The sequence below is a fragment of the Arthrobacter sedimenti genome (genome assembly GCF_042652025.1).
In the GTDB taxonomy this organism is placed as follows: domain Bacteria; phylum Actinomycetota; class Actinomycetes; order Actinomycetales; family Micrococcaceae; genus Arthrobacter; species Arthrobacter sedimenti.
Map to the genome: position 1 here is coordinate 267,431 of NZ_JBHSDQ010000001.1, position 115,343 is coordinate 382,773.

General features: G+C 64.1%; 90 protein-coding genes, 2 tRNA genes and 1 pseudogene (1 of these 93 cut by a window edge). 38 read left to right on the top strand and 55 right to left on the bottom strand.

The features are described 5' to 3' along the window. Both ACFO0G_RS01230 and ACFO0G_RS01235 read left to right on the top strand, forming a co-directional pair. Window positions 1-386: hypothetical protein (locus tag ACFO0G_RS01230; protein WP_376976148.1), on the top strand; the 386-nt coding region annotated here is incomplete at its 5' end. A gap of 425 nt (window positions 387-811) precedes the next feature. Continuing rightward, window positions 812-1,156 carry a M15 family metallopeptidase gene (locus ACFO0G_RS01235; RefSeq protein ID WP_307362925.1) on the top strand — a complete coding sequence of 115 codons (345 nt, stop codon included), beginning with the start codon at window positions 812-814 and terminating at the stop codon, window positions 1,154-1,156. Between the two features lie 9 nt (window positions 1,157-1,165). On the opposite strand, the gene ACFO0G_RS01240 is transcribed toward ACFO0G_RS01235, so the two are convergent. Next, complete coding sequence (locus ACFO0G_RS01240; protein WP_376976150.1) at window positions 1,166-1,663, bottom strand: HAD domain-containing protein; 498 nt, start codon at window positions 1,661-1,663, stop codon at window positions 1,166-1,168. 136 nt (window positions 1,664-1,799) lie between these two features. Then, window positions 1,800-3,368 (bottom strand): competence protein CoiA, encoded by a 1,569-nt coding sequence (locus ACFO0G_RS01245; RefSeq protein ID WP_307362932.1) that lies wholly within the window; start codon window positions 3,366-3,368, stop codon window positions 1,800-1,802. A 1,703-nt stretch (window positions 3,369-5,071) separates the two neighbouring features. On the opposite strand from ACFO0G_RS01245, the gene ACFO0G_RS01250 reads away from it, so the two are divergent. After that, the gene (locus ACFO0G_RS01250; RefSeq protein WP_307362025.1) at window positions 5,072-6,262 is read left to right on the top strand and encodes a hypothetical protein; all 1,191 of its coding nucleotides are present in this window, start codon (window positions 5,072-5,074) and stop codon (window positions 6,260-6,262) included. Window positions 6,263-6,343: 81 nt separating this feature from the next. On the opposite strand, the gene ACFO0G_RS01255 is transcribed toward ACFO0G_RS01250, so the two are convergent. After that, window positions 6,344-7,351: an NYN domain-containing protein gene (locus ACFO0G_RS01255; RefSeq protein WP_376976153.1), complete on the bottom strand. Its 1,008-nt coding sequence runs from the start codon at window positions 7,349-7,351 to the stop codon at window positions 6,344-6,346. 118 nt (window positions 7,352-7,469) lie between these two features. Here ACFO0G_RS01255 and ACFO0G_RS01260 point away from each other — a divergent pair, with 118 nt between their 5' ends. Genes ACFO0G_RS01260 through ACFO0G_RS01270 form a run of 3 tightly spaced genes read left to right on the top strand, consistent with a single transcriptional unit; the run spans window position 7,470 to window position 9,168 of the window. Next, entirely contained in the window at window positions 7,470-8,174 is a 705-nt protein-coding gene (locus ACFO0G_RS01260) for an SOS response-associated peptidase (protein WP_376976155.1), read from the top strand. After that, window positions 8,171-8,563, top strand: a complete 393-nt coding sequence (locus tag ACFO0G_RS01265) for a hypothetical protein (RefSeq protein ID WP_307362032.1) — start codon at window positions 8,171-8,173, stop codon at window positions 8,561-8,563. The genes ACFO0G_RS01260 and ACFO0G_RS01265 overlap by 4 nt, the downstream gene beginning before the upstream one ends. Next, complete coding sequence (locus ACFO0G_RS01270; RefSeq protein WP_307362035.1) at window positions 8,560-9,168, top strand: suppressor of fused domain protein; 609 nt, start codon at window positions 8,560-8,562, stop codon at window positions 9,166-9,168. The genes ACFO0G_RS01265 and ACFO0G_RS01270 overlap by 4 nt, the downstream gene beginning before the upstream one ends. Before the next feature lie 500 nt (window positions 9,169-9,668). On the opposite strand, the gene ACFO0G_RS01275 is transcribed toward ACFO0G_RS01270, so the two are convergent. The 3 genes from ACFO0G_RS01275 to ACFO0G_RS01285 form a co-directional block, all read right to left on the bottom strand. Further along, the gene (locus ACFO0G_RS01275; RefSeq protein WP_376976157.1) at window positions 9,669-11,048 is read right to left on the bottom strand and encodes a recombinase family protein; all 1,380 of its coding nucleotides are present in this window, start codon (window positions 11,046-11,048) and stop codon (window positions 9,669-9,671) included. A 52-nt stretch (window positions 11,049-11,100) separates the two neighbouring features. Then, window positions 11,101-11,973: a hypothetical protein gene (locus tag ACFO0G_RS01280; protein WP_376976159.1), complete on the bottom strand. Its 873-nt coding sequence runs from the start codon at window positions 11,971-11,973 to the stop codon at window positions 11,101-11,103. A 931-nt stretch (window positions 11,974-12,904) separates the two neighbouring features. Next, window positions 12,905-14,563 carry a hypothetical protein gene (locus ACFO0G_RS01285; protein ID WP_376976161.1) on the bottom strand — a complete coding sequence of 553 codons (1,659 nt, stop codon included), beginning with the start codon at window positions 14,561-14,563 and terminating at the stop codon, window positions 12,905-12,907. Window positions 14,564-15,253: 690 nt separating this feature from the next. Between ACFO0G_RS01285 and ACFO0G_RS01290 the strand changes: the two genes are divergently transcribed. After that, window positions 15,254-15,631, top strand: coding sequence for a hypothetical protein (locus ACFO0G_RS01290; protein ID WP_376976163.1), 378 nt, complete (start codon window positions 15,254-15,256; stop codon window positions 15,629-15,631). A 420-nt stretch (window positions 15,632-16,051) separates the two neighbouring features. On the opposite strand, the gene ACFO0G_RS01295 is transcribed toward ACFO0G_RS01290, so the two are convergent. From ACFO0G_RS01295 to ACFO0G_RS01310, 4 genes and pseudogenes are all read right to left on the bottom strand, one after another. Beyond that, window positions 16,052-17,101: an SHOCT domain-containing protein gene (locus tag ACFO0G_RS01295; protein ID WP_376976165.1), complete on the bottom strand. Its 1,050-nt coding sequence runs from the start codon at window positions 17,099-17,101 to the stop codon at window positions 16,052-16,054. Window positions 17,102-17,340: 239 nt separating this feature from the next. Beyond that, window positions 17,341-18,264: pseudogene (locus ACFO0G_RS01300) on the bottom strand (CpaF family protein); the annotation flags it as partial. 315 nt (window positions 18,265-18,579) lie between these two features. Beyond that, window positions 18,580-19,683: an acyltransferase family protein gene (locus ACFO0G_RS01305; protein WP_286397885.1), complete on the bottom strand. Its 1,104-nt coding sequence runs from the start codon at window positions 19,681-19,683 to the stop codon at window positions 18,580-18,582. 251 nt (window positions 19,684-19,934) lie between these two features. Beyond that, window positions 19,935-21,527 (bottom strand): DUF2142 domain-containing protein, encoded by a 1,593-nt coding sequence (locus ACFO0G_RS01310; RefSeq protein WP_286397887.1) that lies wholly within the window; start codon window positions 21,525-21,527, stop codon window positions 19,935-19,937. 186 nt (window positions 21,528-21,713) lie between these two features. On the opposite strand from ACFO0G_RS01310, the gene ACFO0G_RS01315 reads away from it, so the two are divergent. Then, window positions 21,714-22,082 carry a GtrA family protein gene (locus tag ACFO0G_RS01315; protein WP_286397889.1) on the top strand — a complete coding sequence of 123 codons (369 nt, stop codon included), beginning with the start codon at window positions 21,714-21,716 and terminating at the stop codon, window positions 22,080-22,082. Between the two features lie 699 nt (window positions 22,083-22,781). Continuing rightward, window positions 22,782-24,842, top strand: a complete 2,061-nt coding sequence (locus ACFO0G_RS01320; protein WP_376976167.1) for a lysozyme — start codon at window positions 22,782-22,784, stop codon at window positions 24,840-24,842. A 62-nt stretch (window positions 24,843-24,904) separates the two neighbouring features. Here ACFO0G_RS01320 and rfbA read toward each other — a convergent pair whose 3' ends face one another. Continuing rightward, window positions 24,905-25,771 carry a glucose-1-phosphate thymidylyltransferase RfbA gene (gene rfbA / locus ACFO0G_RS01325; protein WP_142133309.1) on the bottom strand — a complete coding sequence of 289 codons (867 nt, stop codon included), beginning with the start codon at window positions 25,769-25,771 and terminating at the stop codon, window positions 24,905-24,907. A gap of 55 nt (window positions 25,772-25,826) precedes the next feature. Here rfbA and rfbB point away from each other — a divergent pair, with 55 nt between their 5' ends. Genes rfbB through ACFO0G_RS01345 form a run of 4 tightly spaced genes read left to right on the top strand, consistent with a single transcriptional unit; the run spans window position 25,827 to window position 29,400 of the window. Continuing rightward, entirely contained in the window at window positions 25,827-26,825 is a 999-nt protein-coding gene (rfbB, locus tag ACFO0G_RS01330; protein ID WP_376976170.1) for a dTDP-glucose 4,6-dehydratase, read from the top strand. A gap of 3 nt (window positions 26,826-26,828) precedes the next feature. Continuing rightward, window positions 26,829-28,253 (top strand): sugar nucleotide-binding protein, encoded by a 1,425-nt coding sequence (locus tag ACFO0G_RS01335; RefSeq protein WP_376976172.1) that lies wholly within the window; start codon window positions 26,829-26,831, stop codon window positions 28,251-28,253. Next, window positions 28,250-28,981, top strand: a complete 732-nt coding sequence (locus ACFO0G_RS01340; RefSeq protein ID WP_376976174.1) for a glycosyltransferase family 2 protein — start codon at window positions 28,250-28,252, stop codon at window positions 28,979-28,981. The genes ACFO0G_RS01335 and ACFO0G_RS01340 overlap by 4 nt, the downstream gene beginning before the upstream one ends. Before the next feature lie 8 nt (window positions 28,982-28,989). After that, window positions 28,990-29,400, top strand: a complete 411-nt coding sequence (locus tag ACFO0G_RS01345; protein ID WP_286397899.1) for a DUF2304 domain-containing protein — start codon at window positions 28,990-28,992, stop codon at window positions 29,398-29,400. Window positions 29,401-29,472: 72 nt separating this feature from the next. Here ACFO0G_RS01345 and ACFO0G_RS01350 read toward each other — a convergent pair whose 3' ends face one another. Then, window positions 29,473-30,354, bottom strand: a complete 882-nt coding sequence (locus ACFO0G_RS01350) for a glycosyltransferase family 2 protein (RefSeq protein WP_286397901.1) — start codon at window positions 30,352-30,354, stop codon at window positions 29,473-29,475. Window positions 30,355-30,593: 239 nt separating this feature from the next. Here ACFO0G_RS01350 and ACFO0G_RS01355 point away from each other — a divergent pair, with 239 nt between their 5' ends. From ACFO0G_RS01355 to ACFO0G_RS01365, 3 genes are read left to right on the top strand one after another with little or no spacing between them, the layout of a single operon-like run. After that, on the top strand, window positions 30,594-31,523 hold the full coding sequence (locus tag ACFO0G_RS01355; RefSeq protein WP_286397903.1) for a glycosyltransferase: 930 nt from the start codon (window positions 30,594-30,596) through the stop codon (window positions 31,521-31,523). After that, on the top strand, window positions 31,520-32,263 hold the full coding sequence (locus ACFO0G_RS01360; protein WP_286397905.1) for a glycosyltransferase: 744 nt from the start codon (window positions 31,520-31,522) through the stop codon (window positions 32,261-32,263). The genes ACFO0G_RS01355 and ACFO0G_RS01360 overlap by 4 nt, the downstream gene beginning before the upstream one ends. After that, window positions 32,260-33,291 carry a glycosyltransferase gene (locus ACFO0G_RS01365; protein ID WP_376976177.1) on the top strand — a complete coding sequence of 344 codons (1,032 nt, stop codon included), beginning with the start codon at window positions 32,260-32,262 and terminating at the stop codon, window positions 33,289-33,291. The genes ACFO0G_RS01360 and ACFO0G_RS01365 overlap by 4 nt, the downstream gene beginning before the upstream one ends. Here the strand turns inward: ACFO0G_RS01365 and ACFO0G_RS01370 are convergent. Further along, complete coding sequence (locus ACFO0G_RS01370) at window positions 33,288-34,211, bottom strand: glycosyltransferase family 2 protein (protein WP_286397909.1); 924 nt, start codon at window positions 34,209-34,211, stop codon at window positions 33,288-33,290. The genes ACFO0G_RS01365 and ACFO0G_RS01370 overlap by 4 nt on opposite strands. A 145-nt stretch (window positions 34,212-34,356) precedes the next feature. Here ACFO0G_RS01370 and ACFO0G_RS01375 point away from each other — a divergent pair, with 145 nt between their 5' ends. Further along, window positions 34,357-35,574 (top strand): lipopolysaccharide biosynthesis protein, encoded by a 1,218-nt coding sequence (locus ACFO0G_RS01375; protein ID WP_376976179.1) that lies wholly within the window; start codon window positions 34,357-34,359, stop codon window positions 35,572-35,574. A 76-nt stretch (window positions 35,575-35,650) separates the two neighbouring features. Here the strand turns inward: ACFO0G_RS01375 and ACFO0G_RS01380 are convergent, their stop codons facing one another. The 6 genes from ACFO0G_RS01380 to ACFO0G_RS01405 form a co-directional block, all read right to left on the bottom strand. Next, window positions 35,651-37,669: a DUF6541 family protein gene (locus tag ACFO0G_RS01380; RefSeq protein WP_376976181.1), complete on the bottom strand. Its 2,019-nt coding sequence runs from the start codon at window positions 37,667-37,669 to the stop codon at window positions 35,651-35,653. 106 nt (window positions 37,670-37,775) lie between these two features. Beyond that, window positions 37,776-38,501, bottom strand: coding sequence for an ABC transporter ATP-binding protein (locus tag ACFO0G_RS01385; RefSeq protein ID WP_376976183.1), 726 nt, complete (start codon window positions 38,499-38,501; stop codon window positions 37,776-37,778). Next, the gene (locus tag ACFO0G_RS01390; RefSeq protein WP_286397915.1) at window positions 38,502-39,383 is read right to left on the bottom strand and encodes an ABC transporter permease; all 882 of its coding nucleotides are present in this window, start codon (window positions 39,381-39,383) and stop codon (window positions 38,502-38,504) included. Continuing rightward, on the bottom strand, window positions 39,380-41,404 hold the full coding sequence (locus ACFO0G_RS01395) for a glycosyltransferase (RefSeq protein WP_376976185.1): 2,025 nt from the start codon (window positions 41,402-41,404) through the stop codon (window positions 39,380-39,382). Before ACFO0G_RS01395 ends, ACFO0G_RS01390 begins: the two co-directional genes overlap by 4 nt. After that, entirely contained in the window at window positions 41,401-42,588 is a 1,188-nt protein-coding gene (gene glf / locus ACFO0G_RS01400; RefSeq protein ID WP_286397917.1) for a UDP-galactopyranose mutase, read from the bottom strand. Before glf ends, ACFO0G_RS01395 begins: the two co-directional genes overlap by 4 nt. Window positions 42,589-42,712: 124 nt before the next feature. Next, a complete protein-coding gene (locus ACFO0G_RS01405) occupies window positions 42,713-43,297 on the bottom strand; it encodes an acyltransferase (RefSeq protein WP_286397918.1) in 585 nt (194 codons plus the stop codon). A 180-nt stretch (window positions 43,298-43,477) separates the two neighbouring features. Here ACFO0G_RS01405 and ACFO0G_RS01410 point away from each other — a divergent pair, with 180 nt between their 5' ends. After that, window positions 43,478-47,596, top strand: a complete 4,119-nt coding sequence (locus ACFO0G_RS01410) for an FtsK/SpoIIIE domain-containing protein (RefSeq protein WP_376976187.1) — start codon at window positions 43,478-43,480, stop codon at window positions 47,594-47,596. A 31-nt stretch (window positions 47,597-47,627) separates the two neighbouring features. On the opposite strand, the gene ACFO0G_RS01415 is transcribed toward ACFO0G_RS01410, so the two are convergent. Continuing rightward, a complete protein-coding gene (locus tag ACFO0G_RS01415) occupies window positions 47,628-48,113 on the bottom strand; it encodes a hypothetical protein (RefSeq protein ID WP_376976189.1) in 486 nt (161 codons plus the stop codon). A 229-nt stretch (window positions 48,114-48,342) separates the two neighbouring features. Between ACFO0G_RS01415 and ACFO0G_RS01420 the strand changes: the two genes are divergently transcribed. Further along, window positions 48,343-48,591: a WhiB family transcriptional regulator gene (locus tag ACFO0G_RS01420; protein WP_003804966.1), complete on the top strand. Its 249-nt coding sequence runs from the start codon at window positions 48,343-48,345 to the stop codon at window positions 48,589-48,591. 150 nt (window positions 48,592-48,741) lie between these two features. Here the strand turns inward: ACFO0G_RS01420 and ACFO0G_RS01425 are convergent, their stop codons facing one another. From ACFO0G_RS01425 to ACFO0G_RS01440, 4 genes are read right to left on the bottom strand one after another with little or no spacing between them, the layout of a single operon-like run. Then, window positions 48,742-50,208, bottom strand: a complete 1,467-nt coding sequence (locus ACFO0G_RS01425; RefSeq protein WP_286397922.1) for a sensor histidine kinase — start codon at window positions 50,206-50,208, stop codon at window positions 48,742-48,744. A gap of 27 nt (window positions 50,209-50,235) precedes the next feature. Then, window positions 50,236-55,089, bottom strand: a complete 4,854-nt coding sequence (locus tag ACFO0G_RS01430; protein ID WP_286397924.1) for an NAD-glutamate dehydrogenase — start codon at window positions 55,087-55,089, stop codon at window positions 50,236-50,238. Window positions 55,090-55,144: 55 nt separating this feature from the next. Next, the gene (locus ACFO0G_RS01435; protein WP_286397925.1) at window positions 55,145-56,449 is read right to left on the bottom strand and encodes an AAA family ATPase; all 1,305 of its coding nucleotides are present in this window, start codon (window positions 56,447-56,449) and stop codon (window positions 55,145-55,147) included. Then, the gene (locus ACFO0G_RS01440) at window positions 56,446-57,087 is read right to left on the bottom strand and encodes a hypothetical protein (protein WP_286397926.1); all 642 of its coding nucleotides are present in this window, start codon (window positions 57,085-57,087) and stop codon (window positions 56,446-56,448) included. The genes ACFO0G_RS01435 and ACFO0G_RS01440 overlap by 4 nt, the downstream gene beginning before the upstream one ends. A 152-nt stretch (window positions 57,088-57,239) precedes the next feature. Between ACFO0G_RS01440 and ACFO0G_RS01445 the strand changes: the two genes are divergently transcribed. Further along, window positions 57,240-57,455, top strand: coding sequence for a helix-turn-helix domain-containing protein (locus tag ACFO0G_RS01445; RefSeq protein ID WP_018768505.1), 216 nt, complete (start codon window positions 57,240-57,242; stop codon window positions 57,453-57,455). A gap of 33 nt (window positions 57,456-57,488) precedes the next feature. On the opposite strand, the gene ACFO0G_RS01450 is transcribed toward ACFO0G_RS01445, so the two are convergent. Beyond that, the gene (locus tag ACFO0G_RS01450) at window positions 57,489-58,025 is read right to left on the bottom strand and encodes a hypothetical protein (RefSeq protein ID WP_350310791.1); all 537 of its coding nucleotides are present in this window, start codon (window positions 58,023-58,025) and stop codon (window positions 57,489-57,491) included. 166 nt (window positions 58,026-58,191) lie between these two features. On the opposite strand from ACFO0G_RS01450, the gene ACFO0G_RS01455 reads away from it, so the two are divergent. Further along, the gene (locus ACFO0G_RS01455; RefSeq protein WP_286397928.1) at window positions 58,192-59,064 is read left to right on the top strand and encodes a LysM peptidoglycan-binding domain-containing protein; all 873 of its coding nucleotides are present in this window, start codon (window positions 58,192-58,194) and stop codon (window positions 59,062-59,064) included. 105 nt (window positions 59,065-59,169) lie between these two features. Continuing rightward, entirely contained in the window at window positions 59,170-59,664 is a 495-nt protein-coding gene (locus ACFO0G_RS01460) for an Rv3235 family protein (RefSeq protein WP_286397929.1), read from the top strand. A 112-nt stretch (window positions 59,665-59,776) separates the two neighbouring features. Here ACFO0G_RS01460 and secA read toward each other — a convergent pair whose 3' ends face one another. The 7 genes from secA to mtrA all read right to left on the bottom strand — a co-directional run bounded on the left by secA (window position 59,777) and on the right by mtrA (window position 70,177). Next, on the bottom strand, window positions 59,777-62,518 hold the full coding sequence (secA, locus tag ACFO0G_RS01465; RefSeq protein ID WP_286397932.1) for a preprotein translocase subunit SecA: 2,742 nt from the start codon (window positions 62,516-62,518) through the stop codon (window positions 59,777-59,779). 99 nt (window positions 62,519-62,617) lie between these two features. Further along, window positions 62,618-63,829 carry a winged helix-turn-helix domain-containing protein gene (locus ACFO0G_RS01470; RefSeq protein WP_286397934.1) on the bottom strand — a complete coding sequence of 404 codons (1,212 nt, stop codon included), beginning with the start codon at window positions 63,827-63,829 and terminating at the stop codon, window positions 62,618-62,620. 32 nt (window positions 63,830-63,861) lie between these two features. Continuing rightward, window positions 63,862-64,587: a ribosome hibernation-promoting factor, HPF/YfiA family gene (hpf, locus tag ACFO0G_RS01475; protein WP_286397936.1), complete on the bottom strand. Its 726-nt coding sequence runs from the start codon at window positions 64,585-64,587 to the stop codon at window positions 63,862-63,864. 144 nt (window positions 64,588-64,731) lie between these two features. Next, a complete protein-coding gene (locus tag ACFO0G_RS01480; protein WP_376976656.1) occupies window positions 64,732-65,691 on the bottom strand; it encodes a ComF family protein in 960 nt (319 codons plus the stop codon). Window positions 65,692-65,827: 136 nt separating this feature from the next. Further along, window positions 65,828-67,543 carry an LpqB family beta-propeller domain-containing protein gene (locus tag ACFO0G_RS01485; RefSeq protein WP_286397938.1) on the bottom strand — a complete coding sequence of 572 codons (1,716 nt, stop codon included), beginning with the start codon at window positions 67,541-67,543 and terminating at the stop codon, window positions 65,828-65,830. Then, window positions 67,540-69,333, bottom strand: coding sequence for an MtrAB system histidine kinase MtrB (mtrB, locus tag ACFO0G_RS01490; protein ID WP_286404486.1), 1,794 nt, complete (start codon window positions 69,331-69,333; stop codon window positions 67,540-67,542). Before mtrB ends, ACFO0G_RS01485 begins: the two co-directional genes overlap by 4 nt. Window positions 69,334-69,502: 169 nt before the next feature. Then, entirely contained in the window at window positions 69,503-70,177 is a 675-nt protein-coding gene (gene mtrA, locus ACFO0G_RS01495; RefSeq protein ID WP_214943351.1) for an MtrAB system response regulator MtrA, read from the bottom strand. Window positions 70,178-70,909: 732 nt separating this feature from the next. Between mtrA and ACFO0G_RS01500 the strand changes: the two genes are divergently transcribed. The 6 genes from ACFO0G_RS01500 to ACFO0G_RS01525 are packed head-to-tail and all read left to right on the top strand — an operon-like array spanning window position 70,910 to window position 76,898. Beyond that, entirely contained in the window at window positions 70,910-71,971 is a 1,062-nt protein-coding gene (locus ACFO0G_RS01500) for a DUF7847 domain-containing protein (RefSeq protein WP_376976195.1), read from the top strand. Beyond that, entirely contained in the window at window positions 71,961-72,599 is a 639-nt protein-coding gene (locus tag ACFO0G_RS01505; protein ID WP_286397941.1) for a DUF4129 domain-containing protein, read from the top strand. The genes ACFO0G_RS01500 and ACFO0G_RS01505 overlap by 11 nt, the downstream gene beginning before the upstream one ends. Further along, window positions 72,596-73,822 (top strand): DUF4350 domain-containing protein, encoded by a 1,227-nt coding sequence (locus ACFO0G_RS01510; protein WP_376976197.1) that lies wholly within the window; start codon window positions 72,596-72,598, stop codon window positions 73,820-73,822. Before ACFO0G_RS01505 ends, ACFO0G_RS01510 begins: the two co-directional genes overlap by 4 nt. 53 nt (window positions 73,823-73,875) lie before the next feature. Then, the gene (locus ACFO0G_RS01515; RefSeq protein ID WP_286404488.1) at window positions 73,876-74,832 is read left to right on the top strand and encodes an AAA family ATPase; all 957 of its coding nucleotides are present in this window, start codon (window positions 73,876-73,878) and stop codon (window positions 74,830-74,832) included. Next, window positions 74,832-76,124, top strand: a complete 1,293-nt coding sequence (locus tag ACFO0G_RS01520; protein ID WP_286397943.1) for a DUF58 domain-containing protein — start codon at window positions 74,832-74,834, stop codon at window positions 76,122-76,124. Before ACFO0G_RS01515 ends, ACFO0G_RS01520 begins: the two co-directional genes overlap by 1 nt. 60 nt (window positions 76,125-76,184) lie before the next feature. Beyond that, the gene (locus tag ACFO0G_RS01525) at window positions 76,185-76,898 is read left to right on the top strand and encodes a DUF4166 domain-containing protein (protein ID WP_286397944.1); all 714 of its coding nucleotides are present in this window, start codon (window positions 76,185-76,187) and stop codon (window positions 76,896-76,898) included. Between the two features lie 3 nt (window positions 76,899-76,901). On the opposite strand, the gene ACFO0G_RS01530 is transcribed toward ACFO0G_RS01525, so the two are convergent. From ACFO0G_RS01530 to ACFO0G_RS01570, 9 genes are all read right to left on the bottom strand, one after another. Continuing rightward, entirely contained in the window at window positions 76,902-77,891 is a 990-nt protein-coding gene (locus ACFO0G_RS01530) for a uroporphyrinogen decarboxylase/cobalamine-independent methonine synthase family protein (RefSeq protein WP_286404490.1), read from the bottom strand. A gap of 89 nt (window positions 77,892-77,980) precedes the next feature. Next, on the bottom strand, window positions 77,981-78,388 hold the full coding sequence (locus ACFO0G_RS01535) for a chorismate mutase (protein ID WP_286397945.1): 408 nt from the start codon (window positions 78,386-78,388) through the stop codon (window positions 77,981-77,983). Between the two features lie 100 nt (window positions 78,389-78,488). Continuing rightward, window positions 78,489-80,204, bottom strand: a complete 1,716-nt coding sequence (locus tag ACFO0G_RS01540; RefSeq protein WP_286397946.1) for an ABC transporter ATP-binding protein — start codon at window positions 80,202-80,204, stop codon at window positions 78,489-78,491. Beyond that, window positions 80,201-81,226, bottom strand: coding sequence for an ABC transporter permease (locus ACFO0G_RS01545; protein WP_286397947.1), 1,026 nt, complete (start codon window positions 81,224-81,226; stop codon window positions 80,201-80,203). Before ACFO0G_RS01545 ends, ACFO0G_RS01540 begins: the two co-directional genes overlap by 4 nt. 1 nt (window position 81,227) lies before the next feature. Beyond that, window positions 81,228-82,319 (bottom strand): ABC transporter permease, encoded by a 1,092-nt coding sequence (locus ACFO0G_RS01550; RefSeq protein ID WP_286397948.1) that lies wholly within the window; start codon window positions 82,317-82,319, stop codon window positions 81,228-81,230. Window positions 82,320-82,446: 127 nt separating this feature from the next. Further along, window positions 82,447-84,087, bottom strand: a complete 1,641-nt coding sequence (locus ACFO0G_RS01555) for an ABC transporter substrate-binding protein (RefSeq protein ID WP_142133274.1) — start codon at window positions 84,085-84,087, stop codon at window positions 82,447-82,449. Between the two features lie 269 nt (window positions 84,088-84,356). Further along, window positions 84,357-85,490 carry a tRNA 2-thiouridine(34) synthase MnmA gene (gene mnmA, locus ACFO0G_RS01560; RefSeq protein WP_286397949.1) on the bottom strand — a complete coding sequence of 378 codons (1,134 nt, stop codon included), beginning with the start codon at window positions 85,488-85,490 and terminating at the stop codon, window positions 84,357-84,359. Between the two features lie 130 nt (window positions 85,491-85,620). Next, window positions 85,621-86,850 carry a cysteine desulfurase family protein gene (locus ACFO0G_RS01565; RefSeq protein WP_376976201.1) on the bottom strand — a complete coding sequence of 410 codons (1,230 nt, stop codon included), beginning with the start codon at window positions 86,848-86,850 and terminating at the stop codon, window positions 85,621-85,623. A 44-nt stretch (window positions 86,851-86,894) separates the two neighbouring features. Continuing rightward, complete coding sequence (locus ACFO0G_RS01570; protein WP_286397951.1) at window positions 86,895-87,560, bottom strand: helix-turn-helix transcriptional regulator; 666 nt, start codon at window positions 87,558-87,560, stop codon at window positions 86,895-86,897. An 88-nt stretch (window positions 87,561-87,648) separates the two neighbouring features. On the opposite strand from ACFO0G_RS01570, the gene ACFO0G_RS01575 reads away from it, so the two are divergent. Next, complete coding sequence (locus ACFO0G_RS01575; protein ID WP_286397952.1) at window positions 87,649-88,071, top strand: hypothetical protein; 423 nt, start codon at window positions 87,649-87,651, stop codon at window positions 88,069-88,071. A gap of 111 nt (window positions 88,072-88,182) precedes the next feature. On the opposite strand, the gene ACFO0G_RS01580 is transcribed toward ACFO0G_RS01575, so the two are convergent. Beyond that, window positions 88,183-88,728 carry a hypothetical protein gene (locus tag ACFO0G_RS01580; protein ID WP_286397953.1) on the bottom strand — a complete coding sequence of 182 codons (546 nt, stop codon included), beginning with the start codon at window positions 88,726-88,728 and terminating at the stop codon, window positions 88,183-88,185. A 352-nt stretch (window positions 88,729-89,080) separates the two neighbouring features. On the opposite strand from ACFO0G_RS01580, the gene ACFO0G_RS01585 reads away from it, so the two are divergent. From ACFO0G_RS01585 to ACFO0G_RS01600, 4 genes are all read left to right on the top strand, one after another. Beyond that, the gene (locus ACFO0G_RS01585; RefSeq protein ID WP_286397954.1) at window positions 89,081-90,022 is read left to right on the top strand and encodes a J domain-containing protein; all 942 of its coding nucleotides are present in this window, start codon (window positions 89,081-89,083) and stop codon (window positions 90,020-90,022) included. Between the two features lie 22 nt (window positions 90,023-90,044). Beyond that, a complete protein-coding gene (locus ACFO0G_RS01590; protein WP_286397955.1) occupies window positions 90,045-90,512 on the top strand; it encodes a tRNA (cytidine(34)-2'-O)-methyltransferase in 468 nt (155 codons plus the stop codon). Window positions 90,513-90,715: 203 nt separating this feature from the next. Continuing rightward, a complete protein-coding gene (locus ACFO0G_RS01595; RefSeq protein WP_142133266.1) occupies window positions 90,716-91,324 on the top strand; it encodes a sigma-70 family RNA polymerase sigma factor in 609 nt (202 codons plus the stop codon). A 10-nt stretch (window positions 91,325-91,334) separates the two neighbouring features. Then, window positions 91,335-92,213: an anti-sigma factor gene (locus ACFO0G_RS01600; protein ID WP_286404492.1), complete on the top strand. Its 879-nt coding sequence runs from the start codon at window positions 91,335-91,337 to the stop codon at window positions 92,211-92,213. 71 nt (window positions 92,214-92,284) lie between these two features. On the opposite strand, the gene ACFO0G_RS01605 is transcribed toward ACFO0G_RS01600, so the two are convergent. The 4 genes from ACFO0G_RS01605 to ACFO0G_RS01620 all read right to left on the bottom strand — a co-directional run bounded on the left by ACFO0G_RS01605 (window position 92,285) and on the right by ACFO0G_RS01620 (window position 96,709). Continuing rightward, a complete protein-coding gene (locus ACFO0G_RS01605) occupies window positions 92,285-93,064 on the bottom strand; it encodes a PIG-L deacetylase family protein (protein WP_286397956.1) in 780 nt (259 codons plus the stop codon). 4 nt (window positions 93,065-93,068) lie between these two features. Further along, the gene (locus tag ACFO0G_RS01610) at window positions 93,069-94,016 is read right to left on the bottom strand and encodes an electron transfer flavoprotein subunit alpha/FixB family protein (protein ID WP_286397957.1); all 948 of its coding nucleotides are present in this window, start codon (window positions 94,014-94,016) and stop codon (window positions 93,069-93,071) included. Window positions 94,017-94,029: 13 nt separating this feature from the next. Further along, entirely contained in the window at window positions 94,030-94,821 is a 792-nt protein-coding gene (locus ACFO0G_RS01615) for an electron transfer flavoprotein subunit beta/FixA family protein (RefSeq protein WP_286404494.1), read from the bottom strand. A gap of 238 nt (window positions 94,822-95,059) precedes the next feature. After that, a complete protein-coding gene (locus tag ACFO0G_RS01620) occupies window positions 95,060-96,709 on the bottom strand; it encodes a S1C family serine protease (RefSeq protein ID WP_286397958.1) in 1,650 nt (549 codons plus the stop codon). Between the two features lie 281 nt (window positions 96,710-96,990). Between ACFO0G_RS01620 and ACFO0G_RS01625 the strand changes: the two genes are divergently transcribed. The 3 genes from ACFO0G_RS01625 to ACFO0G_RS01635 all read left to right on the top strand — a co-directional run bounded on the left by ACFO0G_RS01625 (window position 96,991) and on the right by ACFO0G_RS01635 (window position 101,485). After that, window positions 96,991-99,069: a TPM domain-containing protein gene (locus tag ACFO0G_RS01625; RefSeq protein WP_376976206.1), complete on the top strand. Its 2,079-nt coding sequence runs from the start codon at window positions 96,991-96,993 to the stop codon at window positions 99,067-99,069. A 107-nt stretch (window positions 99,070-99,176) separates the two neighbouring features. Further along, on the top strand, window positions 99,177-99,968 hold the full coding sequence (locus ACFO0G_RS01630; protein WP_286397960.1) for a PspA/IM30 family protein: 792 nt from the start codon (window positions 99,177-99,179) through the stop codon (window positions 99,966-99,968). An 89-nt stretch (window positions 99,969-100,057) separates the two neighbouring features. Beyond that, on the top strand, window positions 100,058-101,485 hold the full coding sequence (locus ACFO0G_RS01635; RefSeq protein WP_376976208.1) for a cryptochrome/photolyase family protein: 1,428 nt from the start codon (window positions 100,058-100,060) through the stop codon (window positions 101,483-101,485). Window positions 101,486-101,511: 26 nt separating this feature from the next. On the opposite strand, the gene ACFO0G_RS01640 is transcribed toward ACFO0G_RS01635, so the two are convergent. The 5 genes from ACFO0G_RS01640 to ACFO0G_RS01660 form a co-directional block, all read right to left on the bottom strand. Beyond that, on the bottom strand, window positions 101,512-102,444 hold the full coding sequence (locus tag ACFO0G_RS01640; RefSeq protein ID WP_286397962.1) for a cytochrome b/b6 domain-containing protein: 933 nt from the start codon (window positions 102,442-102,444) through the stop codon (window positions 101,512-101,514). A gap of 138 nt (window positions 102,445-102,582) precedes the next feature. Further along, window positions 102,583-102,656: transfer RNA gene (locus tag ACFO0G_RS01645), tRNA-Met, on the bottom strand. 192 nt (window positions 102,657-102,848) lie between these two features. Continuing rightward, a tRNA-Met gene (locus ACFO0G_RS01650) sits at window positions 102,849-102,922 on the bottom strand. 120 nt (window positions 102,923-103,042) lie between these two features. Then, window positions 103,043-106,027 carry a UPF0182 family membrane protein gene (locus ACFO0G_RS01655; RefSeq protein ID WP_376976657.1) on the bottom strand — a complete coding sequence of 995 codons (2,985 nt, stop codon included), beginning with the start codon at window positions 106,025-106,027 and terminating at the stop codon, window positions 103,043-103,045. 179 nt (window positions 106,028-106,206) lie between these two features. Beyond that, entirely contained in the window at window positions 106,207-107,418 is a 1,212-nt protein-coding gene (locus ACFO0G_RS01660; RefSeq protein WP_376976210.1) for a YlbL family protein, read from the bottom strand. 136 nt (window positions 107,419-107,554) lie between these two features. Here ACFO0G_RS01660 and ACFO0G_RS01665 point away from each other — a divergent pair, with 136 nt between their 5' ends. Beyond that, complete coding sequence (locus tag ACFO0G_RS01665) at window positions 107,555-109,003, top strand: zinc-dependent metalloprotease (RefSeq protein ID WP_376976211.1); 1,449 nt, start codon at window positions 107,555-107,557, stop codon at window positions 109,001-109,003. A gap of 82 nt (window positions 109,004-109,085) precedes the next feature. Here ACFO0G_RS01665 and ACFO0G_RS01670 read toward each other — a convergent pair whose 3' ends face one another. The 3 genes from ACFO0G_RS01670 to nudC form a co-directional block, all read right to left on the bottom strand. After that, a complete protein-coding gene (locus tag ACFO0G_RS01670) occupies window positions 109,086-109,706 on the bottom strand; it encodes a M48 family metallopeptidase (protein WP_286404500.1) in 621 nt (206 codons plus the stop codon). 68 nt (window positions 109,707-109,774) lie between these two features. Further along, entirely contained in the window at window positions 109,775-111,910 is a 2,136-nt protein-coding gene (locus ACFO0G_RS01675) for an ATP-dependent helicase (protein WP_286397964.1), read from the bottom strand. Between the two features lie 55 nt (window positions 111,911-111,965). Further along, the gene (nudC, locus tag ACFO0G_RS01680; RefSeq protein ID WP_376976213.1) at window positions 111,966-112,988 is read right to left on the bottom strand and encodes an NAD(+) diphosphatase; all 1,023 of its coding nucleotides are present in this window, start codon (window positions 112,986-112,988) and stop codon (window positions 111,966-111,968) included. Window positions 112,989-113,132: 144 nt separating this feature from the next. Between nudC and ACFO0G_RS01685 the strand changes: the two genes are divergently transcribed. Beyond that, entirely contained in the window at window positions 113,133-114,491 is a 1,359-nt protein-coding gene (locus ACFO0G_RS01685; protein ID WP_286397966.1) for a macrolide 2'-phosphotransferase, read from the top strand. Between the two features lie 76 nt (window positions 114,492-114,567). Here ACFO0G_RS01685 and ACFO0G_RS01690 read toward each other — a convergent pair whose 3' ends face one another. Continuing rightward, window positions 114,568-115,343, bottom strand: partial view of a UvrD-helicase domain-containing protein gene (locus ACFO0G_RS01690; protein WP_376976216.1) — the 3' end only. 2,755 nt of this gene lie beyond the right edge of the window; 776 of the gene's 3,531 nt are visible here — the last part of the coding sequence; the start codon falls outside the window, past its right edge; it ends in the stop codon at window positions 114,568-114,570.

Here is a 115,343-nt window from a genome sequence, read left to right on the forward strand (position 1 = left end):
GGCGTCGCAGTCATGCTTGGTTCTATGCACACCTGCCCGGCACGGGGGTCATCGTCGAAGTCCAGGGGCGTTTTTTCGGAAGGCGTCGCAGTCATGCTTGGTTCTATGCACACCTGCCCGGCACGGGGGTCATCGTCGAAGTCCAGGGGCGTTTTTTCGGAAGGCGTCGCAGTCATGCTTGGTTCTATGCACACCTGCCCGGCACGGGGCTCCTACCAACTATCGGCATTCGGACATGGACCGCGACCGCCTCAATTCACAATCTGCTTCCCGTCCGCAGCAGCAGTCAATCCCTGTACCAACGAAAACCGACCAAGACCGACCAAGACCGACCGGGCGGTCGGTCTGATTTCCGGATCAAAAACAGCGCCAACAAAGGGAAGTAGGCCCTATCTATCTATCTAAACCGACCAACCAACCTTAAAATACATACATACAGGTACCTCAGCGGTGTTTATGTTTTTCTGCTCAAAACACAACACACTAACTTCTCTCCTAGGTATCTACTGGGCAGGTCGGTTTGGTCGGTTTCACTCCATCAAGGCGAGAAAAACCCCTAGATTCCGCGGAAAAGTCAACCGGATAAGACCGACCACCGGGTAGGTTTCGAAGGCTCTGCGGTCGGTTTCGAGAAGACTATCCCTGGTACAACCGTTTCTTGCTGGTTCAGCACTCCAACACTTCCAGATTAACGTGTGGAGGCCATGGGCTGCAGGATGAGCGAGGATGCGTTCCAGCTGCTGCGGCCAGGCAGGACGGCGCGATCATCACCCTGGTCAGCGGCTACCGTTCCTAATCCACTCAGGCGCAGGTGTATGACGGGCACGTCGGCGCTGTTGGATCCGCGGCTGCCGCTGCTGTCAGCGCGTACCCCAGCTACTCCGAACACCATACCGGCTGGCCAATCGACATCGGTGACGGCGGCGGGGCGTGCAGCTTCGAGCCGTGCTTTGCTGATCAGCCGGCCGCCACCTGGGCCTCAGCCAACGCACACCGATTCGGCTTCGTCATCCGCTACCCGGCCGGCGCCGAAGCGGACACCGGCTACTCCTTCGAACCCTGGCACCTCCGCTACGTCGGCGTCGACGCTGCGACCGAGATCCACGACCAGGGCATCACCCTGGAGGAGTTCACCACCCGCCACTCGCCGAACTGATGGGCCCTGTCAGGGGGTCGGACCTTCGACCCCCACGTCCTCATTGAGGAACACCTGGACCGCGACCACATGCGCCTCCGTCAGCCCCTCGTCCGGGTTCGGCTTCTCTAGCAGGACCGGCCGGCTGTAGTTGTGGGCCCACTCGTGCACGTCCGGTCCGAGGACGTCATCGATCCACGCGACCGCGTCCCAGTCCGCCTCGCCGGCAGCGTCCATCCGGTCGAGCCATCGTGCCACGGACCGGAGCTTCGGCGTCGGCTGTTCATCATCCCCGGGCTTCGGCGTGATCGTCACCCGCAATGGTTCCTGCTCCAGCTGCACGCGTTCTTCCAGTGCAGCAACAACTTCCGGCGGGGAGGTCGAGGCCCACGCAATCCGGCCCTTGGCCGCGAGCCGCAAGACCAGGGCTGCCTTTGCGTCGGACAGTTCCACGGACGGGTCGCCGTCGCCTTGGATTATCTTCGGGTTCAGCACGCCGTCGATGTCGAGAAGGATGAGCAGCTTCATGACGTGACCCTAGTCTGTGCCACCGGTCCGGCGATAGCCGCCACCCCGTCCGCTTGCCTGCTCCGCTGGCTGGCTCCCCGGCCGCGAACCGGACTGCGGAAAGCCTCCCAGCCGCAGGCGAGAGCGTTTCTGTCCATTAGCGCCAGCCGGGTGGTCTCCCGCCAACCGACAGGCATCGTGAATTCGCATGGATGCCCTCGTTGTCGTCCTCGAACACTCCGCCGCAATCGGTACACCGGAAACGGAAACCGTTCGCGCTGCCGATGTACCGTGGGTTCTCGCGAATCTCACGCATCCGTGCCGCTCTGGCGTCCTTGGCGGCCTGTCGTTCTGCGATCTCGTCGGCATCCCTGGCTTCTGACATCCAGTGTGACCAACGGCGAGGCCCAACGAACCCCGGGTCACCCTCCTGAATGACCGGCCCGTGCACTGGCTCCACCGGCAGACCGGGCGACGATGCAACTGGGCGAGTGACCGTCAACGCAGCCTCCAGTAATGGAGCTGGCCGTTGGTAGAGCGCCGCGCGCGCCTCCTCCGAGATTCTGCTGCCTTGGGCTATTACAGACCACTTGCCGGACGGGAGCGCCGTTACCCAGCTGCCCCTTATGACGTCTGTGCAGTCGGGGCAAGTGAATGCGCGGCGATGTCCGGTGCCTTGTATGCGGTGGACTCCCGCCTTTGCCAATCCTGTCCCAACCGCGGTCAACCAATTGTCGATACGCTTCCGCACATTGTCGAAGTTCTCACTCCTCGGCATCCAGTCGTGGTCGTTGGCCTTCGTTATCCCCGGATCGGTCAGCCGCCAGATCAGCATCGGATGGCCTGCTTTCAGGCAGCGGACCTCGCTCGCCCAGATGGTCATTGCTGCTACGACCGGACGGACACTATCGACACCAGGCCCCCTTGCGGAGCTGATGAACCGCGTCACGCGTTCGGCTTCGGCTCGCGCTGCTTCTTCAGCACGGTGGCGCTTCTCCTCAGCCAGCCGGGCCGCTTCTTCTTGGGCGGCGGCTGCCCGCTCGGCTTCCTCCCGGGCTGAACGCTCACGCTCCTCTAACTGGTGCCGCGGCGTCCCGTACGGCCAGCGAAAGGAGGGAGCCAGCAAGGTGTCTACCATCGTTCCAACCTGACACACCTTTCCGGCGAGAGGCTGGTACGCGATCCAGCTCATGAGGTCGACCGACTCCTCGGGCAGGGGGCTGGTCTTACCGAAGCCGGTCACTATCATCGGCAGCCGCACAACGAATTGCTCGAGGCCATTAGGGACTACCCACACCGGCCCGATGCGATCATCAACGTAGCGCTGGGAGCGGTGCGTGTACTCTTCCTCGGTCTGCTGCGAGAGCTGGACTTCAAAGGCGAGACGCCTCCCGTTTTCGTGGATGGCCAGGACATCTGCCGTCCATGCTCCCTCCGGATGGCGAACCTCCACTTCAGCACTCCACCCAGGGGCCGCATTGATCCTCTCCTTCAGCGCCCGCTTCATCGCCAAGTGCTGGGGTGACTCGGACTTATGCTCCGCCTCGCAGTCCACCAACGGAAGGTGCGCAAAGAACTGCCGGCCCCTGTTTGACGTCACGCGCTTGGCCCGCAGGCCGCACTCGATAAGCACAAGGTCAGGATAGTCAGCCCTGGTTGCCAGCGCGCGCCACTGCACGTGCGGCACCTCAGTCGCGTCGAGCCTCTCACCGTTCAGATACGCCACCAACTGCACTCAAGCTCCCCCGTTTCAGCGATGCATCCTGGCGGTCAATCTACCTGCCAGCCCGGCGCCGCCGCCATCAAGACATCTTGACATCGCCCGGTCCGCCAGCAGCCCCCCACCCCGCCACCGACCCGACGCCTGTCCGCTCCACTGGCTGGCTCCCCGGCCGCGAAGCGGTCGGCGGGCGATAGCCCCAGTCGGTCTGCTGATGCTGTGTGGTCTTGCTGGTGCTGGGTTGGATGTCGCCATATTTAAGAGGGGCTCAGGCGCTTCGCGCCTTCGCCCAACCCCTAAAGTGATCCGGTTCGTTCTCCTTTTCGTCCGTCACACTGTTTGCTGTCTTCGCGTTAACCTCTTGGCCGCTGCGAGGCCTGGCTTCTCGTCGGCGCGGTGCGCCGGGCTGCGCGAGGACCTGGGCGCTGCGCGCCCGGGTCCGTGGGCCCGGCCGCCTGGTGCCGGCGTCGCTGCGCTCCTTGGGGCACCCGGCTGGCTGTCTTCTGGGGGTCGGCTGGCCTTCCCTGCGGGGCTGAGGCGGCTGCGCCGCCCGGTGCGTGCCGCTTATCGTTGGCTTCTCGTTTACCCTGGGGCTTCTGGCTGGCTGGATAGGCGCTTCGCGCCGGGGAGTTGGCCCTCAAGATCAGCGTCTCGTGTTCCGTCTCGTTGCACGACTCGGTGGCTTTGCGTGGTCCTTGGCCCGGCTGCCGCCGGGCCGCTTCCTTCCCGTCTGCCTTCTCGTTGTCTGTCCGTTGGCCTCGCTGCTTCGCAGCGGGGATTCACGGGGATGGCCTCTTTCCAAGGGAGAGGGCTTCGCCCTGGAAGACGGACTTCGTCCGTCCGGGCCGCGGTCCGTTGGCGATGCGATGCGTCGAACGGATCGTTGCACGGTCGGATGACTCAACGTCATCCCTCGCTGCTCGCGCAGCGTGCTTCACGACCAGCTGACTCTGCGCCGAGCGCATCGTTGACCCCTGCCTTCCCGGGGCGAAGCCCCTACCACCACAAGGGCTCCGCAGGACGAGGGCATGACCGTTCCACGACGTCCCCGCGCGCAGCGCTACCAGACCGCGCAGCTGTCAGCCGAGGCTGGGAGATGAGGGGCTCATCCTGGGGCGAAGCCCCTTTGCTCGTCGGCCGCAGGCCACGGGCTGGACGGCGCAGCCGTCGTCGGTTGGGGTCGGCTGAAGGGGCGGAGCCCGCCCACCCGGGGGCGGACGACGATGAGAGGATACATTCCCACCTAAGCCACAGGTAAGAGGGGCCTGAAGCGGGGGCGAGTGGCCCGGTCCTGTTGTCCGGGGATAACCAGGGTTTGTATTACCCGGACCGCCATTGCCGATCGCGGTTATCCCGGGCTTGGGGTTTCTCAGGATCAGAGGCATTTAGAAAGCCAACGAGGCCTTCACCTACGCATGGTTTGGAGTGCTGGACTGCTGCCGGCCGTCCGAGCATCGCTGTCTACCAGCCGTCCAAGGCTACAGTCGTCCCATCGTCACAGGAGCTCCACCGTCACCAATCTAACCCCGAGCCGCACCACCTCCAGCTCAGTCCACGCCTCTCTTGTTCCCTCGGCTTGCCCCAACGACGAGCTCGCGACCCACTCCCGCCGCGACCCCTACTGGGACCGGCTGTGGGCGCCGGGGTCCCAGGCGACCTGGTCCAATCGGCCGCTCCTTCAGCAACGAAAGGAAGCGAATCCAACGTCGGTGAACGCTCGCTACCTGATGGATGAGCACGAGGCCATGCGGCTGCTCACCATCAACCGGGGGCGCAGAGAACGCCTCGCTGCCTGGGGTGTCGTCGACTCCTGGCGCACCGTCTCTGCCGAGCAGCTCGCCGCGATGACCGGTTCCCATCTTTACCTAAACTCGGCGTCGTCAAACGTCGCCGCCTCCATTTCACTCCACCTGCTCGACGTGGGCACCTACTCCGCTCCCGAGGTCTCCGAGGCAGTTCTCAACCGCAACTGCCTGTATAGGCCGTCCAACACGGAGACCTTCGACAAGCTCATCGCGCCCGAGCTCACTTGGCCAGAATGGATCTCCGTCACCGGCGGCTATCCCTGGTCGGGTGGCGGCCAGCACGACAGACACAATTTGCTCTCCACCGAGCTCGCCCTCCGCGCCGCCGAGTACCTACCGATCGGTGCAGTCTTAGGTGAGAAGTTCTCCTCGGTCGACCTGCTCGCCGGCTCCGGGCTCGGCAAGAAAGTGAAGAACCCGGACAACCGTCGGGCCGACGGGACCATCGTCCGCACCGACGGAATGCGGATCGCTTACGAGCTCACAGCGACCGCGTCCAAGTCGCTGGAAAACAAAGTTCGCCGGTGGGCGCAGCTGCTCAGCGAACGCCCCCTGGAAACTTCTGGGCTCACTATCCTTTTCATCGCCGCACCCCACCCCGACCGGCCCAAAGACCGTGCCGGCGATCCCCGTCATGAAATCTACCGCCGGGTCGCCTCTGTGCTGAAGGAGTTTCCCGGCACCAGCACCGACTCCCCTGCAGCGCGTATTGGCATCGCTGCGTGGGACGAGTGGTTCCCTGCCAGGCACGAGCTATCAGAGGACTTCTTTTGCCTCACCGCTAACTTCGCACTCAAAAACGTGCCCGGTCCCGGCAAGTGGGTCAAGCGCAGTCTGCTGGACGAGTACCAGTTCACTGCATGGGAAACCTTCGATGCCACCGCCGTTGTTGACCACGCCCCACTGCTGGCCGCCACCCCCCACTGGATGCGCGCCGAAGACCGAACACACCTGATCCCTTCGCCCATGGAGCGCTCCGGCTTTCCGACGCCGGTCCCCGGCCCGGCCCGGCCCGAGCTCTCCCGCAACCGACCCTTGGGCCATGGCACTGGATCAGCGGGAGATGCGAGGCTTCCTTCTCGCCTACGGCTATAGCGGGCAGGAAAGTTGCTACACGGGGACGGTGGTGACTCTTATTGCTACCTGGTATCCGTTCCCGCGGCGGGCGACAGGTAGTCAGATGAGCTGGTCCAGCTTCGTCCAGAACGCTTCGCGAAGCGCGCGGCGCACCCCTTGCAGATCGGTCTTGTATTCGCCGATCCGCTGCGCGCAGTCCTTCAGCAGCACCCGGTCAATTTCCACCGGCAGAATGGGCCGGTCGGCCAAGAGCTCGATGAGTTCACCCTGCGTGATGGTGCCGTACCAGTTGGTGGCGACGCTTTCCCCGACCTCGAAGGCGACGTCCAGGGGGCTGTCCTCCGGCGGCAGGATTGTAGGCCCGGTGCCGCCGGAGCTGTAAACCAAATGAGCCTCGGAGCGGTGCTGCCGCGGCGGGGCCGGCAAGATGATGCGTCCGCGGGGAGGTGCCGGGCGCGCGGCCATGTCTGACGGGCGGGGTCCCGACGGGGCGGCTGGCGCCGGAGCGGGTGCCGGCGGCAGAACAGCCACGGCCGGTGTGGGCCGCGGCTGTTCGGCCACGGTCTTGGTGAAGCATTCCTCGATCAGGTCCGTGGGCAGGGTGATGATGCTGTCCACGCGCAGCGCCAGGTGCTCGGCGACGGAGGTGACCCCGAGCCGGTGGTTGGGGTTGTCCAGGCCGACCAGGACGACCTTCATGCCCAGGTCCTGGGCTTCCTCAACGGCCTCGGCCAGGTCATCGTCCCCCGACATCAGGAACGCTACCGACGCGGCCCGGTTGCGGGCGACACCGACCAGGTCCAGGCCGAGTTTGAGGTCCACGCCCTTCTGCTCGCCGTTGTACGAGATTCGTCCCAGACGGACCTTCACGTCCGGCAACAGGCCGATGCGCTTGTGCTCATCGGTGAACAGGGCGTCCTTCGACGCGTCGTACCAGTAGACCCGCAGGACATCCAGGCCCGAGTGCTCAGCCGTGCGCTTCAGGATGCCCTGGACGAGCTTGTCGTAGTCGACCCTGAACGCCGAGCGCAGGGAAGTGCCGGCGACGTGCGTGCCGCCTACTGCGATGAGGAAGCCGGCATCAACGAAGATCGCACTCTGGGTCATGGACTCCAACGTACATGTGCACTCCGACTGCTGAGGTCCGGCGCCGCATAGTGTCTTCGATTAGCCATTCAGGCTGGTGCTCTCCAACCGTCGGCGGGTGATCAGGCAGAATGGGCCCATGTGCGGCAGATACGTGATGTCCAAGGCCACCGGTGACCTGCTGAGCCACTTTGAGGCTAAGGAGGTGGAGGGCACGCCGCCTCCGCCAAGCTGGAACGTGGCGCCTACCCAGGCGGTACCAATTGTGGCTGAGCGTCTGGATGAGGGAACCCTTGACCGGCACCTGCTGATCGCGAAGTGGGGTCTGGTCCCCTCCTGGGCGAAGGACATCAAGATTGGCGCCAAGATGATCAACGCGCGCAGCGAATCGATCCTGGAGAAGCCATCGTTCCGGAAGGCTGCCGTCAAGCGCAGGGCCATCGTTCCGGCCGAGGGCTACTACGAGTGGCAGAAGACCGAGGACGGCAAGAAGATCCCGAACTACCTGTACTCCGAGAAGGAGCCCCTGCTGGGCTTCGCCGGCCTGTACGAATGGTGGGCCGATCCGGGCCTGCCGGAGGACGACCCGGAGCGCTGGCTGCTCAGCTGCACCGTCCTGACCACCACGGCCCAGGACGCCCTGGGGCACGTGCACGACCGGAGCCCGGTCATCATCCCGCGGGACCGTTTCGCCGAGTGGCTGGACCCGGACCTGACCGACAAGGCCGACATCCAGCACCTGCTCGATTCGCTGCCGGAGCCGATCCTGATCCCGCGAATCATCAGCACCCGGGTCAACAGCGTTAGAAACAACGGACCCGAGCTGATCGATCCGGCCGAGTGAGCGGCTTCAAGACCGTCGTCGCGTTTCCGAATGCCCTGATGTGGCTCATGTCCGAGGACGACCAGGAGCTCGTCATCCCCGACATCGACGGCGTCGCCAATTTTTGGACCAGCCAGAACGCTTGGGGAGTCGCCGTCCAGCACGATATTGATGGTCCGGTGACAGCGACCATTGGGCCGACCCCGCCTGAGGACCCCTCCCTGATGCAACTCCATCAGGGCCTCCTGCACTCCAGCCGGCGGCTCATCGATGTCCAGACCGTCTACCTCGACAGCATCGCCACGTTCAGGACAAGAACCCAGGACGCCGCCACCAGCATCTGGGGAGATGACCCCGGCCAGCCGGAACACGTCCACATTCAATGCCCGGACATCGAGGAGATGCTGTGATCGACGAGCTGCACGAGCACTACACCAATGCCATCGGCGCCGAGCCGGTCCTGCACGAGATGAACACCCGGACCGGGAAGCGCATGGGTGTCTTTGAATGGCCCGCAGGCACAACCAGGCTCGGGGTCCACCTCTACGCCTCCGCGGGCGCCGGCCACTACCGGAAGGACGACCACCGGCACGCCGTGGAACTGTTCGCCGGTGTAAACCACGGCGGACAGGAAGTCCTGAAAGCCTTCGCCAACATGGCCCTGAACGTCCGCGAGTCCGGGACAGTCCCACAGCACGGCGTCTTCGTTGCAGGTGACTGGAATATCATCGAGAGCCGGAAATTCACTGGCTGGGTTCTCACGGAGCGGCCGGACGACTTCATGCCCCAGCTGGACCTGCCGGACGGGCACGTGGTCTTCCTGGACGCCCTACCCGTTTTCCCCGAAGAAGCCGAATACAGGCACGGCAACCGGTCCGACGACCTCTTCGACATCTGGGAAGCCGAGGGCGTGAAGTCCTGGGACCTGGACCGGGAGCTGCCGGCCGGAATCGAGCCGGGGCGAAAAGGCATCTCGGCCTGGTTTTCCGGGCGCTCGAGCAACGTAGATGATTGAAGGTCCACAGATACAGGAGACCATTCATGCCGTAGATCCCTTGCGGGCACGCAACCAGAACATGGGACTTACGAGGTAGGCGAAGATAAGCCGCTTTGACCGTCTGAAGCCAAACAGCCATCTTCGGCGAAAATCCGTCAACAGTTGGTGAGGTAGTCCTCTACTCGTTCCGGCTGGCGTCTTGGTCGGAGGGGTTACTCTGAGCGTCATGCGGACCGCGGCAGGTCTGCGTTTGACAGTTGTGCCGGGCCACCCTGAACAGGAGAGCTGTCGCGCACTCACGCCGCGGGGCTTCCTTGAGCGGCATCTCCGCGTGCTTTTTCTGCGGCCACTCGGTCTACGGCGCCAAGAGTTCTTGCATGGAGTGCCGGGTCGAGCGAGACCGTTCCGCTCAGACCTTGGGCGGTCCTGGTAGCGACGATCCAGTCGATGATGCTTTCCTCGTTTGTGTCCATGCTGCTCTCTATGCATGGGTCGGCAGCACGGCTGTCGCTGGGCGCTCAAACCCTCCATTCGGGGACGAGCCGACCAGGATCGAAGGACTTCAAACCGGTTACCTGGCGTCTCGGAATGACGACGACTTTGACAAAGATGTCGTCCAGAACGGCCCGACGGGCACTAGTCGTCATATCGGGCCAGGCATCCCTCAGCATGGCGCCCGTCGTCAATTCCCGGGGCCGGACGATAGGGACAGGGTATTGGGCTTTCTGCCGCTCTACGGCTGCCCTCGCCGCCAACCATTCGTTCCGCGAAATGACCCCGCTGCCGTAGTCCGCGGCGAGCTCTTCCAGACGGGCGTCCAGGGCGCCGATCTTTTCCAGCCACTCCCCCGTTCTGTCTTCCTCGTCCACGACTCGCGCGTCTTGAAACTGGAAGGCCGCCTCGGCAAGCCATGCCTCTGTTTCAGCTGCAACGATGGTTGTTCCGCCGCACGCCGCTGCTCCAGCGTTCCGGGGGCATCGGTATGAAGGCTTCTTGCTCTTGCCGTTTATGGATTTCACCATTCCGGTTCCGCATTTGCTGCAGACCAGCAACCCTGTCAGCAGGTGTTTTCGGGCACCTCCACGTTTCTTGCCTTCGGTGCGGCCCGGGGCCAATTTGGCTCTGAGCATCGCCAGCGTTTCTTCGGACACAATGGCCTCCCACTGACCCTTGGCGGCGATCTTTCCGTGGTGAACGCGGAGTCCGGCTATGCGAGGTGCTTTGAGGATGTTTCTAATGCTTGCTGCCCGCCAGTTTGCTCCCTGAGCGGTAGGAATTCCACGCGCTGTCAGATCTCGGGCTATCGCGTTATGGCCCTCACCATGCAGGACACGAGCAGCCATCTCTCGAATCACCGCAGCTTCTGCTTCAACTATTTTCCCGTCAGCGGCGTATCCATAACAGGCGCGGCCAGTCCATGCTCCAGACTCGGCAAGCTCAAGGTGCTTCCTCAGAATGCGAGCCTTGGTTTTTGCCACTTCCCCGGCCGCAAACGCCGTCACTACTCGTGCCACCGTCTTGCCATCCGGGGAGCTCAGATCAATCGTTCCACTCATCACGGAATGCACATTGATTCCGGTCCGAGCGGCCAGGTCGATCCAATCTTCGAGCTCTCTCGGATTTCGGTGCAAGCGATCGGCAGCGTACACAACGACTACGTCGACACCCTGAGCTTCCATCAGTGCCTTTAGTCGTTCGTAGTCTTGCCGGTACTTCCCCCCGGAAGCCGATACGTCGTTATCTTCAAACTCCTCGACGACAGTCCAGCCGTACCTTTCTGCCAGTGCCCGGCAGTCCTTCAGCTGCCGGGCAACACCAAGACCTTCCAATGCCATGTCCTTGGAGATACGGGTGTAGATGGCGGCGCGAGCGTTTTCGCCCTCTCGATGATTGTGCATGCTGGGATCTATGCAGGCGTGGCCGCGGCGGCTGTTCTTCTTGCTGCTGAGGCTAGAACTGCCGCAATTGAACGAAGCGTATCGTCAGGCGGAGTGGACTCCTCGGCGTCACGAACTGGACCGAACGGCTCACATCTCCACGGCACGAGTAATCGTCCTCTGGAATGTAAACAACTTCGGGTGACAGTAAAGGCGAGGTGAAGTCCCGTATGAAATGTTCCGTAGCGGTGGCATCATTTCGTTGCTGCTGAACCTCGACAACGACGCCCTGCCCGTGGGACCAATAGGTGCTTACTACACGAGGACGCAGTTCACTTATCAAACCGATCCGACGGAGCAGAGCGCTTTGCCACACTGGGTCCTCTGGAAGGCCGTTCTTGTGATGTTCCATCTCTATGCTTGTCCAGCTTGCAGGATGGCGGGCCGCCAGGCATATACCCAGTCGATGTTCCTCAAGCAGCCCTGACTGGTGACCCAATTCCCATTCCCGGGCACTAGTGCCCTTGAGGATGATTTCGGCATCCAGTTCGTGCCGGAAGAGGCTGAGGCCGACCGGATGAGGGCGGACTCTAAGTCCAGGAACGCCGTATAGCTCCGCTGATACATGTGGGGACTCGAGTACGGGCATGAGGTCCAGGGCTAGCTTGGGAAGCAGAGCGGAAGCCACTGGCCCAAGCATCAGGCTGTTTGGGGCTGGCTCGATCTTTCCAAACTCGAAGAGTTGAACAGCGCCGCCGATAGGCCTTTTAAGTAGGTCACCGATCTTGGAGAGCACCTCCCCCTCCAACTCCTCCTGGGCTGGCGTGGGGGCACAGACGACCGGAAAACCCCGGTCGGTGTGGAGTCTTAGTGCTTGTTGATATGTCTGCCCGGTAGCGCGCATCGCAAGGCGCGTAATCTTCTTAAGGCTCTTCGTAACGGTCACAGGAATCCTCCGATGTGTCCTGCCGACCCAGGCATCAAGAAGATGTCAAACACTCATAGCAAACCGTCCAGAAAGACGAGCGGGAGCCACTAAGGCCCCTTCTAGGCAGCAGTTCTGGTCGGAGAGCTGATGTCCACGGTTACTCGAAACCTCAGATAGAGGATACACGTTCTGTCTCCACATATAGCCGTTTTCAAGCTTCGTATGGGTCCAATCACTCCTAAACTGGCGGCTGTGACCAACACCGTCACGAGTAAGTAGGGCAACTGTGCTCAAGTGGAACCTCTCCTGTTTCGGGCGGCAATGCTTCGAGTGTCCGGAAGACGTTCGTTGGGGTGGGGATGCCTACACCAAGGTGTATCCGTAGATTTCCCAGGACAGGCGAGCCAAAACGGGATCGGCTCTGAGTGTCCCCTTGACCGGAAGGAGAGGGTGTTTCTTTTCTTCAGACCGGACGGCCGCCCACCGGTTTTACTGGCCTTTCTTCAACGCAGTCCTATGTTCCACGAACAGCACGATGTATCGTAGGCCGGCCGCTCCCAAGGCCGAGGAACAGGCCAGCTCCGGCGATAAGGGCAAGTGCGGCGACTAGGGCAAGCCGCTGCCCGGCCACGGGTTTCTGACTGCCCCGTTAGCTTCTCGTATCCCAGTGACGGGCAAGCATCACCACCCCAACGGGCAGCGCAGCTGTTCCTGCGGCCAAGTCCTGAAATTTAGGGAGTTGAATTGACGCGGATCTAATCGGGCAACGACGAGCGGGCCAGCCCTCTGGAAGGCGGGGATGCAGATTCCTTGCCCCAGGCGCTTCCGGTATCGCAGGGGCGCTAAGAGGACTCCGAGTTGCAGCTGATCCGTACTGGCGGTAAAAACTCGTAAGCCTACGGTGCGAAAACGCGCGCCCGTCCAATGGGCGAAGCGGGCTTCGGGGCTGTCAGAAGGAGTAACGGCTCTTCGTGGTCTCCATGACGAGGCCGCCGTTCACCAGATACGCGGCCCTCCGCGCCTCGGGGAGATCGACCTTCCAGCCTTGGAATGACTCCAAGTCGAACACAGCGGAGGTTTTCCGGGTTTTCAGGAGTACGTGTTTGCCTATGACTTCCGGAATCTGATTGAACTCCGCCTGCTTATACTCGACCGGCTCCCCACCGTTCGCCTGGAAGAACCTCATGCCGACCAAGCCGGCGATGCCTCCCGGTGTCTCGCGCAATAACATCGGCGCCTGGTCGATGTTCCACGACCTGGTCAAGTCCCCGTTGAACTTCATCTTGAGCAGAAGCCCGGAGTAAGCACCGATGAACACATCGTCGCCACCGGCCGCCAACTGCACGAAGTATGCCCAGTCCGGGCGCGAACTGCTGCCCACGGAAACACCCTCGTAAAGGTGTTCCTTAACTGCCTCGTTGAGTCGAAGGGCTGCGACCACTTCGCCGTCGAACTTGTAGACGAAGACATGGTCGATAACGCTCACCACCAGGAGACCTTGGGCAATTGAGGCATGAACGGAGCGCACAGCCGAACTCGGCTGGAGGCTCCTGTCCCCGAACTTGCGCATCACGTCCAGTACTTCCGGGGATGAGCCCATATCGAAAGCGGCTACTAACCTCGCGTCAAGAGAGTAGATGCGGGCGATGACATCGCTGTCGACGGACACGACGCAATCACCCTGAGGGTCAGACCTAAGCCGGCCCGGTTCCAAGTCAACCGCATCAAGGACGGAGCCGTCAGGGCCAATTACCTCGGTGGGAAAATAGCGCGACCCGTCAGCCCGCTTCCCGAAACCGGTCTGCAGCCAGGTGTTGGCCCCCGCCGACAAAGGCTCGGCCGTTCGCGTGCGCTGCAATGCCTTGGCAAGGGGGGTTCCGGCCGGGGTTGCGGTGGTCCACCCGTCGAGGGGACTTTCGCCGTCGGCGGGTCGACCGGCGTCCACTGAACCCCAACGCGGCGGAAGCTCCAGGAGACGCGCTTCGGCCACTTTCATACCCTTCCTGAAAGGGACAGGCTTCGCCGGGGAAGGCGCAGGTTCAGGGGCTGTGCGGTGGAAGAGGATCTTGGTGCCCTTGGTTTCAACTATCAACTGCCCGGCGTCCCGCATGGCTCGCCAGACCGATCGAAGCCGGACACGGTCCTCCGCTGAAAAGACCTTGCGCACGTCCTTAATGTCGGTCAGCTCTTTTGCTGCAACAATTTCCCGGACCTTGGCCACTATGCGAAGGTAATCATCGCTGCAGGGCTTCGGTTCTTCCGATCCGAAGCGGCCGCAGAAGCTGTCCAGAATGGCCAGGGAGCCTATGTCACCAAGCGCTGCGGCATATGCGAAGGCACCTCGGTCAGTGAGCGGGTAAGCGAAGTAAGAGGTGACGCCCTTAGCACGGTCATAGTCGGAGACCTCTAGCTTGCGAAGCTCCCTAAAGGACTCCGGCATCAGAGCCGGGTTCTTCTCCGCCGCAGGTATTTCGGTCGGCATCAGGCTGACGGCGCGATGGAAGGCGGTGGCCGCGGCGGCGGGTTTGGAAGCGTCCAGTGCACCTTGCACAATCTGCCAGACGTCCCAGTACGGATGAAGTGTGGTTTGATCCCCAGTCGCATTCACCCGGCCATTCTGTCAGAGTCAGGGCGGAAACGAATGCCGGCGCGAGGCAGGGGTCAGAAACAGTGGTAGCTCATCTCGCGCATGACCCGCGTCGTCTCATCACGCTTCGCCTTCCGCGCACCGTAGACCTGCCACCAACCCAGGCCTGGTCTGAACACCAAGAGGTGGCCGGGCATAGGGGTGCAACATGGGAAGTCGAATAGCAGCCGCAATACTTAATCGCAGCGATCCTCGCGGTTGCCGGGTGCGGCGACAGGCTGACCCGCCCTCGGTGCTGTCCCGTTCTCATGCAGACCTGAGCGTTATCGACGGCGACGAAGGCGCAAAGACCATCGTCCTCGACGCCCCCTCACGGAGCAAGCAGACCCGCGCCCTCCAAGGTGTCCTCGGTTCTGACGGGCCAGGGCGCATCACAATTCGTGATCTGGACGGATACACGAGCAGGTTGTGATCTCAGCCTATCCATCCCGCTAGGACACCGAATGTTCGTCTACCAGTCTCTTTCTTCGACCCGATCAACGTCGAGGAGAACAGCAGCGCGGCGCCGATCAAGCGGACGATGAGGAGTGTCTCATGGAGAACTTTCTGGCGGACGGGTGATCCGGGCCCATGGGCGTGGACTCGCCGGTTCCTCTCGCAAGGCCAACGGACAGCGCTGTTACGCTGTGACGAAAAACTGGGAGGAAGATCATGCCTGCACCGTCACCCGAGCACGCGCCGGTCCTGCGCGAGATGTCCGAGGAAATCCTCAAGGTGGAACCGAATGCCTCCTTCTTCACCTGGCACATCCTGGAAGCGTGGGTGACCACCAAGTTCGAGTTCCCTCGGGTTTACATCACCGCCCTGTATGACGACGCCGGCCAATGGATCGGCGGCGAATCGTTCGACGAACCTACGAACAAAGTGGTGGCCAAGTACCAGGAGCGGCTCGGATGGCAGTCCCGGGAGGAGGGCATCGGCTTCGCCTACTCGGTCAAGGAAGCCAAGGAGATAACCGATGTGGAGGGTACCGGCACGCTGGATCCGGAATTCGAGGGCCGGTCTGGCCTGGAAATGTTCAGCTACTGAGCACGGGGCCCGAGACAGCAAAACGCCCCGGCACCATATCGGCTATCGAGGCGTTGCCGTCGAAATGTCGGGGGGTTCTCCCCAGCCGTAGACGCGGCTGGCGACGAATAGGCGGTAGCAGGCACCGCCCGTGACCATGTCCCGAACTTCACCGAGTGGCGTCTGCATGGTCCGCTGCACGATGTTGCCCTCACGGAAACCACTTGCACGGGCAAAATCCGGGGAGCTTCCTCCCCCATCGGTTCGGCAGTAGCGCTTCCGGGCACCTCCGGCACGGAGCTGGAAATGCTCAGTTCATCGCAAACGTTGTCAAGCTTGAGGAACCGTGGTGCAGGCGTCGCAAAAGGTTACAAGGACCTCTGTACGAAAGGCCCAGCCACAGCTCTCTTCGGTGGTTGGCACGGCGCCGAAGGGCAATTTCTAGCCTTCAAGCAGCTTCGCCTTGGCGCTCGTGAACTCGTCCTCGGTGAGTAAGCCGTCCCGGTGCAGCGCGGCTAGGTCGCAGAGTTGATCGGCCAGTGACGCCGTAGGTGCTGCGGGAGCCACCGAGGCACGGGACTGAGGTTCTCCGTCTGGCAGCGCACCCGACATGGAGTTCACGCGCACCGCTAGGTCGGTGACGCGATCGGCCGCTGCGGGGTCAGTGGGGACCACCAACTTCCACTGCGGGTGGCTCAGAACGAAGTTCACGGCCCTCGGGAGCACCGCGCGCACCGTCATTCGTGTCAACGAAGGCTTTGCCAAGGTCTCCGTGTTGCCGCCGTCCTCGACTAATGCTGTGACGTCAGCATCCAGTGGTCTGACTGTGGTCTCAACCAAATCTTTGACCCGTCTCTTGCAGAGGATTCGGTCACTCATCAACTTGAGTTCTTCGCCGATCTCGCCCAAGTCTTCGACGTCTCGGCGTAGCCGTCCTGCGTCCATTCGTGCATGGATCTCCGCCGATAGCCACTCGCCCGCTGAGGACCCACTGACGGAGGAGATGATGCGCTCCGACCGCGCAATGGCAAGTTCCTCGCCGATCATGTCGCCCTGTTCCCCGCAGTGCTCGGCGTGGTCCAAGGCCAGCAGGGCCTGTTGACGCAGGTTTGCATGCTGCTCGCCGAAATTGGGTGCAACCAACGGGATAGAACTCGGGGCCTCCGCGTTGCCTGCGAGTGTCGTCGCGACTGCTTCAAGGAGCCGTTTCACCTTTCCGCGATCGGCGGCGGCGCTTGAACCTTGGTACGAGATCCCCTTGATGACGAACGCCGAGACCACGGTTCCGTTGAAGAAGGGCGTCGGCCGGAGTACCCATGATAAGCCGCCCGGAGCGAGGATCGGCATCTTAAAGTCAAAGCGCAGCGCGTCGCCGTCGCGTTCCAGGCGTTTGACGCGCTCGTGCTCAGTACATGCCGCTTCGAGCACCGACATCACCTCATCGACTGGATGGGCGTACTGACACATCTCAAGTTCGAGTTCATTCGCCATCTTCGCTCCCCTTCAAACTCGCACGCCGGTCATGAGCCCCGATGAGCCGGGTATGGAAAGCCATACTAAGGTTGGTAGCCATACTAGGCGGCCAATTCGCGCGCTTGACGCGAACTTGCCTCCCAGGCATTCACGCGCGGGCGACCACTACAGCTAGCAGGCCCAGCGCTCCGGCGCGTTGGGAGCGCCTCCCTCTCCCGACACCTCGCTCGTGAAGGTACACGTCATTTGAGCAGTGCCGCATCGTGTGCCGAGTTGGCGTGGACGGTGCACATACCGGGAAGACCGCTATTCAAAGCGATCAGCATGTCGAGGCTCTCGGCTTCCCGCACCTCGCCCACCACCAACCGGTCCGGACGCATCCGCAGAGCCTCCTTCACCAGCCGACGAAGTGGGATTTCGCCCTCTCCTTCGAGGTTCGGCTGCCTGCACTGCAGGCCCACGACGTCCCGGAGCGGGAACTGAAGCTCGAAAATTTCCTCGACCGTGATGACTCGTTCCCGGGTTCCGATACTGGCCGCCAGGCAGTTCAGCATGGTTGTCTTGCCTGCCTGGGTCGCGCCGGAAACGAGGATGTTGAGGCCGCTGGAGACCGCCGCACCGAGAAACCGTGCGGCTTGGGGTGTCAGCGTCCCCAGCTCCACCAGATGTTCAAGACGGCTGGCTTTCACGACGAATTTGCGGATGTTCACAGCCCAGTGGCGGCGGGTCACATCTGGAATCACAACATGCAGCCGGGAGCCGTCAGGCAGCGCAGCATCGACAAATGGTGAAGACATGTCCAGCCTTCTGCCGGAGCTCTTGAGCATGCGCTCCACCAGGTCCCGCACCTGCTGCTCCGAAAGACTGAGTGACGTCAGCTCCGACTCACCGTTCCGCGCCACGTAGATTTCGTTAGGGGCGTTGAGCCAGATCTCCTCAATGGTTGGATCATCAAGGAGAGGTTGAAGTACGCCGAACCCTGCGACGGCGTCGAAAAGAAAGCGACGGGCTGCGTCAAGGGGACCAAGGGGCGGAAGGGGTCCCATTAGGGCCCGTTCGTCGTAGTCGGTGACTGCGGCTTCGACCAATCGACGGACCTCGCCTGCCTGCCTGAGCGGGTCGAGCCCGCGACGGCGAATGAGCTCGCGGACTTCGTCCTCGACTATTCCCAGCGCGTCCATATGTTCCCCCATACAACTGCCGCCCCCGGCGGAGGCAGTGCGACTGAGGTCCAGCCTAAGGAGCAGGGAAGAGACTGCCAAGTCATATGGATCAAGCTGTGGACAAAGGAGTTCCGCCGGCATCAAATCGGCACCCTCCGCCGGCTAAAGAGACCTGCGCTAAAGGACAGACACCCCTTGTCTAAGCGAATGTCTGCCCGTTATGCCTATCGGGTCCGTCTCCGCCGCCATGAAATAAGTCGTCACCAGAAGCGGCTGTGGCCGCGGAAGTATGTACAGCTTTGGCCAGGTTATTTGAATTCTGCGTCCACCGGATTATTTAGATCCTGTCGCTACATCCGACCTGAACGGGCTATTCCTCAGCCGGGACTTCAAGCCAAGCGCCGGGGCTTCAACAAAACGAAAGCTAAGCCAGGCCAAAGGCAGTGTCAGGCCAAGGCTCAGTAATATATACGGGATCAAGGGAAGGTCAGGCCATCCTATTTCCAGAATGTTCTGAACTGGGACGCCGTAAATATAAACCCCATACGAAAGATCCGACTTGGCGCCCACCGACTGGAACGGCAGAACGGAGCCCAGAGCCATGATGATCACGGCGAACGGCAGTGGGGCCAAAACCGAAGCGGTTTCCGTGAAGATGGCCAACATGAGTAAAGCCGCAGATAGTGCAACGGCAGGCCGAACCCGAACCCTGTCGGAGAAATGGAACAGCAGGGCTCCGGCGCAAAACGCTGCAACAAGTGGCGCCACCAGAGTGTACACGCTGGCGGGAACCCAGCCCACCAGCTTTGCCGCCGAAACGGCACTGGCAGTGAGGAATCCAGCACCGATGAACGCCGCTCGGAGTTTCTCATTTTTGACATAGCAAACCGTTCCCACGGCGATGTAGCAGGAAGCCTCCCAGAAAAGCGTCCACAGGGAACCGTTCCAGATACCCGGCACTGGCACGTTTGGGACGGTAGTGCCAATGTTCGTTTGACTTATGAATGGCGGATAAAGCAGGAAATTGCGCGCCAGGTAACTCAGCGAGTCAACGAGAGTAAATGTGCCCGAAGAGCCAACCAACAAAGACAGGGGGGCAAAAACAAAGGCGACAGCAAGCAGGCAGACAAGGAACCCAGGATAGATTCTAAGGAAGCGTGCGGTGTAGAAGGACCACGGGGACTGCCCGTTGAGGCGGCTACGGGTAATAAGGTAACCGGACACTGCAAAAAACCCGAGGACCGCCCATGTACCGAGGTGTTCCCCGCCAGCCTCCGGTTCTGGCCCAAGGTTTCCAATCACTGATGAATGAGAAACAATGACGGCCGCTGCCAGAAGTAGGCGGATTGCGTTCAGCGAATTCCGACGAGGATCGAATAGCGAGTACAGTGTGCCGCCAAGGGGACGAATGCCCGTTGATATACTTCTTGCTGGCATAACACCCTTTCACTGACCTGGCCGGCCCAAAGAGCCGCAGCTGGAATTGGGGTTGTTGCGCGGAAGCCGCTATCCCCCTTATGACCGTTATCACCGAAATTGAAATGGTTAGAAGCGGCCAGCGGGAATCATATCAGCACTACGCACAGCTGACCGCCACCACGGCGGCGAGCCACAGACACTAAGACCTACTGGCCTTAGAACACCGAGGCCTCAGCCAGGCGCTTCACGGCGACCCCGGACCTCCGGCCCTAGCTGCCCAGCATGGAAGGGCTATGAGTTCCCTGCTTGAGCACAGTGCCCCTGCCGTTTCCCTGCGGCGAAGCGAGCAACCGGTAGAGGCAATATCCGGCTATTCCCAAAACTACAATGTATGCAAGCGTCAGCCCTTGCCATGAAAAGGGCGGCTGCCAGTGGGGGGCGAACATTTCTGTCCAGTTGACGTGTCCCTCCGTAATGCCGACGGTGTAGCGCCTCAGCCCTTGAAGCAAAAGGTATATATGGGCAAGAGCTCCGGCCACGAGAGTCCACCTGACTATCGACAAAGTACGCGTTGAAGTTCGGAATGGAGCGAAACGTCCCGCGACTCCACACGCCAGAAGCAGGACCACCAGCACCGCCAGGATGTAGCGCCCCTGCCAGATCCATCCCACTTTCTCGCTTGACGACGCTTGCAACGCCACCGGCGCCACCAGTACGACCACGGTCAGCAAAGCTACAGACCATCTTGCCCGCAGGGGCCTGGCCGTCATGCCGACTACCAGAACGACGCCCATGGCCAGAACCCACGCATACACCACGGCAGGTGGCGGAGGTGTGTCCAACCAGCCCAGGACCCCCACGTATTCGGGAACGTAGATAAAGGTGCGGTCTGCCATTGTGACTGCTGCCACGTCGCTGGGGACGGGGGCGCCGGCCAAAAGGCTGTCAAAGCTGTTGGAGCTGACAACCCAGCCAAGCGCAAAGACGCAAGCCAGACCTAAGACGGCCACGGGAACCCAGCTTGGACGATATCGGAAGACCCGCCCGAACGCTTGCAGGTTATAGGCGAGGACGGCGGCAGCTACCACCACAGCCAGCCACAGCAATGAGACCGGGCGTGTGTTGGCAAGAAGTGCCCCCGCAACAGCCAGGCACCAGATCTTCGCATGCGAGTCTTGCAGCGCGCGGCTGCGCTCCAGCAAAGAGCAAAGGCACATAAAGACGCTGGCAGCCGTGCTGATTTCCAAGGCGGTGGGATTGATGCTCGCCGACAGGAAGAGGACCGCGGGCGTTATGGCGACGGCTGCAGCGAGCGAAGGCCAGACGAAGCGCCGAAGACTGGAGGCTGCCCAAAATATTGTGGCAAGGAAAAAGGCGCACACCCAAGTGCTTACCAGCCGCATGGCATAGAGAGCTGTTTCGCCGCTCAATCCACGGCTTGCCAACCCTACAATCCCGTAGTACACGGGATTGTAGTTACCTGCTGATGTAAGCGCGGTTGTTGTCCCCCTGTCGGCGGCATCAATGGGCAACGCACAGTTTGCCGTCACTTCCGGATGGTGCGCGAAGCAGAGATTGCTTTCCAGTTTCGCGATGTAGCCCGGGACTTGAACCGCCAAACGCTCACCTTGGACACCGGTGGAGCTGCCAGTGAATTGCCCTCGTGCCACTGCCGCAGCCTTCACCGTGTGGGCCGGCTCGTCAGGGGCTGACATCAAGGGGGACGCAAAGCACCAGACACTGCCCAGCAGCCCGATCAACAGCCAAGCAACGACCAGCACTTTGGCGGAAGAAGGGCGTTCTGGGCGACCGTCGGAGGCTGGTCCCGGGATGGCGAGTCGTTTTGACTGAGTTCTTGGCATGATAATTTGATGTTACTAGGAGGTCAGCTCAGAACGCCTTGAGTCTCCGTTATGCCGGGGAGGGCACCAAGACGCGTGCGATTTTCAAGAACCACAACACCAGCCAGCAGACCAGCCGGGCAAAGTAGTGTCCTGCGCACCCGGGCGCAGAAGTTGTACCAGAACTCCGTACTCAGATTCCTTTTTGTGGGCGGGCTCTCGTTTGCTTTGGATTTGGGGCTTCTTGTACTCCTTCACGAGGTAGTCGGCGTAGATCTCGTCATAGCGACTCCAATCGCTTTCCTGGTAAGCCTGGTCTTCAACTACTTTCTGCAGCGCATCTTCACCTTCCAGGCCACCAATCACCACGGTGTTAGTGCCGCAAAGTACATCTCCCTGGTGATTTTCAATGTCGTTGTCAGCGATTTCATCGTCACTGGGTTTGACGCGTTGGGGTGGTATTACATAATCGGCAAGGGAACCTCAACCGTGCTCACCACAGTTTGGAACTATTTCCTTTACAGGGAATGGATTTTTAAGAACAAGGTAGCGCCACTGGAGAAATCCCGCGCCTGAACTCCAGCTGGGCAGGTCTGGACCACCACTCCTGGGCTTTCTTTTTGGAACGCACTTCCCGGCATGGCATGTTCCGAGCCCAGTTTTCCTGCTTGACCCGCAGCTCTTGAGCTCCTTGAGTCACATGGGCAACATCAGAACCACTGGTTACATGGCACCCCGCGATGCTATGGTGAGCGCGTTAATAATCGGCACCACCTGTCCCACGTGTCTTCCCTGGGGGGAAGCACCTGAGCAGCAATCAAGAATGAGCGCTCAGCGGAGCGCTTGTTTGTCTCCGGAGCACATATGAAGCGGAACCTGTCTCAGTCCCGTCACCAAGCCCTGAAATCCATCGGGATCGTCGTACTCGCCACATCCCTGCTGACGAGTCCAGGTCTTACAGGGTTTGCGGCCGCAGTAGAGTCCACGCCCTCTCCCTCGCCGTCATCATCTCAAAGTGCCGTGCCGGGTAATGCAACCGCCGCGACCCCCAGCCCCAGTCCTTCCGTTGCCGCTGGAACCGCTGTCCCGGTTCCCGCGCCCACCCAGTCAGCTCCGTCCGCCCCGACTCCGTCCGCGTCGGCAACGCAAACGATGGCCGAAGCAGTCGGGCGCGGCGCTGAAATGGGCCAACGTTCCGCCAGGGTGACAGCCTCCTCCACTACTCCCGCCACAAAAAGCCCGAGCATGGAGTCCCTCTCTACCGAAGGTACCTGGATGCCCACGTTCGGGGTCCAGGGACTCGACGTCAGTGGCTACCAGCCCAACGTCGACTGGCAGCAGCAGTGGAACATGGGTGCGAGATTTGCATATGTAAAGGCCAGCGAGGGCAATTACATGACAAACGACCAATTCAGCGCGCAGTACCAGGGCTCACGGAATGTCGGAATGATTCGCGGCGCGTACCACTTCGCGATCCCGAACTGGTCGTCGGGAGCCGACCAGGCCCGGTATTTCGTAGCGAATGGCGGTGGCTGGTCAGCCGACGGTTACACCATGCCGCCCGTCCTGGACTTCGAGTTCAATCCCTACGAGGGCCGGACCATCAACGGTTTCTACTTCGGAAATACCTGCTACAACATGACGCCCGGGCAGCTGACCTCCTGGGTCCAGGACTTTGGGAACACCATGAAGTCCTTGACCGGCCGGCTTCCGGCAATCTACACAAACACAAGCTGGTGGAACCAGTGCCTCGGCAACCCGTCGGGCTTCGGCGACTATCCACTGTGGGTGGCGGCTTACCCCGGTGCGCCTACCAACGATGCCGGGCCGATTCCGACAGGCAGTTGGAGCACCTATAGCATTTGGCAGTACAGCAGCACTGGACCGTTCGCGGGCGACTCGAACGTCTGGAACGGTGACTACCCGTCACTGCAGCGGTTGGCAGGGTCAGCGCTTCCCACGGGAAGCTTTGATTCCCTGTCTATAACAGGCAGCGGAACCCAGTTTTCGCTGCGTGCGCGTGGCTGGTCGGCTGATCTTGCCAACACCGCCGCCTCGAACCAGACACACGTGTACGTCACGTCGCCGGGTGGCACCACCACCGGGTATGCATGGACGGCCAATGCCTACAGACCCGATGTCGACCAAGCCCTGGGCTATGGACCCAACCACGGTTTCGACGGATCTGTCCCTATTACCCAATCAGGCACATACACTGCATGCGCTTATTCGATTGGCACCTTTGGCAATACGCCCCTTGGCTGCAAGAGCGTCACCGCTACAGGGATCGGGGTGCCTGTAGGCAGCTTTGACAGCCTCACAAAGGTCGTTGCGGCTGACAAAGTCACACTGCAACTCAAAGGGTGGGCAGTCGACCAGGCCAATCCATCCGCGTCGTCGTACGCAGACGCCTACGTGACGGCACCGAATGGAACAACTACCGGTTACCGAATGACGGCGAACACCTCCCGGCCGGACGTGCAATCAGCGACGGGCCTGGGTTCGAACCACGGCTTCGACTATCAGGTACCCGTAACAGCTCCAGGGTCTTACAAGGTCTGCACATATGCGATAGGCCAGAATGCAAACACTCCCCTTGGGTGCAGGACTGTAAGCATCGACGCGAATCCATCGCCCATCGGAAGTTACGACACCCTGTCCATAACCCAGGCGGCCAATTCTGCAGCCCTTCAGGTCACAGGGTGGGCTCTGGATCCCACCCAGCCCGCCACGAGCATTCCTGTCAACGTGTACATTTCCGCCAAGGATGGAACAACCGTAACGAGTCCTGCGCCCTTGAACGTCACGGCAAACCTCAAGAGGCCGGACGTGAACTCCGCGTTAGGGACTGTGGGTGATCATGGTTTCCAAGCCGGGCTCCCCATCACCGCCACCGGGACCTATTCGGTCTGTGCCCAGGCAGTGGGCGTAGCACCTGTCTCCAACGGGCCCACCTTGCTCGGTTGCAAGAACTTTACGGTCAGTTCCACGCCGCCCACCATGGGATTCCTCGACAGCGCCGGCATCCAGGTGTCCAATGGACAGGCTGCCGTCGTAACGCAAGGCTGGACGCTTGATCCTGCCTTGCCCGGTATTTCCAATCCGGTGCACGCCTACATCACCTATCCTGACGGGAGCACTAAAGGCTACGCGTTCACCGCGAATTTGAAGCGGCCGGATGTCAACAGCGCCCTGCAGACAGTCGGCGACCACGGGTATTCGACATCGGTCCCCATCACCGCCCGCGGCCAATACCGCGTCTGCACTTATGGGGTGGCGGTCTCAATATTTGCTGCGTACAACTCCCAGCTGGGATGCCGTACGTTGACTTACTAGGACACGAATAAGGGGGGTGAAGCCGCGGCTTCACCCCCCTTATTCGTGTCCAAACCCCAGGACTACTTCTCCGCCAGAAGCTCCAACAGGTACGCCCCGTATCCGCTCTTCACCAGGGGCTCAGCCCGTTCGCGGAGTTCGTCGTCGGTCAGGAACCCGAGCCGCCACGAAATCTCCTCAGGGGCACCGATTTTCAGGCCCTGCCGGTTCTCAACAGTGCGAATGAAGTTTGAAGCATCGTTGAGGTCATTGAAGGTGCCCGTATCGAGCCAAGCGGTTCCGCGCGGCAAAATTTCGACCTGCAGCTTTCCGGCTTCCAGATAGATGCGGTTTACGTCGGTGATTTCCAGTTCTCCCCGGGCGGAGGGCTTCAGGTTCTTGGCGATATCAACCACATTGTTGTCATAGAAGTAGAGCCCCGGCACCGCGTAATGGCTCTTCGGCGCCGCCGGCTTCTCCTCGAGCGAGAGGGCTTTGCCGTTGTCGTCGAATTCCACCACACCGTAGGCGGAGGGATCTTTGACCCAGTAACCAAAGACAGCCCCGCCGTCGATGGTCTTGAAGCGGCGTAGCTGGGTCCCCATGCCCTGGCCGTAGAAGATGTTGTCGCCCAGCACCAGTGCAACACTGTCATCGCCGATATGGTCAGCGCCGAGGACAAAGGCCTGGGCCAATCCATCGGGCGAAGGCTGCTGCTTGTAGGTGATCGAAACGCCAAACCGGGAGCCGTCCCCCAGCAAGCGTTCAAACTGCTCCGCGTCGTGGGGCGTCGTGATGATGAGGATGTCCCGGATACCTGCAAGGATCAGCGTTGACAGCGGGTAGTAGATCATTGGCTTGTCGTAGACCGGTACCAACTGCTTGCTGACACCCAGCGTGATGGGATGAAGCCTGGAGCCGGTTCCGCCGGCAAGTATTATTCCGCGCATGCACCCATCTTTCCCTTCGCTTAGGGCAGCAGCAAATCCGGTAGTCTAGGGAATTATGCAGCGACTTCTAGTGACCGGCGGAGCCGGCTTTATCGGCTCAAACTTTGTCCACTACGTTCTCGAAAACACCGAAGACCATGTCACTGTTCTGGACAAGCTGACCTACGCGGGCAATCTTGAGTCGTTGCAGGGCCTTCCGCAGGAACGCTTCAACTTCGTTCAGGGCGACATTGCGGACGCCGGGACTGTCGATGGCCTGGTGGCCGACGCCGACGTAGTCGTTCATTATGCTGCTGAGTCCCACAACGACAACTCCCTCCACGACCCCCGCCCGTTCCTGGACACCAACATCATCGGCACCTACACGCTGATCGAAGCAGCGCGCAAGCACAACAAGCGCTTCCACCACATTTCGACTGACGAGGTCTACGGAGACCTGGAACTGGATGACCCGGAGCGCTTCACGGAGCAGACTCCCTACAACCCGTCCAGTCCGTACTCCTCCACCAAAGCCGGATCTGATCTCCTGGTGCGGGCGTGGGTGCGGTCCTTCGGCCTGCAGGCCACCATCAGCAACTGCTCCAACAACTACGGTCCGTACCAGCACGTGGAAAAGTTCATTCCCCGGCAGATCACCAACGTGATCGATGGGATCCGCCCCAAGCTCTACGGCAAGGGCGAGAATGTCAGGGACTGGATCCATGCCAATGATCATTCCTCAGCTGTGCTGGCCATCATCGCCAAGGGAACCATCGGCGAAACGTACCTGATCGGGGCCGACGGAGAAAAGAACAACAAAGAAGTTGTTGAACTGATCCTCATGCACATGGGCCAGTCCCCTGACGCGTACGACCACGTGATCGACCGCCCCGGCCACGACCTGCGGTATGCCATTGACTCCACCAAGCTTCGCAACGAGCTCGGGTGGGAGCCCAGGTTCTCCAATTTCGATGAGGGGATCGAAAACACCATCGCGTGGTACCGGGAAAACGAGGACTGGTGGCGTCCACAAAAAGCTGCCACCGAGGCCAAGTACAAGGAACAGGGCCAGTAACAAATGTCCCTGGAGTTCTCAAAAAAGCTTGCCGCCCACCAAACCCCCATTCCCGGCGTCGTCCTCTATGACCTTCCGGTCCACGGCGACAACCGGGGCTGGTTCAAGGAGAACTGGCAGCGGGAAAAGATGGTCGCCCTCGGGCTGCCCGACTTCCGCCCGGTCCAGAACAACATTTCCTACAACGAAAAGGCCGGCACCACCCGCGGGATCCACGCCGAGCCTTGGGACAAGTTCATCTCGGTTGCCACCGGCCGTATCTTCGGGGCATGGGTCGATCTGCGTGAGGGGCCCTCTTTCGGGGCTGTCTTCACCGCGGAGCTTGATCCAAGCCAGGCCATCTTCATTCCGCGGGGAGTCGGCAACGCCTTCCAAACACTTGAGGACAACACGGCATACACCTACCTGGTGAATGACCACTGGTCCGCGGACGCACAGGGTCAGTACACCTTCCTCAACCTGGCGGATGAAACAGCGGCAATCCAGTGGCCCATTCCACTTGCCCAAGCCGAGCTCTCGGACAAGGACAAGGCGCATCCGCGGATGGCTGATGTCGCACCGATGCCCGCGAGGAAGATCCTTGTGGTGGGCGCGGACGGGCAGCTGGGCAAAGCACTGCGCAGGACGTACGACGGCGACACAACAGTTGAGTTCGCAAGCCGGGCAGAGTTTGACCTCACCAGTGAGGCCAGTTTCACGGGCAGGAACTGGAAGAACTACTCCACCATCATCAACGCTGCCGCCTACACTGCCGTCGACGCTGCAGAAACGGCAGAAGGCCGGAGCGCCTCCTGGTCCATCAACGTTGCCGCCGTGGCGCACCTGGCGCGCACCGCCGTCGAGCATAACCTCGCTCTGGTGCATGTCTCTTCGGACTATGTCTTCGACGGAGCTTTGGACAACCACGACGAAGACGAGCCCTTCACGCCCCTGGGCGTCTATGGGCAGACCAAGGCGGCAGGGGACGCGGTGGTGAGCGTCGTTCCGCGCCACTACATCGTCAGGACGAGCTGGGTCATTGGGGAAGGCAACAACTTTGTGCGCACGATGGCCAGCCTCGCGCGCAAAGGGGTCAAACCCTCGGTCGTCAATGACCAAAAGGGCCGGCTGAGTTTCACCGAAGACATCGCAGCCTTCATTCGACACCTGCTGAGTGGGGACGCCGCCTACGGAACATACAACTTCAGCAATGACGGCCCGGTCAAAAGCTGGGCGGATATCGCCGGAGACGTTTACGAGCAATCCGGAGCAGCCCGGGGTGACGTCACGGGCATCACGACAGCCGAGTACTTCAAGGACAAAGCGGCAGCCCCCCGCCCCCTTTTCAGTGCACTTAACCTTGAAAAGGCACGGTCAACCGGTTTCGAAGTTGTTGACGCCGATCAGCGGCTGGCAACGTATCTCAAGTTGGAAACCGATAAGGCATGACACCTGCGGAGCAAGCCCTGCGCACTCTGGTCATCATGCCGGCCTGGAACGAATCCGAGGCCATCGGCAACACGGTCCGGGAAGTCTTTGAATTCGGGCCCGCCTGCGATGTTCTGGTGGTGGACGACGGTTCCCGGGACAACACCGCACAGGTGGCCCGTGAAGCAGGTGCGCTGGTAGTGCAGCTTCCCTTCAACATGGGCGTGGGCGGTGCCATGCGTACCGGGTTCAAGTACGCGAAGATGCACGGATATGATCAGGTCATCCAAGTCGACTCGGACGGCCAGCACGATCCCCGCGACATCAAGGCAGTCCTTGACGGCCTTCGGGAAGCAGACATCGCTATTGGTGCCCGCTTTGCGGACAAAGGAAACTACACGGTCCGCGGTCCGCGCAAGTGGGCCATGAACGTCCTTGCCTGGACCATATCGAAGATCGCCGGGACCAAGCTGACCGACGTCACCTCGGGTTTCCGCGCTGCCAACGCGAAAGCCATCAGGCAATACGTTGACCACTACCCGGCGGAGTACCTTGGCGACACCATCGATTCCCTGGTGGTTGCGATCCGGTCCGGATGCACGGTACGCCAGGTTGGTGTCTCCATGCGGGAACGGCAGGGCGGAACGCCGAGCCACGACCCCGTCAAAGCTGCCATCTACCTGGGCCGGTCAGCTTTTGCCCTCCTCTTCGCTTTGACGCGCAAGAAGAACGAACCGTCATCCAACTAGGAGTTTCCATGGCCACCCTCGTTGGCTTTATCTTTGTGCTGGTCATCCTGCTCATCATTTTCGAGATGCTCCGCCGCCGGCACCTGCGGGAAAAGTACGCTGTCCTTTGGATCATCATAGGCATCGGCGTTCTCATCCTGGTTGCCTTCCCACAGCTTCTGTTCTGGGCCAGTGGACTGCTTGGCGTGCAGGTACCTTCCAATCTGCTTTTCGCGATGGCGCTGCTGCTGCTCGTTCTGGTCTGCCTGCACCTTTCCTTCGAACAGTCCCAAGCAGAGGATGAAATCCGGGTCCTGGCTGAGGAAGTGGGAATTCTTCGCCTCAAGATGCAGGAACTGGAGACCGGCAGGGCCGGGAACCAATCTGCACCGGGCGGTGACGTTCGCGGAGTCGGGAAACCGCCTGAAACCACTGCCTGAAATAGCCCACCGGTTAAAAAGTAAGGTGGCTCCCGGCCTTGGGCCGGGAGCCACCTTACTGTTTAAGCCCTGCTAGGAAACAACGTGCTTCAGCAGCCGGGGCAGCGAGTCCGTTTTTCCAACGGCCAGCGAACGGGCCACCAGGGTGGCAGCGTTCAGGCGTGACGTCGTATGGAAGGCCGCAGCCCGGGCCGTCCGCTGCCAGCCGAGCTCGCGGAACCGCCGCGCCTGCCCCTCAAAGAACGCCCGCTCCTCATCAAAGCGCCGCCCGTCCAAGGCCTTGACTGATGAATCTGACGCCGAGTGGCGCCGGTAGAGGAATGCCAAGGTGGGGTCAACTACCATTGATCCGTTTTCAGCGGCGATATCGAGCAGGAGGGCGAGGTCCTGCACGACGTGCAATCCTTCAGTGAAGCCGATGCGCCGGATCACGTCGGTTCGCCAGGCGAGAGACGGGAAATAAGCCCAATCGGCGCGCACGAGGCTGGTGGCCATCTTTTCGCCCTGAAGGAGAACCGGTTCCTTCGTGCTCGGCGCGTAGACCTTTTTCACGATGTCGACAAGGGGTGAGCAGGCGCGGCCCTTCTCGTCAATCACCTGCACGCCGGGCTGGACCACGCTGGCCTGCGGGAAGGCCTCGAAGGCGTTGGAAACGACGGACAAGTAGTTGGGCAGCATGATGTCGTCAGCACCCATAACGACCACGATCGGCGCATCGGCCAATTCCAGCGCTTTGCGGTAATTACCGTTGGCACCAAGGTTCGTTTCGTTCTTCTGGTACGTCACCCGGGGATCGGAGATGGATTCGAACCAACGCTGGGGTTCCGGGCTTGGAAACCCGTCATCCACCACAATGAGGCGCCAGTCTTCGAACTGCTGGCTCATGACACTCTGGGCAGCGAGTTTCATCAGGTCGACATCCCCGTAGTAGGGAAGCAATACGTCAATGGCCATGTGCCAGGTAGGTCCTTTTCTTGAATCAACACAGGTGGGATCTGTCTGCCCGGTAATGAGCACCCCGATAATGCTACCCCGTCACCGCTGGCCACCCTCGTCGGGTGTCGAGACAGACCACGGTCAGCGGGGACGAATGGAAGGGCTCTACGAGCCAACGATAGACTGGGCCGTGCTGCCTGACAGTCCCCTCGCATGCGGGTCGGTCAATCCGGATAAGCGAAAAGGAACAGTGAGACGTGACGCGCCAGAGTGACGCCCGAGTGGTGGCCATTATTTCAGCATTCCACCCCCCTGAGGACTTGCCCGAGAGGGTCCTGGAGCTCAACAAGCAAGTGGCGCAGACCGTGGTGGTGGACGATGGTTCCGACATAAACCGCTCCAGCCCCGTATTGCAGGAGCTCGAAGGGATGGGCTGCTCAGTAATCCGGATGCCCGGAAATGTAGGCATTGCCGCCGCCCTCAACGCCGGCATCGATTTGGCGCTCAAAAACTGGTCCCCCGACTTTGTGTTGACCCTGGACCAGGACTCGGCGCTGGATCCCGGCTACGTAGCTGCGGCGCTGGAGACCTTTGCAGAAGCCAAGGCCAAGGGAATCGAGCCGGGGCTCGTCAGCGCCCAGTCGCACAATGGACTCAACGTTCCCCTGCTCACCCGACGGGCAGAGTTTCCCGAGGCGTTCGATCCCTTGCAGTCCGGCGCCCTGATACCCGTCTCCACCCTCAAGTCCGTTGGGATGATGGACGAGCGGCTCTTCATAGACTGCGTGGACTCGGAATTCAACCTGCGCGTACGGTCGCATGGCCTTGCGACTTTGATCGGAAAAGGCTGCAATATGACCCACTCACTGGGGCACGCACAGCCGATGATGTTGTTCGGGTGGCACGTAACGGTTTTGGGCATCAAACGGCACGTCCACTCGCATGCGCCGTTCCGGGTCTACTACATAACCCGGAACAGCATTTACCTGTGGCGCCAATACGGGGCGCGCTTTCCGGGCTGGCTGGTGCGGCGGCTCCGCTTCCAGATGGAAAGTGACATCTTCAGGCTGCTGTACGGCGCAAACCGCAAAGGCCAACTGCGCGCGCTCGCCCGGGGGTGCTGGGATGGCTGGACCGGACGGCTTGGGAAAATCGATCCTTCGCTGCAGGAACGGATCAGTTCATGAGCGCAAAAGAAACTGTCCGGGTATCTGTCTGCATGGCCACCTACAACGGCCAGGATTACGTTGCGGAGCAAATAGCGTCCATCCTCGACCAACTTTCGCCGGATGATGAACTCGTCGTCGTTGACGATGCCTCCAAGGATGCAACGACCGACGTCGTCCGCAGGATCAAGGATCCGCGCATAATCCTCCTTCCGAGCGGGGAAAATCAGGGCTACGTTGCCAGCTTCGAGAAGGCTATCGCGGCGAGCAGAGGGGCCTACATTATGCTCTCTGACCAGGACGACGTCTGGATACCCGGGCGGCTGGACAAACTGCTGAAGGCCCTGCAAACCAAGGCATTCGCGGCAAGCAATTTCACCGTGTTCGGCGGCCCTGCCAACAAATTGCAGAAAGTGCAATTGAAGGAGGCCGACAGCAGGCGGTGGCTAGCCAACCTGGTCACTACGTGGATCGGCATCCGGCCCTACTACGGCTGCACCATGGCTTTCCGCGCCGACGCGAAACGGCTCATTCTTCCTTTCCCGTCGTTTCTGACTGAAACGCATGACCAGTGGATAGCAATCGTGGCGAACCTGAACCGGGAAATGGCACACGTGGAATCTGCCACCGTGGCACGCCGTTTGCACGAGCAAAACACCACACCCAAATCGCGACGGCCCGTCTCCGTTATCATCCGGGCAAGGGTCATGCTGCTCCGTGCCTTCTTCGTTGCCCTAAGTCGAAAGCTCCAGACCCGATGACCGGTACGCCTTCCAGTCCGTCCTTAGCTGCCCAGACCTTCGCCGGATCATACGGAGCGGTGGCTCTGGCGGCCTATGAGCCTGATGAAGCGATGTTCGCGCGCCAGCTTTTGTCCATCCAGGCACAGACGCATAAGGAGTTCGTATGCCTTATCTCAGTTGACGGCAACGTCGAACGGGTTCAGGGCATCGTGAAGCGCACGTGCGGCGACGATGACCGTTTCCGCGTACTCGGATACGACAACAGGCTCGGGTTCCATCACAACTTTGAGCGGGCGCTGAAGGAAGTGCCGGCGGAGGCCCGCTGGGTTGCCCTCAGCGACCAGGATGACTACTGGTATCCCCAGAAGCTGACCAAGCTACTGCCGTATCTGGATGATTCCGCGCTTGTGACCTGCCAGGCGCGGGTAGTGTCAGCGGAAATTTCAATGACAGATCCCGATCCGGCCAAAGGCGAGTTGACCGACCGGAAGAATGTTGGCGCAGCCGACCTCTTCGCCAATAATCAAGTCACAGGCTCGCTGTGTGCCTTCCGCCGTGAGGTCCTCGACTTGGCGCTGCCTTTTCCATCTCTGGCCGCTCCCTCCCAGTACCACGACCACTGGATCGCACTTTGCGCCATGGCCGGAAAGGGCGTCAGGATCGAAGACTTGGTGCTGCAGGATTACGTCCAACATGGCGGCAACGTAGTTGGGGAATCGAGCCAGAGCCTTGTCGGCTCGATCCGGAACACCTTCCGGTTCGTCCGCCGCTACGAAGGCAATGCCTCACCACGGAGTATCTGCAGGATCATTTACAAGACGGGGCTGGGCTGGCGGACGCTGATGGCACGTACGCTCCTGCAGCGTGGTCAGCCAGCGGGGCAACCCTTCCCGGCCGATCTGACGGAAGCCTTGGATGTATATGCCAAGCCCCGCACCGTACGGCTTGTGCAGCTTCTGGCCGGCGGTTGGCGGCGCCGGAACGTACCCATGATGAGGGTCCTGGAGATCCTGCTCGGCGCCGTTTTCAGACCTTGGTGCCGCTAGGGCCGGGAACCAAACTGCTTCCGCTTCTCGGGCGGCAGGGTGGCGAAAAGGTCGCCTGGCTGAAGCGCAGCGGGCGTGCGGAACATCCCGTGGGCGAGGCCCCGTGCGGTGCTCGAGACCCAGAGCCGCTTGTTTCCAGCGATCTTGAACTGATGGAGCGCCAGTACTGACAACTCCGCAAGCCTGAAGAGCGGACGCTGAGTAAGCGACCACGGCCGAGGGCTGAGGCGGGTGATCCACAACTGGTTTCGCAGGTAGTAGTAAAGGCGTCCGCCCATGTCCTTTTTTCCGGCATTATTGGGGTGCTTCATGCGCGCCTCGACTACGTGGATGCCGAAGGAGGTACGGGCCAAGCGCTTGGTGTACTCAACGTCGTCAAACCAAATGAAGAAGTCTGCATAGGGAAGGGGCATGGCCGCCGAAAGCTTGAGATCGACAAGGGCCCCTACAAACGTGGTGTGCGTCAGCGCAATGCCCCCCAGCTTCCGGGCGACAAGCTGCGCATTGGCGTCCGTCGACACTGCTGGGAGGTTCCCTTGGACAACCGCTCCGGTCTCGTCTTCAACAAGCGGCGCGGCAAATCCCGGCCGCGGTTCGCTCTCCATCGCAGCAACGAGGGGCCCCAATGCATCCCTTCTGGGCTCGGCGTCGTCGTCCATCAACCAGGCGAGACTGTGCCCATGCTTCAAGGCAAGCTCAAGACCCCAAGCGAATCCGCCGGCCCCACCCAGATTCGCCCCGGTTTCAAAGAGTGTGATGCCTGGATGGTTTTGCCGTACGTAATCGGCACTGCCGTCAGTGGAGCCATTTTCGACCACGATGATCTCATCCAGTGGCCGAGTTTGCTCCTCCAATGCCGTGAGGCACTTCTTCAGATAATCCAGTCTATTGAAGGACACAACTACGGCTGCTACGGACATGGACCATCCTGACTTTGCGGTGCGAGTTACCAATACAGCTTAGTGGACCGGCGTGGGCTTGCGGAGCGGCAGTGCCATCGCTGCTCTAAGCTGGAGACTTTGGCGCTTAACCCGCGCCTGGGATCGAAAGGTTGGTCTAAGCGTCATGAAGGCAATCATGGCCGCCCTGTTTCGCATGGGTACCTTCGCTCTCACCGTTGGAGCAGGAACTGTCGTTGGACTTCTCGCGATTCCAATCATCACGAGAGTGGTGGGTGCCGATGCGTGGGCGGTGCAGGTTCTCGTGCAATCGCTCGCAACCCTGTTTGGTGTAGTCGTTGCTTTCGGCTGGGGAACAATAGGTCCGGGTCTTGTAGCCTCCCATGACCGCAGGGACCGGCCGCAGCTTTTTTTGGACTCCCTAATCACCCGCACGTACCTGCTGCTCGTGGCTGCTCCTGTCATGATGATCGTCTTGGCAGTGCTGCGGCCCCGGGAAGCTGTGTTTGTTTCTATCGCTTCAGCCGCCTACCTCATGCCATTCGTCGGGGCTTCCTGGTACTTTGTCGGCGAGGGCAAGCCCATGAGACTGTTCCTCTTTGATGCCCTCCCCCAGTTGCTCGGCACGGTGGCAGGCGTGGGCGTTCTGGTGATGACCGGGGATTTCACGTTACTGGTCATCACGCAACTGGTCTTCAACATTTGTGCCGTTGTGATTAGTTCCCGCGTGATACTTCGGGACGGTAGCGGCCAACTGGCGCCCAACTTTTCTTTGCGGAACTCTCTCCGGCAAATGGCGCAGCAGCGGCATGGGGTCATCACGGCAGCCACTGGAAGCTTTTACGTCAACTTGCCCATGGTGGCGGTGAATATGATCATTCCCGCGCAATTGGCGAGCTACGCCATCGCCGACCGTCTCTTCCGCTTCTCGGTCACCGCGTTCTCCCCCATTCTGCAATTCGTTCAAGGCTGGATCCCCGAGGGGGGTGCTGGCTCCACTGCCCATAGGATCAGGAGGGCAGCACAATTTGCCCCGCTACTGGGGATTGTCGGGGGTTCAGTTCTCGCGGCGGCGGGACCTTGGGCGGCCCAACTCCTTGTCCCTGGACCGACCAATTTCGGTTATAACCTGAGTATTCCCGTTGGTACTAGTTTTGCTGCAGTTGCCGTGTCACAAGTCATTGGGCTTGCATGCCTGGTACCCATTGGCAAGGCCAGGGAGTTGGCGAGGTCCACTTTGGTCGGGGCTGTCCTTGGTACCCCCTTGATCCTGTTGGGAGCAGCATATTTTGGTGTGGCCGGGGTGATTTGGGGTATGGCGATTTCGGAAGTGGCGGTCGCCGCTTTCCAGGTGTACGTGCTCCGGCGTTATCTTCGTACATAAGGTAACCGGCAGCCCACATGTGATGTGCGAGGGCCCACGACGTCGCAGACCACTAAGTTTTATTCCACTGCAAGCATTAGGGAGCAGGGCACAGGTCAAGCCTGTACAGCTTCGCTTCACCCTGTGAGTCCTCCAGCGTGGCCAAACCTGCAGCTATGAGGGCGTCCAGCCCTTTGTAGCCACTGTCCCGGCCGTGTACTTCACGGTGCCCGAAGTCGAGGATGTACTCGATCTTCAGGCTGTCTACTGTGGGGCACACGGCGGGATCGTCCTTGGAAGGAACAGGCCCGTTGAGTAGCGGCGCCGCGCCTTGCGGAACAGCACTGAGGATGTGCAGCTGGACGAGCTTCCGGTCAGCGAAGGCGTAGGCGAGCGAGCTGCCGTTCCAGGGATTCCCGACCATAAGGGCATCCTTGGGTACTTCTCCGGGCAGGCGTTTGATGAGCGCCAGCTCATCAGTGGAGACCAGCGGCGAATCCTCCGACAACCGATAGGATCCCGCCATCGAAGCTTGCGCCTGGCTGACGTTGCCGCGTTGAGTGGCCGCTGCCAATGCCACAATCATGACGATTCCAGCAGCGGTGAAGAGAACCGCGGGACGCAGCCTGTTCCTCGTGGTTGCCCCCTCGAAGGTTCGGCCAGGCCGCCTTTTGTTCAGGTAGCCGGCAGCCAGCGCCAGGGCTGAGGACAACCAGCACCAGACCTCGACGGCGCCCCTGCAGGCCAGCGGGATTGTCACCAATGGCAGGAGTGCGGCCAGGCGGGGCGGATCGTTGTACCAGATACCAGTGAGAGACAGCCGGAAGTCATCCGCAGGAAAGGAACTGACGACGACGAAGAGAGCTGCCGCGACCAGGTAAGTTCCCAGCAGCCATACCTTGCGGCCGGAACGGATGGTCGCATAGATGCCAAGGAGCGTCAGCGCCATGACGGCCCAAGCAACGGGGCGTCCGATCGCCGAACTGGCAATCAGTTCCCCGATGGCCTGGCCCGTCGTCTCCACCGGTGGCCAGAAAGCAGCCTCCGCCGGGGGACGCACGACGTCCCACAGAAGGCGGATCAGTACGACGGCGGCAACGAAAGCCAGTACCAGGGCAGCCGAAGCGGCCACTCGTCCCTTGCCCCTCCGGGACCTAAGGGTTTTAGCGAAAACGCGGACATAGACATAGAAGGCGGGAGGCAACATCAAAGCAAGCCAGGCCATGGCGGCACTGGGGTGGGCGAGGGCCATACCGGGTAGAACAGCGAGCAACAGCAGCAGGCTCATGATCCTGGACCCGTGCGAAACGGCGGACAGGCCAAGCGCATCCACTCCCAGGGCCAATACCAGGGGCAGCAGGGCCAGCGCCAGGAAATTCGGGTAGAGGACTCCGAAATCCAGCAGGGAGATGGGGAACGCGCCAAAGGCGGCAGACAGCACGCCTGCCGTGATGCTGACCGCGGGACGGCGTCCCCAGATAGTCTGCGCGAGATATATACATCCGAGCGGCCACACCAGGGCGGCGACGACTATGTTGACGGCGTTCACTGACGAGGTTATTTCCCCACCGCCGGCACTCACGAGCAGGGACACGACGTCGTGCCAGGCGGCAGGATACGACCCCGCACCTGTCATGGCGTTGAGGGTAAGGGACGAACCGGACCCGGTGTCGAGAATGTACCGTACCGCGTTCAAGTGGAAGACGTTATCGAAGGTCTGCGAGAACGACTCAGGCGAGCCAATGGCGTTCAGGAGCCTGCGCCCTATCAGGAATGCTGCCACGGCCGCTGCCGCTAAAGATGCAACGATCCAATAGCGCGGCCTGTCCTCACCAGCCAATTCAACCGGTTTGGCTCTCTTTCGAAGCAAAACGGAAGCGCCAAAGGCTACTACTGCCATTCCAATGGTTACCGCCACCACCGGCAACACCGACCACGAGACTCCGAGGAAGGGTGCGGCGATGGCCGCCACACCGATGACCGAGACGCTTACGCCCGGAGCTGCCGCGACCGCCCGGGGTGCGCCAAGCCGCGCAGCGAAGCCAACGGCAAGTCCCGGAATGAACAGCAGAACCACTGCGAGGAGAAACTGCGGTACTGCGTCAAACCAGGACAAGAATCCTCCGAAAAGTTGTCGGCACGCCAGCCGAAGCGGCACCTCGTACCGCTGATGGTCAATCAAAAAGTGAGCGCAGCCGTTGACCTGCTGCAGATGACGCCCGTCAGGCCCTCAAAATCGAGACGGCCTCCTGGATGGGTCCATCGAATTTCACGTTACCGTGCTCCATCAGGATTCCCCGGTCGCAGATGCGGGAAACGAGGTCCAAGTCGTGGCTCACCACAACGAGTGTCTTTCCCTCGTGCGCCAGTTCCTGGATCTTATCGATGCATTTGCGCTGGAAAGGCTCGTCACCGACCGCGAGAATCTCATCGATCAGGAAGACTTCCGGGTCTGTATGCACGGCGACCGAAAAAGCCAGGCGCAGGTACATCCCGGAAGAGTAGAACTTGACCTCGGTATCAATGAACTGGCCGATCTCGGAAAACTCGACAATAGCGTCGAACCTCTCCTTAATTTGCTGCTCAGTCATTCCCAGGATGGCACCGTTGAGGAACACGTTGTCCCGCCCGGAGAGGTCGGGGTGGAAGCCGGCACCTACTTCGATAAGTCCGGCAACCCGGCCCCTCGTCTTTACCATTCCGGTGTCGGGAAGCATGACTCCCGAAATGTGCTTCAGCAAAGTGGACTTGCCCGAACCGTTCAGGCCCAGGAGCGCCACGGTCTCCCCTGCCTCGACGTCAAGAGATACGTTCTTCAGGGCGTGGAACTTCTCGGAAAGATCTCCCTTGCGCCCCTTTATGAGCCAAACGACGGCTTCCTTGATGGACCGTGTGTGGCGCAGGACAAACTGCTTGCTGATATCCGAAACTTCAATTGCCTTGACCACTTATAGCTCCTGCGCGAAACGGCCCTCAAGGCGCCGGAAGGTGAATTGGCCCAAGAGGAGGATGGCCACCGCCACGCCCAGCCCAACAAACAGCCAAAGACTGAAAAGATTCGGGGGCATGGCCACGGATCCGTCCGTTGTGGGGAACCAGAACGCATAATGAAAAAGCTCCACCCCAATAGTGATCGGGTTTGCTTGGTAGACGGCGAACCACCCCGCACCAAGCTTGTCGTGGACCATGGACCACGCATACATCACAGGGGAAGCCCAGGTGGCAACCATCAGGAGCATATCCACCAGGTTTTCCGAATCCCGGAAATAGACGTTGGCAGCCCCGAACAAGAGACCTAGTCCCGTGGCAAGCAGAGCCACGATAACGAAACCCGCAACCGCAGCCAGCAGTTGAATGAGGTTGGGATGCCAGCCGGCCAGGACACACCCGATGACCAGCACCACCAGCTGCGGGAAGAAGTGCACAGCCGAGACCCAGACGGAAGCAACGGGAAAGAGCTCGCGCGGAAGGTAGATCTTCTTGATGAGGTTTCCGTTATTGACTATCGACCGCGCGGCGTTGCCCAAAGCCTCGGTAAAGAAGTTAATCAGGACAATGCCGGAGAACAGGTAGACCGCGTAGTTTGAGAGCCCTTCCGGGTTCCGTGCACTCCGCTCAAGGCCGAGGAAAACCCCCAAGGCCACGTAGAAGACAATGAACTGCACCCCGGGCTTCACGTACGACCACAACAGGCCCAGCACGGAGCCCCGGTAACGCACCTTGAGTTCCTTGCGGACCAGCAGCTTGAGCAGGAAGCCGGACTGCCTGATGTCCCGCAACCCACCGCCCAGCCCGGGAGTGGTCAGCTCACCGGATGCGATTGCGCTCACTTGATCTCGTTCTGGGTGTGTTGCTCGAACGTCTTCCTCCAGGACTCCATGGAGGTCAGCTCCGAAACGGCGGACTTGTACTTCTTACTGAGAGCAGGCCACTCCTTCAGCAGGGCAGAGTGGAGCTTGGCGCTTTCGGCCAGCATCTTCCGCAGCCGCTGGGGATCACGTCGGTACCAGGAGGCCCCTGTGCCCTCGGCATTGGACACCACGGCACTGTCATACTGTGCCATCCGCCACCACCGGTTGTCCTGGTGCGCAATTGTCGTCTGTGGGCGCTCGGCGCTGGTGCCCTTGACCGGGCTCGCCAGTTGCCGGACGACAGTCTTTGCGGCCCAGGGAAGGAGCGTCAGCTTCCCGGGCTGGGAGGGGCCGTGGCCGCGGCGTGGCGGCTTATCCATCTTTGGCGCAGGGAAGTCCTCCGGGTCTGGCCGGAAAACCGCGTCAGAGTGTGCAGACATCATGTCGCGGATCTGCGGCAGCTTGGCGGACAGCAGTCCTGGCAGGGTATCCGGGCCCTTCAGCACATCTTCCAACGCCCACTGCCGGCCCTGCGCTGTGGCGTACTGCATGGAGACGAGGTGCTTGACGTCGGCGTACTGCGACTCCTTGATGACCCTGCCGCCGAACTCGTAGGGGCTGTGAAGGAGCGCGGCCACTACCCTGTTGCGGGCGTGGAAGTAGGCCTGCCAGCCGACAAGGTCGTCCTTGTCGATCCACGAGACATGCCAGACAGCTGAGCCGGGCAAGGACACCGTCGGGTAGCCGGCGGCCTTGGCCCGCAACCCGTACTCGGAATCGTCCCACTTGATGAACAGTGGGAGTGACAATCCGATATCGCGGATGACCTGCGTGGGGATGAGGCACATCCACCAGCCGTTGTAGTCGACGTCGCAACGCCGGTGCAGCCAGGGGGTCTGTCGAAGGTTGGACGACAGGAAGTCGTGGCCCAGGATCATGTCCTCGCTGGGGAGCGACGGCTGGAACCTGTAGGGATTGACCACCTCGCCGAAGGTATGCAGCACAGTGCGGTTGTAGAGGTCGAACATGTGCCCGCCGACAAGAGTCGGGGTCTTGCACCGATCCGCGAAAGTCAGCAGGCGGATGATGCTTTCCGGTTCGACAACCACGTCATCGTCCATCAAGAGGGCGTAGTCGCTGCCGTTCTCTACAGCTTCAAACATGCCGCGGGCGAACCCGCCCGAGCCGCCCAGGTTGGACTGGTTGATGATGCGAAGCTTGCCGTTCAGGGACCGCTTGACTTCGTCGAAGCCCTCTGCGTCGGCAAGCTTCTGCGTCCCCTGGTCCACAATCAGGATTTCCTGCACGTGGGCAAGTGCTTCTTCGCTTTCCGCAAGGAGGCGCAGGTTGTTCAGGCAGAAATCCGTCTTGTTCAGCGTGGTGATTTGGAGCGTGACGGACCCCGGCGTTGTTTCGACCGCTGCTCCTTGCCACTCGGCGTCGAGCATGATCAACGGCTCTGTACCGGCAAGCAGGTCAAACCAGTACCATCCGCCATCACCGAAAGGTGCGAGCGAAAGCTCAAAGGTGCTTTCCGCTGTGCCTTCAACCCTTCGAGTGTCCACCCGCTGCAGGGACCCGCGCGCATTCGACTTGTACACGATGACGGAGCCGGTCCCTTGGGTTCGGACCTGCAGCCTGACCTTGTCCACGGTGGTCCACCGCCGCCAATAGCTGGCCGGGAATGCATTGAAGTAGGAACCGAAGGACACCCGCTCGCCTGAGCGGACAGACGTTGAGTGGCGTGAAAGGAAGTCTTCCACGTGGGCTTCCTTGGTGGGGCTGCTGATGGTCCGGGCCTTGCTGGCCTTCCCCTCACGGTCCCCGGCAGTAGGCAGTTGGATACCGGTAGCGGTGCCCATGTCCATGTACAGGGGAACCGTGTCCATCTGGCTTGCACTGGGCAGGATCACGCGTTGAAGCGTCTGCCACGCCTGCGGGCTTCCCGTCCGGTCAGTCTTCACGGACTTCTTCGTCTTGTTGTCGGTAGGGACGCTCATGCGTCGACTCCCCCGCTTTCAAGCTGTACGCCGCTTTCGAAGTGCGGCCTGATCTTGTTATCGAACATGCTCAATGCGGCTCCGATGGCCATGTGCATGTCCAGGTACTTGTAGGTGCCCAGCCGGCCACCGAACAGAACATCCTTCTCTGCCGCCGCCAGGTCGCGGTACTTGAGCAGGCGCTCCCTGTCCGCGGAGGTGTTGACCGGGTAGTAGGGCTCGTCGCCCTTCTCTGCGAAACGGGAGAACTCACGCATGATGACCGTCTTTTCGGTCTGGTAGTCGCGCTCCGGGTGGAAGTGGCGGGGTTCGATGATGCGGGTGTAGGGAACATCGGCGTCGTTGTAGTTCACAACGGACGTGCCCTGGAAGTCACCCATCTCCAGGACTTCTTCCTCGAAGTCGATGGTGCGCCAGGACAAGTCGCCCTCGGCGTAGTCGAAGTACCGGTCAACCGGGCCGGTGTAGACGACGGGGATGTTGCCCACAACCTTGTTCTTGCTGTACTCGTGGGATTCGTCGAAGAAGTCCGTGTTGAGCCGCACCTCGATGTTGGGGTGCTCCGCCATCTTTTCGATCCATGCGGTATAACCGTTGGTCGGCAGGCCCTCGTACTTGTCGTTGAAGTACCGGTTGTCGTAGTTGTAGCGGACGGGCAACCGGGAGATGATGCCCGCCGGAAGGTCTTTGGGGTCCGTCTGCCACTGCTTGCCGGTGTAGTGCTTGATGAACGCTTCGTACAACGGGCGGCCAATGAGCTGGATGCCCTTGTCGTTCAGGTTTTGCGGGTCCGTTCCGGCCAGTTCGCCGGCCTGTTCCTTGATAAGGTCCCTGGCCTGGCCGGGGGTGAGGTTGGCCCGGAAGAACTGGTTGATTGTGGCCAGGTTGATCGGCAGTGAGTAGACCTCGCCCTTGTGGACGCCATAGACCTTATGGACGTAGTCCGTGAAGGTGGTGAACCTGTTCACGTACTCCCACACCCGCTCGTTGGAGGTGTGGAAAAGGTGGGCGCCATACCGGTGGATTTCAATCCCGGTCTGCTCTTCCTTTTCGCTGTACGCGTTTCCGCCGATGTGATGGCGACGGTCGATGACGACGACCTTCAGGCCGAGCTCAGTGGCGGCCTGTTCTGCGATTGTCAGGCCAAAAAAGCCGGACCCTACGATGACGAGGTCAGCGGTCACAAAATCTCCTGGTTCGAATGCGGGCAGCGCAATGGTGCGCATTGTCTGCTGCTCTAGCCTACCCGAGGGACTGCACGGGCCGTCGAATCAGCCCGCTGGCTGTGAGCCGGCACACAGGCCGCCGTCAGGCAAGGCGCAGTGTCCCGCCGTCTTCAATGTAGGCCTCCCCCGTACCGGGGCAGATCCACTGCCCGCCCTCCTGCCGGAGTGGCTGGCCGGCCCTCCCCACCCAACCAATACGACGCGCGGGTACCCCGGCAACGAGCGCAAAGTCCGGCACGTCCCTGGTGACGACGGCGCCCGCCGCCACCGTGGCCCACGCGCCGATGGTCAGGGGTGCTATGCAGACTGCCCGCGCCCCGATGGCAGCCCCCTGCCGGATGGTGACACCCACTTTGTCCCAGTCGTCCTCCGTTTTAAGGACGCCCTGCGGTGTGACAGCCCGGGGAAAGACATCGTTGGTCAGCACCGCTGCCGGACCAATGAAGACACCTGCTTCCAGGACCGCGGGCTCGTACACCAGCGCGTAGTTCTGGACCTTGCAGTTCTCCCCCAGTACCACCCCAGGCCCTATGTAGGCGCCGCGGCCGATGACGCAGTTCTCCCCCAGGCGGGCTGCCTCCCTGATCTGTGCGAGATGCCACACCTTGGTGCCTGCCCCGATGTGGGCTCCGGTCGCAACGTCCGCGCTGTCAGCGATCGTGGTCAAGGGGGACTCCTTCGCAACTCACGGACGCATTGGCCAGGTCCAGGATGTAGTGATCCTAACCGCGCTGCCAGGCTCCGGGGACACCAGAAACCACACGTTTATCCACATAGAGCCTGAAGTGCCTGCCCGGGCCTGCCCGCCGTGGTTAGCGTGTGGGTTACAACATGAAGGATCCCAACCATGACATTCAACTGCACGCTGGTTGGCGGCCCGGGATCACCGAAGGTCGAGCCACCTGTGGAATTATCCATCGATGCCCCGTTTGGCACGTCCGGCTCCGTGATTCACCAGCAGTTGGTACGAAAGTTCGGCGCAGGCGCTGTCACCGTGGACGGGGAAGATTTATGCTGCCTGGTGCTGGGTGTTCCTCCGTTGGTGGAGGCGGCCATCCTTGTCGATGCCGGCACCGCTCCTTTGAGGCGGCGGCCTGAACGTCCGCCGGTGGGCGGTCCTGTGGCTCCGCTGGCCCTCACTGTTGACAGCGGCGCGGCAGCGGGAACGATTGTCCGGCTCCAACGTGGCAGCTACAGCATTGGCCGCAGCGGCACGAGGATTGTCATTCCGGATCCGGAGCTTTCCCGCGAACACGCCCGCGTCGTGGTTACGGAGACGGACATCATGTTGGTTGACCTGGATAGCGCCAACGGGACATACGTCAACGGGGAGCGGATCCGCAGCACGGTCATCTCCACGGACTCCAGCATCAGGTGCGGGCAGTCCAACCTGTCACTGGTTTTTGCAGAACTGCCGGTTCAGATCCTGGCAGATGCTGGAAAGTCGGTGGCGGACCCGATCGTGGTGGCCGGCCGGGCCGAGGCCGGAAACCGTCTCGTACTCCTTGTCACCGCTGTTCTGCCACTTGCAATCGGGGTGCTGCTCGCCTCGTTCACCGGCATGTGGATGTTCCTCGCCTTTTCCCTGGCTTCCGCGTTCCCGGTCCTGGTTACCGCCCTCAGCGGAAGGCGGCAGAAGCGGGATTTGTCCGCCGCTGTGGATGCCGCTGTCGAGGAAGACAGAAAACGCCGACGGCGGTGCGCCCCTCCCCTGTCGCTCGTAGCAATGGCCGCGGAATCAGCCAAGGAGATGCCCTATGACGATACGGGCGCCGATGGCATCTGGCTGCGGGTGGGCCAGGCAGAACAGGCGCCGAACATCAGAGTCGAACCGCTTGGCGCTGCCCAAGTGGTTCCATCCTCCGGAATTGCGCCTGTGCTGCTCGACCCGGCCCGCCCGCTCACCACGGTGGGCGGACCGCGCTTTGCCACCGACGGGGCCATCCGCTCCTTCCTCATGCAACTGGCGGGGTACCCGCGCGGGGGCACCACCCAGGTCGTCGTCCACGGGACGCCGGGAACCCTGCCACTCGCTGCCCGCTACCTTTCCAGGGTGACGCTCACGGCAACAGCCGGTGCCGGACTCGGAGTCGTGAACAGCAGCCATCCACCAGGCTGCGAGCGCGGGGTCCTGTTGATTAGGGGGGAATCCTCCACGCTCGAGGCTGAACACCGGATCCGCGAAGCAGCACTCCGGCACGGGTGGCAGGTTCTGCATTTCCTTCCGGACGAAGGGGAACGGCCCGCACCCGATGTCCTTCTATCCGAACGACACTCGGTGGCACTGTTAGACCTCGGCGAGACGGTCTTCGTCCCCGACCTGGCACCCGAAGGCGTGTTCACCCGTTTTTGCCGGCGCCTGGCAGGCGAACATTCCGGGGACGGGGAAGCGGGCAGTGTTGTTCCGGCTGCCTGCAGCCTCGGCCAGGTCCTGTCCCTCACCCCTGAGGCCACAGCTGACCGCTGGGACTCCAGTGCACAGGATGACGGGCTGGCCGCACCGCTGGGACGGAGCGCAGCCGGAACGAAGTACATCGACCTCCATGCCGACGGACCCCACCTTCTGGTCGCAGGCACCACCGGCTCGGGAAAGTCGGAATTGCTCCGCAGCCTCACACTTGCCCTCGCCCTGAGCCATCCGCCGGAGCGGGTCAACTTCTTTTTCATCGATTTCAAGGGCGGTTCAGGGCTGGCCCCGTTGGCCAGCCTCGTGCACTGTGTCGGGTTGCAGACAGACCTTTCCAATGGCGAAATGGTCCGGACACTGACTTCACTCCGCGCCGAAGTGCGGCTTCGGGAGAGCTGCCTTTCAGCCGCCCGCGTCCCGGATATCTCCGCATACCGCTCCACGGCTGCGGCCCGGGACTTTGTCCTTCCCCATCTGGTCATCGTCATCGACGAGTTCCGGATGCTGGTTGACGACGCCCCGGAAGCACTGCGTGAACTGCTGCGGATTGCAGCTATCGGGCGATCGCTCGGCATCCACTTGGTGATGGCAACGCAGCGACCGCAGGGCGCCCTGACGGCAGACATCCGCGCCAACGTCACCTCCAGCATTGCCCTTCGCGTGCAGTCAGCTATGGAGTCGTTGGATATCGTCAACTCAAAGGCCGCCGCGGCCATCAGTGTCGACTCGCCAGGCCGCGCCTTCCTGGCCCGTGGAGCGGAGGCAGCAGAGGAGTTCCAGGCAGCCTCCCTCGCCCCACCTTCCGGGGTCAGCCGTTCCGCCGCAATTGAAGTCCACCGGACAACTGATTACCTCACCGCACACGGCGACGAACCCGGCCACGGGCCAGCCGCTGCGCCAACCCCCGCGCGGGCAGTGGAACCGCTGACAGCCATGGTGCGGAACCTGTGCGCCGCGCAGGAAAAAGCACTGCCACGGAGGCCTGTAGCTCCGCCTCTGCCGGAGCAACTGGAAGAACCTGCTCCGTGTGGCCCCGCCTGGAGCCCGGCAACCGCCACCCCCAGCCGGGGGGAACCCCTGGCCCAAGCCGGCCACGTACAGCTGGGCTTGATGGATCTACCGGAAAAGCAAAAGGTAGAGGCCCTGGTGTGGAGCCCCGCCCGCCACGGTCACGCTGCATTCGTCGGCGGTGCCGCTTCCGGCGCCGGAGAAGGCCTGGAACTGGCCGTCCACAAACTGATGACCCGTCCTGCTGAAACCCACTTTTACCTGTTGGACGCCACAGGAGGCTTCTTGCCGCTGGCCCGGGCAGCCAGGACGGGCGCTCATGCCGGACTGCACGAGCTGCGGCGTGGAGTACGGATCCTGGAGCGGCTGGCGCGGGAACTTGGGCAGCGGCTGAGTAATCCAGCCGGCAGCCGGACACCTCTCGTCCTCGTCATCTCCGGTTGGGGGTCCTGGGTTTCGGCCTTCCGGTCGGGGCCGTTGGCCTGGGCTGAGGACCTGGTCCACGACCTCGTTCGTGACGGCGCCACAGCAGGAATCACGCTGCTGCTCTCGGGCGAGCGCGAGCTGGTAACGGCCAGGTTTTTCGGCGCCCTTCCCAACCGCTTCTACTTTCCGGCCGGTTCCACGGAGGAAAGCCGGGGCATGTGGCCGCGGCTGCCCTCGGCCCCGGCCGTCCAGGGGCGGGCGGCAGTCTTTGGCCCTGCCTCCGGCGGCGACCCCGCAGTGTGCCAGTTCTACCGCACCGCTGTCCCGGACATCGCGGGCAACCCCAATTACCTGCCTGCGGGCCCGCCTCCATTTCGCGTGGCACCCCTCCCGGTGACAATCACGGTCAGTCAGGTTGCAGCAATGGCAGAGCCAACGCGAGTTGGCCCTGTCCCCGAACACCCGTCACCAGGACGGGACGGGATGGACGGAGGGCCCCATTCCGGATTGTCAGCAACGGCGCCCCCGGGAAGGGACCGACGCCAGCGCGAGATCCTCCTCGGGGTATCGGGGGACGAAGTTGCCCCACTGTCCTTTCGCCTGCCCGGCGGCGGCGTCATGGCGGTCCTTGGCAGCCCCGGAAGCGGCAAGACCAATACCTTGCACGCACTGGAGGCGCTCAACCCGGAACAGTCCTGGTGCACCTGTCCTGAACCGTCGGACCCGGCTGGAAGTTTTTGGTCCCAGCTGCTGGTGCAGGCCGAAGCAGGACAGGTGCCCCGCGGGTCAATTCTCCTTGTTGATGATGTCGATCTGCTCGCACCACCCGCAATAAGGGACTTAAGCCAGTTGACTGCCCTTGGCTACCCTGCCGTGGTCACCGCCGCTTTCAGCCCGGCGCTCCCCCAGCGCATTCCGCTGATCATGAGCTCCAGGGCATCGGGCATTGGACTGCTGCTCTGTCCGCGCTCAGCAGCTGACGGTGACCTGTTCGGAAGCCGGTTCGAAATCGAGCCGAATCCCCCGGCCGGCCGCGGCGTGCTGATCTCCGGCGGCCGGTCCTGCTCCCTTCAGGTGGCCAGGGCGGAGCATGGGAGCGAGCTTCACCGTCCCACAAACATGTAGGCCCCGGATTGGGAACACCCCGGCTGCAAGGTCAGAGAGTGGGCGGCGCGGTCCCTGTGCGTGAGGCATGGTTTATCACCCTGTTGGAGAACAGGAGAACGATGGCTGCGACCGCCGGAACCACCATTGCGATCCCGACGAGGACCAGGCCGCTCGTCATGGCCGGCACGCCAATGGTCAGTACGAACAGTTGGGCCACCAGGGCGGCCGCCCTGGTCCACCGGAAGCCCCGGTAGAGAGAGACGGCAACGGCGTAAAGCCAGGCGGAAAAGGCCAGCAGGAGGCCCAGGGTGAAGACCGCGCCCCAGAAGGACAGGACGGGGCTCCCGGACAGCAACTCGTAGGCATACCACCCCGCCGCCACCAGGAGCGCGGAAGCCTCGGCAGCAGCCACGAGCGCGACCACTTTGGCCCCACCGGGCACCGTCGACGGTCGGCCCACTGGGCGACCGGCGTCCCCGCTGGAGTCATCGGGAGAAGATGGGGTACCTGCTGGGTTCACCGGGGGTCTTGACACAATGGCACCCTACCGGACATAGTCGGACACTGGTGAAGGCGCAGGCCGACACTGTGATGCATCGCTCAGGTTTCGTGGGATTTCGGGCGTTATTACCCCTTGTTTACACAGCGTTAACATGACAGGCTTGATGCAGATGACCAAGGGGGCCCAGAGGGCCCTTTTCCTTTGTAGCCACTAGTGAATAATTTCACAAAGGCACTTCCCAGAAATGGAGCAACTGATCAGCATGGATTGGCGTAATCGCGCAGCGTGCCTCGACAAGGACCCGGAACTGTTCTTCCCCGTTGGGAATACAGGGCCGGCCCTCCTGCAGATCGAGGAAGCCAAGAGCGTCTGCCGGCGGTGCCCCGTCGTGGACACATGCCTGCAGTGGGCGCTGGAATCCGGCCAGGATGCCGGTGTGTGGGGCGGCATGAGCGAAGACGAGCGCCGCGCCCTGAAACGGCGCGCTGCCCGTGCCCGCCGCGCCTCCTAGTAAGGCTTCAAACGGCAAGGCAAAAGCGCAGAGCAACTAAAACAGGGGCCCCGGGATTATCCAGATGGATTGTCCCGGGGCCTCTGTCTGTTCTCCTGCTGGCGTTGGCCTCACTTCCGGCATGCGCCGGCAGGGAGGGGAGGCCGCGCCTTACTTGCCGGCCAGGCTCAGCCGGATCTTGACTTCGGTGCCGCCGCCCTCGCGGCGCTGCCACGTGATGGTGCCGCCCAGTTCACTGGTGACCAAGGTCCGCACGATCTGCAGGCCCAGTCCCTCAACGTGCGGGGTTTCGGGAAGTCCCACGCCGTCGTCGGCAATGGTGACCGTCAACTCCTCACCGTCTTCACCTTCGGACCGGTCGGCAACAAGCCATACTGTTCCCGCCCTGCCCTCAAGTCCGTGCTCTACGGCGTTGGTCACCAGTTCGTTGATGACCAGGGCAAGAGGGGTTGCGAGATCGCTGGGGAGTTCGCCAAACGTGCCCTCCCGCTCGGTCCGGACCTGCTGGGAGGGGGACGCCACCTCCGCGGACAGCCGGAACTGGCGCCCGATCAGCTCGTCGAAATCGACGCTTTGGGTGAGGCCCTGCGACAAGGTTTCGTGAACCAGCGCAATGGTGGCAACACGTCGCATTGCCTGTTCCAAGCCCTGCTTTGCCTCGTCGCTCCTCATGCGGCGGGACTGCATCCGCAGGAGCGCAGCAACGGTCTGAAGATTGTTCTTGACCCGGTGGTGGATCTCCCGGATGGTGGCGTCCTTAGTTACCAGCTCCATCTCACGACGGCGCAATTCGGAGACGTCGCGGCAGAGCACCAGCGCGCCAAACCGCTGCTGCTCATCACGGAGCGGAATGGCCCGCAGGGACAGGCTCACCCCCCGGGACTCAATTTCGCTGCGCCACGGCATGCGGCCGGTCACCACCAGCGGCAGGGTTTCATCAACCATCCGGCGGTCTTTCAGCAGGCCGGCCGTCACCTCAGCGAGCGAACGGCCCTCCAGGGACTCGCCGTCACCCAACCGCCGGAAGGCCGACACGCCATTGGGGCTGGCATACTGCACCACGCCGTCGGCATCCAGCCTGATCAGCCCGTCCCCCACACGGGGGGCGCCCCGGCGGGACCCGGTGGGTGAGGCAAAGTCCGGCCACAACCCCAGGGTTCCCATCCGCAGGAGGTCGTACGCGCACTGGCGGTACGTCAGTTCCAGCCGGGACGGCATCCGGGAGCTGGACAAGTCCATGTGCGTGGTGACCACCGCAAGGGTCCTGCCATTGCGGACCATGGGAACGGCCTCCACCCGCAGGGCCATCTCGCTGTTCCAGTTCGTCTCGCTGGAACGCTCGATGGTCCTGCTGTTCCACGCCCTGTCCACAAGTGGCTGCAGATCGGACCTGATGCCTTCGCCCACAAAGTCGCTGTGGAACGCCGTGTGGGTGGTGGAGGGCCGCACGTGCGCCAGCGCAATGTAGCCAAGCTCCGGGTGGGGGAACCACAGCGCCAGGTCGGCGAACGCCAGGTCCGCCACCATCTGCCAGTCCCCCACCAGGAGGTGCAGCCATTCGGCATCGCCCGGCCCGAAATCAGCGTGTTCCCTGATGGGGTCCGTAAAGATTGCCACTGCACCTCCATTTGCGACGCCGGCTTGCTAGCGTCGGACGATTGACCTCAAGAGCCTCAATGCTACCGACAGTGAGGCCATGTCGTCGGCCTCCAGGGCGTTCACCTCATCGAACATGCTCTTGGCCCGGCCCAGCTGCTCGGCATTCTGGGCCTCCCAGTCCTTGAGCCGCGCGTCGGGTGACTCGGCGGCGGACGTGGCGTCCAGCACCGCCGTCGTCATATCCGACACTGTCGAGTAGAGGTCATCGCGCAAGGCGGCGCGGGCCAGCGCCTGCCACCGGTCCTGCCGGGGCAGGCTGCTGATCCGTTCCAGCAGCGAGTCCGCATGGAAGCGGTTGAAGACCGTGTAGTAGACAGCCGCGATCTCCTCGACAGGGTCCTTGCGGGAGCGGCCGATCTTGGCGATGTCCAGCAGCACGAAGCTCTCGAACAGCTCGGCCCAGCGCAGGGCAAGGTCTTCGGGAAGCTGCCACTCACGGCCCTTGGCCAGCCACGCCGCCACCCGCTCGCGGTCATCGCCGCGCAGATAGTCGAGCAGCCGGGCCCGCATCGGATCCATCAGCGGCTTGAACTCGGACACCACCTCGGCGATGGGGCGCGAAACACTTTCCTGGCTGAGCAGCCACCGGACTGCCCGGTCCAGGAGCCGGCGGATGTCCAGGTGGACGGCGCTCCAATGCTCGGTGGGGAACGAAGCGGGCAGGCTGTTCAGTTCCGACACCATCGCGTCGAGTTCGTACACCTCACGCAGGGCCACGAAAGCCTTGGCCACCGCCACTTCGCTGGCCGACGTTTCCTCCATCACCCGGAAGGCGAAGGTGATGCCGCCCAGGTTGATCATGTCGTTCGCCACCACGGTGGCGATGATTTCGCGGCGCAGCGGATGGGTGTCCAGCTCGGCGTCGAAACGTTCGCGCAACTGGTGCGGGAAGTAGGAGCGCAGCGTCCCACGGAACCACGGATCGTCGGCGAGTTCACTGTCCCGCAGGGCCGACGCCAGCTCGATCTTGGCGTAGGCGGCCAGCACCGACAACTCCGGGGAGGTCAGCCCCTGGCCCTGCTGCAGCCGCTCCCGAAGGGTTTCCGTGGAAGGCAGCGCCTCCAGGTCACGGTTCAGGTCGGCGCTCTTCTCCAGCCAGTCCATGAGCCGTTCATAGCTGGGGCTCCACTCCGCCACCCGGGTGCGGTCGTTCAGGAGCAGGATGTTCTGGTCGATGTTGTCTTCCAGGACCAGGCGACCCACTTCGTCGGTCATCGAGGCCAGGAAGTCCGCGCGTTCATCGGCGGGCAGCCTGCCGGCAGCGACCATCCGGTCCACGAAGATCTTGATGTTGACCTCGTGGTCCGAGCAGTCCACGCCCGCGGAGTTGTCAATGGCGTCCGTGTTAAGGATGACACCCTGCAGGGCTGCCTCGATACGGCCGCGCTGCGTCATGCCCAGGTTTCCACCCTCGCCGACCACCTTGACGCGCAGGTCCCGGCCGTTGACGCGGATCGCGTCGTTGGCCTTGTCCCCCACAGAGGCGTTGGACTCTGAGCTTGCCTTGACGTAGGTCCCGATTCCGCCGTTGTACAGCAGGTCGGCCGGTGCCAGCAGGATGGCACGCAGGAGTTCCGGCGGGCTCAGTTCAGTGGTTTCCGCCGGCAGCCCAAGTGCGGTGCGCACCTGCGCGGATACCGGGATGGACTTGGCCTGGCGGGCAAAAATCCCGCCCCCTTCGCTGATCAGTGACTTGTCATAGTCGTCCCAGGAGGACCGGGGCAGCTCGAACAGCCGCTGCCGCTCCGCAAACGAGGATTCCTCATCCGGATTGGGATCCAGGAAGATGTGACGGTGGTCGAATGCGGCAAGCAGGCGGATGTGCCGGGACAGGAGCATCCCGTTACCGAAGACATCCCCGGACATGTCACCCACGCCCACCACGGTGAACGGTTCGGTCTGGGTATCAAGGTCCAGCTCGCTGAAGTGCCGCTTCACCGATTCCCAGGCGCCGCGCGCCGTGATGCCCATCGCTTTGTGGTCGTAGCCCACGGAACCGCCCGAGGCAAAGGCGTCGCCCAGCCAGAAGCCGTACTCCGCTGACAGGCCGTTGGCGATGTCGGAGAAAGTAGCCGTGCCCTTGTCGGCGGCAACTACAAGGTAGGAGTCGTCGTCGTCATGCCTGACAACGTTCGACGGCGGCACAAGCCGCTGGCCGTCACCTTCGGTCAGGAGGTTGTCGGTAAGGTCCAGCAGGCCCCGGATGAACGTCTTGTAGCTTTCGACGCCTTCCGCCATCCAGGCGGCACGGTCCGTGGACGGGTCCGGGAGTTGCTTGGCGAAGAAACCGCCCTTTGCGCCCGTGGGCACGATGACGGCGTTCTTGACTGTCTGCGCCTTGACCAGGCCCAGGATTTCGGTCCGGAAATCCTCCCGACGGTCGGACCAGCGGAGCCCGCCGCGCGCCACCTTGCCAAAGCGAAGGTGCACACCTTCCACCCGGGGAGCGTAAACCCAGATTTCAAACATTGGCCGCGGGAAAGGCAGCCCTTCGATCTGCGCCGGATCCAGCTTGAAGCTGAGGTGCGGCTTGTCCTGGTAAAAGTTGGTGCGGAGGGTCGCCTCGATCAGGTTGACGAAAGTCCGCAGCACGCGGTCGGCGTCGAGCGTTGCCACCTTCTCAATGGAGGCTGCGAGTTCCTGCCGCACGGACGCCTGGGCCTCTTCACGGCTGTCTTCCGCCAGCGCCGGGTCAAAGCGGGCCGCAAAGAGCGCGGTCAGGCCCCTGGTCACGTCAGGGTTGGCAAGGAGCGTGTCAGCCATGAAGCCGAAGGAACTGCTGTTGCCCATCTGCCGCATGTAGCGGGCGTACGCGCGCAGCACCGTGATTTGCCGCCAGTGCAGGCCTTCCCGCAGCACCAGGCGGTCAAAGCTGTCTGATTCCGCGGCGCCGGTGACGGCCGCGCCAAAGGACTCAGCCAGCAACTCTCCCGTGGACATCGGGTCCACTGCCCCCGGGTACTTAAGGCCCAGGTCGTACAGGAAGAAGTCCCGGTGGTCCGCCGTTTCGATTTCGAACGGGCGCTCATCCAGGACCTCAAGTCCGAGGTTGTGGAAGTACGGCAGGATCTGGCTCAGGCTCTTGGGCTCCAGCATGTAGAGCTTGACCCGGGCATCCTCCTCCAGCGTGGCACCGGCACCTTCGGGAAGGTACACATGCACGCCGGGCCGGTCCTGACGCTCGCCGGTGCTTCGCTCGGCCGCAGCCCCGTACTTCTCAAAACGCGCAATATCCTCCAGCGCGTCCTCTACTTCGTAGTCCACCCGGTAGCTGGCAGGAAACGCCTCGGCCCAGATGGCAGCAAGTTCCTTGGCCTCGGCTGCATCCCGGCCCTCGCGCAGGACTTCCGCGATGCCTTCGCTCCAAGACCGTGCGGCCCGGACCAGGCGCTTTTCCAGCTCATCGCTGTTGACATGGCTGACGTCGGCGTCCTTGGGCAGGCGGATGCGGAAGAAGAGCCGCGCGAGTGCCGATTCGGTCATCCGGGCTTCGTAGTCGATCGAGACTGCCTGGAACGTTTCCCTCAGTTCCTGCTCAATACGGAGCCTGACGTTGGTGGTGTAGCGGTCGCGGGGCAGGTAGACGACGGCAGACATGAAGCGGCCGTAGATGTCGGGCCTCAGGAACAGGCGGGTGCGCCGCCGTTCCTGCAGCTTTTGGATTCCCAGCGCGGTGGCGGCAAGGTCGGGGACTTCGATCTGGAACAGCTCGTCACGGGGATAGGTTTCCAGAATTCCCAGCAGGTCCTTGCCGGAGTGCGAGTCCGGCGGGAAGCCTGCGTTCTGCAGCACGGCGTCCACCTTTTCCCGGACGATGGGAATGTCGCGGACGGAGCCGGCGTAGGCGCTGGTGGCGAAGAGTCCGATGAAGCGCCGTTCGCCGTTGACGTTCCCAGCAGCGTCAAAGCTTTTGATGCCGATGTAGTCCAGGTAGGCGGAACGGTGAACGGTGGAACGCGAGTTGGCTTTGGTGATGACGAGCGCACGCTTTTCCCGTGCCTTCTTGCGGCCGGTATCGGTCAGGTGCTGGATGTGGGGGGAGTCTGCGGCGGCACGTAACAGCCCGAGCCCGCTGTCCTCGCGCAATTCGAGGACGTCTTCCCCGTCCACGTTGAGCAGGTCGTATTCTCGGTACCCGAGGAACGTGAAGTTCCCGTCGTCCAGCCACCGCAACAGGTCCTTCGCCTGCCGGAGCTCGGCAATTTGCGTAGAGTTGGCCACCCGGTCCAGGCTTTCGGCGATTTCCAGCGCCTTCTGGCGCATCCTGGGCCAGTCCTCCACGGCGGCCCGGACATCGTTCAGCACGCGGGTCAGGCCCTCGAGCAGCGACGTCTTCGTTTCGTCCGGGACGCGCTGGATTTCGACGGCGATCCACGATTCCATGTGGGAGGCGTTCTCCCCCTGCGCGATGAGGTGGGAAAGGTTGGGCATCGCAGCGGTGTCCCCGCTGGAAATCCCGAGGTGTGCGGGCACCCTGTTCACCTTGACCAGCTCACCGCTTTCCCGGTTGCGGGTAGCCACGAAAAGCGGGTGGACGACGAGTTTGATGGCCGCGTGCTGCCGGACAAGTTCGGCGTTTACCGAATCGACCAGAAATGGCATGTCGTCGGTGACGACAAAGATGACGCTGCTGTCTTCTTCATCGACAATCGAGATCCTGGCCTGTCCGGGTTGCCTCACGGAAGCCGCGCGGCGGTGCTCTTCAGCCCGGGCCTCCAGCACATCACGCGGGTAGCTCCGCGCATCCTCCTCAGCCAGGTGCTGGTAGTAGTCCCCCATGAAACCCTCAAGGCCTTCAATGGAGAGGGGCTGGTCCTCCACACTGGATCCAGACGACATCGACAACGCCTCCATCAGAGATATTCGCCGCACCTTTGCAGCTCTTATGGCGAGCCTAGTCCTTCGCCCTTCGCCGTGGTGTGGAAGAAAATACAGAGGATCTCCGCTTTTGCTGGTCTGGTGCACAAACGAGTCCGCGGATTGCACGGCGCAGTTCAGAATCCGGGGCGGCCTCCAGCAGGAGGGACCCTGCCAGGAGTGCGGCGTCGGCAGCGCGGGGATCATGGGGCAAGAATGCCCTCAGTTCCGAGGCCGGCCCGTATCTTTCCCATGCATCGCGCAGTTGGCGCTCAGGATCCCTCCCGACGGAGGAGGAACGCACTTTGTTCATCAGGACAGTGGGTGACGCCTGCGGAACCGCGTCTTCGAGCTCGGCGAGCGCGCGTACCATCCGGGGTACGCCCACGGGATCGGCAGCGCCTATGGCGTAGACGGTGTCCGCCAGCTCCAACGGCCGCAGTGTGGCCGCGTTCCGGCGCGGCGCCATGGTGTCGAAGCTTAGTTCCTCGTCGGCTTCCAGGCAGAAGCCGGTATCGACCACCACCACTTCGGCGATCTCCCGGCCCCTTTCGAGGACCCGCGCCAGCGCTGTGGCACGGATTTCTGTCCAACGGTCCGCCCGGGTGATACCCGTCAGCACCCGGAACTGTCCTGATGCCGTAGCGACCGTGGCGGCAACCTTCCGGAGTGCATCGGCATCCAGCTGCCCGTGATCGGCGAGCCTGCACGCCTGGGCCAGCCCGGCTGACTCGTCCAGGAGACCAAGTACTGCAGCGACGCTGGCGCCGTAGGTGTCGGCGTCGACCAGGAGGACGTCCTGGCCGTCGGCGGCCATCTCCCCGGCGATGTTCACCGCCACCGTGGTCCTTCCGGGCGAGCCTGCTGGTCCCCAGACGACGATGAGCCTTCCGCTTCCGCGCCCTTCAGCCTCCTGCTCCGACTCAACAGGATCGGTTGCCAGCGCAGCTCCGGGGTCAGCGGCTGCGCTGAGGCTGGCCGGACGGGCCCCACCCGTAAGTTGAGCGACTGCGTCGGCGATCCTGTCCGAAAGCTCTGCCGACTCGACCCCCGTCAACGCCGAGGCAACGCCAATTTTGCGGAGCCTCACCGCCTCCTCTGCATTGTCGGTCAGCGCGATGACCGCGACGCCTACTGCACCAAGCCGGTCAACCAGGGAAGCAGTCAACCCCTCGGACCCATCGGCAACCACGGCCGCCCGGGCAAGTCCGCTCTGGCAGGCCGCCAGCAGTTCGGGAAGTTCCGCGCACCGGCGTACCACCGTGACCGGACCGTGCAGTCTTTCGAGACCGCCAACCAGGTCCTCACGGCTTTGGCCGACGGTGACGACGGGGATGTTCATCGGGCGCCGCCCGGGTTCCACACGACGGAGATCTTCGCCTCATTGGCCTGGGCACCCAGCAATGCAGGCATCTGCTTGTCCTCGACCAGGACCATGAGCACGGTGGTTTTTGATGACCCGAGGGCAGTGGACCCATTCGCAACCTCTGCAATTTCCGCTCCGGGAAGGATGAGCTTGGGCTCGCTGAATCCGTTCTTCGCATCGGGCTGGGCCACCCAGACGTCCACACGGGCCCCGGCGACCGCCTGCGATGGCAACGTCTGTTCGACAGTGAGGGCAACGGGCTTTCGGTTCAGCTGGTCGACGGCACCAAGGCTCGCCCTGGGAACAAGCTGGTTCTTACCAATCCTCTGCATGGCCACAACATCCTGGGGCAGGCCGGCCGCCACCGTGATGTAGTGCTGTTCCGTGTCACCCAGCCGGACCTTGGCGCGCACCACGTTCTCTTGCGTGAGGCGCTCGCCGACAGCGATGCCCTCCCGTGCTGCATAGACTTCAGTGCTGCGGTCTGCACTGCCAACCAGGAAGATGACCCCCGCTATGGATGCCAGGACCAGGAGGACGCCCACCAGTAGCCGCGGATCCTTCCACGAAGGGCGCTTCAGCCGCGCCGCTGTGGCACTTGAATCAGGAACCATACCGTTCTCCCCCTAGGTATACCGGACCTGCCCGCTCTGGCCGGACTCCCCATTGTTACCGCAAGGCCACGCGAACAAAAGTCAAATATCCAAATACGGCCAAACTGTGGATAACAGGCCCACAAGGTGCCACTTGATGGCAAAATGGATGTATGCCAAGGTTCCTCACGCTTGCCGACGTAGCAGAGCAGCTCCAGATCAACTCCCCTGCCGCGTACGCCTTGGTCCGCAGCGGCGAACTGAAAGCCATCCAGGTGGGCGGCCGCGGGCAGTGGCGGGTGGAAGAAAAAATGCTGGAGCAGTACATCGAGGAACGCTACGCCGAGGCCAGTCGCATGATCCAGGAATCACGCTCCAAGTCTGTTTGACGCCCCGCACCCTTCGCGGATTCCCAGCCGGAGTCAGCCTGCCTTGGGCGACCTGATCATGGCCAGGGCAGTGAATGGGATAGCTGTCACTTCACCGACACTCCGGCTCCTCCGTACCTCCCCAGGAGTAACCGAGGCCAGGTCTACGTAGTCCCGGCCGACGCGGTCGATAACGCCGGCCAGCCGCTGTGCGCCGGCTCCCGCCGCGATCGTCACGGACAATTCCGCACGGTCGCGGGCAAGGCCGCGGAGGGAGTGGGCAAGCCCGATTGAGCGGCGAACCGGTGAGCTCTCCGGCAACGCGTGCCTGCCGAGGCCGACGTACCGCGCCGCAGCGGCGTAAGGGATGAGTACTTGGTGCTGGTCTTCGTCGAGGACCAGCGCGTCCGCTCCGGCATGCCTGAGTTCCCCGCGCGCCAATTCTCCACAAAGCAGGTAAACGCCGATGCGGCACCCGACGGCCGCACGCAGCCGGTGCTCGAGTGGCAGGCTGACCATCTCGGCCCGGGTCCGCTCGTTGATCTCGCTGTCGAGCGCTAAACGGTCGGCCTCTGCGAACTGGCTTTCCATGTCACTAAAGAGAGCATCCCAGCGCATCCCGTCAGCGTAGGTTGCCCTGCCCGGCCAGTCAACGGCCGCATCTTTTCCTCTCCAACGTATGGACAAACGCTGATCTTTGCGCTCAAACTTGTTCAAGCATTATCAAACAGCATCAAACGACATCAAAGGAGAAGTAATGGGCCCCTCCGAAGAGGCAAAGTGGTCCGATGCCTTCATGGCACTGGGTCTTCTGGTGCTGGGCATTCTGCTTTGCTTCCTGGGGGTTGGCCTGCTTGGACAGTGGCAGGACTCCGCAGCCCGCAACCAGGACGCACCCGTGAGTGTTCTTCTGGGGGCGGCCGCAGCTGCAGCCGGCATGGCCCTTTTGCTGTGGTGGGTCTTTTCGATCCTGACCGCAGGCGCCTCGGTTCTGCTGGAACGCTTCGGACGAGGCCATGCCGCGGCGTCGGCCCGCAGTCTGTCTCCGGCCTTCATGCAGCGGGCAGTGGTTGCCGCACTGTCGCTGCAGCTGGTGGCAGGAGCCGCGGCGAATGCCGCACCGGCCACGCCCGGGCCTGCGTGGACCCCCACACAGGCATATGCGGCGTCAGTCCCATCGCAACCTGCGCCCGCAGGCACTGTTGCGGAGGGAGGTAGGAGCCTGGGCGCCGGCGGCATGCAGGTCCCTTCGCCAACCGTGGCTGCAAAAGAAGCGCCAAGAGGCCCTGAAGACGCTGCGATGGCGCGGAGTTCCCGCAGCGAGCTCCCCGATGCCACGCTCCACCCCGGCTGGCAGCCTGCTCCCCCGGTGGTGGAACCCGGTTTGCTGGCCGGACCTCAGGTGAGAGATGCCTCCGGTCCAGCCCTAAGTGGCCAGGCAACTTCAGTAGCCGTGCTGGCCGGCGACACACTATGGGGCATCGTGGCGACCTATCTGGGGCCTGAGGCATCGGACGTGGAGGTGGCCCTTGAATGGCCGCGGTGGTACGCAGCAAACCGCGCCCTGATCGGCGGAAGCCCCGACGTCCTGCTTCCCGGCCAAATACTGCAGGCGCCTGCGGCGTCGTAGCCAGGCCACCCGGGCCAGGGTGCATCCCGCAAATTCCGGCCGGCAGCCTGGCGGGCCCCAGCCTGCCACACAATCCATCAGACGACATGAAGCTAGGGGAACACAATGACTGCAGCGACACCTGTCCGGACCGTCCGGGGGCTTGCCGCCACTACGGGAAACGGCGGGAAGGGCACGGCAGAAACCCGCCCTGCACCGGCACCGATAGCCCAGCCTCCCGGGGCGAAGCCATCCCTGCAGCCTGTCAATGAGGCGGCGGAAGTCAGGGCGATCACGCGGGGCACGATCCAAGCCTCCATGGAAGTCCTGGCGGGAATCCGTCCCGTCCACCAGCTGGCCCGCCGCCTTGATCCGCGGTGCCTTGCAGCGCTGCAGCATCGTGCAGCCCTGATCAGGCGCGAACTGACCCGGACCGGAAACCCTGCACTGGCCCGGCTCCACCGCAATTCGACGGTCCGCTCCGTCCGGGTGTGCGAGGTGGCCGACGGCATTTACGAGGCAAGTGCCGTAGTGGTGGATGACGTTCGCGCCCGTGCCGTTGCTGTCAGGCTTGAGCGCAGCAAACAGGTATGGCGGATAGTCGAGCTCGTCATCGGTTGAGATTTGGAACTGCCCCCCGGGGGCGAAGCTACAAGCGAGGAGGCAGCAAGCAGGGCAGGGACGCTTCCGTCCCTGTCCTGCTTGCTGCCTCCCGATACTTCCGGCGGTACTGCTAACGCTTTTTCTTCTTCGCGGGCCGCTTGGCAGCATCCTGCGCTGCCGCCTTGGCCGGATTCCCGGAGCGTCCGCCCCCGGACCGGGTTTCCACCCGGGTCTGGGTTCCACCGCCCTCACTGGGAGCGGTGTACTGCAGCTGTGCAGGCCTCTCCGGGGCTTCCAGACCGGCGGCGCGGACCTGGGGGTCCACATGTTCGGTGTGTCCGCCGGCGGCGTCCTGCACTACGACATCCTGTGCAGGAGTCACTTCCACCTCCAGGTTGAAGAGGAACCCGACGCTCTCCTCGCGGATGGCTTCCATCATGCTCTGGAACATCGCAAAGCCTTCGCGCTGGTATTCCACCAGCGGATCACGCTGCGCCATGGCCCTAAGGCCGATGCCTTCCTTGAGGTAGTCCATCTCGTAGAGGTGTTCCTGCCACTTTCGGCCGATGACGGAAAGCACCACCCGGCGCTCAAGCTCCCGCATGCTTTCGGAGCCAATAACCTCTTCCCGGGCCTGGTACACCAGGCGGGCATCGGAAAGGATTTCCTCTTTCAGCATCTCCACGGTGACCCTGGACTTGCCGCCGGCCTCTTCGATGATGTCTTCCGCAGTAACGCTGACAGGGTAGAGCGTCTTGAGGTTTGTCCACAGCTGGTGGAAGTCCCAGTCGTCGCCGTTTCCTTCGGCGGTTGCGGCATCGATGAGTGCCGTGATGGTGTCCTCTACGAAGAACTGCACCTTTTCGTGCAGGTCGTCGCCCTCAAGGATGCGCCGGCGGTCGCTGTAGATGGCCTCACGCTGGCGGTTGAGGACGTCGTCGTACTTCAGCACATTCTTGCGCTGCTCGGCGTTGCGGCCTTCCACCTGCCCCTGGGCGGAAGCGATGGCACGCGACACGAGCTTGGATTCCAGCGCCACGTCGTCCGGGACGGAGCTGTTCATCAAACGCTCTGCGGCACCGGAGTTGAAGAGCCGCATCAGGTCATCGGTCAGCGAGAGGTAGAACCGTGATTCGCCGGGGTCGCCCTGTCGGCCGGACCGGCCGCGGAGCTGGTTGTCGATGCGGCGTGACTCGTGGCGTTCGGTGCCAAGGACGTAGAGTCCTCCGAGGTTCAGGACTTCCTCGTGTTCATCCTTCACGGACTGCTTGGCTTCTTCGAGCGCAGCGGGCCAGGCGGCCTCGTACTCTTCGGAGTTCTCCTCCGGGTCCAGCCCGCGCTTGGCGAGCTCGGCGACGGCAGTGAATTCGGCGTTGCCGCCCAGCATGATGTCGGTGCCGCGGCCGGCCATGTTGGTGGCCACGGTGACAGCGCCCTTCCGGCCTGCCTGGGCCACGATGGCAGCTTCGCGTGCGTGGTTCTTGGCGTTCAGGACCTCGTGCCGGATGCCCTCCTTGGCGAGGAGCTTGGACAGGTATTCGCTCTTCTCCACGCTGGTGGTGCCAACCAGGACGGGCTGGCCTTTTTCGTGTCGTTCGGCGATATCGCGAACCACGGCGTCGAACTTTACAACTTCGTTCTTGAACACAAGGTCGGACTGATCAATCCGCTGCATGTCCCGGTTGGTGGGGATGGCCACAACACCCAGCTTGTAGGTGCTCATGAATTCAGCGGCCTCAGTTTCGGCGGTACCCGTCATGCCCGAAAGCTTGCCGTACATGCGGAAGTAGTTCTGCAGCGTCACGGTGGCCAGCGTCTGGTTCTCGGCCTTGATCTCGACGCCTTCCTTGGCCTCGATCGCCTGGTGCATGCCTTCGTTGTAGCGGCGTCCCGCAAGGATGCGGCCGGTGTGCTCGTCGACAATCAGGACTTCACCGTCAAGGATGACGTAGTCCTTGTCCCGCTTGAACAGTTCCTTGGCCTTGATGGCGTTGTTCAGGAAGCCGATCAGCGGGGTGTTCGCCGATTCGTAGAGATTGGTGATACCGAGGTAGTCCTCGACCTTCTCGATCCCGCTCTCCAGGACGCCAACCGTGCGCTTCTTCTCGTCGACTTCGTAGTCCTTCTCGGGCTGCAGCCGGAGCACGACTTTTGCGAACTCGCTGTACCAGCGGTTGGTATCGCCCTGGGCCGGGCCGGAGATGATGAGCGGCGTCCGCGCCTCGTCAATGAGGATGGAGTCGACTTCGTCGACAATGGCGAAATTGTGCCCGCGCTGCACCAGTTCATTGCGGTCCCACGCCATGTTGTCGCGCAGGTAGTCGAACCCGAACTCGTTGTTGGTTCCGTAGGTGATGTCGGCGGCGTACTGCTGGCGGCGAACGGCCGGATCCTGGTTGGCGAGGATAACACCGCTGGTCAGCCCGAGGAACCGGTACACACGGCCCATCAGCTCGGACTGGTATTCGGCCAGGTAGTCGTTAACGGTGACCACGTGCACGCCCTTGCCGGTGAGGGCGTTCAGGTAGGCGGGAGCGGTCGCCACCAGGGTCTTGCCTTCACCGGTCTTCATTTCAGCGATATTGCCCAGGTGCAGGGCGGCGCCGCCCATCAGCTGGACATCGAAGTGGCGCATCCCCAGGGTGCGTGAGGACGCTTCCCGCACGGCGGCAAATGCCTCCGGAAGCAGGTCGTCGAGTTTTTCACCGTCCCCATGGCGTTCGCGGAGACGGTCGGTCTCCTCGCGCAGCTCGGCGTCGGTAAAGGTCTTGAATGAGTCTTCGAGGGCGTTGATGGAATCGGCATAGTTCCGCAGCTGCCGGAGTGTTTTCTTGTCACCCGTGCGGAGAATTTTTTCGATAAGTGATGCCACGTGAAGATGCTCCCAGTCTGATGCCGCCGAATTCTGGCGTGTTCAGTCTACGGGAGAGACACGCGGCCGGTGCCCCTTTTCCCTGAGAGCGGATACTCGCTACAGGCGTGCCAGTTCCTGGGACAGACTCGCGGCGAGGTCGCCTGCCTGCCCCACTTCCACCTCCGGCAGGCCAAGCCATTGGGCCATCAGCTTCAGCTCCGCGGCGAGTTCGACGGCGGTGTCCAGCGGCGCGTCCGGCTCGGCAAAAGCGGACCTCACCAACAGGCGGCCGCCCGCCCTGTCCGCTTTCAGGTCCACCCGTGCCACGATCCTGTCACGAAGCAGGAAAGGCAGGACATAGTATCCGAAACGCCGTTTTGGCTCCGGCGTGTAGATCTCGATCCGGTAATGGAACCCGAACAGTTCCCACAGGCGCCGGCGCTCGAAGACCAGCGAATCGAAGGGGCTTAACAGGGCACGGCCGGTGGCACGCCGTGGGAGTGTCGCTTCCACATGCCGGAAGACGTCCCGCCCCCAGCCAGCCACCTTGACGGGTTCCAGCCGGCCCTGCTGCACGAGATGCTCCACGGCCTGGGCGGTTGCCTTGACCGGCGTGCGGAAATAATCGGCGAAGCAGCGGATGCTTCCAATTCCATGCGCCAGCGCGGCCGCATCGGTGAGCCGCTGGAGTGCAGCAGTTGGGTCCACCTCGCGGACTTCAGAAGCCCGGTACGGCAGGACCTTCGATGTCAGCGCGTACCTGCGCTCGAATTGCCCGGTCCTGGAGGCCGCCGAAACCAGCCCCTCTTCGAAGAGGTCTTCCAGCACGCGTTTAACCGCATTCCAGTTCCAGCCCCAGTTGTCCGACTGTTTTTCCTCCACATGGCCAAGCCGTGCTGTCAGTTCCGAGGCGGTCATGGGCCGGGACCGGGCAAGGGCTGCCAGGATCCTGGCGGCGACGTCAGCACGAATCCCGGGGTCGAGCCGGGAAGCGCCCACCCAGGACCGCTTCTGCCACGGAAGCAGGTCCTGGTAATGCTCCGGCCGGATGTAGCTGGCTTCGTGGGCCCAGTATTCAAGCATTCGGCGCGGATGGCTGGCTGACATGCGTTGCAGGATGTCGCGGTCGTAGTCGCCAAGCCGGGAATAAAAGGGCAGGAAGTGGCTCCGAACCAGGACGTTGACGGAATCGATCTGGACGAGCTGCAGCCGGGCAAAAGTACGGCCCACCGTCCGTGCTGTCACGGGGCCGGCGGGCCGTCCTTTATGGAGTCCCTGTGCTGCCAGTGCGATCCGCCGGGCCTGGTCAAGGCTCAGCGTTGCTGACAATTCAGTCCTCTCTGGCGGTGGTGTTGTCCACCTTAAGCGTTAGCAGCAGCGTCATCGGAGCGGTAGGCCAGGACCTTTTCCTCCACGGCGGTGTCCCCTGGCTCGCATTCGTGGTCCAGGGTGATGACTCCGTAGGTCCAGCCGCGGCGGCGGTACACGACGGAAGGCGTATTGGTCGCCTTGTCCACGAAGAGATAGAAGTCATGGCCGACGAGCTCCATGTTGTCCACGGCATCGTCGAGCGTCATTGAAGCAGCGGGGAAGACCTTGCGCCTGATCAGTACCGGCGAGTTCCCGGCCGGGATGTCATTTTCAACGTCGTAGGGGGATTTTTCTTCCGGCGCCTGCGCGGATTCACTCCTGCGGTTGGCTTCAAGGTACAACGGTTCGTGCGCGCTGGCTGGTTCAAGGGTGGCTGTTGCTTCACGGACAGCCTTGGGAGTGTGGCGGCCATGGTGGACCTTCTTGCGGTCCTTGGCCCGGCGGAGCCGCTCAAGCAGCTTGTTGTAGGCGAGGTCGAAGGCGGCAAATTTGTCTGGGGCGCTCGCTTCGGCACGGATCACAGGGCCCCGGCCCAGGACTGTCACCTCGACCGTCAACTGGTCGCCGGTTTGCCGGGCATTGGTCTCCTTGGAGACTTTCGTATCGACACGCTGGATCTTGTCACCCAGCGATTCGATTTTTGCGATCTTTTCCCCGGCGTATTCGCGGAACCGGTCTGAAACCGTCAGATTTCGTCCGCTGATCATAAACTCCATGGTGCCCTCCAAATGACTTCGGTGACACGACGGCGGCACTTCCATGGGCCCTGCTGCCTGACAGTCGAGCCCCTCTCCGAGCCGCCATCGAAAGGTACATTCTGTTCTTGGTACCCACCTCAGACGTTAGTTCATAGCCACCCGTTATTCATCCTTTCCCGGTTTATTTTTTTCTAAGTCATGGTGGTTCCGCGGCGGCCCTGCGGGTACCGCGTCCGGGTCAGGGGCGTCGGGCGGGCGTGTCGCCGCCAACACGACAGCACCCCTCACTTGGGCGCCGGCGAGGTGAAGTGCCCGGGCTGCTTCGCCAAGGGTGGCGCCGGTGGTCAGGACGTCGTCGATGAGGATGCATGGGCGCCCTGTGACCTTTGCCCGGACCCTGGGCTTGACCTGCATGGATCCCCGGACCCGTTGTGATCGGGCTCCCCTGCCCAGCCCCTTTTGACCCCCTAAAGCTTTCCGGCCTACAAACCCCTTGTACCCGTCCGGAACCCGGCCCCCGGGGGCCGCCTTACGCAGGACATCTGCGACCTCGAACCCCGGCAACTGCCGCGCCGCCTGCTTCAGCAGCAGGTGGACGGGGCTGAAACCCCGGCTGACGTATGCGGACGTGCTGGTGGGCACCGGAACCAGCAGGAACCCGGGGCCGCCGCGGGCTGCCGCCCTGACTGCCGAGGCCAGCGCGCGGCCAAGACTCTTGGCGAGCTGGTGCTGCCCGTGCCGCTTGAACGACAACAGCCCCTGTGCCAGTTCGTCCCGGTACACGCCTGCCGCCACCACTGGCAGTATGACTGTCCCCGCGACATCCATCAGTGCAGGCGCCCCGCTTTCCACGCGGAAGGGCTCCCTGGTCAACTGCCGGAGGCGGCCAGCACAGGAGGGGCAAAGACTGTGGTCTTCTGATCCGCAGCAGACGCAGTCCACCGGGACCGCCAAAGCGAAGAGGTCTTCCGCGGCGCCGGCCACCCAGTCGAGAAGTCGCAGGAAGGCGGCCTGGTGTTCAGCGCGGTGCAGGGCCGCCGAGGGCGGGTGCGGGGCAAGATCCGGATCCACTGCCCTGGTTCCGCTGCGGCGCCGATCAATGGGGTCCGCCGTTGGGGTGATGCCGTTCACCGTTCCACTGTGGCCCGGATCCCGGGCCTGCGGCAGCACGCCGGCGGCTATGTGGACAAGGCGGGGAACACCAACGCCGTGAAGCGCTAAGCTGCCTGCCGTTTGCCATTTTGGGGGCAGGAGCAGGTCAGCCCGGGAACGCAGGATCGATGGGGCCCTTGATTTGCGGCGACCAGCCATTGCCGAGGCGTTGGAAGATCCCTTCCCCGGATTGTACGTAAAGGTCGTCGGCGCCATTTCCCGCGCTGATAGCCACCAGGCCCGGCCAGGGAGCCAGCTGCTGCGGCTGCCCGGAAGTCAGGGACAGCAGTTCCGGCGTGACATTCGTACCTGCCGCCCCCTTCATCACCGCAATAGTGGTGCCGTTCACCCAAACCCCTTGGTCGGGATCGCTGGAAGCCACCAGGGTAATGGGCGCCGTCAGCTCCCGGGGGGTGCCGTCCCCGGCCCGGATCACGCCGGCTATTTGCACCTTGGACTTGCCGTTTTGTTCGGAGATGACCAGGGCGCGCACGCCGTCGCGAGAGATGCGGAGCTCCCTCACGGTGCGGCCGGCGAGCCAGGCAGGGGCCAGCGTTACGGATGGGACTGCTGCTCCTTCCGCCACGCCGGCTGGGTGGAACGCCACCACCTCAGTGGCACCGGTGGCGCCCGGCCCCGCTGTCCATACCCAGTCGTTGAGGTTAATGGACGGCCGGCTGAGAGTGCTCCTGGTGGTCAGCGCACGCGCCGGTTGCCCTGGGCTGATGCTGTACAGGGTGGTCCGGCCGTCATTGAGGAAGGCCGCAGTCTGCGACACCGGGGACTCGGCAGGATACCGGGGATTGAGCGCGGAAACCGGCTGCATATCGGGCAGCGGTGACACCCGGTTGTTCTCGTAGCGCACCAGCTCATTACCGCTGACGGCGATCTGCCGCGACGGCACGGTCTTGTCCAGCACCGGCGGAAGAACACTCCCGTTGTCCTCCACCCGGACCAGGTCCTGGTTGGCACGCAACTCAACGTTGACCACATCGGGCTGGCTTCGGAACGTGAGCGTCAGCTGCATCTGCATGCGCAGCCGGTCCTCGGCTGACGTTTCCGTCAATTCCTTGGCCGTCAGGTCCACCTGGGCCGCCCCCGACACCACGGGTACTGATTCACGGGCGAGCTTGATCCCCGAGGGAAAAGCGCTGGCGACGGCGCCACGCAGGTATGGAGCAGGGCCGGCCAGCAGCGCGCTGGTCATGGCCTTGACAGTCTTGTTCTTCAGGAACCAGCGGACGTCGGGGACGGCGTAGGTGAAGGTGGGGTCGTAGAAGTAGATGGGGTAGGCGCCGTAGATCACCTTGAACGTCTCCTCCGCGATGGCGGTCCCATCCGGAATCCCGGAGATCCGCCACTCCCCGTCAACCTGCGTCACCGTCACGGGAATGCGTTCCACTGTTCCGGGCGGCGACTGTGTGGCGATGCCGTCGGCGTCAACCGTGTAGGAGACGTCCAGTTCATAGTTGAAGACGTTCTCGGGGCCCGCGGGGACAACACGTGCCTCCCGGTACACCAGCGCGCGCTTGTCCGGTTTCCAAGACACGGCCGATGCCTGCGTCAGGTATTGCCGGGCCACCGCATAGTCGTCCTCGTAGCCGCTGCCGGCACGGTAGAAGTAGTCGATGATGGTTTCCGGTGATGCGCCCGGTTGTGGCGCTGCCGGTAGGAACACCGGTGCACTGACGTTTCCGGCGCTGCTTTCGCTGCTCTTCCCCACCGGGCCGGAAGTGGGAATCCGCGCGCACCCCGACAGCAGGACCATCAGCAGCGCCAGCAATGCCGCCGGATACTTGGCGTGGCGCACTGCGGCCCTCATGGCGTCTCCTCAGGCGCCCGTGCCGGAGCAGGCCTGGCGGTGCCTGTCTGCAGCACCAGCATGTTTTTGTAGTCCTGTTCTGCCGGGATACTTCCCGGTGCTCCCGGAAAGGTCACGTCCTTTGGTTCCAGCTGCACGGGCGATTCGGCGATCACGACATCCTGGCGCAGTGGAAGGGTGAGCCGGAAGTTGGCGCCGTCGCCCTTCCGTCCCCAGGCCTGCAGCCAGCCATGGTGCAGTTTTGTGTCTTCCATGGCGATGGACAATCCCAGGCCGCTGCCGCCGGTGGTGCGGGCGCGGGCGGGATCGGCACGCCAGAACCTGTCGAAAACCCGGGCCGCCTGTGCCTGGTCCATGCCGATGCCATGGTCCCGGACGGCGACGCCCACGGCAGTTTCATTGGCCGCGACCGTGACCGTGACCGGTTTACCCTCACCGTGCTCCACCGCGTTCAGGATCAGGTTCCGCAAAATCCTGTCAATCCGCCGAGCGTCCATTTCCACGATCATGGCACCTTCGGGGGCAGCGAAGATGATCTCGGAGCCATACTCCGCGGCCACGGGTGCCGCTCCTTCAATGACGTGGGCGATCACCTGGAGCAGGTCCTCCGGCTCGGCATCCAGCATTGCCACACCCGCGTCGAAGCGGCTGATTTCAAGGAGGTCGGAGAGGAGGGACTGGAACCGTTCCACCTGGTTGTAAAGCAGCTCTGCGGACCGCTTATTAATGGGATCGAAATCATCACGCGCGTCGTAGAGGACTTCTGCTGCCATCCGGACGGTGGTCAACGGCGTCCGCAACTCGTGCGAGACGTCGGAGACAAATCGCTGCTGCATCTGCGAAAGCGTTGCCAGTTGGGTGATCTGCTCCTGCAGGCTGGCTGCCATGTGGTTGAAGGAAGCGCCAAGGCGCGCCACTTCGTCCTCGCCCCTGACCACCATGCGCTCCTGCAGCTGCCCGGCTGCCAGTTTCTCGGACACCATGGCGGCATGGCTGACAGGACTGACCACGTTACGGGTGACGTACCAGGCTACGGCGCCGATCAGGAGGACCAGCACTGCACCGCCGGCCCACAGGACACTTTGGATCTCGTTGAGTGTCTGCTGGGCGGTATTCAGGTCATAGATCAGGTAAAGCTCATAAACCGTGCCGTTGAAGGTCACCTTGTTCCCCACGGCGATCCCCGGCCGGTCCTCCGTGCCCACCGGGATGACTGTGGAGGCCCAGTACTGGTCCTTGCCGGAGTCCTGGACTGCCTTCCGCAGGTCCGCCGGAATGACACTGACGGTCAGCTGGTCGGAGGCTCTTGACTCCACCCAGCGGTTCCGGGGTTTGGTCTGGTTCGGCATCGCTTCGAAGACGTAGCGTCGCTGGATGACCGAACCCCGGCCTTCCACTGCGCTCAGCGTGTCCGAAACCAAGGTGATGACGCTGGACTGGTCGGTGACCTGGGCGCCGTCGAACGTGTCCTGTACCTGCTTGACGTTGTAACGGGTCTCCGACTCCGCCTGGGTCAGCCGCTCCTGGAACAGGTTGTTGGCGATCTGGTTGGACAGATATGCGCCTACAAGGGCGAACGAGGTCACAGCCAGCATCAGGGTGGTGAGGACGGTGCGGAACTGCAGGGACCGGCGCCAGCGCTGCTGCAGGGCGCGGCCAAGATACCTCAGGCCGGGAAGGAAGCGGCGCACACCCGTGCGGACCAGGCGTGCCACGCGCAGGGCGACGATCAGGGCACGCCGCTGCCAGATCCTTGCCCGGAATGCCACATGCCTGAGCACGGGAGTGATGCCGTCCCCGGGGCCGGGCGCGCCGTCAGGGGCGGCCCCGCTTGCGGGGCCCTCCCGTGGGGTGCTGTCCCCCGCGGCGTCGTCCTGGCCCGCGGTGTTCCCGTTCGGGCCGGCAACCGCAGTGTGCGGGGTTGTGCGCTGGTCCGGTTCCCCGCCCTGCGCAGCGGGGTCAGACCCCTGCTTTGTAGCCGACACCACGCACCGTCAATACAACTTCCGGGGCTTCCGGGTCCTGTTCGATCTTGGACCGCAGCCGCTGGACATGGACGTTGACCAATCTGGTGTCGGCAGCGTGGCGGTATCCCCAAACCTGTTCCAGCAGCAGCTCCCGCGTGAATACCTGCCAGGGTTTACGGGCCAGTGCCACCAGGAGGTCGAATTCCAGCGGGGTGAGGGAGATCCGCTCACTACCGCGGCTGACGGTGTGGCCGGCGACATCGATGGTGATGTCGGCGATGCGAAGAGTCTCGGGCGCCTTCTGGTCCCCGGGGCGAAGGCGGGCACGTACGCGTGCCACCAGCTCGGCGGGTTTGAAGGGTTTGGGCACGTAGTCATCGGCACCGGACTCCAGTCCGCGGACGACGTCGGAGGTGTCCGACTTGGCGGTCAGCATCACGATGGGCACGTCCGACTCGCCGCGGATCTGCCGGCAGACCTCGATGCCGTCCATGCCGGGAAGCATGAGGTCGAGCAGGACCAGGTCCGGCCGTGATGACCGGAAGACGTCCAGTGCCTGGGCGCCGTCGGCGCAAAAGACCGGCTCGAAGCCGTCATTACGGAGGACAATTCCAATCATCTCGGCCAGCGCTTCGTCATCATCTACCACCAGAATGCGTGCCTTCATAGCTATATATTCCCTTATCGGGATGGGTTTGTCCTGTTGAGGGGCTTCCGGCATGGCGGGAGTACTAGGCCGTCCGACGCCGGAACTATAGTCTTGGGGTCATGTCCTGCGCTTCCGGTGCGCACCTTGCGGCGGGCGGCAGGCGGGGCAGGCGGACTGGTATTGGGGGAGGAATCAGTGTCACCACAGGAGTCGGGGCCCGGGGAGCCCGGGCAGGAGCGGCCGGGCGAGGCACCGGACGGCAGTGCGCCGGCGCCGGCAGGCGCGCCGGGACCAGGAATGCCCCCACCAGGGACGCCAGGACCGGAAACGCCCAGACCAGGCGCGGGTGCCTGGGACCAGCCCTGGGCGCCTCCGGGCCACCAGCCACGCGAAGGCCAGCAATCACAGTCCGGGCGGCAGTCCCCTTGGGAGAAGCAGCGGCCATGGCAGCAGGGGTACCAAACGCAGCCGCAGCAGTGGCGGCAGCAGTCCGGGAATAACCCGTACGCGGGCGGTCCATACCCCGGCGCCTCTACCTCCGGGACCCAGCCAGACGGCGGCCAGGCATACGGCCGCAACGCCTACGGCGGACAGGCGTACGGCGGCCAGGCATATGGCGGGCAGCCCCAGAATGGATCCCCGTACAGCGGGCCGCAGTACCCGGGCTCCCCTTATTCCCCTGGGCCTTATGGAGGATCGCCCTACGGAGCCTCCCCGTACGGCGCCTCGCCCGCCACCCATCCGCGCTACGTGGCCCCGCCCAAGCCGGGGATCATTCCGTTGCGGCCCCTGATGTTCGGGGAGGTCCTGGACGGATCGTTCCAGGCCATCAGGCGCAATGCCAAGGCAATGCTCGGAGCCGGTTTGCTGGCGCAGTCACTGTCTGCCGTCCTCGCTGCGGTGGTCGCTGCACTCGTTGCCACGTCGTCAGGGTCTGTCCAGGCCTGGGCGGAAACGGCCAGCAGCGCCGAGCTTACTTCCCTGGGGATCGGGATGATGGCCGGCTTCATCCTCCTGTCGATCTTGTCGGTGTTCATTTCCGCCATCCTCCAAGGCGCCATGGTGGTGCCCGTGGCGCGCTCCATCCTGAACCGGCCCACGGGCTTCCGCCGCATGCTGTCGCTGGCGCGGCCAAGGTTCGGCGCGCTGGCCGCACTGGCGGCGCTGCTGGTTGCCGCGGTTATGGCCACCACGGCGATCTTTTTCGCCATCATTGTTTTCCTGTTCTCCAATGTCCGGGGCGCAGCCGTTCTGCTGGTCCTCCCCCTCATGCTGGCTTTTGGCGTCGCGGTTGCGTGGGTGGCGGTGAAGGTCATGGTGGCCCCTGCCGCCGTCGTGATCGAAGAAGTCGGGGCCCTCGCCGGAATCCGTCGCTCCTGGGAACTCACGCGGGCCAACTGGTGGCGGATCCTGGGCATCACCTTGGTGGTCGCCATCCTGGTCGGAGTGATCACCCAGGTGGTCCTGATCCCGGTAAGCCTCCTGCCCGCGTTCGTGTCCGGTGTTGTCTCGCCGCACGGCGGCAGCGGGCAGGACGCCACAATGGGCGCCGTCATGGGCGTGGTCACTGCGGTGATCGGTGCCTTGGTGGGCGCGGTGGCCTACGCCTACCAGACGTCCGTGATGGCGCTGCTCTACATGGACCTGCGGATGCGCAAGGACGGTCTGGACATCGCGCTGCTGCGCCAGCTGGAGACCGGCGCTGATCCTGACGGCGTCCCGGGCCGGGGAACGCAGGCAGGCAGCAGCACGCCGCACCCCGGATACGGGACGGCACCAGGGTCGCCGGGGGCATGGCCGTATGGCCGCTGAACCTCCGGTGCTCCCTGATTCGGCGGAAGCACGGCGCTGGGCGGTGGAGGAGCTGGCCAAACCGGAATACCGGGACGCCGCCCCGTCCTGGCTGGACACCCTCTGGCGGAACTTCCTCGACTGGCTGCAGTCTCTGGGCGGCTCCTCCGGGGACCCGGCAGCGGTGCCCAGCCCGGTCATCGCCCTCGTCATTGCGGCCATCATCGCAGCCGCCATCATCCTCGCCCGCCCCCGGCTGAACGCCCGCGCGCGGAAAGCCAGGGACGTCTTCGAAAGCGAAGCCTCCATGTCAGCCACGGACTACCGGAACCGGGCAGACGCCGCAGCCGCGGCCGGAAAGTGGGGGGACGCCGTCGTCGACCGTTTCCGGGCGGTGGTCCGCAGCGCTGAAGCCCGCACTGTACTGGACCCGCAGCCGGGCCGCACCGCGGACGAAGCGGCACGGGCACTGTCCATACCTTTCAATACTGAGTCGGGGCGATTGCTGCGGGCGGCGGCCGTCTTTGATGGCATCCGGTATGGGAACAGGGCAGCAGGCAGGGCCGACTACCAGGAGATGACGGGTCTGGACTCCGCCTTGGACGCCATGAAACCGGTTCCCGCCGGCAGCGCGGTACGGCTGCCATGAGCGTGTCCGCTACTGACACCAGGCAGCCGGGGCCGGCCGGCAGCCTGGCAGACACCCCGGAAGCCGTGCCCGTCACAGCGAGGCCGCAGGCCCGAAAGTTCCTCGCGTGGCTGCGGCAGCACCGTGGACTAACGGCAGCGGGTGTTTTGGTGGCTGCTGCATTGGCACTGGTGATCGGCACGCAACTCGCTCCCAAGGGCGACACCATTCCCCTCTCCGTCCACAATGCCGGGCCGGACGGGGCCAGGGCGTTGGGCGAAATCCTGGGCCGGCACGGAGTCTCCGTCCACACGCCCGCCCGCTTCGACGCAGCGCTGAACGACCTGCGTTCCGGCTCCTCCCCTACCCTCCTGCTCTATGACAGGAACGGCATCCTGGGTGAGCCACAGCTGGCCGCCCTGATTTCGGCCGCGGACAAAGTGGTGGTGGTCTCCCCCAGGCTGGAAACTGTCACCGCCCTTGACAGCGGGATCCGCCAGGCCGGTGTGGTTCCCGATGGCTTCCCGGTCCTGGAGCCCGGATGCACGCACCCGGACGCGGAGGCAGCCGGACAAGTCACGGGCCAAGGTGGCTTCGTGTACGACGGCGGGACGTCCTGTTACCGGACAGCGGGAACCGCCGGGATGCTCGCCGTCAGCAACGACGGACGCCTGGCCGTGCTGGGCAACAGGGCCGTGCTGGGCAACGACAAGCTGGATGAACTTGGCAACGCCGCGCTCGCGGTCCGGATGCTCGGTAAGTCGCCGGACCTCGTCTGGTACCTGCCCTCGCTGGAGGACGTAGCGGTGACCGGATCCGGGAAAACACTCGATGACCTTGCACCGGACTGGGCCCGCTTCCTGGGCCCCTGGCTGGTTCTGGTGGCATTGGCCGCCGTCCTGTGGCGGGGACGCCGCCACGGCCCACTGGTGTTCGAGCCGCTGCCGGTGGTGGTCAAGGCTGTTGAGACGGCGGAGGGGCGCGCCCGGCTCTACCAGGACTCCCGCTCCATCGGCCAGGCCCGGGACAACCTGCGGGCCGGGCTGCTGGTGCGGCTCTCCGGAAAGCTCCGCCTGGGCCCGGGCGCCACTGCCGAGGACACCATAGCCGCTGCCGCCAGGCTCCTCGGCATGGACGCTACCGCCATCCGCGCGCTGATAAACGAACACCCCGCAACCGAAGCCCGGCTTGTGGCCTGGTCACAGGCGCTGAACAAACTCGAGAAAGAGGTCATGACCCGATGAGCGAACAGAGCAGTGGCCCGGGAACCCTTAATGCCGTGGACTCCGGCAGCTACATGGACGACGACGGCGCGCGGCAGGCATTGCTTGCTGTCCGTCGGGAAGTGGCAAAGGCAGTGGTGGGACAGGACGCCACCGTCACCGGCCTCCTGATTGCCCTGCTGTCGCAGGGGCACGTGCTGCTGGAGGGTGTACCCGGAGTTGCCAAGACCCTGCTGGTCCGGGCGCTCTCTTCCGCCTTGAGCCTGGACACCAAGCGCGTGCAGTTCACCCCCGACCTCATGCCAGGCGATGTCACCGGTTCTCTGGTTTACGACTCCCACACTTCCGAATTCAGTTTCCGGGAGGGACCTGTTTTCACCAACCTGCTGTTGGCTGATGAGATCAACCGCACCCCTCCAAAGACCCAGGCTTCGCTCCTCGAGGCCATGGAAGAGCGGCAGGTATCGGTGGACGGCGCCTCCCGGCGGCTGCCGGCGCCCTTCCTTGTGGCGGCTACGCAGAATCCGGTGGAGTACGAGGGGACCTATGCCCTGCCGGAGGCGCAACTGGACAGGTTCCTGCTCAAGCTCACCATGCCGCTGCCTGAGCGCGGGGACGAAATTGAAGTCATCCGCCGCCATGCCGCCGGGTTCGATCCCCGGGACCTGGCAGCAGCCGGCGTCCGGGCGGTGGCCGGCGCGGAGGACCTGGAACGGGCGCGGGAGGCAGTGACGCGGGTGGCCGTGGAACCGGAAATCATCGCGTACATCGTTGACCTCGTACGGGCAACCCGGGCCGCCCCTTCATTCCAGCTGGGCGTATCACCCCGCGGTGCCACTGCACTCCTCAACACCTCACGGTCCTGGGCATGGCTCTCCGGCCGCCCGTTCGTCACCCCTGACGACGTCAAGGCACTGGCCCTGCCGTGCCTGCGGCACCGGGTGGCCCTGCAGCCCGAAGCCCAGATGGACGGCGTCCGGGTGGACGATGTCCTGGGCAGCATCCTGGCGTCCGTCCCCGTCCCACGCTGATGGCCGTCTCGGGACGCTTCGTTGCGCTGGTGCTGCTTGGCCTGGTGCCGGTGCTGCTGTCCCCAGGGTGGCTGACCGTGCTTGCCACCGCCGCCGTGCTCGCGGCCCTGTTGGTGGCGGACCTGGTCTTCGCGGCCTCCCTTCGCCGGGTCAGCGTGGTGCGCGCGGAGCCGGAAAACGTGACGCTTAACAGGTCGATGAACGCCGTCCTCACGGTCCGAAACAGCGGCAGCCGCGCGCTCCGGGGATCGCTGCGGGATGGCTGGCAACCGTCCGCCGGGGCACAGAACCCGGTCCAGGACATCGACGTACCGGCCGGGGAAGGCAGGCGCTACGATGTCCGGCTGCTGCCGGTCCGAAGGGGTGACCTGGCAGCGCCGCACGTGACGCTTCGCTCGTTCGGGCCCCTGCGCCTGGCCGCCCGCCAGCGCACCATCGAATGCCCCGGCTCAGTGCGGGTATTGCCGCCCTTCCATTCGAGGCGGCACCTGCCCTCGAAACTGCTGAAACTGCGCGAACTCGACGGGAAGGCCGCCGTCCAGATCCGCGGCGCCGGCACCGAGTTCGACTCCCTGCGCGACTACGTCCGCGGCGATGACGTACGCTCCATCGACTGGCGCGCCACGGCGAGGCGCTCCGCAGTGGTGGTCCGGACGTGGCGCCCGGAACGGGACCGGCGGGTGGTGATGGTCCTCGACACGTCCCGCACGTCCGCGGCCAGGATTGGTGACGAAACGCGCCTCGACACCGGGATCGAGGCGGCACTCCTCCTGGGGGTACTGGCCGAACGGGGCGGAGACCGGGTGGACTTCGTGGCCTTCGACCGCAGGACGCGGGCGCGGGCAGGCTCTGCCGGGCAGGGCACCATCCTCGGCCGGCTGGTCCAGGCCATGGCGCCCCTTGACGCCGAACTGATCGAGATGGACTGGCCCGCCGTCCCTGCGCAGATCCGGGCCGTATCCACGCACCGGTCCCTCGTGGTGCTGCTGACGTCACTGGACGGTGGAGCGTCGGAAGAGGGCCTGCTGCCGGTGGCCGAGCGGCTGGCCAGCCAGCATGTGGTGGTAGTGGCGGCCGTCCGCGACCCCCAACTGGGTGCCATGCTCAGGGAACGAAACGACGCCACCGGAGTCTTCCGCGCGGCAGCGGCTGAGCGGGCACTCCTGCAGCGTGCGGCGGTGACCGCGGAGCTGCGGCGCTATGGAGTGGAGGTGGTGGACGCCGAGCCCCACGAACTGCCGCCCCGGCTGGCGGACATGTACATCCGGCTCAAAGCTGCCGGTAGATTGTGAACCCGGAGACAGTCAGCCCCGCTTGGCACGAGGTCACAGGCAACAGGAGGTCCACTATATATGAGCGTCCCCATTTACCGGCAGGCCCTGGGCGCGGAGTTCTCCCGGCTGCAACCCGAGCTGCAGGAGTACTTCTCTCTGGCGCCGGGATCCGGGCACTACGGCGTGGGGGAAGGAACGTTCGACGTCGTCGGGTGCCGCCAGCGGTGGCTGCGCCCTCTGCTGCGCCTCACTGGGGGCGAAGAAGCTTTCTTTCCCGAGTACGGTGAAAACATCCCGTTCCGGATCGAGAACCATGCGCACCAGGATCCGTTCGGCCGTTCCAGCCTCACCGCCCGCCGCGAAATACGTTTCCCGGAACGCACCCGGCTTTTCCAGGACACCACCAGCGCCACCACCCGGACCGGCGCCACCCAGCTGGTGGACTACGTGGGACGGTACCGGCGCCTGGTAACTGACCTGAACCTCAGCGTCACCCTGGAAGGAAGGCTGCGCGGAGTATCAGAAGCTTCGCGGCTCTTCCTGGGCCCCCTCCGGGTACCCCTTCCGCCAGGCCTGGATGCCAAGGCCTATGCCGAACAGTGGTGGGACCCGGAGGAGGGCAGCAACGGGCGGCACCGCATCCAGGTGAAGGTCATCCAGCCGCAGATCGGCCTGGTCCTGGTGTACGCGGGTGCCTTCGACTACCGGCTGCGCCCCTACAGCGGCGGCAGTTCCGCGCAAAGCTACCTTCCCCGCTACGCGCAGCCGGAACGCTGGGAAAGCAGGGTCTAGCCCCTACCCCAGTACCTGCTGGTTGAGGCCGTCAGCCACCTGGGTAAGCCTGCCCAGGACCGCGGTGGCTTGCGTGGGTGTGAGGCCGGCCAGTCCTGCCGAGGGCGTCACCCGGGTGGCGGCCAGCAGCGACGCCGGAAGGCCCAACTGGCGCCAGGGACGCCATACGGACTCCACGCAGTCGGCAACCTTGGGCAGCGGCCCCCCAGACACCTCCAGGGCGCCTGCCCAAAACTGTTTCCCGGCCTCCACCGCACCGGCCACCTGCTCCCACTGGCGGTTCGTCAACGCCCTCAGCGGCAACGCAACGCCGTCGGCGCCGGCGGACAGGACCAGTTCGATCGGCGCCTCGATTTCCGGAAACGAAACCACCACGTCTGCGGCACCGGCTGCGCGCAGGGCATCCAGGACCAGCCGCCAGGACTCCCGTGCTTCCGATGCCGCCACCGCACGGAGGGTGCGGTAGCCGCTGGCGGTGGGTATGGTTCCGGCCAGCACGGCGGCAATGGCGGGCTCGTCCACCTGCACCACCAAGCGGGCACCCGGAACGGCTGCTGCCACCCGCGCGAGGTAACTGCCGGCTCCTGCTGCGAGGGAAGCGGCCAGGTCCCGCCGCGCGCCATGGTCCAGCAGCGCGCGCTCACCGTTGTGCAGGTACAGGCCTGCGGCAAGGCTCAGCGGGCCCACCAATTGCACCTTGAATTCAGCAGCGGAAACGTCTTCCGCCCCCGCCACGTCGGCAAGCACGTTCAAATCGGTGGAGAGCGCCGACGCGGCACGCCGCATGTCCTTGCCGGGCCGGTCCACAAGCCGCCATCCGTGGGGTTGGACATCCACCGCGAGTTCCTCCAGGAGGGAAGCGGTACGACCCAGCGCGTCGGAACCAACCCCGCGGTCCGGAAGCTCGGCCAGGAACGGCAGGTGCGGGCTGCCGAGCTCGCCCCGGATAATCCGGGTTGCCTCGAGCGGGTCCTCGCCCGGCCACGGACCCAGTGCCGTTGCCGTGACCTCCGCGGCTTCGTATGAAGGCCCCGCGGCCTCAGCCGCTGGCTCGCCGGACCCCCGTTGGTTCGGTTCCCGGCTCACGCCAGTGCGGAGGTCTGGGACTGTTGGCCGGAGGAAGCCTGGTGGTCCTCGGCGATGGCCTCGTGGTGGCGGATTACCTCGCCGATGATGAAGTTGAGGAACTTTTCGGCAAATGCCGGGTCAAGGTGCGCGTCCTCGGCCAGGCGGCGCAGGCGCGCGATCTGGGCGGCCTCCCGACCGGGGTCACCGGCGGGCAGGCGGTGGGTGGCCTTGAGGAAGCCGACTTTCTGGGTGGCCTTGAAGCGTTCAGCCAGGAGGTACACCAGCGTGGCATCAATGTTGTCAATGCTGGAGCGGATGGACAGCAGTTCAGCCATCACCGATTCGTCCACGTGGCCTGCCAGGGAACTGGCGGTGGGATCGAAATCATCGGAGCCAGGAGGGATGGGGTTGTGCTGCGTCATGGCTCCAGTCTATGGGAGCGGACGGAATCACCGCGGGTGTGAAGCGCCGGTGCCGGCAGCCTGCCGGCACCGGCGCTTCACTGCGTGACGCACTGCAGGGTCAGATGCCCAGGAGCGCCCGGTGCTCCTCCCGGCGTTTCGCTTGTTCGGCCGGGTCAGGAACGGGCAGGGATGCAATCAGCCGCCGCGTGTAGTCATGCTGCGGGTTGCCCATCACCTGGCTGCCGATCCCCTGCTCCACCAGCTTCCCCTTGTACAACACGCCAACCCAGGAGGACAGGATGTCCACCACCGCAAGATCGTGGCTGATGAAGAGGCAGCCGAACCCAAACTCCTCCTGAATGTCCCTGAACAGCTCCAGGACCTTCGCCTGCACCGAAACGTCCAGGGCCGACGTCGGCTCATCCGCTATCAGCAGCCGGGGGTTCAGGCTCAGGGCACGCGCCAGTGATGCCCGCTGCCGCTGGCCGCCGGACAGCTCGTGCGGGTAACGCCCCGCGTACGACGCCGGCAGCTGGACTGATTCGAGCAGCTCACCAACGCGCTTGCGCGCCTGGGCATCGCTTGGCCTCGTGTGGATGAGCATCGGCTCTGCAATGCACTCGCCAATGGTCAGCTGCGGATTGAAGGAGGCGGCCGGGTCCTGGAACACGAAGCCAATATCCTTGCGCAGCGGCTTGAAAGTGCGCTCGCGAAGATTCAGCATCTCGTAGCCCAACACCTTGAGGCTCCCGCCGGTGGTGCGGTTGAGCCCGGCGATGGCGCGGCCGATGGTGGTCTTTCCGGACCCTGACTCCCCCACGAGGCCAAACACCTCGCCCTTGGACAGGGTGAAACTGACACCATCCACGGCTTTGAAGGCGGGCGCCCCAAGCCGCCCCGGGTACTCGATCTCCAGGTTGTCGGCAGCCACCAGCACTTCCTCATCCTGGTGGCGGCGTTCGGTCAGGCCTGCCGACGCCGAGTTGCGGCCCAGGTGCGGCACCGCGGCAAGGAGGTTGCGGGTGTATTCCTGCCTTGGTTCGGCGAACAGCGTCTTCGCCGGAGCTTCCTCCACGACGTCGCCCTGGTACATCACCACCACACGGTCCGCCAGGTCAGCCACCACGCCCATGTTGTGCGTGATCAATACGATCGAGGTGCCGTACTTGTCCCGCAGGTCCCGGAGGAGTTCCAGGATTTCGGCCTGGACGGTGACATCCAGGGCGGTGGTGGGTTCGTCGGCAACAATGAGGCCGGGGTTCAGCGCCAGCGCCGCGGCGATCACCACCCGCTGCTTCTGCCCGCCGGAGAACTGGTGCGGGTAGTAGTTGACGCGGTGTTCGGGATCGGGGATGCCCACCTTGCGCAGGGCCTCGATGGCGCGGGCTTTGGCTTCCTTCGCGGACACCCGTCCCCCGCCGTTCGCTCCCGCATGGGCACGGATGCCTTCGGCGATCTGCCACCCCACCGTAAACACTGGGTTCAGGGCGGTGGACGGTTCCTGAAACACCATGGCCACGTCGCGGCCGCGGATCTGGCGCAGCCGCCCCGGGCTGAGGCTGATGACGTTGGCGCCGTTGATCAGCACCGCGCCCGAACTCACGGCAGTTTCCGGAAGCAGGCCCAGGATGGTTTTCGCGGTCACCGTTTTACCGGAGCCGGACTCGCCAACGATGGCCAGCACCTCGCCGGCCCTGACCTCCAGGCTGACATCCTTGACGGCGCGCACGTCACCGCCGTCCGTGGCGAACGTGACTTTCAGGTGGTCGATGTCCAGGACTGTTATACGGTCCTGGTCCTGCTGGTCTGACAGTGAACCAAGGTTTTCGCTCACGGGTTGCTCAATTCTGTTTCGGTGCCGGATCCGCCGGAAGCGGCCGGCGCAGCGCCAGTGCCCTTGCGTCCGCTGCGCTTGCGGCCGCGGAGGCGCGGATCGTTGAGGTCGTTAATGCTTTCGCCCACCAGCGTCAGCCCGAGGACTGTCCATACGATGGCCAGGCCGGGGAAAAGGCCCGTCCACCAGATCCCCGACGTGGTGTCCGCGAGCGCCTTGTTCAGGTCGAAGCCCCACTCGGCCGCAGAACTTGGTTCAATGCCGAAGCCCAGGAAGCCCAGGCCCGCCAGGGTCAGGATGGCTTCGGAGGCGTTGAGGGTGAAGATCAACGGCAGGGTGCGGGTGGCGTTGCGGTAGATGTGCCGGGTCATGATGCGGATGTTCGATGCGCCCACCACCTTTGCCGACTCCACGAAGGGTTCAGCCTTGAGCCGGATGGTCTCTGCCCTGATCACCCTGAAGTACTGCGGGATGAACACCACCGTGATGGAGATGGCCGCGGCCAGGATACCGCCGAACAGGCTGGACTGGCCGCCGCTGATGACGATGGCCATCACGATGGCAACCAGCAGTGACGGGAACGCGTAGATCGCGTCGGCCACCACCACGAGGACCCGGTCCAGCCACCCGCCGATGTAGCCGCTCACCAAACCGAGGATGACGCCCGCGAAAATGGAGAGGACCACGGCCACGATGATGACCAGCAGTGCCGTCTGGGTACCCCAGATGACGCGTGACAGGACGTCGTATCCACCCACGGTGGTGCCCAGGAGGTGTTTACCTCCCGGGGCCTGCTGGGTGGGGAAACTGCCGTCGGCGTCGGACAGCTGCGCGAAGCCGTAGGGCGCCAGCAATGGTGCGGCCAGCGCCGTGAGCAGGAAGATGCCGGTGAGGACCAGGCCCACCACCAGCATGAAACGCTGCAGGCCGACGCTCTTGTTGAAGTGCGACACTACCGGCAGCCGGCGGATGAAGGATGCCCGCGGGTTTGCGACGGGTTCGAGAGTGGTTTCTGCGGTCATGTCAGTACCTCACGCGGGGGTCGATCAGCGCGGCGATAATGTCCACGATGAAGTTGGTGACGGCGACGATGACTGCCAGCAGCACCACAATGCCCTGGACAGCCACGAAGTCGCGCGCCGTGAGGTAGTTGGCCAGCTGGAACCCGAGGCCCTTCCATTCGAAGGTCGTTTCGGTGAGCACGGCGCCGCCGAGCAGCACCGCGATCTGTAGGCCCATGACGGTGATGATGGGAATCAGCGCCGGCTTGTAGGCGTGCTTGGTGACGAGCCGGTACTCGCTGACCCCACGCGAGCGCCCCGCTTCAATGTAGTCCTTGCCCAGGGTGCCGATGACGTTTGTCCGCACCAGCCGGAGGAAGACTCCCGCGGTAAGGAAGCCCAGTGCCAGCGCTGGAAGGACGGCGTGGGACATCACGTCGCTGAAGGCGGCCATGTTGCCGCTGCGCAGGGCGTCCAGCCAGTAGATGCCGGTGGGAGCTTCCAGTGCGGTGAGGGACAGCTCGGTCCTGGTGCCGGCTCGGCCGGCGACGGGAAGCCAGCCCAGCCACACCGAGAACACCAGCTTGAGCAGCATGCCGGCGAAGAAAACCGGGGTGGCGTAGAAGAGGATGGCCAGGATCCGGAGCACGGCGTCCGGGAGGTGGTCACGCCGGTGCGCGGCGACCATGCCGAGCGGGATTCCCACCAGCAGGGCGACGATGAGGGCGTTGATTGCCAGCTCCAGTGTGGCCGAGCCGTAGGTGGTCAGCATCTCGGTGACCTGGCGGTTGTCCGAAAGCGTTGTGCCGAAGTTTCCTGTGACCAGCTGGCCCAGGTATTCGAAGTACTGCACGAGCAGCGGCCGGTCATAGCCGGCGGCGTGGATCCGTTCCTGCAGCTGGTCCGGGGGCAGCCGGCCGCCCATGGCGGCCGTGATGGGGTCCCCGGTAATCCGCATGAGGAAGAACACCATGGTGACGAGGATGAGGATGGTTGGGAAAATCAGCAGAAAGCGGACCAGGATGTACTGGCCAAGCCCTCCGCCTGCCTGCTTTTTCTTTGGCGGAAGGAGCGCGTCCGCGTCACTGGGTGGCGCGTCAATCAAAGTTGTCATCGGTACCTGGATTCGTGGTGACCGGGAGCCAGCAGTCCCCTCGGTGCTGGCTGATGACCGGCAAAAGGCGGGACACCGTCGCGGCGTCCCGCCTCTGGCCTGTCAGAGCCCGATGGGGGTGGAGTGCTTACTTGGACAGGACGCCAAGGCGGGTCTTGAAGGAAGGATCAAGGGTCTTTTCGACGCCCTTGACATCTTTCCCCGCCACCAGCAGCTGCGAGCCCTGGAGAAGCGGCAGGGTGGAGAGGTCCTTGGCCACAGCCGTCTGCACATCGCCGATCAGCTTCTGGCGCTCGGTCTTGTCCGGGGTGGTGAGCTGCTTCTGCACCAGGTCCGTGACGGTCGGGTTCTCGTAGTGGTTCTTCAGGAAGTTACCGGGGATGAAGAACGGCGTGAGGTAGTTGTCAGCATCGGAGTAGTCCGGGAACCACCCCAGCTGGTACACCGGGTAGGCGTCAGCGGTGCGTGCCTTGGAGTAGGTCACCCACTCGGTGGACTGCAGGTCCACGGTGAACAGGCCTGACTTCTCCAGCTGCTCTTTCACCATGGCGTACTCGTCGCCGGAGGACTTGCCGTAGTGGTCCGGGTTGTACTGCAGCTTGATGTTGACCGGACCGGTGATGCCGGCGTCGGACAGGGTCTTCTTGGCCTTGTCCAGGCTCGGCTTGCCGCTGCCGTCGCCGTACATCTCCTTCATGGGCTGGGTTGCACCCGGCAGGCCGTCAGCGACCACCGAGTACGCGGGAACGTAGGTTCCCTTGTAGACCTGGTCGGAGATGGCCTGGCGGTCCACGATGTCAGCCATGGCCTGGCGGACCGCCAGCGCCTTGGCTGGGTTGGCTTCCGGCGTCTTGGCACCGAAAGGCATGGTGTCGAAGTTGAAGACGATGTACCGGAGCTCACCACCCGGGCCCTTGTAGACCTTGACCTTGGAGTCCTTGTCCAGGTCCGCGGCATCGGTTGCGGTCAGGCTGCGGCCGGCAACGTCGATGTTGCCACCCTGGACGTCCAGCTTCAGGTTGTTGGAGTCCGCGTAGTACTTGATGACGGCGCTGTCGTTTGCGGGCTTGCCCAGCAGTCCGTTGTAGTCCGGGTTGCTCTTGAGGCTGACAAGTTCGTTCTTCTTGTAGGAATCGATGGTGTAGGGGCCTGCGAAGGGCTTGCCGGCGACGATGTCTTCATCGCTCATCACTTTGTCGGCCGGGAAGACTTCCTCGTCCACGATCGGCCCGGTGTTGGTACCCAGGACACTGGGGAACACCTGATCATTGCCGGCCTTGAGGGTGAACACCACTGTGGTGTCATCCTTGGCTTCAACCGACTTGAGGTTGGACAGCAGGGAGGCGGGACCGTTGGGATCGTCAATCTTCACCACGCGGTCGTAGGAGAATTTCACATCCGAGGCGGTCAGGGCGTGCCCATTGGCGAACTTCAGGTTGGGCTTGAGCTTCACCGTGAACTCCGTCGGCGAGGTAAAGGACGCGGACTCAGCGATGTCCGGACTGACCTCGGCTGAGCCGGGCTTGGAGTTCATCAGGAAGGGGTAGACCTGGTTCATCACCAGGAAGGACCCGGCGTCATAGGAGCCCGCGGGGTCGAGGGTGACGACCTTGTCGGTCGTTCCGAAGGTGATGGCACCGCCACCGGCGCTTCCGCCGCTCGACGTTCCACCGCCGCCGCCCGATGGCCCGGTGCAGGCTGTCAGGGCCAGGGCGGAAATGCCTGCCAGCGCGATGGCGCGGTGCAGGCCGGTTGTGCTCTTGATCATCTGTGAACTTTCTGTCCGATGAGTACGCGCGCGCCGGAGACACGGGCAATGTTGACCCCTGCCCCGGCGGGCAGTGCTGATCCCTAGATTCAATCAGAGAGTCAGCCCTCAAGACGGCCAATTCCGTGACTTGAAACACAAAATTTATCTCATTGGTACTGTTGCCCACTTGCCGGACAAAGTCTGCCCGCGCCGGGCCGCAAAAAGTTCCGGGGACGGCAAAGCCCCGCCCCGGGGCAGACCGGGACGGGGCTATCAAAAGGGGTGGGTTACAGGGCAGCCCGCTGGAGCGAACGAGCGGCGTCGATGGTTGCCTGGCCCAGAACCCTGGAGCCCTGGTACAGGACCACGGTCTGGCCGGGAGCTACGCCCCGCAGCGGTGTCACCAACCGGACCACCAACTGGCCTCCGGCCGCGCCGTCGGCGGCGGGTTCCATGTGCGCAGTGGCCGGAACCGGGTCCCCGTGGGCCCGCACCTGTGCGTAGCAGTCGAACCCGGCACCCGTTTCCACTTCTGCGATGGGAAGCCCTGCCCAGGACACCTTGATGCCGCGGATCTCATCAATGGCGAGCAGCGCCTCTGGGCCCACCACCACCTTGTTTTCCTTGGGCCGGATTTCCAGCACGAAGCGGGGCTTGCCGTCAGCAGCAGGAGTCCCCAGCTTCAGTCCGCGCCGCTGGCCGACGGTGAACGCATTGGCACCGGGGTGCTCCCCCACCTTGGTTCCCGTCTCGTCCACGATGTCGCCGCTGGTCATGTCGATCTTTTCAGCAAGCCAGCCCGCGGTGTCGCCGTCGGGGATGAAGCAGATGTCATGGCTGTCCGGCTTGTTGGCCACCGAGAGCCCGCGCCGCTCCGCTTCGGCCCGCACCTCGGCCTTGGAGGGGGTGTCCGCCAGCGGGAACATGGAGTGCTTGAGCTGTTCGTGGGTGAGCACGCCAAGGACGTAGCTCTGGTCCTTGGCCCAGTCGGCAGCGCGGTGCAGTTCCCGGTTGCCGTCGGCGTCCTCGATGACCTTGGCGTAGTGCCCGGTGCAGACGGCGTCGAAGCCCAGGGCGATGGCCTTCTCCAGCAGGGCGGCGAACTTGATGCGTTCGTTGCAGCGCATGCAGGGATTGGGCGTCCTGCCGGCCGCGTATTCGTCGATGAAGTCCTGGACGACGTCTTCCTTGAAGCGCTCGGAAAAATCCCACACGTAGTAGGGAATTCCGAGTACGTCGCAGGCACGCCACGCGTCGCGGGAGTCCTCGATGGTGCAGCATCCACGGCTGCCGGTGCGCAGGGTTCCGGGCATGCGGGACAGGGCAAGGTGGACGCCGACGACGTCGTGCCCGGCCTCCACCGCGCGGGCGGCGGCAACAGCGGAGTCAACTCCACCGCTCATGGCTGCTAGTACTCGCATGCTGGCTTTCTGTTGGGGGATGCTTGCTTCCCGGGGCCGCCATGGACTGGACGCAGCGGCGGCGGAAACGATCTTCGACTATCCATTCTACGGCGGCAGGCAAATCGGCCGGAAAAGGTGAGGGTGAGGGTCACGCCCCGCCCGGCACCTGCCGTGCCACGGTCCCTGCGGTCTGGATCGAGGACTCATGCCCGGCCATGCCCGCCTGGCGAGCCCGGGCATAAGCCTCAGGCAGCGCCGCAAGCAGGGCGTCGACGTCGGCTTCCGTGGAAGCGTGCCCCAGGCTGAACCGCTGGGCTCCACGCGCCGTTTCCTCGTCCAGGCCCATGGCCAGGAGCACGTGGGAGGGCCGGGGCACGCCGGCCGTGCACGCCGAACCAGTGGACGATTCGATCCCCGCGAGGTCAAGGAGGAACAGCAGCGAGTCCCCTTCACAGCCGGGGAAGGTGAAATGGGCGCTTCCCGGAAGCCGGCCGGCGCCGGGTGCACCTCGGAGGACCGCCTCCGGCACCCGTTCGCGGACGCCGTCGATCAGCCTGTCCCGCAGCGCGGCGATCCGTGCCGACTCCGTGGGAAGCGCTGCAGTGACAGCTTCCGCGGCTGCAGCGAAGGCGGCAATGGAAGCGGTGTCCAGGGTGCCGGAGCGTACATCGCGCTCCTGCCCGCCGCCATGCTGCACGGGCGTCAATTTCACCGCCCGTCCCAGCAGGAGTGCCCCCACCCCCACGGGACCCCCGATTTTGTGCCCCGAGATGGACATGGCGTCCAGGCCGGAATCCTTGAAGTGCACCGGCACCGAGCCGAACGCCTGGACTGCATCGGAATGCACCGGGACGCCCGCACCATGGGCCAGTTCAACGATGCGCCGGATCGGCTGGATGGTGCCCACCTCATTATTGGCCCACATGACGGTCACCAGCGCCACGGTACCTGGATCGCGCGCAAGTTCAGTTGCGAGCACGTTGAGGTCCAGCACTCCTTCGCCGTCCACCGGCAGCCAGGTCACCTCGGCACCTTCGTGGCGCTCAAGCCATTCCACGGTGTCAAGGACCGCGTGGTGTTCGACGGCGGAACAAAGGATGCGACGCCGTCGGGGGTCTTCTGCCACTCGGGACCAGTACATGCCCTTCACCGCGAGGTTGTCCGACTCGGTGCCTCCCGAGGTGAAGATCACCTCCGAGGGGTGCGCTCCCGCCGCTGCGGCGATGGCCTCCCGCGCATCCTCCACGGCACGGCGGGCACGCCGTCCGGACCCATGCAGAGATGAGGGGTTGCCGGTCCGCGCGAGTTCCCGGGTCAAGACGGCGAGCGCGGCGCCGGAAAGCGGCGTGGTGGCGGCATGATCGAGGTAGGCGGGCATCCTTCAATTCTATCGTGCCGCGCCTCAGCTCCCGCCGGGCACCGTCAGCCGGCGCCCTTGATCCGGGCGCAGCAATGACCCGGTCCGGAGGCCTCGGCAACACGGTCCTCGGGGCCGCCGCAGCCAACCGCCGCCCCACGCAGGAAGGCGCCGTTCATGTCGCACACCACTGTTGCGTGGGCCCTCGAAAGTCTATGGAAGGGGCAGTTGGGCAGCAGGTAGCCGCCGTCACCATCAGGCTGCGGCTGGTAGCCCGCCTCCGACAGGAAATCCTCCAGACCGCCGGCCGCTGCTGCGAGCTCCCGGCCCTTCCGGAACGCAACGGCGCGCAGCGATTCCCCCACCGGCCCGCCTTCGGCCTGCGAAGACTCGATGGCAGCGGCCATCAGCTCCCCGGCGAGGTCATAGTTCCGGTCCGGTACGGAGGCTGCCACTTCGCCGCCCACCGGCCGGTACATCTTGGCCGGGCGTCCCGAGCCTGGCCCCGTCCTGCCCGCTGGCTTGTGGAACTCCACGGCCAGCAGTCCATCCTGGACCAGCCTGTCCAGGTGGAAGGAAACGGTGCTCCGCGCCATACCTGCGGCCTCGGCCACCTCATCGCGCCCCATCGGCCGGGGCGACGCCGTAACCAGCTCGAATAGTTGCAGCCTTTTATCATCCGTGAGTGAGGCGACGGCCGCGATCCTGTCCGCCCAGGGAAGTCGGTACATGGGGCCTCCAAATCCAAATTCAAGATCTATTGATTATAGAACGCCAGCTTTCTAAAATTACGATACCTACTTTTAGAAGGAGTACACCATGAAACCAGCATCGGCAGTGCGCACCCGGCATGCATTCACCACCGTGCCGGCGGCCCGGCAGGCCTTCCTGCTGCTGCGCACTGTCTTCACCGTTGCACCCATCCTCTTCGGCCTGGACAAGTTCACGAACGTCCTTGCCCAGTGGACTGTCTATCTAGCGCCCCAGGCCACCGCGGTGGTGCCACTGCCACCCCAGACCTTCATGTATGTCGTTGGGTTGGTGGAGATCATCGCCGGCGTGGTTGTGGCGGTGCGTCCAAAATACGGCTCGTTGCTGGTGGCCGCCTGGTTGGCCGGGATTATCATCAACCTGCTGCTGCTGGGAAGCTTCTACGATGTGGCCCTGCGGGACTTCGGGCTCCTGGTAGGCGCCCTGGCCCTCAATCGGTTGTCAGTGGGGGTCGGGCGGGCCGCCGAGTAGCCCGGTTCTGCCCGCGGAAGCGGGCGTTCTGTGCAAAGAATCCGCCGGCAGCTGTGCCCTCCAGCCGCCGGCGGCCTTGCGCCAACTGGCCGGCCTTGCCAACGGGCCAGGTCAAGCACCGGGAGGAAGCAGCGGCAGGTAGCGGCGGACGTCGTTGCGCGCTGACGCCAACGCCGCCGCGTCCGGGCAGGACACCGATATATAGGCCGACGAATCCGCCGTACCAAAAACCCTCGCCATCACCGCAGTGGACCGTCCGCCCGGGGCCGCCTGCTCCAGCGCCAGCACTTCCACGTTTTTGCCCGGGGCATCCGGGGTGCCGCCCCACTGCAATGTCTCCGTTTTCAGGTACGAAGGCTGGATGGTGCCGTCCAGGTACTGGAAGAGAGCAACAGTGGAATCCCGGTCCCCGCCCCGCGCCAGCGGAGCCTGGCCTGTACTGACACGGGCCGCCACAACGCAGCCGTCCGTCTTTGCATATTGGCTGGCACCGGCCACGTTTTCCTTTTCGAGCTTCCAGCCCGGCGCGCCTTTCAGCTCATCAGAGATGCCCACCGGCACTCCCGGCGCCAGGGTCCCGCCGGCAGCGAAGGGCAGGTCCCGCGCCGCAACTGCGGCGGCGTCGTATCCCGGGGTGATGGTGGGAGTGGCCGGCACCGGAGTATTCGAAGTTGCAGCCGGTGCGGAAGGATCCGGAACCCCAACGCTGCAGCCGCCCAAGAGCACAGCGCCCAGGCATGCGAAGGCGAGCGGCACTCCCCTGTGCCGTGCCCTGCCGGGCCGCCCAGCCGTCGTCGGCATTTCCATTTCCACCCCTGTTAGTTTCCTTCCGGCCGCGGGTCCCCGTTCAGCCGCGCAGGCACGAGTCTAGACTCCGGTCCCCCGGGAACCCGCAAGCACCCGGCGTTCGTTGTCACGGCATGGCCGCCACAAGTGCTGGCTAGACTGGGCGGGCACGGGTTTCCCCGACGGAAAACAGGAAGCCGCGCATGATGAAAAGGAAGAATGCTTGACCGAGAGCAGCAGCTCCCACTACCAGGTCCTTCGCGTGGCCGTCACCGCCACCGACAAGGAAATCAAGGTGGCTTACCGCCGAGCCGCCAGGATTGCGCATCCGGACCACGGCGGTGATGCCGCAACCTTCCGGCGCGTGACTGCTGCCTACGAAACCCTGATCGATCCGCAGCGGCGAAAAGCATACGACCGGTCCTATGGCGCCGGTTCAGTCCGCGGCGCTGCGCCCGACGACGGCGCCCACTTTGATGCCCCGGCCGCCGGAAGCAGAGCGTCGGCCACCGTCCGGAGGCCAGGCAACAGCAGGAACACCGCCGGCGACCCGCCGATCTACGTTCCGCCGTACGAAGGAAACGACGTTGCCCTCATCCCCCTGGCCCAAGCCCGCCAGCAGGTTCACGGGGTGCCGCGGAAACGCGGCATCTTTGGCGCTGAGGCCCGCATCCAGCGCGAGATGCGCACCGTGCAGCTGCTGACCCGGCAGGTGCTGCCTGCCATTCCCGCCGCCCGGCTCATCAATGGACTCCAATCCCCGGCGGACAACAGCCACATCGACCATGCGGTCCTTTCCGGCTACCGGCTGGCCCTGGTCAACTCCATGCTCCTGCCCAGGGGTGCCTACGCCTGGGACGGCAGGACGCTCAACCATGGCGGCCGCTCTGTGGCACCTCCGCAGCTGGCCCGGGTGGTGTGGGCCATGCAGGAAATCTTCCCGGAGCTCAACGTCACAGGATGGACCGTGGTGCACGGCCCGGACGGAAACCTCCATGAACCCGTGATTGACCACCACCGGCGGCCCGCCGGAGCCCTGGAGACCGTCCAGATCTTGAACGCGGCGGGCACGGTGCGGGGCCTGAAGGATTTCCTTGCCTCCGGTCCCGCACCCAACACAGTGAACGTCCCGGTCCTGGCCAGGCTGCTGCGCGGCATGCACTGACGGCGGTGGCTAGGATGGGGAGGTGTTCCGCATCCTTTTCCATGAACCAGAGATTCCCGGCAATACCGGCAACGCCATCCGCCTCGCCGCCATCACGGGCGCCGAACTGCACCTTGTGGAACCCCTTGGCTTCGACTTTTCCGACGCCAAGCTGCGCCGGGCCGGGCTGGACTACCATGACCTCGCCGTGGTTACCGTGCACAAGACCATCGAGGACGCCTGGCAGCACCTCCAGCCCGAGCGCGTCTACGCGTTCACCTCTGACGGCACCACCAGCTACACGGACATCGACTACGCCCCGGGCGACGTCCTGATGTTTGGCCGCGAATCCGTCGGGCTGCCGGCCGAACTGAAGAACGATGCCCACGTGACCGCCACGGTGCGGCTGCCCATGTTGCCGGCCCTTCGTTCCCTCAACCTTGCCAATGCCGCCTCCATCGCTGTCTATGAAGCCTGGCGCCAGCAGGGCTTTGCGGGGGCAAGGCTTTAGGATCCCGCTCCGGATCACGGAAAATCTTTACCCGTCGTCCCATCCGCGCCCGGCCCTGCTCCGAACAGCTCCTGTAGGCATTCAAGCGGACCGGGACCAAGGAGCGGCAGGTGACACTACTGGAGGCAGGATCCAGGCCGGACAGCCGCAGCCGGCACGGCACTGCTGAGGATTCCCCGCCCGGAGACTTATGCTTGGACGTAATGGAAACTCCCAACGCGCCGAATTCCGAGGGCTCCGCCGCGGTGACTGACCCACCGGCTGACCTCAGCCAACGCCTCTCGGTCCTGCTGGCGGGCATCGCCCGTGGGGACCAGGCATCGTTTGCCGAGTTTTACCAGCTGACGTCCCGGCGGGTCTTCGGCATGGCGCGCCGCGTCCTGATCGATCCCGAACTCAGCGAGGACACCACGCAGGAAGTCTTCCTGCAGGTCTGGCAGAACGCCGCGAAGTTCGATCCGCAGGCAGGCAGCCCGCTCTCCTGGCTGATGACCATCTCGCACCGGCGGGCCGTGGACAAGGTGCGCTCGTCACAGTCCTCCACCGACAGGGAAGCCAAGTACGGTGCCAGCACGCAGGACATCGACCATGACACCGTTTCCGATGAAGTGGGCAGCCGGCTGGAAGCGGAGGCCGTGGTCCGCTGCCTGGGGACGCTGACGGAAACACAGCAGGAATCCGTGCGCCTGGCCTACTACGGCGGCCTCACTTACCGTGAGGTGGCAGAACGGCTGAATGCGGCAGTGCCCACTATCAAGTCCCGCATCCGCGACGGACTGATCCGATTGAAGACCTGTTTGGGGGTGAGTTGAGATGAGCGGAATGGAAGAAGGCCGCAACAGTCGGTCAAGTTCCTTCGGTGACACCGTGGCGATGGATCTTGCCGCAGGCCGCGCCGTGGACCTCGCAGAGCTCTATGCCCTTGACGCGGTCACGGAGCAGGAACGCGATGCCATTGACCGGTACATCTCCACCGCCCCGGAGCCGGAGCGGCTGGCCTTCCTTGCACGCGTCCGGCAGTCCCGGGAGGCCCTGGCCCGTACTTTCCGTGCGGAGGAGGAGCCGCCGTCGGACCTGTTCGAACGGATCGTCGCCCAGCTTCCTGCCCAACTCCCCAGCCATGGTGGACCAGGAGCGGTCGACGCACCGGCACCGGCCGGAAGCACACTGCCGGCTTCTTCGCAGGGCACCCCTGCCGGCGCCGGTACACAGGATGAGCTGGCGCAGGCGCGCAAGCGCCGCGAGGAGCGGCGCGGCCCATCCGGCACCCGGCGCTGGCTGGTGGGCGTGGCGGCAGCAGCGGCCATCGCGCTCGGCGGTGTGGGCGTGGGCGCCTACATGGCCGACCAGAACGATCCCGTCAACCAGGTGGCCAGGGCAGGCGACCTGCGCGAGGCGTCCGTGAACGTGGCGGGCGGCGGCAAGGCAACCCTGCTGATTTCAGCATCCGAGGACGCTGCCGTAGTGAAGATGAGCGGCGTCCCCGCTCCCCCTGCGGGCAAGGTCTACCAAATGTGGCTGATCCCCAAGGACGGTTCGGCACCGGTGTCGCAGGGGCTGATGGACGAGCAGGCTCTCTCCAAGCCTGCCGTGGTCCAGGGCATCCATTCTGCCGCGTCGCTGGGCATCACTGTCGAGCCGGCCGGCGGGTCCAAGGCCCCCACGCTGCCGACGGTCGCGGCGGCTCCGCTCGGAGCCTGAGGTTCGAGTCCCGGCAACAGGAAAGCGCCCCCGGTTCCGTTATGACAGGAACCGGGGGCGCTTTTCCGTACCTAGAAACCTGCGATTGTGTCTGGCCCGTTGACGGCCACCACGTGGAAGGCTTCCGCGCTGCGCCCTTCCGGCAACCCTGCCCTGGCGGCATTATGCTGCATCCCCTGGCGGACGGTGACTTCCATCGCCGCGACGTCGGGGTGCTGGCTGACATGGACATGGATGGCAGCCAGCTTGGCGTCCACGTGGTCCGTGACGTCCACGAAGTGGTTTTCCCGTTCCCCGGGCCCTGCGTAGAGCCACAGCCATGGCAGCTTGTAGGCCTCTAGACCGGCGTCGGCCAGTTCGGGGTAGGCGAAAGGGTTTTCGAGTGCCGGATACACGGCCCGCGTCACTGCCTCCCCCACGGCCAGGTGGTCCGGGTGGCTCTTTTGGATCCGCTCCCAGTTCCGTTCCGGATGCATGGCAAGGACGACGTCGGGACGGACTTCGCGGATCAGCCGCACCACGGCCTTCATCACTTCGTGCGACGGCTCAAGGTACCCGTCCCGCTGGTGGAGGTAGTGGATGTCGGTGACACCGACCAGCTTGGCGGCCCGGCGCTGTTCGGCGTCGCGCATGGCGATGATGTCCGCACGGTGGGCCGGGTCGAAGCCGCCCGCTTCGCCGTCGGTCATGATGCAGTAGCTGACCTGGACGCCGGCCGCCGTCCAGGCGGCGACGGTTCCGGCAGCGCCAAAGTCGATGTCGTCAGGATGGGCCGCAAAACAGAGCACCCGCCCAACCCGGTGCTTATCCGGGTTGAACGGGCTCCCTGCCTGCCCCGTGGAGGCAGTCAACGAATCAGCCCTTGCGCTTCTTGATCTCGGCGGCGGCCTGCGGCAGGACATCGAAGACGTCGCCGATGATGCCGAAGTCCGCAATCTCGAAGACCGGGGACTCGGCATCCTTGTTGACCGCAACGATGACCTTGGACGTCTGCATGCCCGCCTTCTGCTGGATGGCGCCGGAGATGCCCGCGGAAATGTACAACTGCGGGGAAACGGTCTTGCCGGTCTGCCCCACCTGGGCGTCGTGGCTGATCCAGCCCGCATCCGTGGCGGCGCGGGAGGCGCCGACAGCTGCTCCAAGTGCATCGGCCAACTCTTCGACGGGACCGAAGTCGCCGTCCATGCCGCGTCCGCCGGCCACCACGATCCGCGCGTCGGTGAGGTCGGGCCGGCCGCTGGCCACCTTCTGCTGCCGTTCGGTGATGCGGGCCGCTGCGGCTACCGCGGGAACCTCCACCGTGGCGGTCCCGGGAGTTGTGGGGGCCGCCGCGGGCTCCGGGGTGACGTTGTTGGCCTTCAGGGTCACTACGGACACCGGGGTGCTGGCCTTGCAGGCGGTGTTGTAGGAACCGGCCAGCACCGATTTGTGAGCGGTGCCGTCCGGGTCCACGGCGACGACGTCGGTGATGACGCCGGCGTTCAAGCGGATGCCCGCACGTGCAGCGATCTCCTTGCCTTCCGGTGAGTTGTCCAGCAGGACGATGCCGGCACCGGTGGTTTCAGCGGCGGCGGCAACATAGGCAGCCTTCGGTGCCACCAGGAAGTCGTCCAGGTCCTGGGCCGAGGGGCGCAGAATGCCGCCCACGCCGTATTCGGCGAAGGTGGCAGCGACGCCGTCGGAGAGTTCGCCGTTGAGCGCCACTGTGCTCTCGCCCAGGGAACGGGCCAGGGTCAGCAGTTCCAGGCTGCTCTTCTTGAGCGACGCGCCGGGGTTGTCGATGAATACGAGTACTTTTGCCATGTCGGTGTCCCTCTTAGAGCAGCTTCTGGGCGGCCAGGAAGTCAACCAGCTTGATGCCGGCGTCGCCCTCGTCGGTGATGATGGTGCCTGCGGTCCTGGGCGGCCGCTGGTCCGCGCTGGTCACGCTGGTCCAGGAGCCGGCGAAGCCCACCTGCGCCGGCTGCACGCCGATATCGGCCAGGGACAGGGTGGTGATGCTCTTGCGCTTTGCGGCGATGATGCCCTTGAAGTTGGGGTACCGGGGTTCGTTGATTTGGTCCGTGACGGACACGACGGCGGGCAGCGGTGCCTCCACCGTTTCAGACGACGTGTCGGCGTCGCGGCGGGCGGTCAGGCGGCCGCCGTCCACCTGGAGAGTGGACGCGAACGTGACCTGGGGCAGCCCAAGCCGCTCGGCCAGCTGCGCCGGAACAAGGGAGGTCTCGCCGTCGGTGGAAGCCATGCCGGTGATGACCAGGTCCACGTCGCCCAGGTGCCGAACTGCGGCGGCCAGGGCAAGCGAGGTGGCCGCGGCGTCGGATCCCGCCAGGGCGTCGTCCGTGAGGTGCACGCCTTCGGTGGCGCCCATCTGCAGTGACTTCTTGACTGCGTTGACGGCTCCGGCGGGTCCCATGCTGAGGGCGATGACCTGGTTGCCTGCTTTGCTTCCGCCGCGCGCCTCCGCCAGCTGCAGGGCTGCTTCAAGGGCGTACTCGTCAAGCTCGGACAGAATGCTTTCGTCGCGGTCCGCGGTGTTGCCCTCCCCGTTGAGGTGGCGGTCGAACTGGGCGTCCGGTACATGTTTGACCAGGACTACGATCTTCAATGTCTCTTCCACTGTGTTTACAGCAGCCTTCCATGCTTGTGGACAGCCAGCCGGGTGGGCATGGCCGCGGGATGCCCGGCAGGCGGGTAGCTCCTAGCTAACCATATCGGCGCGTCCCCGCGCCCCCTTCCGTTAACGCCTGTTTCAGCGCTGTTTCCCGAGCAGGGAATGACGACGGCGGCGCCCCCATTGGTGGGGACGCCGCCGTCGTCAGGGCCTGCGTTAGTGCTGTCCTGCCTTAGCTGGCTGCCGCGCCGAGCGTGACGTCGAACGTCTGCTCGCTGCCGCCGCGCTGCACGGTGATCTTTACCTTGGATCCTGCCGGCTGTTCCCGGACTGCCGCGGTCAGCTGGTTGGGCTCGCCGATGGTGAGGTCGTTGAACTTGGTGATGACGTCACCCGCCTTGATGCCGGCCTTGCCCGCTGCGGAATTGGGATCGACGGTGGCTACGTCGGCGCCGACGGAGAACTCTGAGGCCGCGCCCGAGGTGGTCTTGGCCTTGACGCTGACGCCAAGCTGCCCATGGGAGGCCTTGCCGCTGTCGATGATCTCCTGTGCCACGCGCTTGGCATGGTTGATCGGGATGCTGAACCCGACGCCGATATTCCCGCTCTGCGAGGTGGAGGTGCCGGAGCCGGCGGACGCGATGGCCACGTTCACGCCGATGATCTCGCCCTTGCTGTTCACCAGGGCGCCGCCGGAGTTGCCGGGGTTGATGGCCGCGTCCGTCTGGATCACGTTAATGGCGATTGAGCCCTCGCTGGAATTCTGCTGGCTCTGCCCGCCGCCCGGAGGGGCGAACTGGAATCCCTGGTCGCCGCCCTGGCTGTTGTCCCCGCCCTTGGGAGCAGCCGACGATGCCACGCTGATGGTCCGGTTGAGGGTGGAGACGATGCCGTCCGTGACGGTTCCGGTCAGACCGAGCGGGGAACCGATGGCGATGGCAGTATCGCCCACATTCAGCTTGGACGAGTCACCAAGGGTGGCAGGGGTGAGGCCGGAGGTATCGTCCACCTTGATGACGGCGAGGTCGGACAGGGGGTCGGTGCCCACCAGCTTTGCCGGCAGGACCTTTCCGTCGCTGGTGCGGATCTCAAGGCTGGCGTTGGCGGTCTGGCCGTCCAGGGTCACCACGTGGGTGTTGGTCAGGATGTGCCCCTGGTCATCAAGGACAATGCCGGAACCGGTGCCGCCGGAGCTGCCGCTGGTGGCGCTGATGGTGACCACGCTGGGCGAAGCCTTCACCGCAGCTGCGGTAATCGCGTTGACGTCGTCCTTGTTGTTGACGATGACCGTACCGGGCTGGCTGTTGCTGCCAACGGTCGAGGTGCTGGAGGCGTTATGTCCGGAGAGCTCGCCCGCGCCAACGGTCGCCACTCCGCCGCCCACCAGGCCTGCTGCGAGGATGCTGGCCACGAGGGTGCCGATGCCGAACGTCGCTTTCCGGCGCGGGGCGTCCTTGGGGTTGGGGGCCAGGCCGACGTTCCCGTTGGGCGCGCCGTGGCCGGTGCCGTGCATGGGCTGGCCATTCTGGTGCTGCTGCTGGCCGTAGTATCCGGGCTGGCCGTCCTGGTGCTGCTGGCCATAATTTGCGGACTGGCCGTAGAACGGCTGACGCTGCGGGTAGACGGGGCGTGGTGCGCCCGGCAATTCCTGGGTGTGGTGGTCACGCGCCTCCGGCCGGTCCAGCCGCTCCGTGTTGTTCTGTGGGCCGGCGTGATCCTGGGGGGCCGGGTTGCCTTGAGGGGTGCGGGGGCCGCCTGCGTTCCCATACTGAGTTTCCGACTGGCGGTTTCCAGGCTGTTCCGCCCCCTGCTGGTGCCACGGGTTCCGGCTTTGCGCACCGTTGTCCTCAGGGACCGGTCCTGGGGTTTGATTCTCAGTCATGAGACTTCCTTTCATCCTCGTCTGCCATTAACTATGAACCGTTCCGCTGGAACAAGCTCGGATGTTTGCTGAGAGCTTCCTGAACGCTTCAAGCAAGCCTGTTTGGTCGGGGGGCGTTTCGCTGGAGGCATATTCGGTCGCATGGACTGCCTGTGGGGTGCACCATAGAATCAAGATGAAATGCCACAGCGACCTGCGGCTTCACACCAAGCGTGGGGGCGCTGCTGGATTCGACGACTGATTCGTCCCGAATCGGTGTCAGGCGTGCTGAAGGGTTGCACATGCGGTCAAAGTTCAAACGTATCCTCGCCGTGATCGGCCTTGCCGGACTGCTGGCGGTACCTGCCGGCGCCGCCTGGGCCGACGACCCGGTCACCATCCCCTCCGGGACCAACATCGTTGATAACGCAAACGTGCTGGGCAGCCGGAAGGGTGAAGTCCAGGATGCGATTCAGAAGCTGTTGAAGGATCACAAGTACAACCTGTACGTGATCACAGTGAAGTCGTTCGACAACCCCTCTGACCCCACGGCCTGGAGCCAGGCCGTGGCAAAGACAAAAGGCATGGGCAAGGCCGATGTCATCCTTGCCATCGCCACCGACCAGGGCAAGTACTACTTCTCCCCCAACTCGGCCAGCGCCATTTACTCCAAGCGGAGCAACATCACCCAGAACGCGGTTGTCGCCAACCTCGCCGGCGGGAAGAAGGACTATGCCCAGGCCGCCATCGACACCGCATCCGCCGTGGGCGACGCTGCCGGCGGCGGCAGTGGCAACGTGTCCTCCGGTGACGGCGCAGGTGCGGGCCTGCTGGTAGGCGCAGGCGTGGTGGTTGCCGGCGGCGGCGCGTATCTGTATTACCGGAACCGCCGAAAGAAGGCAGCCGGACAGGGTGCATCCAGCGCAAGCTACGGCCCCCAGGGGGCCGAACTGGACCCGCTGGCTTCGCTAAGCGTTGAGGAACTCCGCCGGAAGGGCGGTTCGCTGCTTATCGAGGCGGACGACGCCATCAAGTCCAGTGAGCAGGAACTTGGCTTCGCCCAGGCCCAGTACGGGGATGCCGCCGTCGGAAACTTCACCAAAGCCCTAGCGGAAGCGAAGGCGCACATGACGGAGTCCTTCAAGCTGCAGCAGCAGCTCGATGACCACATCCCGGACACCGAGGAACAGCAGCGGACCTGGCTGGGTGAGATCATTCGCCGCTCTGAGGCCGCCCTGGAGTCGCTGCAGGAGCAGAAAGCTGACTTCGACTCCCTGCGCGAACTCGAAAAGAACGCTCCGCAGGCCCTGGCCGCCGTCAACGCGGGAGCCCGCGAGGCGGACGCCAAGATCTCCAGCGCCGAACAGTCCCTGGCGGCCATGCGGTCCAAGTATGCCGACAGCGCGCTGGTCCAGGTCTCGGACAATATCGTCCAGGCCAAGGAACGCCTGGCGTTCGTGCAGAACGCATCCGAGACCGCGCGGCAGAAGCTGGGTGAAGGCGAAGGCAGCATGGCGGCCGTGGCCGTCCGTGCTGCCGAGGAGAGCCTGCACCAGACCAACGTCCTCCTGGACGCCATCACCAAGGTTGCCGGCAACCTCGACGAGGCCCGCAACGGGCTCGAAGCAGCAGTTGTGGACACCTCACAGGACCTGGCCCAGGCAAAAGCCATGATCCAATCCGGCGCCCACGCGGAACTTGCAGGACCGGTAGCCGCGGTGGAGGCAGCGCTCGCGCAGGTGAAGACGGAGATCCAGGGCGGGAAGATCGATCCCATCGCCACCCTTCAGCGGGTAGAAACGGCCCACCAGTCCCTGGACCAGGCCCTGACCGGGATCCGCGACCAGCAGGAGCAGGCACGGCGGGCACAGGCATCACTGCAGCAAACCATCATGTCCGCGCAGGCCCAGATCAGCGCCACCTCCGACTACATCACCGCCCGGCGCGGCGGCGTGGGAACCGAGGCACGCACCCGGCTGGCGGAGTCCCAACGGAACCTCGACTATGCGCTGTCCATTGCCCGGACCGACCCCGTCACCGCGCTCACTTACGCGCAGCAGGCCCACGCCCTCGCGGCGCAGGCGGCACAGCAGGCCCAGGCGGACGTGGAGCACTTCGACGGCTACGCGAACCAGGGCTTCGGGCGCGGAGGCATGTTCGGCGGCGGAGGCGGCGGCGGACTGGGCGGCGCCATCCTGGGTGGCATCCTGATCAACTCCATCCTCAACGGTGGCCACGGAGGCTGGGGCGGTGGCGGCGGCTGGGGCGGCGGCGACGGAGGCGGCTGGGGCGGAGACTCCGGCGGCTTCGGCGGCGGGGACTTTGGCGGCGGCGATTTCGGCGGCGGCGATTTCGGCGGCGGAGACTCCGGCAGTTTCTAAAGACTTCCGCCGGACACGCCGGAAGATCCCGGCGGGCGGACAGACGAACTACACCACTGTGCACCGGTTCCAGTGGTCAACAAAGAGCAGGACGAAAGGCAAACACCATGGTTAAGCAGTCCATTTTCGGCCGGATCGCGCAGCTGGCAAAGGCGAACATCAACTCTTTGCTGGACAACGCCGAGGACCCGCAGAAGATGCTGGACCAGATGGTCCGCGACTACACCAACAACATCGCCGAAGCCGAGTCCGCCGTAGCGCAGACCATCGGCAACCTCAGGATGCTGGAAGACGACTACAACGAGGACGTCAAGAACGCCCACGACTGGGGAAACAAGGCACTTGCCGCCTCCCGCAAGGCTGACGAGTTCCGCGCGGCCGGCGACGTAGCCGACGCCGAGAAGTTCGACAACCTGGCAAAGGTGGCCCTGCAGCGGCAGATGGCCGCTGAAAGCGAAGCCAAGGGCGCGGAGCCGAGCATCGCCTCCCAGCGCGAGGTCGTGGACAAGCTGAAAACCGGGCTGGACCAGATGAAGAACAAGCTCAACCAGCTGACGAGCAAGCGCAACGAGCTTGTTGCGCGGTCCAAGACCGCAGCCGCGCAGACCCAGGTCCACGACGCCATCAAGAGCATCGACATCATGGACCCCACCAGCGAAGTGGGCCGCTTCGAGGAGAAGATCCGCCGCGAAGAGGCAAAGGTCCGCGGCCAGCAGGAGCTTGCAGCGTCCAGCCTGGACGCCCAGTTCAACCAGCTGGAGGACCTGGGTGAGCAGACTGAGATCGAAGCGCGCCTGGCGGCGCTCAAGGCCGGCGGCAACTCCAAGCCTGCTCTGGGCGCAGCAAGCCCGGCATCATCAGAATCGACGGTCGACGAGGCAGACTTCGACAAGCTGTAAAGCCCGGCGATACGTCGCCAACTGATACATGGCTATGGCCGGGACCGGGTCCCGGCCATAGTTGTGTCCGCTGTGTGTACCGTGGTGCCATGGCTTCTTCCGAAGGAACGTCCCTGGTCTGGCTGCGCGATGATTTGCGGTTGGACGATAACCCGGCCCTGTCCGAAGCGGCCGGCCGCGGTTTGCCGTTCACTGTCGTTTATATCCTGGATGAGCAGTCCCAGGGTGTGCGGCCCCTCGGCGGAGCCGCCCGGTGGTGGCTGCACCACTCCCTGGCCGCACTCTCCGCGGACCTCGAAAGCCGGGGATCACGCCTGGTACTTCGCCGTGGCCCTGCCGGAGAAGCCATCAGGACGCTGGCCACCCAGACGAAGGCGGACCACCTCTTTTGGAACCGCCGGTATGGGCAGCCGGAACGGACTATCGACGCCGACCTCAAGGAGTGGGCGGGCGGCCACGGGATGCAGGCGTCCAGCTACCAGGCGAACCTCCTCTTCGAGCCCTGGACCGTCAAGACCGGAGCGGGCGGACCCTACAAGGTCTATTCGCCGTTCTGGCGGGCCTGCCTCGCATCACAGGACATCCGGAACCCCTTCGAGGCGCCGGACACCCTGCCGGAGCCTGCACCATCGGGACGCGGCCTCCCAGCCAGCGACACGCTCAGCAGCTGGAACCTCCTGCCCTCCTCCCCCGACTGGAGCGGCGGCCTGGCTGCCACCTGGCGGCCCGGTGAGACGGGTGCACAGCAGCGCTTGGAAGACTTCCTGGACGGGCCCATCGAGGATTACGGAACCGGCCGGAACCTGCCCGGCACCGAAGGCACCAGCAGGCTGTCACCGCACCTGCGGTTCGGGGAAGTCAGCCCGTTCCGCGTGTGGAGGGAGATCCGGCGCCGGCATCCGCACAACGTCCCTTCCGACGTCGGTACCTACCGGGCCGAGCTGGGCTGGCGGGAATTCAACTGGCACCTGCTCTACCACAACCCGGATTTAGCCACCCGCAACTTCCGCCCGGCCTTCGACAACTTCCAGTGGGCCCCCACCAGTCGTGAAGAGCTTGCCGCCTGGCAGCAGGGCAACACGGGCTACCCGCTGGTGGATGCCGGGATGCGGCAGTTGTGGCAGACAGGCTGGATGCACAACCGGGTTCGGATGGCCGCCGCGTCGTTCCTGGTTAAGAACCTCCTCACCGACTGGCGGATCGGGGAGGAATGGTTCTGGGACACGCTGGTGGACGCGGACGCCGCCAACAACCCCGCCAACTGGCAGTGGGTGGCCGGGTCCGGGGCGGACGCCTCGCCCTACTACCGGATCTTCAATCCCGTCACGCAGAGCAAGAAGTTCGACGCCGGCGGCAGCTACCTGCGGACCTTCATCCCGGAGCTCCGGGACGTCGAGGGCAAGGGCATCCACGAGCCGTGGACGGTTGAAGCGGAAGGCTATCCCAAGCCGCTCGTGGACCTGGCCGAATCGCGGGAGCGGGCCCTGGACGCCTACCAGAAGATCAAAAGCGCCTGACCAAGCACAAGGCAGCGCCGCAGCCTTTAGCGGCTGACCTTGCCCATCAGGGAGGCGATGGGCCGCAGGAAGATGGGGCGGGCGAGGAACCATGCGGCCACCATAACGGCGACGGAGGCAAGGAACACCCAGAAGCCGAACCAGCCGTCGTCGTCGCTCCCTCCGTACATGTGGTTCAGGTTCCGCAGCGCGCCGGTGGTAAGCACCAGGAAGACGTGGACCACGATGAACGCCACGAAGTAGATCATGACCGGGAAGTGGACGGCACGGGCCCATTCGATGGGGAACGCCTTGTTCAGGCTGGCTGCCTTCCTGGGCCAGGCGCCGGACATCCGCAGGCCCGTGATGAACGCCAGCGGCGCCGCGATGAAGACGGTCACGAAGTAGGCCAGCAGCTGCAGCGCGTTGTAGTTGATCCAGCCGTCCTCAGTGGGCCAGTCCAGGGAGGCGTACTGCAGTGCGGCCGAGAGCGCGTTGGGGAAAATGTCCCAGCTGGTGGGAACGATGCGCATCCATTGCCCTGTGGCGAACAGCAGGACGGCGAAGATGAGCCCGTTCAGGATCCAGAGCGCATCCAGAGTCAGGTGGAACCAGAGCTCAAGGCTGATCTTGGTGGGCGCGTTCCTTGTACGGATCAAGCCCTTGTTGTTCCTGGTCCAGTGGCCGCTGGGCCGCGTGGTGGTCCGCACCTGCCAGCCGGTGCGGATGATCAGGAGCAGGAAGAAAGCGTTGAGGAAGTGCTGCCACGCCAGCCAGGCCGGAAACCCTACAGGGGCGTCGCCCGGCAGTTTCGACTGGCCCGGGTAGTCGGCGACGAAGGAAGCCACCGCCGGCAGCCCCATGAGCAGTTTGGCGATCAGCACCACCAGGACCACGGCCACGAGGACGGCGGGAACCATCCAGTAAAGCCGGGACCGCTTGCCCGTCGCGGCGCCGGGCTTCTTCGTGGGTGTGGCCATCGAACAACATACCTCTCAGGAAGGACTGGGGCTGCCCGCAGATCGCGGGGCCCTTCGAAAGAGAATACTAGGAACTGGGCGCATCCAAGGAAACGAAAAACCCCGGCCGGCGTAACTGCCGGTCGGGGCCTTTATAAGTTGCGGGGACAGGATTTGAACCTGTGACCTCTGGGTTATGAGCCCAGCGAGCTACCGAACTGCTCCACCCCGCGTCGCTTGATCAACATTACCCTACTTTTGCCGGCACCCCGACCACGCAGGCCCTAAGGCCCGTCCCCGGCGACGTAGCGTGGTCACGTCAGGTGCAGCTATGGCAAAGTTCGACGGCGGTGCTGCCGCGGCCGCCCGTGCCGGGCAAAGCAAAAGGCCCGGACACTGTTTCCAGTGTCCGGGCCTTTCCTCAGTTGCGGGGACAGGATTTGAACCTGTGACCTCTGGGTTATGAGCCCAGCGAGCTACCGAACTGCTCCACCCCGCGTCGCAAGAACTACTTTACCGGGAGGTGAACCCGAGGCCAAATCGGAGCGGCGTGACGTCCGTTACGCCAGCCCGGCACCCGCTCCCCCAAGGGCTCAAGTGCCGGGCTGCCGCCGTCGTACTACCGCCCCGCTGAGGCGGACGGTGAAGGCGTGGCCGAAGGCGAGGCGGATGCTGCGGGGGCCGGGTTGGCCTCAGGAGCAGTGGCCGGGATCTTAGCCTCGGCGTCCATGGCCTTCTTCAGCGCCGCCGCAACCTTCTTCTGCGCGTCACCATAGGCAGCGAAGTCGCCGGCCGCAAGCGCGCTCTGGCCGGCCTGGATAGCCGAGTTCGCCTCATCCAGCGCCGCCTTCAGCTGGGCTTTCGCATCCGCCTCGGCCGGTGTGGTGGGCGCCGCCGGACCCGCCGGCGTCTGGCCGTTGTTGGCGGAGTCACCTGCGGCCGCCCCGGAATCCCCGCCAAAGAGCTGCTTGAGCGCGGCGTCCAGGGTAGGCGCGAAGCCCACCTTGTCACCAAAGGCCACCAGGACGCGCTGCAGCGTCGGGTAGGACGTCTCACCCGTCGACTTGAGGTAGACCGGCTGCACGTAGAGGATGCCGCCGCCCACGGGCAGGGTCAGCAGGTTGCCGTTCAGGACGTCCGAGGCGCCCTGCCGCAGCAGGTTGAGCGCCTGGGACACCGTGGGATCGGAGTTGAACTTGTTCTGCGCCTGCCCGGGACCGGGAACTTGAGTTTCCGGCGGGATCTGCAGGAGCCGCAGCTTGCCGTAGCCGTCCGCCTTCACGCCGGCCTGGTTGCCTGCGTCCGAGTCAGCGGCGAGGAAGCCGTACAGGACGTTGCGCGCATTTCCGTTGACAATCTGCGGGATGAATGAAGATGTCAGCTGGAAGGCAGGCTTCTGCTGGTCCGGCATCTGCAGCGACATGTAGAACGGTGGTTGCTTCACGTCCGTGCTCACGGTGGGGTCCGCCGGCGTGCTCCAGGCATCGTTGTTCTTGTAGAAGCTGATGGGATCCGTCACGTGGTACTGCCCCAGCAGTTCACGCTGGACCTTGAACAGGTCCTCCGGGTACCGGACGTGGCTCATCAGGGCGCCGGACATCTCGGAGTACGGCTTCAGCGTTGACGGGAAGACCTTCTGCCAGGCCTTCAGGACAGGATCCGTATCATCCCAGGCGTACAGGGTGACCGAACCGTCGTAGGCGTCCACCGTTGCCTTCACCGAGTTGCGGATGTAGTTCACCGTGCTGTTGGGCAGGGCCACGGCACGGCCGGAACTCGTCTGCGAATCAGCGGTGGCATCCGACAATGACTTCTGCTGCGAGTACGGGAAGTACTGGCTGGTGGTGTAGCCGTCCACGATCCACTTGACCCGGCCGTCCACCACCGCCGGATACGCACCGCCGTCAACCGTCAGGTAGGGGGCCACCTTCTGGACCCGTTCGCGCGGGCTGCGGTCATAGAGGATCTGGGACTGCGGGTTCACGCCGTCCGACAGCAGCAGGTCCGAGGACTGGAACTTGATGGCGTAGAGGATCTTGTTAAAGAACGAGCCCACGTTCGGGCCGCCGTTCCCCTTGAAGGTGTACTGGGTCTCCCCCTCCCCTTCCTTGCCGGAGGGCCGGTCCTGCTCACGGGGCGTGGCGCCGTCGGGGGCGCCCACGATGGAGTATTCGGGTGAGGACTCGCCGAAGTAGATCCTGGGTTCGTAGGTGCTGTCGTTGCCCAGCACGCCTGTTGACGGAATGCCGGACTGCAGGAATTCAGGTTTGCCATCAGCCGTGAACTTGTTGCCCTTGGCGGCCACCACTCCATAGCCGTGGGTGTACACCACGTGCTGGTTGAGCCAGCCCTGCTGGTTGGTCTGTACGTTGGTGGGGTTCAGTTCCCGGACCGCGATCACGGTGTCCTGGATCTTGCCGTCCACCTCGTAACGGTCCACGTTGAGGGCCTTGGGGAACTGGTAGTACGGGCGGTACTGTTCCAGCTGCGCAAAAGCATCCGAAATCAGGTTCGGGTCCAGGAGGCGGATGTTGGCTGTCGTCTGGGCATCGGGGGCCAGGGCCCCGGTGTTGGCCGTATTGGTGGCGTCGTAACGGGTTTCCTGGATGCCGTCCAGGCCGTAGGCCTTGCGCGTGTTATCGATGTTGCGCTTGATGTACTCGCTTTCCAGCGTCTGCTCGGATGGGCGGACCTGGAACTGCTGGATGACCCACGGATAGACACCGCCGGCCAGGATGGACGTGATGATCAGCATGGCAGTGCCGATCACCGGCAAGCGCCAGCGGCCGATGACGGCAGCCACGATGAACAGGATGGCCACCAGGACCGCGGCCACCGCGAGGATGGCCTTGGTGGGGATAACGGCGTTGACATCCGTGTAAAGGGCACCGGCCCAGCGGCCGCCGTTGCTCTGCACCGAAGAGTAGCGGTCCAGCCAGAAGTTGACGCCCAGGAGCACCAGGAACGCGGCGCCCGTGACGGCGATGTGGATCTGCGCGGCCCGGCTGGTGAACACGCCGCGCTCCATCAGCCGGATGCTGCCGTAGAGGTAGTGGGTGAGGATGCCGGCGATGCCCGCTATCACCACCACGCTGATCAGGAATCCGGTCACAAACCCAAGGAACGGCAGGGTCATCAGGTAGAAGCTGATGTCCATGTTGAACTGCGGATCGGTCTGGCCAAAGCCCACCTGGTTGAAGAACAGCAGGACTTTCTGCCACTGGCTGGCGGCTGCGCTGCCGGCAAACAAGCCAAACAGGACCGGCAGGCCAACCATGACAATCCTGCGGACAGGCTCCAGCTGTGCCTGGTAACGGTTGAGGTTGTCCCGCACCTCTGAGTCAGGCGCGTAAACGGGCCGGGCGTTGTAGGCAATCCGGATCGAGAAGAAGACGGCCGCGAACATAATGGCGAAGCCGGCCGCGAATGTTGCGATCTTGGCGAGGTTCTCGGTAATGAAGACCTCGACGAAGCCCAGCTGCCGGTACCAGAGGACGTCGGTCCAGACGTTGGCGAAGAAGATGAACCCCACCACCACCAGGGCGACGACGATCAAGGTGGGCGTCAGGGCGCCGCGTCGTGAAGGGGGCCTGCCTGTGGACATGGTGCTGGCGGGACGGGACAAACTGGGTACCTCATAGCTGGTCGTCGAGATTCGAAGCGTGCGAGCGACGTACGGTACCGGTCAAACGGCTGGTTTCGTCCGTCATCTGTGCCACGAGTGGCGGTGGAGCTTAGTTCCTGTCGAGTCTAGTTGGGCTCAGTCTAGTGCTGGCGCCGGTGCTATTTGCCGGTGCAGGACGGAAGTGCGGAGGTGTCCTGCCCGCTTCCCGCCAGCTCCACCGCGTGCCGGGCCCCGGCGAGGTTCTCCACCCGGACCACCTGGAGTCCGTCGGGAACGTGGCCGGCAACCTCGTCACAGTTGGCGGCGGGCGCCAGGAAGAGGGTGGCCCCGGCGGAGCGCGCGCCCCGCATCTTCTGGCCGATGCCACCAATAGGGCCCACGGCCCCGTCCGGGGAGATGGTGCCGGTCCCGGCGATGTGTTTGCCGCCCGTGAGGTCGCCCGGCGTGACGGTATCGATGATGCCCAGCGAGAACATGAGGCCCGCGCTGGGGCCGCCCACCTTGTCCAGCGAGATCTGCACCTGGAAGGGGAAAGTGAAGAGATATTTCAACATGACGCCCAGGATGAAGCGGCCCTGGCCATTGTCCTTGGGGGTGATCTGGACCGTGACAAGCTGGCCTGCCCGCTCAACTGTCACAGTTGCCGGCGCTCCCTTGCCCGCGGCCAGTTCGTCCTGGACAACGGACAATGAGGTGATGTCCTTGCCGTTGATGGCCCTGAGGATGTCGCCCTGCTGGATCTTGCCCGCGGACGCCGAGTCTTTGGACAGGTCCGCGGCCTGGAGCTGCTGGCCGAACGGGATCTTCAGTTCGTTCAGTGCGGAGGCCACAGCGTTCTCCTGCGACGTGGCCATGGCCACCGCGCTCTGTTCCTGGGCCTCTTCCTTGGTGGTGCCGGTCGGATAGATCAGTTCCACCGGGTATACGGCCTTGGAACCATCCAGCCAGGCGGAGAAGGCGTTGAGGATGCTGACGGAGCCCGTGGGGCCGCCGTCGACATATACCGTTGTCAGATCCAGGCTTCCGGCAGCGGGATACGTTTCATGGCCGCTGACGTTGATCACCGGGTGGCCCTGGCTCTCCCCCAGCGTGTTGTAGGTGGGCCCGGGAGACTCGATGACATAGGGCACCGGAAGTGTGCCCACGGCAATCCCCAACCCCAACGCCGCCAGCCCGGCAACCATCATGGTGGAAAGCCGCCTGCGGGGGTGCCCGTCGTCGTACGCCGTGGAGCTGCCGCCCGCGCCTTCGGTGCCGCTTCCACCCGGGCTTCCCGGCGGACCGCCCGCACCCTCAGGCGCGGTAGTGGAGAAGTGGGAAACGTCGGGAACGTGGTCCTCGGAGGGATGTCCGCCACGGGTTGTAGTCACCCCCCAACACTACGCGGTGACGGCGCGGCGGGGGCGCTTTGCCTAGAGCGAACGACGGCGGCGGACGGCAGACAGCCGACCCCCGCCGGGGTACCGTGAAGGTTGATCAACAGTCACACCATCGATCGGCGGGACCATGACCTCCAACCCACTCAATCCGTCCAACGGCGACGACAATCCGAAGGATCCGTTGACCGAAATGCTGCAGAACCTGATGGGCGGCAAGGGGATGGAAAACTTCGACCCCGCCGAACTCGCCAAGGCTGCAGGCCTCCCGGACGACCCCAACCTGCTGGCACAGATGTTCTCCCAGGTGCAGGCGATGATGAGCGCCCCGTCCGAGGGCCCCGTTAACTGGACCCTGGCCCACGACAATGCCCGGCGCGTAGCCGCAAGCAGCTCTGATCCGTCGGTCACTGCGCAGCAGTCGCGGGACGTCGACGAAGCCCTCCGCCTCGCAGAGCTGTGGCTGGACCCCGTCACCGACCTGCCCTCCACCGGCCTGATCGGCAAAGCCTGGTCGCGCGCCGAGTGGGTGGAGGCCACGCTGGGGACCTGGAAGCGGCTCACTGAGCCCGTGGCCAACAGCATCGCCAACGCCCTGTCCTCCGCCATGACGGAGCAGATGCCCGAGGAAATGAAAGCCATGATGGGCGGGGCCTCGTCCATGCTGCAGAACATGGGCGGCGCGATCTTCGGCATGCAGCTGGGGCAGGCCATCGGTGCCCTTTCCCAGGACGTGGTGAGCTCCACCGACATCGGCGTGCCGCTCGCCGACCTGGAAATGGCGCTCCTGCCCACCAATGTTGCGGCGTTCGGTGCAGGCCTGTCCCTGCCCGAAAACGACATCCGGCTGTTCCTTGCCGTACGGGAAGCCGCGCACGCACGCCTCTTCGTGCAGGTCCCGTGGCTGCGCGGCCACCTGCTGGGCGCCATTGAGGCATACGCCCGGGGCATCCACATCGACACCTCACGCATCGAAGAGCTCGCCCGCGACCTGGACCCCAGCAACCCCGAGGGCATCCAGGAAGCCCTGTCCCAGGGTGTCTTCATGCCGCAGCGGACCCCCGCCCAGGAACAGGCCCTGGAGAAGCTCGAGACGGCGCTGGCCCTGGTGGAAGGCTGGGTGGATGAACTCACCGCTGCTGCCACCGAAAAGGTCCTGCCGTCCGCGGGCGCGCTGCGCGAAACAGTGCGCCGCCGGCGGGCAACCGGCGGCCCCGCCGAACACGCCTTCGCTTCCCTGGTGGGACTCGAGCTGCGGCCGCGCAGGCTCCGCGACGCCGCCACCCTGTGGGCCAGCCTGAAGGAAGAGCGCGGCATCGAAGGCCGTGACGCCATCTGGCACCACCCCGACCTGCTGCCCACCGCCGAGGACCTGGATGACCCGAAGGGCTTCAGCTCACGCCGCAAGCTCGCCGAAGCCAGCGACAGCGAAGTGGATGATGCCCTGCAGAAGCTGCTCAGCGGCGGATTCGAGGACACCGCCGAAGCCGACAGCTCCGAGGGTGGGGACGGGGACGCCGGGGGCAAGGACTCGCGGGGCAAGGACGACGACGGCGGAACCGACCAGCCCAGGGGCTGACACTTAGCCGGCGGGCCAGGAATTCCTGGCCCGCCGGGGTGTTTAACCCGCCGGAACAAAGGCCGGATTCCCCGGGAAGGGCCTAGTCCGCGTCTGCCAACCAGTCTCCCTGCAGCTGCCCGGTGTCTGTCTGGCTCCCTGCCGCATCTTGCTTCAGGCCCTGGTGTGCCAGCCCCCGGGACGTGGCATACGAGACACCCTCGAGGAATGCCTTGGCCCGCCGGGTCTCCGGATACGCCTCCAGCAACTTCCAGAACGCCGCGCTGTGGGAGGCCACCAGGAGGTGGGCCAGTTCGTGGAGCAGGACGTAGTCGATGACCCACTGCGGCATGGGCCGCAGCTTGTCCGACAGCCGGATGGTTCCATCGGCCGGGGTGGCAGAACCCCACCGGGAGTTCTGGTTGCCCACCCACCTGACGGCGGAAGGACGTGACCGGCCGCCAAGATACTTGGCGGACAGCTGTGCCGCATGGGCTGCAAGGGCCTCATCGGTGGCAGGACGCCGCCGGCCGGATGCTGCCCGCCGCTCCCCCTGCCTGTGCAGTTTTTCCAGCATGCGCTGGACCCACTCCCGCTCCTGCGCAGCAGTGAACCGGGCCGGGATGGCAACCACCGCCGTCCCGTCTTCCCAAAACGCAGCTACCGTGCGGGTACGCCGGGCAGACCGCCGCACCTCCACGGGGAAACCGTCGGCAGTGGCCAAGGCCGCGGCCGGCTGGGGCGCTGCCCGCCGGGCGGGTGCCTGCCGGGAACTGCTGCTGGGGCTGCGCCTCACAGGACGGAGCTTTCAGCCAGTACCCGGAGGACGTCTTCCCCGTACCTCTCCAGCTTGGAGGGACCCACGCCGGCGAGCCCGGACAGCTCCTCCAGCGACGCCGGCCGCGCCTCGGCTATGGCCGTGAGGGTGGCATCGGTGAACACCACGAACGCCGGAACGTCCGCGGACTGCGCCACTTCCCGGCGCCAGCTGCGGAGGGCGTCGAAGGTCTGTTCCTCGTAGGTGGGCGGGCACGCGTTGCAGCGTCCCACCTTCCGTTCAGCTCCGGTGGCAAGCATGCTGCCGCAGACCCGGCAGACGGCGGGGGCGGCAGCCTTGCGGCGGGGCACCGTTCCCTTCCCCCGGGTACTTGAGCTTGCTACCGAGTCAGGCCGCAGGCCGTCAAGGAACCGGGACGGCTTGCGGTTGGCCCGGCCCCCGGGGGTCCTTGCCGTGCTCCATGAGAGGGACAGGTGTTCGCGGGCACGGGTGATCCCGACATACAGCAGGCGGCGTTCTTCATCCACCGATTCGGGCGAATCGGCGAAGGAAATAGGCATCAGCCCTTCGCTAAGGCCCACCAGGAAGACGGCATCCCATTCCAGGCCCTTGGCGGCATGGAGGGAGGCAAGCGTGACGCCCTGCACGGTGGGCGCGTGCTGGGCGAGCGAGCGTTCCTGGAGTTCGTTGACGAAGTCCGCCAGGCCGAACTGGGCTCCGCGGTTCTGCACGAGCTCATCGGCCAGCGCCACCAGGGCAGCCAGCGACTCCCAGCGTTCGCGCAGGGCGCCGCCACTGTGCGGCGCGGACTCGGTGTAGCCCAGGGAGGAAACGATGTCGCGCACCAGCTGCCCGAGAGGTTCGGGGGTATCCGTTTCGGACACAGCCCTGGTGGCTGCGCGGAGCTGGAGGATTGCGTCCCGAACCTCCTTGCGGGCAAAGAAGCGTTCACCGCCCCGAAGCTGGTAGCCAATGCCCGCCGCTGCCAGTGCCTGCTCGTACGCCTCGGACTGTCCGTTAGTGCGGAAAAGGACAGCCACCTGGCTGGCCGGAGTGCCGGCGTCGAGCAGTGCCTTGATCTTCTGCGCCACTGTGGCGGCTTCCGCTTCATCATCCGTGCACTCGGTGAACTGCGGTGCAGGCCCGGCAGGACGCTGGGCCACGAGCTGCAGGGGCGTGGCCCAGGCTGCGTCGGCGGCAGGCCCTCCGCTGGGGCGGCCGGCCAGCAGGTCATTGGCCAGTTTCACCACCTGCGGCGTTGAACGGTAGTCCCTGATGAGCTTGACTACATTGGCCTGCGGATAGCGGGCCTTGAAGTCCAGGAGGTGCCGGGGCGATGCGCCGGTAAAGGAATAGATGGTCTGGCTGGCGTCGCCCACCACGCAGAGTTCGTCCCGCCCGCCGAGCCAGAGCTCCAGGAGCCGCTGCTGCAGCGGTGACACGTCCTGGTATTCGTCCACCACGAAGTGCCGGTACTGTTCGCGAACGGTGGCGGCCACCCTTTCGTCCTCCTGCAGGATGCCCACCGTGATCAGCAGGACGTCCTCGAAGTCAATCACGTTGCGGTCGGTCTTAACGTCCTCATAGGCCTGGAAGACACGCGCCACCGCGGTGAGGTCGAACCCGCCGGGCGCGCCCCTCCCCTGGGCGTTTTCCAGGTAGTTGGCAGGTGTCAGCATTGACACCTTGGCCCACTCGATTTCCGAGGCAAGGTCGCGGATGGATGCGCGGTCGGTGCTGAGCCTGAGCCGGCGGGCCGCCTCCGCAAGCAGCTGGGCCTTGTGGTCCAGCAGGTTGGGCAGCGTGCCGCCTACAGCCTGCGGCCAAAAGAACTGCAACTGCCGCAGGGCGGCCGCGTGGAAGGTCCGTGCCTGCACATTTCCCGCGCCGAGGTCCCGCAGGCGGCTGCGCATCTCAGCGGCGGCGCGGGCGGTGAAGGTGACTGCGAGGAGGCGCTGCGGGGTGTAGACCCCGGAGTGCACACCGTAGGCAATGCGGTGCGTGATGGCGCGGGTCTTTCCGGTTCCCGCCCCGGCCAGCACGCACAGCGGCCCGTTCAGGGTGCTGGCCACCTCACGCTGTTCGTCGTCCAGCCCTCCAAGGATCCGGTCCTCAAGGGAGCCTGATCCATCAAAATTCTCTGTAGTCACTTCTGCTGCTTTGTTTCTCGACTACCGCGTGCTGGTGTCTGGTGGATGGAATAACTTAGGCGCCGGCCAGGTCCTGGATCCGGCCGCCGTACCAGTGCTCAATCAGCGAGCGGGCGATGGAGAGCCTGGTGGAAATGGTGATCTCCCCGCTGAGCACCGCCTCCTGGAGTTCGTCGCGGCTGAACCAGCGCGCCCTGGTGACCTCCACGCCGTCGGGCGTTGCCTCAGCGTCCTCGGTAACGGCGGTAAATCCAAGCATAAGGGAGGCCGGGAACGGCCACGACTGGGAGCCCAGGTACTGGCAGGCGGTGACACGCACTCCCACCTCTTCCTGGATCTCGCGGACCACCGCTTCCTCGAGCGACTCCCCGGGCTCAACGAATCCGGCCAGGGTGGAGTAGTTCCGTGCATCCAGGGGGCCGCCGCCGCCCAGGAGCAGCCTGCCGTCCGGGCCTACCACCGTGACAATGATGGCGGGGTCGGTCCGGGGAAAATGCTCGGAGTTGTCTGCCGGGCACCGGCGCACCCAGCCGCCGGCTTCCACCTGGGTGGGTGTGCCGCAGCGGGGGCAGTGGGTGTGGGCTGCGTGCCAGTTGGCGATGGCGCTGGACTCCACGAAAAGGGCAGTGGAAGTGGCGGTCAATCCTGCCGCGACCTCCCTGAACCCGGCCCAGGCTGCATCGGCGGGAATCCCGGCAGTGCCTGGCTCCGCGGGTTCAGGCAGTACGAACAGCAGCAGTTCGGTACCGGCTGGGAGATCGGCGTCGGGTAGTGCCGACCCCAGGTACACGATGAGCTCCGGCGCGGATCCTGCCTCCGTGAGTTCCGCAAGGAGGTCCCTGGCCCCGGTCAGGACCAGGTTGCTGCCCCGCACCAGTCCCTGGCGCCGGGACAAGACTGCGGCCACCGCCTCCGGACCGGCCAGCAACTCATCGACCATGCCGGGCCGGCCGCGAACGGCAGATCCGCGGTCCACCAGGGCCGGCCGCACAGGGAGCAGGGTGTCAACAAGGTGGTTTGCCGGCAGTGGTGCAGGCACAGCCTGGTGGACGGGTGTTATGGACTCCGTGTGGCTCATGGTTCCACCGTACTGACTGCCACCGACATTTCACATTTCCCGGGCAATTCCCTGCGGGGGTGCCCCCCCCCCTATTTGCAGCTATCTCAAGACTCGCCGCGGCCGGACCGCCTTCTGGGACGGCGCGCAACTTACCGTGGAACGGTGAGAAGAAAACCGATTGAACTGGCGGCGATTGCAACCGCGGCAGTCCCCGGACTGACCCCGACGGCCGTTAGCTCTGCGCCGGATGATCCCGCGGACTTCGACTCAGCCCTGCTCCTAGACTCCGAGGGAAAGCGCTGGCGGGTCCGGTCGCCGCGGCACGCCGAGGCCAGCGCCCGGCTGGAAACGGAATTCCTGGTGCTGCGGGCTTTCGCGCCCGGGGTGCGGGCGGAACTGCCGTTCCTCATGCCGACTGTGGCCGGCAGCGTCCGCCTGGGGACCCTGAGCACTTTCGTTTACTCGCACCTGTCCGGCAGTACGCGCAGCGTGGAGGAACTCACCTCGGGCCCGGCCGGCCTGGGCCGCGAGATCGGCTCCGCCCTGGCGGCGATCCATGACCTGCCGCGGTCACTGGTCAGCAACGCCGACCTTCCCAGCTACACCCCCAACGAATTCCGCCAGCGGAGGCTGAACGAACTGGACCAGGCAGCAACCACCGGGCGAATTCCTGCCACGCTGCTGCGCCGGTGGGAACACGCCATGGAGGACGTGTCCCTGTGGCGATTCAACCCCTGCGTGGTCCACGGCGACCTGCACGAGGACAACCTTTTGGTGGAGTCCGGACGGGTTACCGCAGTCACCGGCTGGACCGATCTGCGCATCGGCGATCCTGCCGACGACTTTGCCTGGCTCGTGGCGTCCAACGAGCAGGACTTCATTGACACAGTGCTGGCGGCCTACACGTCCAGCCGGCGGGACGTGCCGGACCAGCACCTACTGCGCCGGGCCGCCCTGTCCGCGGAGTTCGCCCTGGCGCAGTACCTGGTCAAGGGCCTGGCCGCGGGTGACGCGGAAATGGTCACCGAAGCGGAGGGGATGCTGGAAAGCCTCGCCAGCGACATCGCCGAGTACGGCGGGCAGCCGATCAGCGTTGAGCCGCTGCCGGCCAAGAATGGGCCGGAGACTTCTGGAGCAGCAACGGCTGGTGGGGCTTCCGGGACAGCCCATGTAACGGGGAGCGGCAGTTCCGCCGTAACTCCCGCCGTTACTGTCATCCCCGTCCCCGCGCAAGCCGGCCCTGGCCAACCTGGTCCCGCCAGTCCTGCCGCTGCCCAACCTGGCACCAGCAGCCTCGAGGCTGCCCAACCTGCCGTACCGGCACAACCCGCCGCTGGCAGCCAGCCGGCTGCCCAAGCGGAGCCGGTCGTGCATGCCCGTCCTGCCGTTCAGGTGGCCCCCATTCCGGTGGAACCGCCCGCTGCCGAAAGCAAAGCCCAGGCGGGGCAGGAGCAGGAAGAGAAGGGTCCGGACGACACGTCAACAGCCGCTATCTCGGTCATAAACGTCAAACAGGGCTGAGCTTCGCGCGGAACTGCTCTTGCGCCGGCCCTGGAGCTGGCGCCCGCGCCTTGGTACCGGGCCTAACCTGCGCGTCCTAGGGTTGGCTGAGCGCCGCGGCGACGATTCCTTCCAGCTCGGCGGCCGTTCCCAGGTCGTGCGGCCGGACCACGGCGTTATCGGCAACGTAGAAGAACGCGGCCCGCACATCCTCCAGCGGCACATTCTTCAGTCGCGCCCACGCCAGCCGGTACACCGCGAGTTGGATTGAACGGGTCTTCAGCTGTGCCCCGGACGGGCGGCGTCCGGTCTTCCAGTCCACCAGGTCCCAACGGCCGTCCGCGTCCTGGAAGACTGCATCGACCCGTCCGCGGACCACTACCTCGCCCACCCTGGTTTCCACTGGGACCTCAACGAACGCGGGCGACCTGTCAGCCCACGGGGAAGCCTTGAAGGTGGCCACCATCTCGTCGAGGTTGTAAGCGGCGTCGATGTGGTCGTCTGAACCCGGCGCTTCACCGAGGTCCAGCATCCCTGCCGTTCCAAAGTACTCCTCAACCCAGGCATGGAAGGCCGTTCCCTTGCGCGCCGACATACCTGGTTCACGGGGCACGGGCCGGCGCAGCCGCCCCACTACAGCGTGGGGGTCGTCGCCGAGGTCAACCAGGGTTGAAGCGGAGATATGGGTGGGCAGGTGCACATCCTGGCCGCTGGACCTTCTTGCCCTGCGCTCAAGCAGCAAGGCCGCTTCACGGGCCCAGCCCGCCGCGGCCCCCGTAAGTTCCGGCCGGACCCCAGGCAGTGAACTGCTCCCCTGCCCCGGGATGTTGTGCTGCCCTGCCCACTCCCCGGGAGCCGGTTTGCCGGCGCCTG

Coding starts and splice junctions, on each gene's coding strand:
- ACFO0G_RS01625 (WP_376976206.1), top strand. CDS start 96,991: ATGCGGTCAAAGTTCAAACGTATCCTCGCCGTGATCGGCCTTGCCGGA.
- ACFO0G_RS01320 (WP_376976167.1), top strand. CDS start 22,782: ATGCCCACGTTCGGGGTCCAGGGACTCGACGTCAGTGGCTACCAGCCC.
- ACFO0G_RS01305 (WP_286397885.1), bottom strand. CDS start 19,683: ATGCCAGCAAGAAGTATATCAACGGGCATTCGTCCCCTTGGCGGCACA.
- ACFO0G_RS01565 (WP_376976201.1), bottom strand. CDS start 86,850: ATGCCCGCCTACCTCGATCATGCCGCCACCACGCCGCTTTCCGGCGCC.
- ACFO0G_RS01345 (WP_286397899.1), top strand. CDS start 28,990: ATGGCCACCCTCGTTGGCTTTATCTTTGTGCTGGTCATCCTGCTCATC.
- ACFO0G_RS01310 (WP_286397887.1), bottom strand. CDS start 21,527: ATGCCAAGAACTCAGTCAAAACGACTCGCCATCCCGGGACCAGCCTCC.
- ACFO0G_RS01630 (WP_286397960.1), top strand. CDS start 99,177: ATGGTTAAGCAGTCCATTTTCGGCCGGATCGCGCAGCTGGCAAAGGCG.
- ACFO0G_RS01510 (WP_376976197.1), top strand. CDS start 72,596: ATGAGCGTGTCCGCTACTGACACCAGGCAGCCGGGGCCGGCCGGCAGC.
- ACFO0G_RS01260 (WP_376976155.1), top strand. CDS start 7,470: ATGTGCGGCAGATACGTGATGTCCAAGGCCACCGGTGACCTGCTGAGC.
- ACFO0G_RS01255 (WP_376976153.1), bottom strand. CDS start 7,351: ATGACCCAGAGTGCGATCTTCGTTGATGCCGGCTTCCTCATCGCAGTA.
- ACFO0G_RS01520 (WP_286397943.1), top strand. CDS start 74,832: ATGGCCGTCTCGGGACGCTTCGTTGCGCTGGTGCTGCTTGGCCTGGTG.
- rfbB (WP_376976170.1), top strand. CDS start 25,827: ATGCAGCGACTTCTAGTGACCGGCGGAGCCGGCTTTATCGGCTCAAAC.
- ACFO0G_RS01455 (WP_286397928.1), top strand. CDS start 58,192: ATGGGCCCCTCCGAAGAGGCAAAGTGGTCCGATGCCTTCATGGCACTG.
- ACFO0G_RS01370 (WP_286397909.1), bottom strand. CDS start 34,211: ATGTCCGTAGCAGCCGTAGTTGTGTCCTTCAATAGACTGGATTATCTG.
- ACFO0G_RS01460 (WP_286397929.1), top strand. CDS start 59,170: ATGACTGCAGCGACACCTGTCCGGACCGTCCGGGGGCTTGCCGCCACT.
- ACFO0G_RS01375 (WP_376976179.1), top strand. CDS start 34,357: ATGAAGGCAATCATGGCCGCCCTGTTTCGCATGGGTACCTTCGCTCTC.
- ACFO0G_RS01545 (WP_286397947.1), bottom strand. CDS start 81,226: ATGACCGCAGAAACCACTCTCGAACCCGTCGCAAACCCGCGGGCATCC.
- ACFO0G_RS01360 (WP_286397905.1), top strand. CDS start 31,520: ATGAGCGCAAAAGAAACTGTCCGGGTATCTGTCTGCATGGCCACCTAC.
- ACFO0G_RS01395 (WP_376976185.1), bottom strand. CDS start 41,404: ATGAGCGTCCCTACCGACAACAAGACGAAGAAGTCCGTGAAGACTGAC.
- nudC (WP_376976213.1), bottom strand. CDS start 112,988: ATGAGCCACACGGAGTCCATAACACCCGTCCACCAGGCTGTGCCTGCA.
- ACFO0G_RS01635 (WP_376976208.1), top strand. CDS start 100,058: ATGGCTTCTTCCGAAGGAACGTCCCTGGTCTGGCTGCGCGATGATTTG.
- ACFO0G_RS01430 (WP_286397924.1), bottom strand. CDS start 55,089: ATGTCGTCTGGATCCAGTGTGGAGGACCAGCCCCTCTCCATTGAAGGC.
- ACFO0G_RS01240 (WP_376976150.1), bottom strand. CDS start 1,663: ATGAAGCTGCTCATCCTTCTCGACATCGACGGCGTGCTGAACCCGAAG.
- rfbA (WP_142133309.1), bottom strand. CDS start 25,771: ATGCGCGGAATAATACTTGCCGGCGGAACCGGCTCCAGGCTTCATCCC.
- mnmA (WP_286397949.1), bottom strand. CDS start 85,490: ATGCGAGTACTAGCAGCCATGAGCGGTGGAGTTGACTCCGCTGTTGCC.
- ACFO0G_RS01555 (WP_142133274.1), bottom strand. CDS start 84,087: ATGATCAAGAGCACAACCGGCCTGCACCGCGCCATCGCGCTGGCAGGC.
- ACFO0G_RS01295 (WP_376976165.1), bottom strand. CDS start 17,101: ATGGCGAATGAACTCGAACTTGAGATGTGTCAGTACGCCCATCCAGTC.
- ACFO0G_RS01595 (WP_142133266.1), top strand. CDS start 90,716: ATGGAAACTCCCAACGCGCCGAATTCCGAGGGCTCCGCCGCGGTGACT.
- ACFO0G_RS01655 (WP_376976657.1), bottom strand. CDS start 106,027: ATGTCCACAGGCAGGCCCCCTTCACGACGCGGCGCCCTGACGCCCACC.
- ACFO0G_RS01570 (WP_286397951.1), bottom strand. CDS start 87,560: ATGTACCGACTTCCCTGGGCGGACAGGATCGCGGCCGTCGCCTCACTC.
- ACFO0G_RS01485 (WP_286397938.1), bottom strand. CDS start 67,543: ATGAGGGCCGCAGTGCGCCACGCCAAGTATCCGGCGGCATTGCTGGCG.
- ACFO0G_RS01340 (WP_376976174.1), top strand. CDS start 28,250: ATGACACCTGCGGAGCAAGCCCTGCGCACTCTGGTCATCATGCCGGCC.
- ACFO0G_RS01620 (WP_286397958.1), bottom strand. CDS start 96,709: ATGACTGAGAATCAAACCCCAGGACCGGTCCCTGAGGACAACGGTGCG.
- ACFO0G_RS01600 (WP_286404492.1), top strand. CDS start 91,335: ATGGAAGAAGGCCGCAACAGTCGGTCAAGTTCCTTCGGTGACACCGTG.
- ACFO0G_RS01525 (WP_286397944.1), top strand. CDS start 76,185: ATGAGCGTCCCCATTTACCGGCAGGCCCTGGGCGCGGAGTTCTCCCGG.
- ACFO0G_RS01610 (WP_286397957.1), bottom strand. CDS start 94,016: ATGGCAAAAGTACTCGTATTCATCGACAACCCCGGCGCGTCGCTCAAG.
- ACFO0G_RS01550 (WP_286397948.1), bottom strand. CDS start 82,319: ATGACAACTTTGATTGACGCGCCACCCAGTGACGCGGACGCGCTCCTT.
- mtrA (WP_214943351.1), bottom strand. CDS start 70,177: ATGAAGGCACGCATTCTGGTGGTAGATGATGACGAAGCGCTGGCCGAG.
- ACFO0G_RS01440 (WP_286397926.1), bottom strand. CDS start 57,087: ATGGTTCCTGATTCAAGTGCCACAGCGGCGCGGCTGAAGCGCCCTTCG.
- ACFO0G_RS01275 (WP_376976157.1), bottom strand. CDS start 11,048: ATGCACAATCATCGAGAGGGCGAAAACGCTCGCGCCGCCATCTACACC.
- ACFO0G_RS01575 (WP_286397952.1), top strand. CDS start 87,649: ATGAAACCAGCATCGGCAGTGCGCACCCGGCATGCATTCACCACCGTG.
- ACFO0G_RS01410 (WP_376976187.1), top strand. CDS start 43,478: ATGACATTCAACTGCACGCTGGTTGGCGGCCCGGGATCACCGAAGGTC.
- ACFO0G_RS01365 (WP_376976177.1), top strand. CDS start 32,260: ATGACCGGTACGCCTTCCAGTCCGTCCTTAGCTGCCCAGACCTTCGCC.
- ACFO0G_RS01290 (WP_376976163.1), top strand. CDS start 15,254: ATGCCTGCACCGTCACCCGAGCACGCGCCGGTCCTGCGCGAGATGTCC.
- ACFO0G_RS01335 (WP_376976172.1), top strand. CDS start 26,829: ATGTCCCTGGAGTTCTCAAAAAAGCTTGCCGCCCACCAAACCCCCATT.
- ACFO0G_RS01445 (WP_018768505.1), top strand. CDS start 57,240: ATGCCAAGGTTCCTCACGCTTGCCGACGTAGCAGAGCAGCTCCAGATC.
- ACFO0G_RS01535 (WP_286397945.1), bottom strand. CDS start 78,388: ATGACGCAGCACAACCCCATCCCTCCTGGCTCCGATGATTTCGATCCC.
- ACFO0G_RS01665 (WP_376976211.1), top strand. CDS start 107,555: ATGACCTCCAACCCACTCAATCCGTCCAACGGCGACGACAATCCGAAG.
- ACFO0G_RS01505 (WP_286397941.1), top strand. CDS start 71,961: ATGGCCGCTGAACCTCCGGTGCTCCCTGATTCGGCGGAAGCACGGCGC.
- ACFO0G_RS01640 (WP_286397962.1), bottom strand. CDS start 102,444: ATGGCCACACCCACGAAGAAGCCCGGCGCCGCGACGGGCAAGCGGTCC.
- ACFO0G_RS01450 (WP_350310791.1), bottom strand. CDS start 58,025: ATGGAAAGCCAGTTCGCAGAGGCCGACCGTTTAGCGCTCGACAGCGAG.
- ACFO0G_RS01515 (WP_286404488.1), top strand. CDS start 73,876: ATGGACGACGACGGCGCGCGGCAGGCATTGCTTGCTGTCCGTCGGGAA.
- ACFO0G_RS01435 (WP_286397925.1), bottom strand. CDS start 56,449: ATGAACATCCCCGTCGTCACCGTCGGCCAAAGCCGTGAGGACCTGGTT.
- ACFO0G_RS01350 (WP_286397901.1), bottom strand. CDS start 30,354: ATGGCCATTGACGTATTGCTTCCCTACTACGGGGATGTCGACCTGATG.
- hpf (WP_286397936.1), bottom strand. CDS start 64,587: ATGGAGTTTATGATCAGCGGACGAAATCTGACGGTTTCAGACCGGTTC.
- ACFO0G_RS01420 (WP_003804966.1), top strand. CDS start 48,343: ATGGATTGGCGTAATCGCGCAGCGTGCCTCGACAAGGACCCGGAACTG.